The organism is Streptomyces dangxiongensis (assembly GCF_003675325.1).
Classification (GTDB): Bacteria; Actinomycetota; Actinomycetes; order Streptomycetales; family Streptomycetaceae; genus Streptomyces; species Streptomyces dangxiongensis.
Genome location: NZ_CP033073.1, coordinates 2,523,927 through 2,639,269, shown reverse-complemented (window position 1 = coordinate 2,639,269; position 115,343 = coordinate 2,523,927). Strand labels below are relative to the sequence as shown.

The 115,343-nt window shown below is 72.9% G+C and carries 73 protein-coding genes, 1 tRNA gene and 4 pseudogenes (2 of these 78 cut by a window edge); 56 read left to right on the top strand and 22 right to left on the bottom strand.

Annotated elements, in window-relative coordinates:
* The 7 genes from D9753_RS11500 to D9753_RS11470 form a co-directional block, all read right to left on the bottom strand.
* On the bottom strand, positions 1 to 3,013 hold the 5' portion of the coding sequence (locus D9753_RS11500; RefSeq protein ID WP_121786928.1) for a DEAD/DEAH box helicase family protein. The gene continues 440 nt to the left of window position 1, outside the view; the window shows 3,013 of its 3,453 coding nt (coding positions 1-3,013); the start codon lies at positions 3,011 to 3,013; the stop codon falls past the left edge of the window.
* Positions 3,014 to 3,152: 139 nt separating this feature from the next.
* A complete protein-coding gene (locus tag D9753_RS11495; protein ID WP_121786927.1) occupies positions 3,153 to 4,346 on the bottom strand; it encodes a restriction endonuclease subunit S domain-containing protein in 1,194 nt (397 codons plus the stop codon).
* Positions 4,343 to 5,881, bottom strand: a complete 1,539-nt coding sequence (locus D9753_RS11490) for a type I restriction-modification system subunit M (RefSeq protein WP_121786926.1) — start codon at positions 5,879 to 5,881, stop codon at positions 4,343 to 4,345. The genes D9753_RS11495 and D9753_RS11490 overlap by 4 nt, the downstream gene beginning before the upstream one ends.
* A 61-nt stretch (positions 5,882 to 5,942) precedes the next feature.
* A complete protein-coding gene (locus tag D9753_RS11485) occupies positions 5,943 to 6,140 on the bottom strand; it encodes a hypothetical protein (RefSeq protein ID WP_121786925.1) in 198 nt (65 codons plus the stop codon).
* 49 nt (positions 6,141 to 6,189) lie between these two features.
* Positions 6,190 to 6,603 (bottom strand): type II toxin-antitoxin system VapC family toxin, encoded by a 414-nt coding sequence (locus tag D9753_RS11480; RefSeq protein ID WP_121786924.1) that lies wholly within the window; start codon positions 6,601 to 6,603, stop codon positions 6,190 to 6,192.
* A complete protein-coding gene (locus tag D9753_RS11475) occupies positions 6,600 to 6,863 on the bottom strand; it encodes a CopG family transcriptional regulator (protein ID WP_121786923.1) in 264 nt (87 codons plus the stop codon). Before D9753_RS11475 ends, D9753_RS11480 begins: the two co-directional genes overlap by 4 nt.
* Positions 6,864 to 7,391: 528 nt before the next feature.
* Positions 7,392 to 7,463: transfer RNA gene (locus D9753_RS11470), tRNA-Arg, on the bottom strand.
* Positions 7,464 to 7,629: 166 nt separating this feature from the next.
* Here D9753_RS11470 and D9753_RS37835 point away from each other — a divergent pair.
* The 15 genes and pseudogenes from D9753_RS37835 to D9753_RS11390 form a co-directional block, all read left to right on the top strand.
* A pseudogene (locus D9753_RS37835) lies at positions 7,630 to 8,088 on the top strand (response regulator); the annotation flags it as partial.
* A 372-nt stretch (positions 8,089 to 8,460) separates the two neighbouring features.
* Complete coding sequence (nrtL, locus tag D9753_RS11460; RefSeq protein WP_121786921.1) at positions 8,461 to 9,636, top strand: ArgS-related anticodon-binding protein NrtL; 1,176 nt, start codon at positions 8,461 to 8,463, stop codon at positions 9,634 to 9,636.
* A 55-nt stretch (positions 9,637 to 9,691) separates the two neighbouring features.
* Positions 9,692 to 11,083: a diaminopimelate decarboxylase gene (lysA, locus tag D9753_RS11455; RefSeq protein WP_121786920.1), complete on the top strand. Its 1,392-nt coding sequence runs from the start codon at positions 9,692 to 9,694 to the stop codon at positions 11,081 to 11,083.
* A gap of 153 nt (positions 11,084 to 11,236) precedes the next feature.
* The gene (locus tag D9753_RS11450) at positions 11,237 to 12,529 is read left to right on the top strand and encodes a homoserine dehydrogenase (RefSeq protein WP_163010674.1); all 1,293 of its coding nucleotides are present in this window, start codon (positions 11,237 to 11,239) and stop codon (positions 12,527 to 12,529) included.
* 6 nt (positions 12,530 to 12,535) lie between these two features.
* Positions 12,536 to 13,594 carry a threonine synthase gene (thrC, locus tag D9753_RS11445; protein WP_121786919.1) on the top strand — a complete coding sequence of 353 codons (1,059 nt, stop codon included), beginning with the start codon at positions 12,536 to 12,538 and terminating at the stop codon, positions 13,592 to 13,594.
* A gap of 450 nt (positions 13,595 to 14,044) precedes the next feature.
* Positions 14,045 to 14,962: a homoserine kinase gene (thrB, locus tag D9753_RS11435; RefSeq protein WP_121786918.1), complete on the top strand. Its 918-nt coding sequence runs from the start codon at positions 14,045 to 14,047 to the stop codon at positions 14,960 to 14,962.
* 422 nt (positions 14,963 to 15,384) lie between these two features.
* Positions 15,385 to 17,448 (top strand): transcription termination factor Rho, encoded by a 2,064-nt coding sequence (rho, locus tag D9753_RS11430; protein WP_121786917.1) that lies wholly within the window; start codon positions 15,385 to 15,387, stop codon positions 17,446 to 17,448.
* A gap of 356 nt (positions 17,449 to 17,804) precedes the next feature.
* Positions 17,805 to 18,938 (top strand): LCP family protein, encoded by a 1,134-nt coding sequence (locus D9753_RS11425; protein ID WP_121786916.1) that lies wholly within the window; start codon positions 17,805 to 17,807, stop codon positions 18,936 to 18,938.
* 165 nt (positions 18,939 to 19,103) lie between these two features.
* A complete protein-coding gene (rpmE, locus tag D9753_RS11420) occupies positions 19,104 to 19,325 on the top strand; it encodes a 50S ribosomal protein L31 (protein ID WP_015657814.1) in 222 nt (73 codons plus the stop codon).
* A 106-nt stretch (positions 19,326 to 19,431) separates the two neighbouring features.
* Positions 19,432 to 20,499 carry a peptide chain release factor 1 gene (gene prfA, locus D9753_RS11415; RefSeq protein ID WP_121786915.1) on the top strand — a complete coding sequence of 356 codons (1,068 nt, stop codon included), beginning with the start codon at positions 19,432 to 19,434 and terminating at the stop codon, positions 20,497 to 20,499.
* Positions 20,500 to 20,538: 39 nt separating this feature from the next.
* Complete coding sequence (gene prmC / locus D9753_RS11410; protein ID WP_121786914.1) at positions 20,539 to 21,384, top strand: peptide chain release factor N(5)-glutamine methyltransferase; 846 nt, start codon at positions 20,539 to 20,541, stop codon at positions 21,382 to 21,384.
* A 52-nt stretch (positions 21,385 to 21,436) separates the two neighbouring features.
* Positions 21,437 to 22,084 (top strand): L-threonylcarbamoyladenylate synthase, encoded by a 648-nt coding sequence (locus D9753_RS11405; RefSeq protein WP_121786913.1) that lies wholly within the window; start codon positions 21,437 to 21,439, stop codon positions 22,082 to 22,084.
* Complete coding sequence (locus tag D9753_RS11400; RefSeq protein WP_121786912.1) at positions 22,081 to 22,758, top strand: arsenate reductase/protein-tyrosine-phosphatase family protein; 678 nt, start codon at positions 22,081 to 22,083, stop codon at positions 22,756 to 22,758. The genes D9753_RS11405 and D9753_RS11400 overlap by 4 nt, the downstream gene beginning before the upstream one ends.
* Positions 22,759 to 22,827: 69 nt before the next feature.
* Positions 22,828 to 24,066 carry a serine hydroxymethyltransferase gene (locus tag D9753_RS11395; RefSeq protein WP_121786911.1) on the top strand — a complete coding sequence of 413 codons (1,239 nt, stop codon included), beginning with the start codon at positions 22,828 to 22,830 and terminating at the stop codon, positions 24,064 to 24,066.
* Positions 24,067 to 24,227: 161 nt separating this feature from the next.
* A complete protein-coding gene (locus tag D9753_RS11390; RefSeq protein ID WP_121786910.1) occupies positions 24,228 to 25,520 on the top strand; it encodes an MraY family glycosyltransferase in 1,293 nt (430 codons plus the stop codon).
* A 49-nt stretch (positions 25,521 to 25,569) separates the two neighbouring features.
* On the opposite strand, the gene D9753_RS11385 is transcribed toward D9753_RS11390, so the two are convergent.
* A complete protein-coding gene (locus D9753_RS11385) occupies positions 25,570 to 26,571 on the bottom strand; it encodes a helix-turn-helix domain-containing protein (RefSeq protein WP_121786909.1) in 1,002 nt (333 codons plus the stop codon).
* Between the two features lie 174 nt (positions 26,572 to 26,745).
* Between D9753_RS11385 and D9753_RS11380 the strand changes: the two genes are divergently transcribed.
* From D9753_RS11380 to D9753_RS11375, 3 genes are all read left to right on the top strand, one after another.
* The gene (locus D9753_RS11380; RefSeq protein ID WP_121786908.1) at positions 26,746 to 27,057 is read left to right on the top strand and encodes a hypothetical protein; all 312 of its coding nucleotides are present in this window, start codon (positions 26,746 to 26,748) and stop codon (positions 27,055 to 27,057) included.
* A gap of 202 nt (positions 27,058 to 27,259) precedes the next feature.
* Positions 27,260 to 27,433, top strand: coding sequence for a hypothetical protein (locus D9753_RS36485; protein WP_163010673.1), 174 nt, complete (start codon positions 27,260 to 27,262; stop codon positions 27,431 to 27,433).
* 100 nt (positions 27,434 to 27,533) lie between these two features.
* Positions 27,534 to 29,576 (top strand): BTAD domain-containing putative transcriptional regulator, encoded by a 2,043-nt coding sequence (locus D9753_RS11375; protein ID WP_163010672.1) that lies wholly within the window; start codon positions 27,534 to 27,536, stop codon positions 29,574 to 29,576.
* A 52-nt stretch (positions 29,577 to 29,628) separates the two neighbouring features.
* Here D9753_RS11375 and D9753_RS11370 read toward each other — a convergent pair whose 3' ends face one another.
* Together D9753_RS11370 and D9753_RS11365 are read right to left on the bottom strand one after the other, a co-directional pair.
* The gene (locus D9753_RS11370) at positions 29,629 to 30,678 is read right to left on the bottom strand and encodes an LLM class F420-dependent oxidoreductase (RefSeq protein ID WP_121786906.1); all 1,050 of its coding nucleotides are present in this window, start codon (positions 30,676 to 30,678) and stop codon (positions 29,629 to 29,631) included.
* A gap of 38 nt (positions 30,679 to 30,716) precedes the next feature.
* Entirely contained in the window at positions 30,717 to 32,351 is a 1,635-nt protein-coding gene (locus D9753_RS11365; RefSeq protein ID WP_121786905.1) for an AMP-binding protein, read from the bottom strand.
* A gap of 203 nt (positions 32,352 to 32,554) precedes the next feature.
* Between D9753_RS11365 and D9753_RS11360 the strand changes: the two genes are divergently transcribed.
* The gene (locus D9753_RS11360) at positions 32,555 to 33,715 is read left to right on the top strand and encodes a CaiB/BaiF CoA transferase family protein (protein ID WP_121786904.1); all 1,161 of its coding nucleotides are present in this window, start codon (positions 32,555 to 32,557) and stop codon (positions 33,713 to 33,715) included.
* Between the two features lie 55 nt (positions 33,716 to 33,770).
* On the opposite strand, the gene D9753_RS11355 is transcribed toward D9753_RS11360, so the two are convergent.
* The 5 genes from D9753_RS11355 to D9753_RS11335 all read right to left on the bottom strand — a co-directional run bounded on the left by D9753_RS11355 (position 33,771) and on the right by D9753_RS11335 (position 39,343).
* The gene (locus D9753_RS11355) at positions 33,771 to 34,802 is read right to left on the bottom strand and encodes an ornithine cyclodeaminase (protein ID WP_121786903.1); all 1,032 of its coding nucleotides are present in this window, start codon (positions 34,800 to 34,802) and stop codon (positions 33,771 to 33,773) included.
* Positions 34,799 to 35,848 carry a pyridoxal-phosphate dependent enzyme gene (locus tag D9753_RS11350; RefSeq protein WP_121786902.1) on the bottom strand — a complete coding sequence of 350 codons (1,050 nt, stop codon included), beginning with the start codon at positions 35,846 to 35,848 and terminating at the stop codon, positions 34,799 to 34,801. The genes D9753_RS11355 and D9753_RS11350 overlap by 4 nt, the downstream gene beginning before the upstream one ends.
* Positions 35,845 to 36,756 (bottom strand): oxygenase MpaB family protein, encoded by a 912-nt coding sequence (locus D9753_RS11345; protein ID WP_121786901.1) that lies wholly within the window; start codon positions 36,754 to 36,756, stop codon positions 35,845 to 35,847. Before D9753_RS11345 ends, D9753_RS11350 begins: the two co-directional genes overlap by 4 nt.
* Positions 36,757 to 36,797: 41 nt before the next feature.
* Positions 36,798 to 37,820: a terpene synthase family protein gene (locus tag D9753_RS11340; protein WP_121786900.1), complete on the bottom strand. Its 1,023-nt coding sequence runs from the start codon at positions 37,818 to 37,820 to the stop codon at positions 36,798 to 36,800.
* 95 nt (positions 37,821 to 37,915) lie between these two features.
* The gene (locus D9753_RS11335; RefSeq protein WP_121786899.1) at positions 37,916 to 39,343 is read right to left on the bottom strand and encodes an aldehyde dehydrogenase family protein; all 1,428 of its coding nucleotides are present in this window, start codon (positions 39,341 to 39,343) and stop codon (positions 37,916 to 37,918) included.
* Between the two features lie 202 nt (positions 39,344 to 39,545).
* On the opposite strand from D9753_RS11335, the gene D9753_RS11330 reads away from it, so the two are divergent.
* Genes D9753_RS11330 through D9753_RS11295 form a run of 8 tightly spaced genes read left to right on the top strand, consistent with a single transcriptional unit; the run spans position 39,546 to position 47,401 of the window.
* Complete coding sequence (locus D9753_RS11330) at positions 39,546 to 40,322, top strand: thioesterase II family protein (RefSeq protein WP_240468112.1); 777 nt, start codon at positions 39,546 to 39,548, stop codon at positions 40,320 to 40,322.
* Entirely contained in the window at positions 40,319 to 40,609 is a 291-nt protein-coding gene (locus tag D9753_RS11325) for a phosphopantetheine-binding protein (RefSeq protein ID WP_121786897.1), read from the top strand. Before D9753_RS11330 ends, D9753_RS11325 begins: the two co-directional genes overlap by 4 nt.
* On the top strand, positions 40,606 to 42,015 hold the full coding sequence (locus tag D9753_RS11320) for a TrpB-like pyridoxal phosphate-dependent enzyme (RefSeq protein WP_121786896.1): 1,410 nt from the start codon (positions 40,606 to 40,608) through the stop codon (positions 42,013 to 42,015). The genes D9753_RS11325 and D9753_RS11320 overlap by 4 nt, the downstream gene beginning before the upstream one ends.
* Entirely contained in the window at positions 42,012 to 43,196 is a 1,185-nt protein-coding gene (locus tag D9753_RS11315) for an acyl-CoA dehydrogenase family protein (RefSeq protein WP_121786895.1), read from the top strand. Before D9753_RS11320 ends, D9753_RS11315 begins: the two co-directional genes overlap by 4 nt.
* Positions 43,193 to 44,812 (top strand): amino acid adenylation domain-containing protein, encoded by a 1,620-nt coding sequence (locus D9753_RS11310; protein ID WP_121786894.1) that lies wholly within the window; start codon positions 43,193 to 43,195, stop codon positions 44,810 to 44,812. The genes D9753_RS11315 and D9753_RS11310 overlap by 4 nt, the downstream gene beginning before the upstream one ends.
* Entirely contained in the window at positions 44,794 to 45,624 is an 831-nt protein-coding gene (locus tag D9753_RS11305; protein ID WP_240468111.1) for an alpha/beta hydrolase, read from the top strand. The genes D9753_RS11310 and D9753_RS11305 overlap by 19 nt, the downstream gene beginning before the upstream one ends.
* The gene (locus D9753_RS11300; RefSeq protein ID WP_121786893.1) at positions 45,621 to 46,466 is read left to right on the top strand and encodes an enoyl-CoA hydratase/isomerase family protein; all 846 of its coding nucleotides are present in this window, start codon (positions 45,621 to 45,623) and stop codon (positions 46,464 to 46,466) included. The genes D9753_RS11305 and D9753_RS11300 overlap by 4 nt, the downstream gene beginning before the upstream one ends.
* Entirely contained in the window at positions 46,463 to 47,401 is a 939-nt protein-coding gene (locus D9753_RS11295; protein ID WP_121786892.1) for a TauD/TfdA family dioxygenase, read from the top strand. The genes D9753_RS11300 and D9753_RS11295 overlap by 4 nt, the downstream gene beginning before the upstream one ends.
* An 80-nt stretch (positions 47,402 to 47,481) precedes the next feature.
* On the opposite strand, the gene D9753_RS11290 is transcribed toward D9753_RS11295, so the two are convergent.
* Entirely contained in the window at positions 47,482 to 48,558 is a 1,077-nt protein-coding gene (locus D9753_RS11290; RefSeq protein WP_205614120.1) for a polyprenyl synthetase family protein, read from the bottom strand.
* A gap of 276 nt (positions 48,559 to 48,834) precedes the next feature.
* Here D9753_RS11290 and D9753_RS37830 point away from each other — a divergent pair.
* The 10 genes and pseudogenes from D9753_RS37830 to rfbB form a co-directional block, all read left to right on the top strand.
* Positions 48,835 to 59,220, top strand: a pseudogene (locus tag D9753_RS37830) (amino acid adenylation domain-containing protein); the annotation flags it as partial.
* Between the two features lie 58 nt (positions 59,221 to 59,278).
* Positions 59,279 to 63,028: an amino acid adenylation domain-containing protein gene (locus D9753_RS37825; RefSeq protein ID WP_240468110.1), complete on the top strand. Its 3,750-nt coding sequence runs from the start codon at positions 59,279 to 59,281 to the stop codon at positions 63,026 to 63,028.
* Between the two features lies 1 nt (position 63,029).
* Positions 63,030 to 64,382: pseudogene (locus D9753_RS39685) on the top strand (condensation domain-containing protein); the annotation flags it as partial.
* A pseudogene (locus tag D9753_RS11265) lies at positions 64,362 to 79,565 on the top strand (amino acid adenylation domain-containing protein); the annotation flags it as partial. The pseudogenes D9753_RS39685 and D9753_RS11265, both read left to right, overlap by 21 nt.
* Positions 79,528 to 81,135, top strand: a complete 1,608-nt coding sequence (locus D9753_RS37820; protein ID WP_338058009.1) for an alpha/beta fold hydrolase — start codon at positions 79,528 to 79,530, stop codon at positions 81,133 to 81,135. The pseudogene D9753_RS11265 and the gene D9753_RS37820, both read left to right, overlap by 38 nt.
* The gene (gene ccrA / locus D9753_RS11255) at positions 81,132 to 82,376 is read left to right on the top strand and encodes a crotonyl-CoA carboxylase/reductase (protein ID WP_121786890.1); all 1,245 of its coding nucleotides are present in this window, start codon (positions 81,132 to 81,134) and stop codon (positions 82,374 to 82,376) included. The genes D9753_RS37820 and ccrA overlap by 4 nt, the downstream gene beginning before the upstream one ends.
* 980 nt (positions 82,377 to 83,356) lie before the next feature.
* Positions 83,357 to 84,574 carry a DegT/DnrJ/EryC1/StrS family aminotransferase gene (locus D9753_RS11245; RefSeq protein WP_240468108.1) on the top strand — a complete coding sequence of 406 codons (1,218 nt, stop codon included), beginning with the start codon at positions 83,357 to 83,359 and terminating at the stop codon, positions 84,572 to 84,574.
* A 21-nt stretch (positions 84,575 to 84,595) separates the two neighbouring features.
* Positions 84,596 to 85,483, top strand: a complete 888-nt coding sequence (locus tag D9753_RS11240; protein WP_121786888.1) for a 2OG-Fe(II) oxygenase family protein — start codon at positions 84,596 to 84,598, stop codon at positions 85,481 to 85,483.
* Positions 85,480 to 86,547, top strand: coding sequence for a glucose-1-phosphate thymidylyltransferase (locus D9753_RS11235; protein WP_121791016.1), 1,068 nt, complete (start codon positions 85,480 to 85,482; stop codon positions 86,545 to 86,547). Before D9753_RS11240 ends, D9753_RS11235 begins: the two co-directional genes overlap by 4 nt.
* On the top strand, positions 86,544 to 87,527 hold the full coding sequence (gene rfbB / locus D9753_RS11230; RefSeq protein ID WP_121786887.1) for a dTDP-glucose 4,6-dehydratase: 984 nt from the start codon (positions 86,544 to 86,546) through the stop codon (positions 87,525 to 87,527). The genes D9753_RS11235 and rfbB overlap by 4 nt, the downstream gene beginning before the upstream one ends.
* Before the next feature lie 441 nt (positions 87,528 to 87,968).
* Here rfbB and D9753_RS11225 read toward each other — a convergent pair whose 3' ends face one another.
* Genes D9753_RS11225 through D9753_RS11215 form a run of 3 tightly spaced genes read right to left on the bottom strand, consistent with a single transcriptional unit; the run spans position 87,969 to position 91,650 of the window.
* Positions 87,969 to 89,003 (bottom strand): Gfo/Idh/MocA family protein, encoded by a 1,035-nt coding sequence (locus D9753_RS11225; RefSeq protein WP_121786886.1) that lies wholly within the window; start codon positions 89,001 to 89,003, stop codon positions 87,969 to 87,971.
* Positions 89,000 to 90,376 carry an NDP-hexose 2,3-dehydratase family protein gene (locus D9753_RS11220; protein ID WP_240468107.1) on the bottom strand — a complete coding sequence of 459 codons (1,377 nt, stop codon included), beginning with the start codon at positions 90,374 to 90,376 and terminating at the stop codon, positions 89,000 to 89,002. Before D9753_RS11220 ends, D9753_RS11225 begins: the two co-directional genes overlap by 4 nt.
* The gene (locus tag D9753_RS11215) at positions 90,373 to 91,650 is read right to left on the bottom strand and encodes a glycosyltransferase (RefSeq protein WP_163010670.1); all 1,278 of its coding nucleotides are present in this window, start codon (positions 91,648 to 91,650) and stop codon (positions 90,373 to 90,375) included. The genes D9753_RS11220 and D9753_RS11215 overlap by 4 nt, the downstream gene beginning before the upstream one ends.
* Positions 91,651 to 91,965: 315 nt before the next feature.
* Here D9753_RS11215 and D9753_RS11210 point away from each other — a divergent pair, with 315 nt between their 5' ends.
* From D9753_RS11210 to D9753_RS11130, 17 genes are all read left to right on the top strand, one after another.
* Complete coding sequence (locus D9753_RS11210) at positions 91,966 to 93,123, top strand: glycosyltransferase (protein ID WP_338057972.1); 1,158 nt, start codon at positions 91,966 to 91,968, stop codon at positions 93,121 to 93,123.
* A 41-nt stretch (positions 93,124 to 93,164) separates the two neighbouring features.
* Entirely contained in the window at positions 93,165 to 93,374 is a 210-nt protein-coding gene (locus D9753_RS11205; protein ID WP_121786883.1) for an MbtH family protein, read from the top strand.
* Positions 93,371 to 94,048: a 4'-phosphopantetheinyl transferase family protein gene (locus D9753_RS11200; RefSeq protein WP_121786882.1), complete on the top strand. Its 678-nt coding sequence runs from the start codon at positions 93,371 to 93,373 to the stop codon at positions 94,046 to 94,048. The genes D9753_RS11205 and D9753_RS11200 overlap by 4 nt, the downstream gene beginning before the upstream one ends.
* Before the next feature lie 32 nt (positions 94,049 to 94,080).
* Positions 94,081 to 97,740: an ABC transporter ATP-binding protein gene (locus D9753_RS11195; protein WP_240468106.1), complete on the top strand. Its 3,660-nt coding sequence runs from the start codon at positions 94,081 to 94,083 to the stop codon at positions 97,738 to 97,740.
* Positions 97,737 to 98,735 (top strand): 4-hydroxy-3-methylbut-2-enyl diphosphate reductase, encoded by a 999-nt coding sequence (gene ispH / locus D9753_RS11190; RefSeq protein WP_121786881.1) that lies wholly within the window; start codon positions 97,737 to 97,739, stop codon positions 98,733 to 98,735. Before D9753_RS11195 ends, ispH begins: the two co-directional genes overlap by 4 nt.
* Before the next feature lie 5 nt (positions 98,736 to 98,740).
* Complete coding sequence (locus tag D9753_RS11185) at positions 98,741 to 100,567, top strand: 1-deoxy-D-xylulose-5-phosphate synthase (protein WP_121791013.1); 1,827 nt, start codon at positions 98,741 to 98,743, stop codon at positions 100,565 to 100,567.
* Entirely contained in the window at positions 100,564 to 101,691 is a 1,128-nt protein-coding gene (gene ispG / locus D9753_RS11180; RefSeq protein ID WP_121786880.1) for a flavodoxin-dependent (E)-4-hydroxy-3-methylbut-2-enyl-diphosphate synthase, read from the top strand. The genes D9753_RS11185 and ispG overlap by 4 nt, the downstream gene beginning before the upstream one ends.
* 368 nt (positions 101,692 to 102,059) lie before the next feature.
* Complete coding sequence (locus tag D9753_RS11175) at positions 102,060 to 102,500, top strand: hypothetical protein (RefSeq protein WP_121786879.1); 441 nt, start codon at positions 102,060 to 102,062, stop codon at positions 102,498 to 102,500.
* 210 nt (positions 102,501 to 102,710) lie between these two features.
* Positions 102,711 to 103,541, top strand: a complete 831-nt coding sequence (gene atpB / locus D9753_RS11170) for a F0F1 ATP synthase subunit A (protein WP_121786878.1) — start codon at positions 102,711 to 102,713, stop codon at positions 103,539 to 103,541.
* Between the two features lie 82 nt (positions 103,542 to 103,623).
* The gene (gene atpE, locus D9753_RS11165) at positions 103,624 to 103,866 is read left to right on the top strand and encodes an ATP synthase F0 subunit C (protein WP_121786877.1); all 243 of its coding nucleotides are present in this window, start codon (positions 103,624 to 103,626) and stop codon (positions 103,864 to 103,866) included.
* Positions 103,867 to 103,907: 41 nt separating this feature from the next.
* Entirely contained in the window at positions 103,908 to 104,453 is a 546-nt protein-coding gene (locus tag D9753_RS11160; protein WP_121786876.1) for a F0F1 ATP synthase subunit B, read from the top strand.
* Positions 104,450 to 105,265 (top strand): F0F1 ATP synthase subunit delta, encoded by an 816-nt coding sequence (locus tag D9753_RS11155; protein ID WP_121786875.1) that lies wholly within the window; start codon positions 104,450 to 104,452, stop codon positions 105,263 to 105,265. The genes D9753_RS11160 and D9753_RS11155 overlap by 4 nt, the downstream gene beginning before the upstream one ends.
* Positions 105,266 to 105,405: 140 nt before the next feature.
* A complete protein-coding gene (atpA, locus tag D9753_RS11150) occupies positions 105,406 to 106,998 on the top strand; it encodes a F0F1 ATP synthase subunit alpha (RefSeq protein ID WP_121786874.1) in 1,593 nt (530 codons plus the stop codon).
* A gap of 20 nt (positions 106,999 to 107,018) precedes the next feature.
* Positions 107,019 to 107,936, top strand: coding sequence for a F0F1 ATP synthase subunit gamma (locus D9753_RS11145; protein WP_121786873.1), 918 nt, complete (start codon positions 107,019 to 107,021; stop codon positions 107,934 to 107,936).
* The gene (atpD, locus tag D9753_RS11140; RefSeq protein ID WP_121786872.1) at positions 107,937 to 109,373 is read left to right on the top strand and encodes a F0F1 ATP synthase subunit beta; all 1,437 of its coding nucleotides are present in this window, start codon (positions 107,937 to 107,939) and stop codon (positions 109,371 to 109,373) included.
* 110 nt (positions 109,374 to 109,483) lie between these two features.
* Complete coding sequence (locus tag D9753_RS11135) at positions 109,484 to 109,858, top strand: F0F1 ATP synthase subunit epsilon (RefSeq protein WP_121786871.1); 375 nt, start codon at positions 109,484 to 109,486, stop codon at positions 109,856 to 109,858.
* 154 nt (positions 109,859 to 110,012) lie between these two features.
* On the top strand, positions 110,013 to 110,459 hold the full coding sequence (locus tag D9753_RS11130) for a DUF2550 domain-containing protein (RefSeq protein ID WP_121786870.1): 447 nt from the start codon (positions 110,013 to 110,015) through the stop codon (positions 110,457 to 110,459).
* A 62-nt stretch (positions 110,460 to 110,521) separates the two neighbouring features.
* Here D9753_RS11130 and D9753_RS11125 read toward each other — a convergent pair whose 3' ends face one another.
* The 3 genes from D9753_RS11125 to D9753_RS11115 all read right to left on the bottom strand — a co-directional run bounded on the left by D9753_RS11125 (position 110,522) and on the right by D9753_RS11115 (position 114,276).
* The gene (locus tag D9753_RS11125; RefSeq protein WP_121786869.1) at positions 110,522 to 112,342 is read right to left on the bottom strand and encodes a glycoside hydrolase family 18 chitinase; all 1,821 of its coding nucleotides are present in this window, start codon (positions 112,340 to 112,342) and stop codon (positions 110,522 to 110,524) included.
* Between the two features lie 108 nt (positions 112,343 to 112,450).
* Positions 112,451 to 113,107, bottom strand: coding sequence for a response regulator (locus tag D9753_RS11120; protein ID WP_121786868.1), 657 nt, complete (start codon positions 113,105 to 113,107; stop codon positions 112,451 to 112,453).
* Positions 113,104 to 114,276 carry a sensor histidine kinase gene (locus D9753_RS11115; RefSeq protein WP_121786867.1) on the bottom strand — a complete coding sequence of 391 codons (1,173 nt, stop codon included), beginning with the start codon at positions 114,274 to 114,276 and terminating at the stop codon, positions 113,104 to 113,106. The genes D9753_RS11120 and D9753_RS11115 overlap by 4 nt, the downstream gene beginning before the upstream one ends.
* 153 nt (positions 114,277 to 114,429) lie before the next feature.
* On the opposite strand from D9753_RS11115, the gene D9753_RS11110 reads away from it, so the two are divergent.
* Both D9753_RS11110 and D9753_RS11105 read left to right on the top strand, forming a co-directional pair.
* The gene (locus D9753_RS11110) at positions 114,430 to 115,026 is read left to right on the top strand and encodes a hypothetical protein (protein WP_121786866.1); all 597 of its coding nucleotides are present in this window, start codon (positions 114,430 to 114,432) and stop codon (positions 115,024 to 115,026) included.
* A protein-coding gene (locus D9753_RS11105) for a DinB family protein (protein ID WP_121786865.1) crosses the window boundary here: on the top strand, positions 115,023 to 115,343 show its 5' portion. Its footprint extends 183 nt past the window's final position; the window shows 321 of its 504 coding nt (coding positions 1-321); it begins with the start codon at positions 115,023 to 115,025; the stop codon falls past the right edge of the window. Before D9753_RS11110 ends, D9753_RS11105 begins: the two co-directional genes overlap by 4 nt.

Here is a 115,343-nt window from a genome sequence, read left to right as displayed (position 1 = left end):
CGGCCAGATAGGCCTGCGCCTTCTGCCGGAACCGCTTGGCGTTGACGCCCTTGGCCGCGGCGGTCAGCTCGATCTCCCGTACCTCGCCCAACTCCTCGGCCAGATCCGTGTAGACGATTCTCTGCTGGTCCCGGGTGATCAGCCCGACCAGGCCGCGCATCCGCAGGCGCGCGACCTCCACCATGGCAGCGGTGACGTCCTGCCACCACTCCTCGCCGGCCACGTCGTCCAGCAGCGCGACCTGGGCCGCGATCTGGTGCACGTCCCGGTTCTCCAGCAGCGCCGAGGCGATGGCCCGCACGTTCTCCCGCACCCGTGCCACGTCGATGTCCGGGCGCAGGGTGCCCAGTTGGAGAGTGAGCATCATCAGGTCGAAGCGCCTGGCCTTCTCGTCCGTGCCGTCCCCGCGGTCGGCGGTGGGCAGGTCGCCCAGGTTCTCGACGAGGTCACCCAGGTCCTGGGGGTCGGCGGCCCGGATCCGCTCGCGTGACCAGGCCCCGCGGTCGGCGTAGGCCTCCGCCCAGGAGCGGTGGTCGCGGACGATGAAGTTGTCCAGGTTCATCCCGGTCACGGTCTCGTGCAGCCGCGCGGCGACGGCGTCGCGCAAGCCGGCCAGCTCCGCACCGGGATCGTCAAGAAGGTCGATGGTGCGCAGCAGATCCACGCGGGCGGCGAACGTGCGGGAGCGCAGCGACCTGGCCACCCGTCCCTCGGCACGAGGCAGGTCCTGGTTGAACCACTCCGCGTTGCCGAGCAGGTCGAAGACGAAGAAGTCCTCCTTGTCCCGGCCGGGCCCGTACAGGTCGGGACGCAGACGGGTGCCGCGGCCGATCATCTGCCAGAACTTCGAGGAGGTGAACACCCGTTTGAAGAACACCAGGTTGGCGACCTCGGGCACGTCCACGCCGGTGTCGAGCATGTCGACGGACACGGCGATGTCGGGCTGCCCGGCCGGGTCGGAGAACTCGTCCAGGGTCGTCTGGGCGCGGTCGTCCGAGGAGATGATCACGCGCGCGGCCTTGCCGGCCAGGTGGGGGTAGGCGTGGTCGAACCGCTCCACGATGTAACGGGCGTGCCGCTGGTTCTTCGCGAAGACGATCGTCTTGGCGATCCGGTCACCGGCCTCGACCCGGTGGCCCTTCTCCATCAGGAACTTCAGGGCCTTGTCGATGGTGTCCGTGTTGAACAGCCAGTCGTTCAGGGCCTCGCCGTCCACGTCCTCGGGCGGTTCGGCCCCCTCACCCCAGTCCAGTGCGTCCCACTGGTCCTTCTCCTCGTCCGACAGTTGCTCGTAGTGCACGCCCTGCCGGGGGAACTTCAGGGGCACGTCGATGACGCGCGGGGGCACGAGCCACTGGTCCTCGATGGCCCGGTGCAGTGGGTAGAAGTCGGTGGGGACGCCCTGTTCGAGCCCGAACAGCGAGTAGGTGTTGCGGTCCACCTCGTCCTTGGGGGTGGCGGTCAGGCCCACCAGCAGCGCGTCGAACCACCGGAAGATGTGCCGGTACTTGCGGTACACCGACCGGTGGGCCTCGTCGACGACGACGAGGTCGAAGAAGCCCGGCCCGAACCTGCGGGTCCCGTCGTCGTCGAACCTGTCGATCTCGAACATCATCTTCGAGTACGTGGACACGTAGACGCGGGCCTTGTCGGCCTGGTCCGCCTCCCGCAGGTCCACGGCCGGCACGTCCGGCAGGTTCCTGCCGAACGCGCGCACCGTCTGGCGCACCAGCGCGTTCCGGTCGGCCAGGAACAGCACGCGACGCACCCACCCGGCCTTCAGCAGGGTCTCCACCAGGCCGATCACCGTGCGGGTCTTGCCCGTGCCGGTGGCCATGACCAGCAGCGCTCCCCGCTGGGCCCGGTCGTCGAATTCCTCGGCGACGGCGCGGACGGCGCGGCTCTGGTAGTCCCGGCCGGCGATGTCCGCGGCTCGTCCGGGCAGCGGCACGCCGTGGATCGCCCGCCGGTTCCTGCGGCGCTGCTGCATCCACTCCAGCTCGTCGCGGGTGTAGAAGCCCGCGACCGTCCGCGGCGGGTACCCGGGCCCGTGCCGGTAGCCGCCGTCGTCGTAGATGCGGTGCTCGTTGCCGTTGGTGGTGAAGATGACCGGGCGGCGCCCGTACATCCTCTCCAGACCGTCGGCGTACATCTCGGCCTGCTTGAGACCGTCCATCGGGTCCCGGCCGGTGCGCTTGGCCTCCACGACGGCCAACGGCAGCCCGTCGTCGCCCCACAGCACGTAGTCGGCGTACCCCGTGCCACCGTCCGCCGCCGCCCCGGGCACCGGGAACTCCCGGTCACGGTCCTCGGCCAGGGGCCAGCCGGCCTCGGCCAGCAGGGCGTCGACCAGATCGCTGCGGGTGGTCGCCTCGTCGTAGTCGTGCGTGTCCGCCAGCCTGGAGTTGGCCTCCTTGGCCGCCTGCGCGAGCGCCCTGGCCAGCTCGGCCTCCAGCTCGGAGTTCCGGGCCCGCTCCGCCTCCAGGGCCTCGGCCCCGGCCGCCAGCTCCGCGTCCAGGGCCTCGATCTGCGCGCGCGTCCTGCGGGCCGGGTCCCGCGTCCCGGCCGTGGCGCCGGGCGCCGGCAGCGCGGCGGGGTCGAACGTCAGCGAGGACGGCACCGAACCGGGGTGCCGGGTGTAGGTGCGGGCCAGCCAGTACAGGCTGTGGAACAGCGCGCGCAGCGAGGCGACCGCGTGCTGCACCGTCACCTTCGTCATCGTGGTGTCGTGCGCCGCGCGGTTCCCGGTCCGGCGCACCAGATGCATCTTGTCCAGCAGATCGGGGCCGACCAGGGCCCTGAACGCCGGCTCGGCCAGGCGGCCGTTGAGATCGTCCCGGTACGGCCGGCCCAGCGCGCCGTCGTAGGCGTACAGCCAGCCGACCGCGGCCTCCAGGGCGCGGCGGGAGTAGATGCCGGACGCGTACGGGTCGAAGCGGGCGTACTGCTCGGCACGGCCGGCCAACTCGTACAGATCAGGCCACTCGGCCTTGACGAACTCGAACGTACCCACCCCTGGAACTCCCCCGCTCCCGCGTCCCCTTGACGTTGCCGTGATCAGTCAACCAGCCCCCACGCCACACACACCAGGCCCGCCGGACCATGATCGTGAGCGAGCGCCGCCGCCGCGGGGTCCGCGGACACGGCGACCGTCAGAGGTCACCGCGGAACGCGCGGGCCTGGAGCGAGGCGAACAGCGTGTCCAGCTCGGCCAGGTGCGCCTGGTACCGCCGGCGTACGGTGTCGACCTGCCGCACCTCGGCCGCGAACCGTTCCTGGTCGTGCGGGTCCGGAAGCGGGAACGTGATCGCGCCGAGGCCCTTCTGGTTCACCTTGTAGGTGCCGTTGGTCGTTCTGGCCACCGACCTGATCTGCGCCCGCACGTCAGGTGTCCGCCACGCCACGGCCAGGAACTCGGGAACCGCTCGCCGGGTGTCTATGACACCGCCGATCACGGTGTCGGGGAAGATCAGGGGGCGCCCCTCGGCGTCGGGCCGTCCCACCACCCCCACTCCGACCAGTTCCGGGTTCCCGTTACCCCGGGAGATGAGGAAGGAGTTCTCCGCCACGAGCTGGGCCGCGGAAGGCTTCTTGGCGAACTCCGCCTCCCTGGATTCCGCAGGCCGGTACACGCCGCTCGTCACCGCCGACAACGTCAGCACGCGAGCGGTGATGTTCCCCGCGGTCGCGGGGGACAGCCCGTTGGAGAGACCGTCCACGAGGACGTGTTCGAGCGTGGTCCGGGCGATGTGCCGGTCCGCCGCGAACTCCTTCTGGTACGCGGCGACGACGACGTCGTCCAGGAGGGCGATCGCGGCCCGCCGCTTCGCCCGGAGACCGTCGGTGTGATCGAGGATCCGGGCGATCCGCCGCTGTTCCGCCTCCGGCGGCACCGCGGGAAGCGTCAGACCGAGGAAGTCCTCCACCGAGGAACGCCGGCGCCGCGGTACCGAGCCGAACGCGATCGAGTCGTACTTCTGGATCATCGGGCCGGACAGAAGGACGTACCGCAGGTACGCGGGGTCGTAGCCGTCCCGCACCCTGAAGGTCGGATACAGCGGTGAGATCACCCCGGACTCGAACCGCGAGTTGAGCGCCAGCGCACCCGCCCACAGCAGGTAGGGGTTGAAGGCGAAGTCGTTCTCCCGGATGACCTTGTACTTGGAGACGTCGGTGGTGGCCAGCCGCTTGTGGAAGCGCTCGTCCTGCCGGACGAATCCGTTCCGCTCGGTGAGGGTGAGGACCGGGGGCTCCTCGGCGGCCCCGAGTGTCTCGGTGAACTCCTCCAGGGCGTCCCCCACCCGCAGCGCGGTGGTGTCGCCGGGCCCGGCCGAGGGGGCGCTCACGCGAGCATCCCTTCCAGCTCCTCGAGACCCGTACGGATCTGGGCGTCCAGCTTCTTCAGGTTCTCGATGATGTCGGCGGGCTCGGGATACTCGACCTCCTCGTGCACCACTTCCTTGTACCGGTTGATGGAGAGGTCGTAGTCGTTCGCCGCTATCTCGGCCCGGGGGACCGTGAAGGACTGCTCCGTGCGCGGGCGTGACCTCTCGGACGTCTCGCGCTCGGCCCAGCGGCGCAGGACGTCGGGCAGGTTGTTCCGCTCGTGGTCGGCCTCCACGAACTCACCGGCGGGCACCGGGCCGAACCGGTCCGCCGGCACCAGCATCGTGCGCTTGTCGTCGAGGCTCATGCCGTCGGACTTCACGTCGTAGAACCACACGTCGTCCGTGCCGCCCACGCCGGTCCTGGTGAAGAACAGGATCGCGGTGGAGACGCCCGCGTACGGCTTGAAGACCCCGGAGGGCAGCTTGACGATCGCCGACAGATGGTGGTCCTCCACCAGCGTCCTGCGAAGCTTGCGGTGCGCCGCCGAGGAACCGAACAGCACACCGTCCGGCACGACCACCGCCGCCCGGCCGCCCGGCTTGAGCAGCCGCAGGAACAACGCCAGGAACAGCAGCTCGGTCTTCCTGGTCTTGAGGTCCCTGAGCAGGTCCTTGCTGACCTGCTCGTAGTCCAGCGACCCGGCGAACGGCGGATTGGCCAGGATGAGCGAGTACTTGTCCTCGTCGTGGCCCGCCTGCTGGGACAGGGAGTCCCGGTGCTGGATGTCGGGGTTCTCGATCCCGTGCAGCAGCATGTTCATCGAGCCGATGCGCAGCATGTGCGGGTCGGTGTCGAAACCGTGGAACATGTCGTGGTGGAAGTGCCGGCGCCCTTCCTCGGTCCGCAACACCTGCGCGTGGTGCCTGCGCACGTACTCCTCGGCCACGACCAGGAAGCCGGCGGTGCCGCAGGCCGGGTCGATGATGACGTCGTCCGCGCGGGGAGCCGTCATGTTGACCATCAGATCGATGATGTGCCGCGGCGTACGGAACTGGCCGTTGGTCCCCGAGGTGGACAGCTTGCCGAGCATGTACTCGTACAGGTCGCCGTTGGTGTCCCGGTTCTGCATCGGGATGTCCGACAGCAGCCCGACGACCTTGTCGAGCATGTACGCGTTCGGGACGGTCAGCCGGGCGTGCTCCATGTGCTGCGAGAACGTGGAACCGTCCACACCCAGGGTCTGGAGGAACGGGAAGACCCGCTTGTCCACGACCTCGTACATGCGGTCGGGATCGAGGTTGCGGAACACCGACCAGCGCAGGTCGTTCCAGTCCCGGCCCTGCTCGTCGGTGCCCTCGGGGAAGATCCCGCCGGTGACGGGCCGGCCGAGCACCTGAGCACGCTGGAGCGCGGCGGTGTGCAGGTCGTCCAGGCGGCGGATGAACAGCAGGTAGGTGATCTGCTCGATCACGTCCGTGGGATTGGAGATTCCGCCCGACCAGAACGTGTCCCAGACGCGGTCGATCCTGGCCTTGATGTCACCGGTGATCACGCCCCGAATGATACGTCGCCCCTCCCGACCGACCGGTCCCGGCGGAGGCCTCACACCACGGTCACCGGACCGGCACGTAGGCGTACACCGGCATGGCGTTCCGGTAGTGCCGGTCATGCGCGTGCAACTGGACGTAACCGCTCCGGAGCTGATCGATGCGCCGCTGATCCTCGGAAGCCCACTGCTCCACCAGCCGGACCCGCTCCTCCCGCTCCAGCCTCCGCCACTCGGCCCGCCGGGCCAGAACCTGAGTGATCACAGCGGAGGCGGCGTTCCCACCCACACCGACGACAGCGACGACCACGGACTCAGATCTTGATGACCGTCGCGCGCGACCCGCAGAGTGCGTTGAGATCTTCCGGGTCCGACGTGAGGATGGTGACGGGCCCGGGGGCGGCGAGGGCGGTCGCGCTCAGCATGGCATCGATCGCATGCCTGTGGCCGTGCAGGCCGGCCTCGGCCAGAAGGGCTGAAGCATGGCGGGCGATCGGTTCGGTGACCGGCTCCACGATGACGCGGGAGAGGGTCCATTCCAGTGCGGGGCGGTTGACGCGTGGGTGAACGACTTCCACCAGGGTGGCCGCGGACGTGATCACGCGCAGGTCGTCGGCGCGGGCGAGGGCGAGCCAGACGGTGACCGTTCGGTCCCGCAGCACGGCCTTGGCCAGTCCTTCGCTGTCGAGCACCAGCGTGCCGCCTGGGGTGGCCGACGGAGGCGTCACGCCGCACTCTTCCCGTCACCGGCCTGCTGCGCGCGTGCGTGGTGCAGCTGATCGCGCACGGCCTGCACCTCGTCCTCGGTGATGGGGCCGTGTTCCGCCTCCGCGACCTGGATGAGTTCGTTGAGGTTGTCACGCTCGATCTGCCGGGCGACGGCGGCGGCGACATAGGCGGACAGGCCGGAAGGGCCACTGCGGGCGCGGGCGGCGTCGGCGATGTCCCGGGGCATCGTGATCGAGTACTTCTGAGTGGGCTCGCTCATACTCCTTATGCTACCGCTGATGCTACCGACCGGGTGTGAAGCTCACCTCGGCGATATCGCAGCCCGGCCTTCGTCCAGCGACCCTGGTGGTACGGAGTAGGACAGGGTGCGCGTACTGCCCACCTCATGACCCACGGCGAGGCGGGCACCGGCCCACTGGCCCGGACAGGACCGCCGGGGGACGTGCTCCTGCCGGCCCAGAACCCCTCCCACCGCGCTTGCGTGGACGACGGATGCGGCTCGTGCGGACCTGCCCGGCACCGGCAGCACCACGATCCTCAAAGGGGGCTGTTCGGCGACCTGATCGCCCAGGGCGGGAGAGTCCTGCTGGGGTCTCGGCCACCGGCATCGCCTGGACAGGGCCCGCTGGGGTCAGGGCCAACCCGGGCCGAACCCAAGATCCTCCCCACGGAAGCCCACAGACTCCGGCTCACGACCGCTCAGCGCTGCTTTACGCCCACACGAACGCGAAGACCCCGGCCTCAGCGTTTCCGCTGGTGACGGGGTCTTTGGGCACCGTATGAAGGGTGCCCCCGGCAGGATTCGAACCTGCGCACACGGCTCCGGAGGCCGTTGCTCTATCCCCTGAGCTACGGGGGCGTGTCTGGCGTTGAGCTTCTCGCTCGCGGCGACGGGTAGAACACTAGCAGGTCCGCGGGGGTGATCAGGAACCCGTTTGCGCGGGTGGGGGTGGGCGCGTCCCCGGTAGGGGGTGGAAGTGGGGAAAACCCGGACGCGGTGGCCGGTGCCGACCTACTCTCGACGTGTGCCAGGCGCTCCCGGTCGGGTGCTTGTTGTGGACGACAACAAGGTCATCCGGCAGCTGATCAGGGTCAATCTCGAGCTGGAAGGGCTTGAGGTCGTGACCGCGGCCGATGGTGCCGAGTGTCTGGACGTGGTGCATCAGGTGCAGCCCGACGTCATCACGCTCGATGTCGTCATGCCCCGGCTGGACGGGCTGCGCACCGCCGCCCGGCTCCGTGCCGATCCCCGTACGCGCCATCTGCCCCTCGCCATCATCAGCGCGTGTACGCAGTACGAGGTCGAGACCGGCCTCGATGTCGGCGTGGACGCCTTCCTCGCCAAGCCCTTCGAACCCGCCGAGCTGGTGCAGCTCGTCAAGGACCTCATCGAGCGCCGCACCGGGCACGAGGGCCACGGGGGAGAGGCCCACGGGGGTGGGGGAGACGGCGGCGGGGGCGGTGGCCAAGGAGGCGGAGGCAGCGGGGGCGGTCCGGCTCCGGGGGATGGTGGTACCGGGGCGGGTGAGGGCGGGGCCTCCGGTACGCACGGTGTGTCCGGGTGCGGCGGCGGATCCGGCCGCGATGACTCCCCAGGCGCCGACGGGGTCTCCGACGGTGTCCCGGGCGGGATGGCCCGCGGAGGGTAGGGCCGTAGGGGCCGAGACCCGCGGAGGGTCAGGGCGGCGGCACCCGCTGACGGTGGAGCGGCGGAGCCGCGGAGCGCAGGGCGGCGGGATCCGCAGGGGGTATGGGCAGTGGGTGCCGCCGAGCCTCTTGCGGTGGGACCGCGCAGCGCGGGGCCGCACGGATAACCGCCTCGCGTACCCACCCCCTTCCTCCCCTACGCTTGTCCCGTGACACCCGTCGAGCTCTCCCGCACCGTGCTGCACGCGGTGCGTCGTGCTGTCGACGACGGAGAGCTGAGCGTGACCGTGCCCGAGCGGGCCGTGGTGGGCGAGCCGGGGCCCGGAGGCTGCGGGGACTACGCCACCACCATCGCGCTCCAGCTCGCCCGGCCGGCCGGGCAGCCCCCGCTGCGGGTCGCCGAGATCCTGCGGCCCCGCCTCGCCGACGCCGCCGGCATCCGGGACGTCGTCGTCACCGGGCCCGGGTTCCTCAACATCACCCTCGCCGCGCAGGCCGATCCCGTGAGCGGGCTGGTGCGCGAGATCCTCGACAAGGGCGTCCGGTACGGGCACGGGGACGCCCTCGCCGGGCAGGTCGTCGCGCTGCGCGTGCCGTACGAGGTACGGGCCGAGGTCGTCGCCGACGTGGTCGTACGGCTCGTCGGGGCGCAGGGCGGCCGGGCCACCGTCGAGCACGGCGAACCCGTGGACCTGCGGCCCGTGCCCGCCCCGGAGGACCCCGCCCCGCTCGGCCCCGACGCCGCCCGGTGGGCCCTGCTCCACCCGGCCCCGCACGACCGGCCCCGGATCAGCGCCGACCATCTGGTGCAGCGGGAGAACAACCCCCTCTTCCGTGTCCGGTACGCCCACGCCCGTATCCGGTCCCTCAGCCGCAACGCCGTCCGCCTTGGCTTCGCCGCCGAACCCGGGCCCGTGGCAGCCACCCGCCACGGCCACCCCATCGGAGACGCCGGTGCCACCCACCACGGCGACGACGTGCCCACCACCGCCGCCCCTCGTCACGGGGACGACGCCCTGGACGACGCTGCCCCTCGTCACGGTGACGGCACCCCGGACGCCGGTGGGGCCCACTACGGCCACCCCGCTGCCGCCCACTACGCCCACCCCACCGGGGACGCTGCCCTCCGCCCGCTTCTGACTTCCCTCGCCGACCACCCCCGCATCCTCGCCGCGGCCGCCACCCACCGTGCCCCGGACCGGGTTGCCCGGCATCTCGTGACCGTCGCCGATGCCGTGCTGCCCTTTCTGCCCTCCGTGCTTCCCCTCGGGGAGGAGAAACCCTCGGCCGCCCACCGTGCCCGGCTGGCCCTCGCCGAAGCTGCCGGGACGGTGCTGGCCGGCGGCCTGTCCCTGCTCGGCATCGACGCACCCGAACATCTCTGAGGCGCCGAGAGCAGTCTGCGTCCCGGAGAGAGACAGAGAGTCTGAGAGTCACGTCATGAGCCGTTCCGCCCATCCCGCCGGGCCCCGCCACGCCGACGTCCTGCCCGAGGGGCACTACTCCGGCCCGCCCGCCGACCTCAACACCCTCGACCCCAAGGTGTGGGCCCGGACCGTCGGCCGTAACGACGACGGCGTCCTCACCGTCGGCGGGATCCCCGCCACCCGGCTCGCCGAGGAGTTCGGCACCCCCGCCTACATCCTCGACGAGGCCGACTTCCGGGCTCGTGCCCGCGCCTGGCGTACCGCGTTCGGCCCGGACGCCGACGTGTTCTACGCCGGGAAGGCCTTCCTTTCCCGGGCCGTCGTGCGGTGGCTGTACGAGGAGGGGCTCAATCTCGACGTCTGCTCGGGCGGCGAGCTGGCCACCGCCCTGAGCGCCGGCATGCCTCCCGAACGCATCGCCTTCCACGGCAACAACAAGTCCGTCGCGGAGATCACCCGGGCCGTCGAGGCGGGCGTCGGACGCGTCGTCCTCGACTCCTTCCAGGAGATCGTGCGGGTCGCGCACATCGCGCAGTCGCTCGGCCGGCGCCAGCCGGTCCAGATCCGGATCACCGTGGGCGTGGAGGCACACACCCACGAGTTCATCGCCACCGCCCACGAGGACCAGAAGTTCGGGATCCCGCTCGCCGGGGGGCAGGCCGCGGAGGCCGTGCGCAGGGCGCTGTACCTCGACGGGCTGGAACTGATCGGGATCCACTCCCACATCGGGTCGCAGATCTTCGACATGTCCGGTTTCGAGGTCGCCGCCCACCGCGTGGTCCGGCTGCTGCGGGACGTCCGGGACGAGCACGGGGTCGAGCTGCCCGAGATCGACCTGGGCGGCGGGCTCGGTATCGCCTACACCAGCGACGACGACCCCCGTGAGCCGCACGAGATCGCCAAGGCGCTCACCGAGATCGTCACGCGCGAGTGCGACGCGGCCGGGCTGCGGACCCCGCGGATCTCCGTCGAGCCGGGGCGGGCCATCGTCGGGCCGACCGCCTTCACGCTCTACGAGGTCGGCACCGTGAAGCCGCTGGAGGGGCTGCGGACGTACGTGTCCGTCGACGGCGGCATGTCCGACAACATCCGGACGGCGCTGTACGACGCCGAGTACAGCGTCGCGCTGGTGTCGCGGGCCTCCGACGCCGAGCCCGTGCTCGCCCGCGTCGTCGGCAAGCACTGCGAGAGCGGGGACATCGTGGTCAAGGACGCGTTCCTGCCCGCGGACCTGGCGCCGGGCGACCTGATCGCCGTACCGGCGACGGGCGCGTACTGCCGGTCCATGGCCAGCAATTACAACCACGTGCTCCGGCCGCCGGTCGTCGCCGTGCGGGACGGCGAGGCCCGGGTGATCGTCCGGCGCGAGACGGAGGAGGACCTCCTGCGTCTCGACGTCGGGTGACCGGTCCCCACGGAAACCGCGGGGTGGAAGATCTACGGCTCTGCGCCCCCGTACAAATGAAATAGATGTCTCACGATCCGGACGAAGGGTAGAAACTGTCGTCCGGTGAGTGAGACTGGTCCAACCGTAGACGGTATGAGGAAACGAGGTCGGATGATGCGTACGCGTCCGCTGAAGGTGGCGCTGCTGGGCTGTGGAGTGGTCGGCTCAGAGGTGGCGCGCATCATGACGACGCACGCCGACGACCTCGCCGCCCGGATCGGCGCCCCGGTGGAACTCGCGGGCGTCGCGGTCCGGCGGCCCTCCAAGGTCCGGGAGGGCATCGACCCGGCCCTCGTCACCACCGACGCCACCGCCCTCGTCAAACGCGGCGACATCGACGTGGTCGTCGAGGTCATCGGCGGGATCGAGCCCGCGCGGACCCTCATCACCACCGCCTTCGAACACGGCGCCTCCGTCGTCTCCGCCAACAAGGCGCTGCTCGCCCAGGACGGGGCCGCGCTGCACGCCGCCGCCGGACAGCACGGCAAGGACCTCTACTACGAGGCCGCCGTCGCCGGTGCCATCCCGCTGATCCGGCCGCTGCGCGAGTCCCTCGCCGGCGACAAGGTCAACCGCGTCCTCGGCATCGTCAACGGGACCACCAACTTCATCCTCGACAAGATGGACTCCACGGGGGCGGGCTACCAGGAGGCCCTGGACGAAGCCACCGCCCTCGGGTACGCGGAGGCCGACCCGACCGCCGACGTCGAGGGCTTCGACGCCGCCGCCAAGGCCGCGATCCTCGCCGGCATCGCCTTCCACACCCGCGTGCGGCTCGACGACGTCTACCGCGAGGGCATGACCGAGGTCACCGCCGCCGACTTCCGCTCGGCCACCGAGATGGGCTGCACCATCAAGCTGCTCGCCATCTGTGAGCGCGCCAGGGACGGGGCGTCGGTCACCGCGCGCGTGCATCCGGCGATGATCCCGCTCAGCCACCCGCTCGCCTCGGTGCGCGGCGCGTACAACGCCGTCTTCGTGGAGTCCGACGCGGCCGGGCAGCTCATGTTCTACGGCCCCGGCGCCGGCGGTTCCCCGACCGCCTCCGCCGTCCTCGGCGACCTGGTCGCCGTCTGCCGCAACCGGCTCAACGGCACCACCGGGCCCGGTGAGTCGGCGTACGCCGACCTGACCGTCTCCTCGATGGGAGAGGTCGTCACCCGGTACCACATCAGCCTCGACGTGGCCGACAAACCGGGCGTGCTCGCCCAGGTCGCCACCGTCTTCGCCGAGCACGGCGTCTCCATCGACACCGTTCGGCAGCAGGGCAAGGACGGCGAGGCATCCCTCGTCGTCGTCACCCACCGGGCCTCCGACGCCTCCCTCACCGGTACCGTCGAGGCACTGCGCAAGCTCGACACCGTGCGGGGTGTCGCCAGCATCATGCGGGTTGAAGGAGAGTAACCAGCAATGACCCACCAGTGGCGCGGAATCATCGAGGAGTACCGGGACAGGCTTCCGGTATCCGACACCACGCCGGTCGTGACGCTCCGCGAGGGCGGCACACCCCTCGTGCCCGCGCAGGTGCTCTCCGAGCGCACGGGCTGCGAGGTCCACCTGAAGGTGGAGGGAGCCAACCCCACCGGGTCCTTCAAGGACCGCGGCATGACCATGGCCATCAGCAGGGCCAAGGAGGAGGGGGCCAAGGCGGTCATCTGCGCCTCCACCGGCAACACCTCCGCCTCCGCCGCCGCGTACGCCGTGCGCGCCGGCATGGTGTCCGCGGTCCTCGTGCCGCAGGGCAAGATCGCGCTCGGCAAGATGGGCCAGGCCCTCGTGCACGGCGCGAAGATCCTCCAGGTGGACGGCAATTTCGACGACTGCCTCACCCTCGCGCGCGCACTGAGCGAGAACTACCCGGTGGCGCTGGTGAATTCGGTCAACCCGGTGCGCATCGAGGGCCAGAAGACGGCCGCCTTCGAGATCGTGGACATGCTCGGCGACGCGCCGGACATCCATGTCCTGCCGGTCGGCAACGCGGGCAACATCACGGCCTACTGGAAGGGCTACCGGGAGTACGCCGCCGACGGCATCGCCGCCCGGACGCCCCGCATGTGGGGTTTCCAGGCCTCCGGCAGCGCCCCGATCGTGCGCGGCGAGATCGTCAAGGACCCGTCGACCATCGCCACCGCCATCCGCATCGGCAACCCCGCCTCCTGGCAGTACGCCCTGGCCGCGCGGGACGAGTCCGGCGGTGCCATCGACGAGGTGACGGACCGTGAAATCCTGCGCGCCTACCGGCTGTTGGCCGCACAGGAGGGTGTCTTCGTGGAGCCCGCCTCCGCCGCCTCCGTGGCCGGTCTGCTCAAGGCCGCCGAACAGGGCAAGGTCGACCCGGGGCAGCGCATCGTGTGCACCGTCACCGGCAACGGCCTGAAGGACCCCGACTGGGCCGTCGCCGGCGCCCCGCAGCCGGTCACCGTCCCGGTCGACGCGGCCACCGCGGCGGAGCGCCTCGGCCTCGCCTGACGGTCCCGGTCCCGTCCGACGGTCCCGCCTCACGGTCACGGTCGCGCCCGACGGTCACGGCCTCGGCCGAGCGTCGTGACCGTCGGGCCGCAGCACCCGGGCCGGATGCCCGGGGCCGGGTGATCCGGCCCTGTGCCCCGGTCCGGGCGCCCCCGCTCCGGGCGCCCCCGCTCCGGGCGCCCCCGCTCCGGGGCCGCCCCTGACAGGGGCACAAGGGGCTTTCGACACGCATCGTGCGCCTCCTGTGCGCCCTATGTCGCCACGCAACCTTCCTTCGATAGGCTGTATCCAACCCGCCCACCGCGCATGCCCTCGCGTGTGGCACGGCGCCGCGTCGTCTCCGCGGCCCGACGGGCCTTCGTACGTCAGTCATCGGCAGTCCACCGAATGACCATCGAATCCATCGAGCGTCATTCGACAGTCACGCAGCTCAAGGAGAGTCAACGAGCGATGGCCGGTCCAGCGTTCCGCGCCGCCGCCGTCCGGGTGCGCGTTCCCGCCACCAGCGCCAACCTCGGCCCCGGCTTCGACGCCCTGGGCCTCGCGCTGGGGCTCTACGACGACGTGGTCGTCCGGGTGGCCGACTCCGGGCTGCACATCGACATCGCGGGCGAGGGCGGCGAGACCCTCCCGCGGGACGAGAGCCACCTCCTCGTCCGCTCCCTGCGCACGGCTTTCGACCTGCTGGGCGGACAGCCCCGGGGCCTGGAGATCGTCTGCGCCAACCGCATCCCGCACGGGCGGGGCCTCGGTTCCTCCTCCGCCGCCATCTGCGCCGGCATCGTCGCCGCCCGTGCGGTGACCATAGGCGGCGAGGCCCGCCTGGACGACGCCGCGCTGCTGGAGCTGGCCACCGAGATCGAGGGCCACCCCGACAACGTGGCCGCGTGTCTGCTCGGCGGCTTCACCCTGTCCTGGATGGAGGCCGGCGCCGCCCGGGCCATCAGGATGGAGCCCCACCGTTCCATCGTTCCGGTGGTTTTCGTGCCCGGGAAGCCGGTCCTCACCGAGACCGCGCGCGGCCTGCTCCCGCGCTCCGTGCCGCACGTCGACGCCGCCGCCAACGCGGGCCGTGCGGCCCTGCTCGTCGAGGCGCTGACCCGGCGCCCCGAGCTGCTGCTGCCCGCCACCGAGGACCGTCTGCACCAGGAGTACCGCGCCCCGGCGATGCCGGACAGCGCGGCGCTGGTGGAGCGGCTGCGCGCCGACGGCGTCCCGGCCGTCATCTCCGGCGCCGGACCGACCGTCATGGCCCTCGCCGACGCCGGCACCGCCGACAAGGTGGAAGCCCTGGCCGGCGCCGAGTGGGCCGCCAACCGGCTGGACCTCGACGTTCAAGGAGCGAGCGTGCTGCCGCTTGCGCCCTGACACGCGGTTGCCGGATTACGAGAGGGGGAATGTTTGTTGGATCCGGTAGTGTTAATCTCAAGTCTGCACCCGACCTCACCATGGCGAGGTGCCTCGTGTCCCCGTCCGGGACAGACATTCTTCCGGGAGCCTCCCGCGCCACTCCGTGTTCCTTGCGCCGTACCTGGGCAGTACGTCGTATGCGAGCGCTGAGCGGGCCGCCGGTGGGGGTACCCCCTCTGGGGGAGCTCCGGAATCGGTGCGACCACGCCCCGTGACACTCGGTGCCACGGCTCGCGGAAGCGCCATCACCGCACATTTTCTTCCGCCGCTTTGGCGGACCACCGCCCCGGCACGGTTCACAGAAGACAGGACCGTAGCCGGACAGCACAACCGGTCGCCGAGCCAGACAGGCCGACGTCCGCTCCAGGGAAGGACCCTTCGTGAGCGACACCACCGATCTGATGGGCGCACGTGTCGAGGAGACCGCTGCCGCGCCCTCCACGGACGCCTCCGCGCCTGCCACCGGTGCCGGGTCCCGGCGGCGCCGCGGTACCGGCCTCGAGGGCATGGTGCTGGCCGAGCTTCAGCAGGTCGCCTCGGGCCTCGGTATCAGGGGCACCGCGCGGATGCGCAAGAGCCAGCTGATCGAGGTCATCAAGGAGGCGCAGGCCTCCGGGGGCGCCGCCCCCAAGGCCGAGACCGCCACCGAGACCAAGCCGAAGCGCCGGGCCACCTCCAAGGCCCGTACGGGCGACTCCGCCGAGAGCGCGGAGAAGAAGGCCGAGACCCGGTCCGAGGCGCCCGCCGACAAGGCCGTGGCCCAGCAGCAGATCGAGATCCCCGGCCAGCCCGCCGGGGGCCCCTCCCGCGCGAGCGAGGCCGAGCGCGGGGCGGACGACGCCCCGGTCGAGCGCCGTCGCCGCCGCGCCACCGCCGACGCGGGCAGCCCGGCCGGCAGCGGCGCCGACACCGTCGTCGCCGAGGCCAGGAGCGAGCCCAAGGCCGAGACGCCCGCGCAGCAGCAGTCGCAGCAGGGTGACGCCAAGGGCGACGCCGGTGACGGCGAGGGCCGTGGCCGCCGCGACCGCCGCGAGCGCGGCCGGGACCGCGACCGCGACCGCCGTGGCAAGGGCGACGAGCAGCAGCAGGGCCAGGGCGGCGGCCGTCAGGACCGCCAGGACCGCCAGGACCGTCAGCAGCCGGGCCAGCAGCAGGGCGGGGGCCGCCAGGACCGCGACCGCGACCGCCAGCAGCAGGACGACGACGACTTCGAGGGCGGCCGCCGCGGCCGTCGGGGCCGCTACCGTGACCGCCGTGGCCGCCGTGGCCGCGACGAGATCGCCGAGCCGCAGGTCACCGACGACGACGTGCTGATCCCCGTCGCCGGCATCCTGGACATCCTGGACAACTACGCGTTCATCCGGACCTCCGGCTACCTGCCCGGCCCGAACGACGTGTACGTCTCCCTCGCCCAGGTCCGCAAGAACGGCCTGCGCAAGGGCGACCACCTCACCGGCGCGGTCCGGCAGCCCAAGGAGGGCGAGCGCCGCGAGAAGTTCAACGCGCTGGTCCGCCTCGACTCCGTCAACGGCATGGCGCCCGAACACGGCCGTGGCCGCCCGGAGTTCAACAAGCTGACCCCGCTCTACCCGCAGGACCGCCTCCGCCTGGAGACCGACCCGGGCGTGCTGACGACCCGGATCATCGACCTCGTCGCGCCGATCGGCAAGGGCCAGCGCGGTCTGATCGTGGCCCCGCCGAAGACCGGCAAGACCATGATCATGCAGGCGATCGCCAACGCGATCACGCACAACAACCCCGAGTGCCACCTGATGGTCGTCCTTGTCGACGAGCGTCCGGAAGAGGTCACCGACATGCAGCGGTCGGTGAAGGGCGAGGTCATCTCCTCGACCTTCGACCGCCCGGCCGAGGACCACACCACGGTCGCCGAGCTGGCCATCGAGCGTGCCAAGCGTCTCGTGGAGCTGGGTCACGACGTCGTCGTGCTGCTCGACTCGATCACGCGTCTGGGCCGTGCGTACAACCTTGCCGCCCCGGCCTCCGGCCGCATCCTGTCCGGTGGTGTCGACTCGACGGCCCTCTACCCGCCGAAGCGCTTCTTCGGCGCGGCGCGGAACATCGAGGACGGCGGCTCGCTCACCATCCTCGCCACCGCGCTGGTGGACACCGGGTCCCGCATGGACGAGGTCATCTTCGAGGAGTTCAAGGGCACCGGCAACGCGGAGCTCAAGCTCGACCGGAAGCTCGCCGACAAGCGCATCTTCCCGGCGGTGGACGTCGACGCGTCCGGTACCCGTAAGGAAGAGATCCTGCTCGGCAGCGACGAGCTGGCCGTCACCTGGAAGCTGCGGCGGGTGCTGCACGCGCTGGACCAGCAGCAGGCCATCGAGCTGCTGCTGGACAAGATGAAGCAGACCAAGTCGAACGGCGAGTTCCTGATGCAGATCCAGAAGACGACGCCGACCCCGGGAAACGGTGACTGAACGTCCCCGCGTCCCTGAGCCGCACGAGCCCGCCCCCCGTCCCCATGTGGACGGGGGGCGGGCTCGTTGCACAGGGGGGAGGGCAGGGCGTGCGGCCCGAGATCTTTGCCACAGGAATCCGGGTGGGCCCGGATGTCCGGACGTACGGCCTCCGGCGCCGAAACCGCAGGTGAACCCGGTCGTCGGAAAATGAGTGACTACGCACAGCGACCCTTTCCGCACGCGGCGGGCACTCTGCGTTGTGCAACCCTTTTCCCGGTTTCTCCGTCTGACCCGGCGGAGCGACGATGGAGCGGTGAGAACCGCGCCTGACCCTGACAGCAGGGGGTAGCCGACCGACGAGACCGAGGAGCGCTGTGGCCGCCGAGAGCACGCCCGAGCCCGCCATAACCGAGCCGGGCACGACCGGACCGCGCCGCGGGGGCAAGGGCCGCCGCCGCAAGGCCCGCAGCACGCGCAGCAAGGCCGTGCTCGTGACGGCCTGGACGGCCGCGGGCGTGGTCGTGCTGGGCGGTGCCGGCGCCGGGTTCCTCTACTTCAAGCTCAACGGCAACATCCGCAGCGTCGACATCAACCAGGCTCTCGGCAGCGACCGGCCCACGAAGATCGACAACGGTTCCGAGAACATCCTCGTCCTCGGCTCGGACACCCGGGCGGGCAAGAACAAGAAGCTCGGCGGCGGCACGGACGACGGCAGCGCCCGCTCCGACACCGCGATGATCGTCCACGTGTACGAGGGCCACAAGCGGGCCGGCGTGGTCTCCATCCCCCGGGACACCCTCGTCGACCGTCCCCGGTGCACCGACACCAAGGGCGCCGAACACCCCGCCGCGTCCGCCGTGATGTTCAACGATGCGTACTCCACCGGGGGCGCCGCCTGCGCGGTGAAGACCGTCGAGTCCATCAGCGGCATCCGCATGGACCACTACCTGGAGGTCGACTTCAAGGGCTTCCAGAGGCTCATCGACGACCTCGGCGGGGTCCGGTTGACGACCACCAAGGCCATCAAGGACCCGCAGAGCCACCTGGACCTCAAGGCCGGCGCGCACACCCTGGACGGCGAGCAGGCGCTGGGTCTGGTCCGCACCCGGCACGGCGTGGGCGATGGTTCCGACCTGGGCCGCATCCAGCTCCAGCAGGCCTTCGTCAAGGCACTGATCGACCAGGTCAAGCACGTCGGCGTCTTCACGGACCCCAAGAAGCTGTTCGACCTCGCCGACACCGCCACCAAGGCCGTCACCACCGACTCCGACCTCGGCTCGGTCAACTCCCTGATGGACTTCGCGGGCGGCCTCAAGGGCGTCGACTCGTCGCACATGAAGATGGTCACGATGCCCGTCCGGTACGACCCGGCCAACCCCAACCGGGTCCTGCTGGAGCGGAACAAGGCCGCGCTGGTGTGGAACGCCCTGAAGAACGACCGGCCGATCCCCAAGGCCGCCACGGAAGGCACGGCCACGGGCGAGGCCACGGGCGTCGTGACCGGCTAGGCGCACCGCCGCACCCGGCCGCGCGCCGGCCCCAGGAATAGAACGACCGCACCCCCGGTTTGGGTGGATGGCCCCAGTCCTGGCAGACTGGTACGTCGGCTCCGGTTCACGCTCCCGCATCCCGCTGGCGGCGACCCGGCGCCCTCCCGAAATCTAGGAGACACCTTGAAGCGCGACATCCACCCCGAGTACGTCGAGACGCAGGTCAGCTGCACCTGTGGCGCGTCGTTCACCACCCGCAGCACCATCGAGTCCGGCACCATCCGGGCCGAGGTCTGCTCCGAGTGCCACCCGTTCTACACGGGCAAGCAGAAGATCCTCGACACCGGTGGCCGTGTGGCCCGCTTCGAGGCCCGCTTCGGCAAGGCCGCCGGCTCCAAGAAGTAGCGAGCCCCATTTCGCCGGTCCACGGTCACGCCCTCTCGCGGGGTGTGCCCGGGACCGGCGTTTTTGGTCGCCCGCCCTTTCCTTCACCGCAGTACAGGAGCCCAGAATGTTCGAGGCCGTCGAGGAACTCGTCGTCGAGCACGCCGACCTGGAGAAGACGCTCGCCGACCCGTCGGTCCACGCCGACCAGGCGAACGCGCGCAAGCTGAACAAGCGCTACGCCGAGCTGACCCCGATCGTCGCCACGTACCGCTCCTGGAAGCAGACCGGCGACGACGTGGAGACCGCGCGCGAGTTCGCGGCCGACGACCCCGACTTCGTCGCCGAGGTCAAGGACCTGGAGAAGCAGCGCGCGGAGCTGACCGAGAAGCTGCGGCTGCTGCTCGTCCCGCGCGATCCGAGTGACGACAAGGACGTCATTCTGGAGATCAAGGCGGGCGCCGGCGGTGACGAGTCGGCACTGTTCGCCGGTGACCTGCTGCGCATGTACCTGCGCTACGCCGAGCGCGTCGGCTGGAAGACCGAGATCATCGACGCCACCGAGTCCGAGCTGGGCGGCTACAAGGACGTCCAGGTCGCGGTGAAGGTCCGCGGGCAGTCCGAGCCCGGTCAGGGCGTGTGGGCCCGGCTGAAGTACGAGGGCGGCGTGCACCGCGTGCAGCGGGTGCCGGCCACCGAGTCGCAGGGCCGTATCCACACCTCCGCCGCCGGTGTCCTCGTCACGCCGGAGGCCGAGGAGGTCGACGTCGAGATCAACCCCAACGACCTGCGCATCGACGTGTACCGGTCCTCCGGCCCGGGCGGCCAGTCCGTCAACACCACCGACTCCGCCGTGCGGATCACGCACCTCCCCACCGGTGTCGTCGCCTCCTGTCAGAACGAGAAGAGCCAGCTCCAGAACAAGGAGCAGGCGCTGCGTATCCTGCGCTCCAGGCTGCTCGCGGCGGCGCAGGAGGAGGCCGAGCGGGAGGCCGCCGACGCCCGCCGCAGCCAGGTCCGCACCGTCGACCGCTCCGAGAAGATCCGCACCTACAACTTCGCGGAGAACCGGATCTCCGACCACCGCGTCGGCTTCAAGGCGTACAACCTGGACCAGGTCCTGGACGGCGACCTCGACGCGGTCATCCAGGCCTGCGTCGACGCAGACTCGGCGGCGAAGCTCGCCGCCGCGTAAGACCCGTACGCCCGCACGAGTACGACACGGAGGACTCGCGTGAACCTGCTGCTCGCAGAGGTGGCCCAGGCCACCCAGCGGCTGGCCGACGCCGGCGTGCCCTCGCCGCGCAATGACGCGGAGGAGCTGGCCGCGTTCGTGCACGGCGTGAAGCGCGGCGCCCTCCACTCCGTGAAGGACAGCGACTTCGACGCCCGGTACTGGGAGGTCATCGCCCGGCGCGAGCAGCGCGAGCCGCTCCAGCACATCACCGGGCGGGCGTACTTCCGGTACCTGGAGCTCCAGGTCGGGCCCGGGGTGTTCGTGCCCCGGCCCGAGACGGAGTCCGTGGTCGGCTGGGCCATAGACGCCGTACGCGCCATGGACGTCGTCGAGCCGTGCATCGTCGACCTGTGCACCGGCTCCGGCGCCATCGCGCTGGCCCTCGCCCAGGAGGTGCCGCGCTCCCGCGTCCACGCCGTGGAACTGTCCGAGGACGCCCTGGTGTGGACGCGCAAGAACGTGTCCGGGTCGCGGGTCGACCTGCGCCAGGGTGACGCCCTCGCGGCCTTCCCCGACCTGGACGGCCAGGTCGACCTGGTCATCTCCAACCCGCCGTACATCCCGCTCACCGAATGGGAGTACGTCGCCCCGGAGGCCCGCGACTACGACCCGGAGCTGGCCCTGTTCTCCGGTGAGGACGGACTCGACCTCATCCGGGGCATCGAACGCACCGCGCACCGGCTGCTGCGCCCGGGCGGCGTCGTCGTGATCGAGCACGCCGACACCCAGGGCGGCCAGGTGCCGTGGATCTTCACCGAGGAGCGGGGCTGGGCCGACGCGGCCGACCACCCCGACCTCAACAACCGCCCCCGCTTCGCCACCGCCCGCAAGGCGCTGCCGTGAGCACCCCGCAGACCCCCACCCCGCAGTACGTGTACGAGGAGGCCAGCTAGTTATGGCACGGCGATACGACACCAACGACGCGACCGACCGCGTGACGGGTCTGCGCGAGGCAGCGTCCGCCGTCCGCCGGGGCGAGCTGGTGGTGCTGCCGACCGACACGGTGTACGGGATCGGCGCCGACGCGTTCTCCTCGGAGGCCGTCAGCGACCTGCTCGCCGCCAAGGGCCGGGGCCGGAACATGCCCACTCCCGTCCTCATCGGCTCCCCGAACACCCTGCACGGCCTCGTCACGGACTTCTCGGAGCTGGCCTGGGAACTGGTCGACGCGTTCTGGCCGGGCGCCCTGACGCTCGTCGCCAGGCACCAGCCGTCCCTCCAGTGGGACCTCGGCGACACCCGCGGCACGGTCGCCGTGCGCATGCCGCTGCACCCGGTCGCCATCGAGCTGCTCACCGAGGTCGGTCCGATGGCCGTGTCCTCCGCCAACCTCACCGGTCACCCGGCGCCGGAGAACTGTGACGCCGCCCAGCAGATGCTCGGCGACTCCGTCTCCGTCTACCTCGACGGCGGCCCCACCCCGGGCAACGTGCCGTCGTCCATCGTGGACGTCTCCCGCGAGGTGCCGCTGCTGCTGCGCCAGGGCGCGATCTCCCCGGACGAGCTGCGCAAGGTGGTACCCGATCTCGAGGTGGCGAATTGACGGCCCCTGAAGCGGGGCGTGGCATAGGCGGCGGGGGTTACAGCGCGGAGGAGACGACGACGTTCGGGTTTCCGCGCGACACCTTCCGCATCCTCCATGTCAGCACCGGCAACGTGTGCCGCTCACCCATCACCGAGCGGCTGACCCGCCACTTCGTCGCGGAGCGGCTCGGCGTACTGGGCGGCGGGCTGATCGTGGAGAGCGCGGGCACCTGGGGCCACGAGGGCGCGTCCATGGAGTCCCACGCGGAGACGGTGCTGGCCGAGTTCGGCGCGGACACCTCCGGCTTCGTCGGCCGGGAGCTGCTGGACGAACACGTGATCATGGCAGACCTGGTCCTGACCGCGACCCGCGACCACCGCGCCCAGGTCATCTCCATGGGCCATTCGGCCGGGCTGCGCACCTTCACCCTCAAGGAGTTCACCCGCCTGGTCCGCGCCATAGACCCCACCACGCTGCCGCCGCTGGAGGACGGGGTGGTGGCGCGGGCGCGGGCGTTGGTGCGGGCGGCGGCGGCGCTGCGCGGCTGGCTGCTGGCCCCGACGGCGGAGGCGGACGAGGTCTACGACCCGTACGGCGCCCCCCTGACGTTCTTCCGCTCGATCGGCGACGAGATACGGGACGCCCTGGACCCGGTGGTCACTGCGCTGACGGGAGTACCGGCGCGCGCGTGACGGTCGCGCGTTCGCCGGGGGGCGGGCCTACATTGGGGGTACGTCACCGTCGACCGCCCGGAGTCCGTCATGTCGGTCACCACCGTCCATGAGACCGATGCCCTGCGGCGGCAGGATCCGGCGATGGCCGAGATCCTGCTGGGGGAGCTTCAGCGGCAGTCGACGACGCTCCAGTTGATCGCGGCAGAGAACTACTGCTCGCCGGCGGTGCTGGCCGCTCTCGGCTCGGCGCTCGCCAACAAGTACGCCGAGGGGTATCCCGGCGCCCGGCACCACGGCGGCTGCGAGATCGTCGACGTCGCCGAACGCGCCGCCGTGGACCGGGCCAGGGCCCTGTTCGGCGCCGAGCACGCCAACGTGCAGTCCCACTCCGGCTCCTCGGCCGTGCTGGCGGCCTACGCGGCCCTGCTGCGCCCCGGTGACACCGTGCTCGCCCTCGGCCTGCCCCACGGCGGCCACCTCACCCACGGCTCACCGGCGAACTTCTCCGGCCGCTGGTTCGACTTCGTCGGCTACGGCGTCGACGCCGAGACCGGCCTGATCGACCACGACCAGGTGCGCCACCTGGCCCGCAACCACCGGCCCAAGGCCATCGTGTGCGGCTCCATCGCCTACCCCCGCCACATCGACTACGCCTTCTTCCGCGAGGTCGCCGACGAGGTCGGGGCCTATCTGATCGCCGACGCCGCGCATCCGATCGGGCTGGTCGCCGGCGGGGCGGCGCCGAACCCGGTGCCGTACGCGGACATCGTGTGCGCGACCACCCACAAGGTGCTGCGCGGCCCGCGCGGCGGGATGATCCTGTGCGCTGCCGAGCTGGCCCAGCGCGTGGACCGGGCCGTCTTCCCCTTCACCCAGGGCGGCGCCCAGATGCACACCGTCGCCGCCAAGGCCGTCGCGTTCGGTGAGGCGGCCACGCCGGCGTTCGCCGCGTACGCCCGTCAGGTGGTCGCCAACGCGCGCGTGCTCGCCGGGCACCTGGCCGCGGAGGGGCTGGCCGTCACCACCGGCGGCACGGACACCCACCTGATCACCGCGGACCCGGCCCCGCTCGGCGTGGACGGCCGCACCGCGCGCGGCCGGCTGCTCGCGGCCGGCCTGGTGCTGGACTGCTGCGCGCTGCCGCACGGTGACGACCGCGGGCTGCGCCTGGGTACGGCCGCCGTGACCACGCAGGGCATGGGCGAGGCGGAGATGGTGCGGATCGCGGCGCTGCTGGCGGCTGTGCTGCGCGGCGGTACGGAGCCGGCCGCGGCCCGGGAGGAGGTGCGCGCACTCACCGGTGAGTTCCCGCCGTATCCCGGCTGACCGGGGGCCGGTACCGTCCCGTACATCCCGGTGTGGACCCCTGTGGACCGTGGCGCACAGCCACCCGTGCAACCATCGCCGCTACCCGGCAGTCCTCATCCATGCGCCCGCGACGCTAGGGTGTGAGGCTGAGATGGCCAGTGAGACTAGTGGGGAAGCCCGTGCGTGAATACCTGCTGACGCTCTGCATCACGGCCGCGGTGACGTATCTGCTGACAGGGCCGGTACGGAAGTTCGCGATCGTGGCCGGGGCGATGCCGGAGATCCGGGCCCGTGACGTGCACCGGGAACCCACTCCGCGGCTCGGCGGTATCGCCATGTTCTTCGGCCTGTGCGCGGGTCTGCTGGTCGCGGACCACCTGACCAACCTCAACGAGGTCTTCGCCAAGTCCAACGAGCCCCGGGCGCTGCTCTCCGGTGCCGCCCTGATCTGGCTGATCGGCGTCCTGGACGACAAGTTCGAGATCGACGCGCTGATCAAGCTGGGCGGTCAGATGATCGCCGCGGGCGTGATGGTCATGCAGGGGCTGACGATCCTGTGGCTGCCCATCCCGGGTGTCGGCAACGTCGCCCTGACCCAGTGGCAGGGCACGCTCCTGACGGTCGCGCTGGTCGTGATCACGATCAACGCGGTGAACTTCGTGGACGGCCTGGACGGTCTCGCGGCCGGCATGGTGTGCATCGCGGCGGCGGCGTTCTTCCTGTACGCCTACCGGATCTGGTACTCGTACGGCATCGAGTCCGCGGCGCCGGCGACCCTCTTCGCGGCGATCCTGATGGGTATGTGCCTGGGCTTCCTGCCGCACAACATGCATCCGGCGCGGATCTTCATGGGCGACTCGGGCTCGATGCTGATCGGCCTGGTGCTGTCGGCGGGCGCGATCTCGATCACCGGCCAGGTCGACCCGGACGCGCTCGCGCTCTTCACCGGCTCGGAGAAGGCGGCGGTCCACCAGACGGTCCCGGTCTACATCCCGCTGCTGCTGCCGCTGACGATCATCGCCGTACCCGCCGCGGACCTGGTCCTGGCGATCGTCCGCCGCACCTGGCGCGGTCAGTCGCCGTTCGCCGCCGACCGCGGCCATTTGCACCACCGCCTGCTGGAGATCGGCCACTCGCACAGCCGGGCCGTGCTGATCATGTACTTCTGGTCGGGGCTGATCGGCTTCGGGGCGCTGGCGTACTCCGTCAACTCGGCGTCGATGTGGATCGTGCTGGGTGTGGTGTTCCTCAGCGCGGTGGGTCTGGCGCTGCTGCTGCTCCCGCGCTTCAGGCCGCGGGCCCCGCGTTGGGCCGAGCGGTTCCTGCCGCCGCGCTACCGCCGTCGGCCGGTACCGCAGGTGCCCGATGCCGGTGTGCCGGCGGGCGGCGTGGTGCGCGAGTGCCACGGGGCCACCGCGCTCCGCGAACAGGAGCTGGTGCCGGACCGGGGGCGCGCGGCCGACGGGCAGTAGCCCGCCACGCTCGGACCGGCTGCCCGTCGCCGGGACACCGGGACGTTCCCTACGCGTCCGGCTGCTCGGGGAGCCAGCCGATCTGGACCGCCTTGGCTCCGGCCTGGAAGCGGCTGCGGGCGCCCAGTCTGGTCATCAGGGTGTTGGCGATCCGGCGCGCGGTCCGGGGCGAGACGCCGAGCCGCTTGGCGATCGTCTCGTCGGTGTGACCCTGGTAGAGGAACGCCAGGGCCTGGCTCTCCTGAGGGGTGAGCCCACGCATGTCGGGCTTGGGCGCGGCACTCAGCGGGGTCGCGGTGGCCCAGACGGTCTCGAAGAGGGCGCACAGCGCTGCCAGCGTGCCCTCACCGGTGATGACCACGGCTCCGTCGCCGGAACTCTCGGCGTTGGCGGAGATCACCGCGCACTCGCGGTCGGTGATGATCATGCGTACCGGCAGGGAGGGGGCCGTACGCACCTTTCCGCCGCGTTCGGCGAGCCATTCGGCGTAGGCCTGGGTGTGGGGGCTGTTGCGCACGCTGTCCAGATAGACGGTGCGCATCCTCACCCCGCGGTCGAGCAGCAGCTCGTCCAGGGGCTGCGCCGCGCGCAGGCTCGCCTCCGAGTGGGCGCCGTTCGGCGCGAAGCACAGGACCTCGTCGCGGACCTTGCGTGTCATCGTCGCTAGCTGTTCCCGCACGGCCTCGACGCCGGACAGGATATTGCCGTTGACGGCGGCCGCCTGCAGGCGCATGTCCGCGTACTGGGCCATGAGCTCCGCCGCCGCCGCTCTGGACGCCTCGACCCTCGATTGGTGAACCGCCAATTCCGCTTGCTGTCTCGCCAGCAGAATCTCCAGTCCGAGATCCGGGGACACCACCCGCGGACTTTCTGATTCCGCATTCTGCGGGTGGATCAGCGCAAGTTCGCTCAGCGCGTCGAGGCTGTCGCGGATTTCCTGCTCCGGCAGGCCGGTCAGCCGGGTGAGAGATGCGATTCCCGCCTCTGGATTGGCAAGCATGCACCTATACACTGCTTCAGCCGCGGTGTCCAGGCCCAGCAGCTCCAGCATCGGCGAATCTCCTCGAGGTATCGGCGGCTGTGGCTGATCATGACACGATAAGGGCGCGTTGCGGTAGCCAATTGATGGCCGCTTTGTTCCATGGCCCAAAGCGGCGAACCCGCAGGCTTGTTCAGTCAGCCGGACACTCGAAATAGTCGGGACATGCATCTCATTCATGTTCAAATGCGCGCCTCTCGTCCGCTGGGGATTCCCGACGGTCTCACCGACTGGCTCCTGGCCGCGAGCCGGCCGGACGACGCCCTCGAGCACGTCAGTGTCCATGCCCTGGCCGACGGAACCCTCACCCTGGGCCTCTTCCACGCCGTGGCCGGGCTGCGCGACGCCGAGCGCAGTGCTCTGCGCCTCGCGCTGCAGGTGGTGAACGCCGGGCCGCTGCGGGGCTGCCGGCTGCAGTCCTGTGGCGGAGTGCTCATCCCGCGGTACCACGACGCGCTCATGGACGGGTCCGAGGGCGGCGACGCCTCCCCGGCCTGAGGCGCTCCGTCTTGGGTGTGTACGCGTCATGAATGGCCCGTCCCGCGGGGGATGCATTCGGTGGCCTGCTGGACGGAACCGGACGGGGACGCTTCCGTCCAGCGGTAAAGCCTTCAACTACGGCGGGCGACGCGCGAGGGTGAAGTCACGTCAGCAAAGACGTGAGCCGGCAGACAGCCGGAGCTTCATTCAGGGGGATTTCATGAACCGCGCCGTGCGCCGCCTTGTGACCGTTTCCGCTGTGCTTTTCGCCCTCCTTGGTGCCGGGGCCGCCACCGCTTCCGCGGATGAGGAGGTGTCGCCGACCGCCGTGGTCCACGCGGTCACGGGAACGACGCTTCCGGTCGACCCGAACGAATCCATGGTGTGGGACTGACGGCAGGAATCATGCATTCCGCTCAGCCCGGGTCGCCGGTCCGCACAGTACCCGGCCCACTCGGGTTGCCCGACGAAACAGGAAGGGGGCCGGAAAGGTCATGCCGCCGATCACACACCGAGATATAGCCACCATCGTCCGGACCGCGCGCGTCCGGCGGGGAGTCAGCCAGCGGGCGGTCGCCGAGAGATCGGGGCTCAGTCTGCGCACGCTCCGCGAGATCGAACAGGGCCGCGTGCGCGCACCCCGGGCCAGCTCCCTGCAGCGGCTCGCCGAAGTCCTCGACGAGCCCGTGCTGTGTCCCGACCCCGGGCCGGCCGAGTCCGGCCCGGCCGCGCACGCCGCCCAGGAGCCGCTCGCCCTGCAGATCCTCGGCAGGCTCGCGGTACGCAGGGGACCGGCCGAGGTGACCGCGGGCACGCCGAAGCAGCAGAGCCTGCTGGGCCTGCTGGCGCTGCGCGCGAACCAGCCGGTCGACCGCGACGAGATCACCAACGTCCTGTGGGGCGACGACATACCCGACTCCTTCGGACAGCTAATCCACACGTACGTCTACCGGATACGCCAGCTTCTGGGGACGCATGCGGGCGGCGAGGCCACTCCCGCCCTGCTCGTGCGCCGCTCCAGCGGCTACGAACTGATCGTCTCCCAGGAGACCCACCTGGACCTGCTGTGGTTCCGCCGGTGCGTCCGGCTCGCCGGGCAGGCCCGCGAGGCGGAGCAGCCGGAGCGTGAGACCGCCCTGCTCGAAGAGGCCCTGACCCTGTGGCGCGGACTCGTGCTGGAGGGCATGGGGGCCGGGCTGACGGACCACCCCGTCGCCGCGGAGGCCCTCCACCAGCGCGTCACGTCAGCGCTGCGGCTCGCCGACCTCGTGCTGCCGCGGGGGCGGTACGAGGACGTCATCGACCACCTGGGGCCCATCGCCCGGGACAACCCCGTCCACGAGGGGGTGCACGCACGGCTCGTCACCGCGCTGGCCGGTTCGGGCCAGCGGGCCACCGCGCTGGAGGTGTTCGCCGCGGTCGACCGGCGGCTGCGCAACGACAGCGGCATCGGCGCGGGAGACGAACTGCGCCGGGCCCAGTCGGCCATCCTGCGCACGGACGAGGAGGCGGCGCCGCGTCCCGCAGCCCGCCGCCCGGCGGGTGAGCCGGTGCGCCCCTTCCAGATGCCGCCCGGCATCCGTGACTATGTGGACCGGCCGGAACAGCAGCGGATCCTGCACCACCTGACCGGGCGCGGTCCGCAGGTCGCCTTCGGCGCCGCGCCCATCGCCGCGCTGTACGGACCGGTCGGCGTGGGCAAGTCCATCCTGGCCGCCCGGGTGGCGGCCTCCTCCCGGCCCACGTTCCGCGACGGCGTGCTGCACGGGGAACTGGACTCGGCCGCCCCCGGCGAGGTGCGGCTGCTGCTGGGACGCTTCCTGACCGCGCTGGGCGTGCCCGGCGAGGCCCTGCCGGAGTCGCTGCCCGCCCGCACCTCGCTCTACCGGAATCTGCTGGCCAAGCGGCAGTTGCTGGTCGTCCTCGACGGCGCGCCCGGTGAGCAGGCCGTCCGGCCGTTCGTGCCGGGCGGGGTCAGCAGCGCGCTGCTGGTGTGCAGCCGGGAGCCGCTGTCCGGGCTGGAGGGCGCCCGGCACTTCCGGATCACCCCGTTCGACGCCGACCAGGCGGCTGCGCTGCTGGCGTCCGTGACCGGGGAGGGCAGGGTGCGCGCCGAGCGTGGTGCGGCCGACCGCATCACCGCGCTGTGCGGCGGGCTGCCGCTGGCGGTGCGGGTCGCCGGTATGCGGCTGGCGGCGCGTCCGCACTGGCCGCTGTCCCGGCTGGCGGAGCGCCTGGAGGACCCGCGTCAGCGGCTCGACGAACTGGTCATGGGCGACCTGGACGTGGCCGGGCGGATCACCCGCGCCCTGCCGGAGACCGGGAGCACACTGGGTGACGCCGTGTCGCGGCTGGTCAGCAGCGCCGCGTCGTTCACCATCGCCGCCACCGCCGGGCTGCTCGGCTGCTCCCCCCGCGAGGCGGAGGACGTCCTTGAGGCCCTGGTGGACCGTCAGGTCCTGGAGGGGCCGGCGCGCTCCGGCGGGGAGTACGCTTTCCTGCCCCTGACCCGGCTGGCCGCACAGCGCAGGGAGTAGGGCCGGAAGAGCGACAGCGGGCGGCACGGGCATCGGGCGAGCCGTCACCGGCTCAGCCGCACAGCTCCTTCACCCGGGCCACCAGGTCCGCCTCGGTCTGCCACTCGCCGGCGACCGGGGCGACCTCCAGGTGGGTCACGCCGGCCTCGCGGTAGGCGGCGATGCGGTCCTTCACGTACGACTCGGGGCCGCACAGCGTGGTGGCCTCCAGCAGGGCCGCCGGCACGGCCGCGGCGGCCGCCCCGCGCTCACCGCGCAGGAACAGCGACTGGATCGCCGCGGCCTCGCGGGCGAAGCCGTAGCGGCAGACGAGGTCGTAGTAGAAGTTGTGGCCGGGCGCTCCCATGCCGCCGATGAACAGCGCCAGCCGGTCCCGCGCCCGCTCACGGTGCCGGGCCGCGTCGGCACCGAGGGCCAGGACACCGCCTGCGGAGACCATCAGCGGTGCCCGGCCGGGATCGCGGGCCGCGCCACCGGCCCTGAGGTCCTCGCCCCAGACGCGGTCGCACCACTCCGGCACGAAGAACATGGGCAGCCACCCGTCGGCTGTCTCGGCCGTCATCCGCACATTGCGCGGACCGAGGGCGGCCACCCACACCGGCACCTCCGGCCGCACCGGCGGCGTGAGCAGCCGCATCGGCGTACCCAGCCCGGTCGCGCCGGAGGCGCCGGCGGGCAGCGGGAGCCGGACCGTCGAGCCGTCGTACGCGACCGGTTCGCCGCGCCGCCAGAAGGCGCGCATCACCTCGATGGTCTCCCGGGTACGGGCCACGGGGGACCGGTAGGGCACACCGTGCATCCCCTCCACGACCTGCGGGCCGGAGGCGCCCAGGCCGAGATGGGCGCGGCCCCCGGAGAGGGCGTCGACCCCGGCGGCCGTCATCGCCAGCAGGGCGGGCGTACGGGTGTAGACCGACAGGATTCCCGAACCGATCTCCACCCGGCTGGTGCGGGCGGCGATCGCGCCCATGAAGCTGGGCGCGTCGAAGCCGTACGCCTCGGGCACCCAGATCAGGTCGAGGCCGGCCCGTTCCAGCGCGGTGACGTCACGGGCCGCCCGGACGATGTCGCCGTCGTAGCGTAGCTGCATCGAGATCTTCATGCTGTCCTCGCGTCCTAGTGGGGCTCGTGGGGCCGCGGTCAGCCGCGGGCCGCGGCGACGGGGCGGGTCGTCAGGGGCCGCAGCAGGCCGGCCACGGCCAGTTCCCGGACCCGGAAGCGCTGGACCTTCCCCGAGGAGGTGAGCGGAAGGTCCCCGGCGAGGTACAGGGCGGCGGGCACCATGTGCGGCGGCAGGCGCCGCGCGCACTCGGCGAGCACCCGGCCGGCGTCGGGATCCGGCCCGTCCGCGGCGGGTTGCAGGACGGCGGCCACGACCTCGCCGTACTTCTCGTCCGGGACGCCGACGACGACGGCGTCCCGGACCTCCGGCACCGTGCACAGCAGTTCCTCGATGGCGGCGGGCGAGATGTTCTCGCCGCCCCGGATGATCAGGTCGTCGAGGCGCCCGGCGACCCGCAGCGTGCCGTCCGCGCCCATCGAGCCGAGGTCCCCGGTGTGCAGCCAGCCGTCCGCGTCGACCTTGCGGGCGGTGGCCTCCTCGTCGCCGTGGTAGCCGAGCATCCGCTGGTACCCGCGGGCGCAGATCTCGCCCTGGACTCCGAGCGGCTGTACCTCCCCGGTGCCGGGGTCGACGATCCGCACCTCGGCGTGCGGCAGCGGCCGGCCCACCGTGGTGGTCTTCAGCTCGGCGGAGTCCTCCGGCCGGGTCAGGGTCAGCACGGAGGCCAGCTCCGTCTGCCCGTACAGGTTGAAGACGGTCGTGGAGAACAACTCCTCCGTCTCGCGGATGAGCTGGGCACGCACCGGTGCGGCACCGGTGAGCACCGCGGAGAGCACCGGCCGCGGTTCCCGGCCGGCGGCCACCTCGCACAGTGCCGTCAGCACCGTCGGCACGCTGGTGAGCAGGGCGCCCGGCCGCTCCCGCAACACCTCCAGCAGGGCCAGCGGGTGGAAGCGCTCCAGCAGGACGAACGTCCCGCCGCTCCACAGCGGTCCCAGGGTGGAGATGACGCAGCCCGCGGTGTGGAACATCGGCAGCGGGGAGACCACGGTGACGCCGCGCGCGACACCGAGCCCCTCGAAGGTGAGACGGGCGACGTTGACCACCGCGCGGTGGGACAGCAGGACCGCCTTGGGCGTCCCCGTGGTCCCCGAGGTGAACTGCAACTGGGCCGGGACCGCGCGGACCTCCTCGTCCGACGGCAGCGGACCGCTCGCCCGGAGTGTGTCCCAGGCCCCGAAGGGCACGATGTGGCGCAGGCCGGGCAGCCGCGGGGCGACCTCGCGGACGACCGCGGCCATGTCGTGGTCGCGGCTGCGCTCGGCGTGCACCAGCAGTACGGCGCCGGAGGCCCGGAGCGCGTGCTCCAGACCGTCGGGGCGCAGCGCCGGGTTCAGCGTCACCAGGGTGACGCCGGCCAGCGCCGCGGCGTAGGCGAACACCGGCCAGCGGGCCACGTTCGGTGCCCAGACGGCCACCTTGTCGCCGACGTCCACGCGCTGCAGCAGGCCGGCCGCGACGGACTCCGCCTCCGCGAGCAGTTCGCGGTAGGTCCACTGCTGCCGGGGCCCGCCGCCGTCGGGCACGCTCACCAGGGCGACGGTGTCCGGATGGGCGGCCACCGCCTCACGCAGCAGTGCGCCGACGGACCGGTCGAAGAGGGGGACGGAGCGGTCCGCGGACCAGGACGACACTGCGGGTCCGGAGGGCATGAACGGGCTCCTTTTTGGGAGGGCGGCACATTCGGCCGGTGACGGCACACATTCTCGGAAAACATTCGGCTCCGGGGGCGGCCCATCGGAAAGGGGCAGGAAAACATCCAGGCTCGCTCCAGTTCCGCATTTGTCCCGCTGTATACGGTGCACCGACCGGCGGATTTCTCACCGGCGTACTCGGAACCTGCTTGGGGGTTTTCATGACACGGAATCTGACGGGCGGCTGGCCCGGATTGTCGGGCCTGCGGGTCCTGGACCTGTCACGGCTGCTCCCCGGGGGATTCGCGACGTCGATGATGGCCGACCTGGGCGCGGACGTCGTCAAGGTCGAGGACCCGCACCGGGGGGACTACGGGCGGCTCGTGGACCCGGACGCCTTCGCCGCGCTCAACCGCAACAAGCGCTCGGTCGTGCTCGACCTGCGCACGGAGGAGGGGCGCGCGGACCTGCTGCGGCTGGTCGGCGACAGCGACGTCGTCGTGGAGAGCCACCGGCCCGGCGTGCTGGCGGCCTCGGGTCTGGGGTACGACCGGATGCGGGCCGCCAACCCCCGCATCGTGCTCTGCTCGATCACCGGTTACGGGCAGACCGGGCCGTACGCGCAGCGGCCGGGCCACGACCTCAACTTCCTCGCCCTGTCGGGCTTCTTCGCCGTACCGCATCGCACGACGGGCCGGGCGGACCGGGTGGGCGTGCGGGTGGCGGACCTGGCCGGCGCCATGTACGCGGCGTACGCCACCGTCGTCGCCGCTTTCGCGGCCCGCGACACGGGCGAGGGCCAGCACCTCGACGTCTCCCTGCACGAGGCGGCAGCGGCCTGGTGCGGACCGTTCGCGCTGCCGTTGCTCGAACGGGCGGAGCCGGTGGACAGCCCACTGGTCACCGGGGACAACGACGTCTTCACGGTCGCCGACGGCCGCCGGATCGCCCTCGCCACCTTCGAGGACAAGTTCTGGGTGACCTTCCGGCGCGCCCTGGCACCGCATTTCCCCGCCCTGGACGACGACTCCTACGACCGGCGCCCTGCCCGCACCCGGGCCAAGCACGAGGTGGCGAAGCTGCTGGCCGACGTGTTCGCACAGCGCGACTTCGCCTGGTGGACCTCGGTCCTGTCCGGTCTGGACATCCCGTGGGCACCGGTGTACGAGTCCGCCGAGGAACTGCTGACGGACCCGCACACGGCCGAGCGGGACCTGGTGGGCACGCTGCCGGGCTCCGCCGCCGACCGGCCGCGCCGCCAGGTGCGGTTCCCGGTGCGGTTCGGCGCGGGGCTGGACTCGCTGCGCGCGGCGGCCCCGGCGCACGGGGAGCACACGGCCGAGGTGCTGGCCCGGCCTGGTGAGCCGTCCGGCGGGCGGTGAGCGGACGAGGGGGGCCGGTGCCCGCCCACGCGGGAGGGGCACCGGCCCGTCGGCGTCAGTGCGGCAGCGCCAGACCGAGGCCCAGCGCGACCGCCCGGTCGCGGACCGCCGCGGCCACGGCGATGTCGTGCACGCCCATGCCGAACGGGTTGACCACCACCCGGTCCGCGGCACCGACCGTCCCCGTGAACGCACCCGACACCAGCGCCGGCAGGGTGGCGTCGACGCTCCGGCCGCCGTGCGGGGCCGGCTCTCCCGGGCCGGCGATCCGGCCGGACCGGGCGAGCTTCCCGAGCAGCCGGTGTTCGTCCTCGGCGACCAGCTTCCAGTCGTCGACGAACAGCGCGTCGCAGCCCAGCAGCAGGCTCTCCGCGGCGTCGTCGAGCGAGACGTTGACGAACAGCGCGCCCTCGGGCAGCCAGTCCAGCTCGACGTACGGCTCGGTCGTCGTCGTCACCGCCACGACCAGCCGCGCCCGGCCGGCGGCCTCCTGTGCGTCCGCGGCGACGGTGACGCTCAGCCGCGGTGCCGACGAGCCGAGTGCGGCGGCCAGCCGGTGCGCGCGGTCCGGGTCCTGGTCGTACAGGACGACCTCGGACAGCGCCGGGCAGGTCCGCAGGAGCAGTTCCAGGTGCACCTGAGCCTGCCGGCCGCAGCCGAGGAAGGCCGCCTCGGTGACCTCCGCGGGATCCCGCAGGGCGCGCACCGCGGCCAGCGACACGCCCGCGGTGCGCAGGGCGCTGATCAGGCCGCCCTCCATCACCCAGGTGGGCCGGGCGGTCTCCGGGTCGTTGAGGACGACCAGTCCGGCGGCGCGGGGCAGGCCGAGGCGGTGGTTGCCCAGCGACGCGTTGATGATCTTGCAGCCGTAGGCGTCGCCGGACCAGCCGGGCAGGATCAGGCTGCGGGCGGCGGCACCGGCGGGCGTCGTCCAGCGCAGCGCCGCCTCGGGCGTCAGCCCGGCCGCCCGGCGGTGCACGGCCCGCAGGGTGTCCGCGACGATGTCGACGACCGGCAGGCCGGCGCAGACGGTGGCCACGTCCGCGCTGCCGAGATAGGTGATCGGGGGCGTGGGGGAGTCGGTCATGGCAGGGGTGTCTCCTGTGCGTGGGGGGTGCCGGCGCGGGCCCGGCCCAGGGCGTCGAGGGCCGTGGCGACGTCCGGCGACGCGGTCGTCCCCACCCGTGCCGCGGTCTCGGTCAGGGGGTACTTCTCGCCGCTGTCCGGGCACACGCAGGCCACCTCGCGCAGCGCGGGGTCCGCCGCGGCCCGGACGACCGCGGCCAGCACGGCGGCCCCCGCGCTCCCGCCCAGCGACAGTCCGGTGGCCCGCTGCAGCAGCACACAGGCCGCCGCGGCGTCCTCGTCACGCACCCGGACGACGTCGTCGACGTGGTGCGGGCGCACGAAGCCGGACGGGCGGCCGGAGCCGAATCCGGCGAGTTTGCACGGCCGTTCCGCCACCGGGCCGCCCAGCGCGGCCGAGCCCACGGCGTCGACGGCGATCACACGAGCGGTGGGCAGGTGGTCCCGGAAGAACTGGGCGACCCCGGCGAGCGTGCCACCGGTGGAGACCGCCACGGCGACCGCGTCGTACGAGCCGTTCGGCGCCTGACGCACCAGCTCGGCTGCGGTCCGGCTCTCGTGCACGCCGGGGTTGGCGGCGCTGTGGTACTGGTCCGTCCACACGGCGGTGGGGTCCCGGCGCAGCAGGTCATCGACCACCCGCAGCCGGGCGTCGAGCGTCCGACCGCCGGGCACGTCCGGTACGACGACGACGTCGGCGCCCAGCTCCCGCATGCGGGCGACGCTGCCGTGCGGGGTGCTCGGCTCGACGACCAGGGTGCAGGCGTAGCCCCGCGCCGCGCACAGACCGGCGAGCGCTACGCCGAGATTGCCGGAAGTGGACTCCACCACCCGGTTCCCCGGGCCCAGCCGCCCGGTCGCCTCCAGGGCGTCCAGCAGTGCCTCCGCCGTGCGGGCCTTGATCGAGCCGAAGGGGTTGTCCCACTCCAGCTTCAGCCACAGGCGCAGCGAGCCTCCCCGTACGGGCACGCGGACCGGCACCAGGGGTGTGCCGCCGATCCGGCCCGGCGGGCGCTCCACGGCCGCCGGGGCGTTGAACGAGGTCATGAGTGATCGTTTCCTGCCGTCGTGAGCGGCTCGGTCCGTGAGTCCGCGGTCTGCCGGGTGACGTGATCGGGGCCGATGTCGCCGATGCGGTAGCCGTGGGGATAGCCCGGATAGGTCCGGGCGGTCGGCCGGGTCATCAGCCGCGCCATCAGGGCCGGCGCCAGCCGTTCGGCCGCCGCGTGCCCGCGCAGCCCCAGGGTGTTCAGGCCGCGCGCCCGCCACGTCGGCTCCGGCATGCCGAGAGCCTGCCGCGCCGGCGTGTCCAGGCGGCAGGGCAGGGTGGCGGCCACCGCGTCGCTCACCGGACGCGGATACCAGGAGGCGTACAGGCGGAGGATGTGACCACCGACGCGTCGGTTGCTCGCCGCCGGGTGGAAGTGCTCCTTCTCGTACTCCCGGTTGAACCGCTCGAAGGCGTCGACGTCGGTGGGCAGGTCGCGGATGTTCATCCGCCGGCCCACTTCCGTGTAGAAGTAGAACGCCGCCAGCCGCTCGGTCTCGCTGACCGGGCGCCACGCCCAGCGGTCGATCCACCGGATCGGCTCGAAGACGAAGGTGGACAGCACGTAGAGCATGTCGTCGTTGTCGATGGAGAAGCGGCGGTGTGCCTGGTTGATCTGCCGAAGGGCCTGCCGGCCGCGCTCGGAGTCGTATCCGCCCCGGACCATCTCCCCCAGCAGAATGCGTGTGTCGTCGTACCGCTTCTGCGCGCGCAGCGCGAATTCACCGCTGCCGTCCAGCATTCCGGAGATGCTGGGCACGCAGCAGGTGCGCCAGATGGCCACCTCCAATCCCCGGCCGTAGTCCCAGGGGAATTCGCGGTCGGAGGATATTCGGTGGATGGTTTCGTGGTCGGTCTTCGGGTCGAGCCCTTGCAGGTGTTTCAGGGTCGCGTACCGGTCTCGCATTCACGTACCTCGATCGTGAGTGATCGGCATGGGTCGGGCCGCTACAGCGGGGTCGAGCCGGTGGCCGAGACCACCTCGGGCCGTGTCGGGTCGAACCGGCCGGTCTCGTAGCGCCACTGGAGCTGGCCGCTGAGCCAGCTACGCAGGCCCTCGATGTGGTGACTCAGCGACGCCCGCCCGGCGGGGGACAGATCGGCCGCCAGGACGGGGCCCGGGAAGGACCGGCTCAGCTCGGTGAACCGGTCGAAGCGCTCCTGGACCATCGCGCCGACCGCGTCGACCGAGGTCTGCAGGTCGCAGCCGTGCTCGTGCCGGTGGACCAGCACGAGGTTGTGCGGGTCGCCGAGCAGCGCCTCCTTCTCGCAGGAGAAGAGGTCGTTGGTCCACAGGTCGGCGTCGGAGAGCGCCTGGTTCATCTCGGTGAACTCGGGCAGCCGGTAGATCTCCTCGGGCACCTCGGCGTGCGTGGTCACCTCGATCAGGTCCAGGTACGGCATCAGGGCCCGGCCCCGGTGGTCGATGTACTCGGCGACGCTCGGCACCCGGCCGGTCAGCCGGTTCCGGGCCTCCCACACGCAGGTGTCGAAGAACGCCCCGATGTGCCCGGCGAACCGGGCGCGCCAGGTGGCGGACGTGTACGGCGCGGTGCGCCGCCACAGATCCGCGTAGGCCGGGCGGAACACCCGGCTGAGGGAGGCCTCCACCGGGGCGGGTGGCCGCTCGGGCACGGTGCCGTCGGCCGGGAGCCAGCCGAGGACCTCGTCGCACACCCGGCGCAGCCGGTCGGGATCCTGGCCCAGTTGGGTCTCGTCGAACTGGTCGTCCAGGACGAGCATGCAGCTGATCCAGTCGGTCACCAGGGCGAGTTCCCTCTCCCCGGAGTCGGGATAGGCCCGGGACATCAGCGTCCCGAGCAGCGACCGCGCGTGGTGGTCGCGGGAGGCCTGGTCGGGGACCAGGCCGAAGCGGTCGACGAAGGCACGGGTGCTCTGCTCGACGCTGTCGGTGAACGGGCTGATCCGTGCGGGGAAGTCGGAACGGAGGGGCGGCATGCTGAGGGTCATCTGGCATCCGTGGTGGTCGTCGTTGTCGTGTGCCGCCTCGGCTTCGCCTTCGGCGGGGTCGGTCTCCCGCCCGCACCGCCCGTGCGGGGGGCGGTTCAGGCCGGCAACTGGAGGGACTTGGTGTCCTGGAACTCGCGGATGCCGTGTGCGCCCAGCTCGCGGCCGACGCCGGACATGCCGTAACCGCCGAAGGGGGCCGCCGGGTTGAAGGCCGCGTCGTTGATGTCGACCTGGCCGGCGCGCAGCCGGCGGGCGACGGCCGTGGCCCGGTCCGGGTCGGCGGACCAGACGGTCGCCGCCAGTCCGTAGGGCGTGGAGTTCGCCAGGCGCACGGCGTCCGCCTCGTCGTCGAAGGGCAGGACGACGAGGACGGGCCCGAAGACCTCCTCCTGGGCGAGCGGGGCGTCGGCCGGTACGCCGGTCCACGCGCCGGCCGCCACGTAGTGGCCCCGGGCGGGGACCTCGTCCTGTGGCGAGCCGGCCACCCGGCGGGCACCGCCGGCCTCGGCGGCGCGCACGTGCTCCAGGACCCGGTCCCGCTGGGCCCGCGAGACCAGCGGACCGAGCCGGCAGCCGGGGTCGGCCGGGTCGCCCGGCACGTACCCGGCCAGGACCGACCGCACCACGTCCACCGCCTCGTCCGTCCGGGACCGCGGGACGAGCAGCCTGCTGCGGGCGGAGCAGGTCTGCCCGGCGTTGTGCAGGGCGGAGCGCACCCCGTCGGTGACGGCCGTGGCGAGGTCGGCGTCCGGCAGCACCACCGTGGCCGACTTGCCGCCCAGCTCCAGGCAGACCCGCTTGACGCCGCCGCCCGCGACCGAGCCGACCTCCCGGCCCGCGCGCAGCGACCCGGTGAAGGACACCACGTCGACGCCGGCGTCGGCGGCCAGCGCGCGGCCGGCCTCCGTGCCGCGGCCCGGCACCAGGTTGAACACGCCGGGCGGCAGGCCCAGGCCGTCGATCAGGGTGGTGAGGAAATAGGCGGAAAGCGGGGCGAGTTCACTGGGCTTGAGCACCACTGTGCACCCGGCGGCCAGCGCGGCCCCCACCTTGGCGATCACCTGGTGCAGCGGATAGTTCCACGGCGTGATCGCGCCCACCACCCCGGCCGGCTCCCGCACGACCAGTGAGTGCCCGACGCGTTCCTCGCCCGGGTCCGCCGTCAGCGCCTCGGCGAAGCCCTCCAGCACCTTCAGGGGCAGGCCCGCCTGCACGCGCCGCGAGAAGGTGAGAGGGGAGCCCATCTCCCGGGTGATCAGCCGGGCCATGTCCTCGTGGTGCTCGGCGAGGGCGTCGCGCAGCGCCAGCAGCACCCCGGCGCGGGCGGCCGGGTCCGTCGCGGCCCAGCCGGCACCCGCCGCACCGGCCGCGGCCACGGCACGCCGAACGTCCGCCGCACCGCACGCCGGCACCCGGCCGATCTCCGTTTCGGTGGCCGGATTCTCGACCGGCAGCGTCTCCCGGGTCTCCGGAGCGGTCCAACGCCCGTTCAGATAAACCGAGCCAAGTGGCAGTGAATCCATGTCTGGCGAAAAAACCCTTCATGCGTCGGGGCGAGCATCAGGCATGTCAAACCCTCGCCCAACCGACGCACAGAGGACTGGAGGCAACCTGAATGGGCAACTGCCTCCGGGCCGGCTTCCCCGGCCATCCGAAGAATTTTGTGGCTAGGGTGTCGAACCGTATTTGGCCGGTCGTGTTCGTCTTCCGATGGAGAGGCCATCAGTGTCCCTGGCACCCATTCGCCCACCGCGTGGCGACAGCGCGTGGATCAAGAGATACCGACCGCTGGAGTCACCTTCTCTGCGGCTGTTCTGCCTGCCGTACGCGGGTGGCAACGCCGGCGCGTTCCACCGGTGGGCGCACGCCCCGACGGCGGGCGTCGAGATGGTCGCCGTGCAGTACCCGGGGCGCCAGGACCGCCTGGCGGAGGAGTGCCTCCAGGACATGGAGTCCCTCGCCGACGGTGTCGCCGCGGCCCTGCTGCCGCTGCTCGACCGGCCCTTCGCCCTCTTCGGGCACAGCATGGGCGCGTCGGTCGCCTACGAGGTGGCGCTGCGGCTGGAACGACGGTACCGGGCCAGGCCACGGCGGGTGTTCGTGTCCGGTGCCGCCTCCCCGCTGTCCCCGCCGCGCCACACGGACGTACACCTCGCAAGCGACGAGGCGATGGTGGAGTGGTTCGGTGAACTCGGCGCGATGGACGAGGCGGTGCTGGCGGACCCCGAACTGCGTCCGCTGGTGCTCCCCGCGATGCGTGCGGATCTGCGGCTCGTCGAGACCTACCGGCCCCTGCCGGGCCGCACGATGACCGCTCCGGTCACCGCGTACGTCGGTGACGCCGACCCCGGAGTCGACCCGGACGACGCCCGCGCCTGGCGGGACCTGACCTCCGCGGAGTTCTCGTTCCGTGTCTTTCCCGGGGGGCATTTCTATCTGTCGGACCACGAAGACGCACTTCTGGCCGACATCACCGAACGGCTGGGAGGAGACTGCAAGTGATCGGTCACGACGACGAGGTGGCCCGCCGCGTCCGGGAAATCATGGTCGAGGTACTGGATCTGGGGCTGAGTCCCACGGAAATACGTGACGACATCTCGCTCTATTCGCCGGTGATCCGTCTCGACTCACTCAACCTACTGCACCTCCTGATGGCGGTCGAAGAGGAATTCGGCGGTCACATCGAGGACGAGGACATCATGGAAGCCGACCTGGAGAACGTCGGCGACCTCCTCACGCTGATCGGCCGGAACGTGCCGGCGGCCGCGACCCGGGACGGCGCCGCATGAAGGTGACCCGCAACCAGGTCCTGCTGCACGAGGACGACGTCCCCACCCACTGGTACAACATCCTGGCCGACCTGGACGTGCCGTCGGCCGACGTCCGCCGGGCCCGCCCGCGCACCGAACCCACCGACGGCACCGCCCCGGAGCGGGGCGCCGGGGCGGGGCTCGCCCCCAACCTCCCGCTGTCGATGTACCGGGCCAGCGTCGGCCGCGAGCGCTTCGTGGAGATCCCCGCCGAGGTCCGCGCGGAGTACCAGCGCTGGCGGCCCACCCCGCTGATCCGGGCACACGCCCTGGAGCGCGAGCTCGACACCCCGGCCCGCATCTACTACAAGTACGAGGGCGCCAACGGGGTGGGCAGCCACAAGCTCAACTCGGCCCTCGCCCAGGCCTACTACTACAAGAAGTCCGGCGTCGAGCACCTCACCACCGGCACCGGCGCCGGGCAGTGGGGCAGCGCCCTGGCCGTGGCCTGCCGGGCCATGGACCTCGAGTGCACGGTGTTCATGGTCAGGGTCAGCCACGACCAGAAGCCCTACCGCCGGGTCCTGATGGAGCTGCACGGGGCCCGGGTGGTCCCGAGCCCGGGCGGGCTCACGCAAACCGGGCGCAGACTGATGGCCGAGCGGCCCGACAGCGCGGGCAGCGTCTCCGTGGCCAACGCCGAGGCACTGGAGTACGCCAGGTCCGTGCCGGGCGGCCGATTCTGCGTGGGCAGCGGTGAGAACCACGTCCTGCTGCACCAGACGGTCATCGGCGAGGAAGCGCTCAAGCAACTCGCCGCCGTCGGCGAGTTCCCGGACGTGGTCGTCGCCTCGATGGGCGCCGGCAGCAACTTCGCCGGGCTCGCCTTCCCCTTCCACCGCGAACGGCTGCGCACCGGCGCCGCGACCCGGCTGGTCGCGGTCGAGCCCGAGGCCTGCCCCAAGCTCACCCGGGGCCGGTACGCCTGGGACTACAACGACATCTCCGGCACCACCCCGATGACGAAGATGTACACCCTCGGCCACACGTTCGTCGCCCCGGGCGTGCACGCCGGCGGGCTGCGCTACCACGGTGCCGCGCCGCTGGTCAGCGCGCTGTACGACCAGGGCCTGATGGAGGCCGTGGCCTACGGCCAGAAGACCGTGTTCGAGGCGGGTGTGCTGTTCGCCCGCACCGAGGGCCTGGTGCCCGCACCCGAGTCGGCGCACGCCGTACGCGCCGCCGTCGACGAGGCAGTACGGGCCCGCGAGGAGCACACCGAGAAGGTCATCCTGCTCAACATCAGCGGCCACGGCATGCTCGACCTGTCCGCCTACCAGCAGTACCTGACCGGAGAGCTGGCGGACCACGTGGTCTCCGACGAGGTCATCGCCGCCTCGCTGGCCGCCCTGCCGGACGCCGAGCCCGCTGGTGCGGTGTCATGAGACTCGCCCCGACCGACGAGCAGACCGCCCTGGCCGAGCGGCTGCGCGAGCTGGGCGCCGCCCTGGGCGGGGACCTGGAGCGGCGCGAACGCTCCCAGGCCCTCCAGCCGGGAGACTGGCGGCGCTGCGCGGACGCCGGGGTGTTCGCGCTGCCCGTCCCCGAGGAGTACGGCGGGCTCGGCATGGACCCGCTGACCTGCGCGCTGGCCCTGGAGGGCCTGGGCCGTGGCTGCCGGGACAACGGGCTGCTGATCTCCGCCGGCGCCCACCTGTGGGCCGTCGAGCTGCCGCTGCTGCACTACGGCAGCGAGGAGCAGAAACGCCGGCACCTGCCCGCCCTCGTCGACGGCGGCGCCATCGGCGCCCACGCGATCACGGAGCCCGGCTCCGGCTCCGACGCGCTGTCCCTGTCGGCCGTGGCCCGCCGCGAGGGCGACCACTACGTGCTCGACGGCACCAAACGGTTCGTCACCAACGCCCCGGTCGCCGACCTGTTCATCGTGTACGCCACCGTCAACGCGGACCTCGGGTTCACCGGCGTCACCGCCTTCCTCGTCGAGCGGGACACGCCCGGCCTCACCGTCGAGACCCGGTTCGAGAAGACGGGACTGCGCACCGCGCCCTGGGGCGAGGTCGTCCTGCGCGACTGCCGTGTACCCGTCGCCAACCGCCTCGGCGCGGAGAAGCAGGGGTCGAAGATCCTCGCCACCGTCATGGCCTGGGAACGGTCCCTCATCCTCGCCCCGCTGCTCGGCACCATGCAGCGCCAGATCGACGAGTGCGCCCGCTACGCCCGCAGCCGCGAGCAGTTCGGCAGCATCATCGGCCGCTTCCCCTCCGTGTCCCACAGCGTGGTCGGCATGCAGGTGCGGCTGGAGGCGGCCAAGCTGCTCACCTACCGGGCCGCCTGGGACCTGGCCCAGGGCGTCACCACCTCGGTGTTCCCCGAGGCCGCACAGCTGGAGACCAGCGAGTCCGCCGTCCAGACCTTCCTGGACGCCGTCCAGCTCTTCGGCGGCCTCGGCTACACCACCGGCACCGACGCCGAACGCAACCTGCGGGACGCCCTGGGCACCCGGATCTCCTCCGGAACCTCCGACATGCAGCGCAAGGTCATGGCCGAGAAGCTCGGCCTCACCGTCCGGGCGCGCACCACCGCGGACGGGAGGCACACCCCGTGACGACCCTGGCCGACCTGCTCGCACGGGCCGCCGCCGAGCGGCCCGACGCCCCGGCGCTGCGTGACCGCGAGCGGACCCTGACCTACGGCGAACTGGACCGTGCCGCCGCGGCCCTGGCCGCCACCCTGCGGCAGGCCGGCGTCGGATCCGGCGACCGGATAGGACTGTGGCTGGCCAAGTCCGCCGAGACGGTCGTCGCCGTCCACGCCGCGCTGCGGCTCGGCGCCGCCTATGTCCCGGTGGACCCCGCGGCCCCGCCCGCCCGCGCCGCCTACATCCTGGGCGACTGCTCCGTCGCGGCCCTGGTGACCGACAGCGGCCGACTCGCCCTGCTGGACGAGCAGCGCGCCGCGGCGGACGACTCCCTGCGGCTCGTCGTCGTGACGGACCGGACGGAACCAGCCGGCGCGGCGGACGGGACGCCCGGGCAGCGGCCCGGTGCCCTGCGGCTGGGCTGGCGGGCCGCGGTGGAGCGGGTCACGGCCGACGGCGCCGCGCCCGTGCGGCCCGCGCCGGACGACCTCGCCTACGTGCTGTACACGTCGGGCTCCACGGGCACGCCCAAGGGAGTCATGCTCTCGCACCGCAACGCCCTGGCGTTCGTCGACTGGGCCGTGACCGAGACCGGGCTGAACGGCGCCGACCGGGTGGCCTCCCACGCCCCGGTCCACTTCGACCTCTCCGTCTTCGACCTGTTCGCCACCGTGCGGGCCGGCGCCTGCCTGGTCCTGGTGCCGGAGAACCGCCGCGGACTGGGCGTGGCCCTGAACCGGCTGGTCGCCGAGGAACGGATCACGGTCTGGTACTCGGTGCCGGGCGCCCTGATCCGCATGCTGGACGCCAGGAACCGGGAGCTGCTTCGGTCGTGCGCGCTGCGCACGGTCCTGTTCGCCGGCGAGCCGTTCCCCCTCAAGCACGTCCGGCGGCTGCGCGCCGCCCTGCCCGAGGCGGCCCTCTACAACCTCTTCGGACCGACCGAGACCAACGTCTGCACCTTCCACCGCGTCACCGACGACGACCTCGCCCCCGACCGGACGGCCCCGCCGCCCATCGGCAGGCCCTGCCCCTACGCCCATGCCACCCTGCTCGACACGGACGGCGTCCCCCTCGCCGACGTCCCCGGCGCCGAGGGCGAACTGGGCATCGCCGGCGACTCGGTGATGCTCGGCTACTGGGGCGCCCCCGAGTCCTCCGGCGGGGTGCACCGCACCGGCGACCTGGTCCGCCACGAGGCCGGTACCGGGTACGTCTACCTGGGCCGGCGGGACCACATGGTGAAGATCCGCGGCTACCGGATCGAACCCGAGGAGATCGAGGCGCGACTGCTCGAACTGCCGGAGGTGCACGAGGCCGCGTGCGTCGCCGTACCGGACCCCGGCGGCGACCCCGACGCCACCGCGCTGGAGGTCCACGTGATCCTCGCCGCCGGGGCCCGCCCCGATCCGGGCGTGCTGCGCCGCCACTGCCTGGAGCACCTGCCGCGCTACATGGTCCCGCAGGACTTCCGGTTCCTGGACGCGTTCCCGCGCACCTCGACGGGCAAGGTCGACCGCCGGGCGCTGGCCGCGACGCCGCGCCCCCGGCAGGAGGAGGAACCGTGCCCGGTGAAGCGGTGACCCTGGACGTGCCCAGCCGGATCCTCGGCCGCACCAAGCGCGCCACCGTCCTGCTGCCGGACGGCTACCGGCCGGACGGCCCCGGCCACCCCGTGCTGTACCTGCTGCACGGCTACGGCGGCGGGCGCGGCACCTGGCTGGAACGCACCCGGCTCGCCGAGTACCTGGACGGCAGCCGGCTCGTGGTGGTCATGCCCGAGAGCGGACGCCGCTGGTTCGTCAACGACCACGCGGGCCTGCGCTACGAGGACCACTTCGTGGAGGAACTGCTGCCCGCCGTCGACACCCGGTTCCACACGCTCGCCCACCGCTCCGCGCGGGCCGTGGGCGGCTTCTCCATGGGCGGGGCGACCGCGCTGTTCCTCGGACTGCGCCACCGCGCGCTGTTCGCGGCCGTGACCTCGCACGCGGGCGCCTTCGAGGCCCCCCGGCGGGTCGGCGACCCCTACCGCGGGCACCGCGGCGAGCCGGACTTCGTGATGCCCACGGTCGAGAGCCACGAACGCGTGTGGGGCCCGCCGGACAGCGAGACCCGGCGGCGCTACGACCCCTACCGGCTGATCGCACGGGAGGACCCGCTGCCGCCACCGGCCCTGTACCTGGACGTCGGCACCGGCGACCACGACCGTATGGTGCGGATGAACCGGGGCGTGCGCGACGCCCTGCGGGAGCGGGGCTGGCCGCTGGAGTACCGGGAGCGGCCGGGCGGACACGACTGGGAATTCGTGGACGACGCCCTGCCCGACGCCCTGGACTTCCTGCACGGGAGGCTCACCGCGGGGGCCGCCGCACCGTACGAGGTACGGGTATGACGGCCGGCGGGAAGACCACGCGGTCACCCGTCGTCCTGGTGACCCGGCCACGCGAGGGGATCGTCGCGGCCACCCTGAACCGTCCCCACCGCGCCAACGCGCTGACCGAGGAGGTCTTCGAGGAGCTCGGCGCGCTGTGCGCCGAGCTCTCCCGCGACCCCTCGGTACGGGTGCTGGTCCTCAGAGGGGCGGGGGAGACCTTCTGCTCCGGATACGACGTCGGCGAGGTCGGCCGGGTGGCCGCACTGCCCCCGCTGGAGCTGACCACCCTGCTGGAGCGGCAGGCGGCCGTGATCGCCGGCCTGCGCGAACTGCCGCAGACCGTCGTCGCCGCCGTCGACGGCGTCGCGGCCGGCGCGGGGCTGTCGCTCGCCCTGGCCGCCGACGTCCGCGTGCTGACCGGCCGCGCCCGGCTGCAGGCCGCGTTCGTCCGCATGGGCCTGTCCGGCGGCGACATGGGAGCGTCCTGGCTGCTGCCGCGGATCGCCGGGTTCGGCTTCGCCTCCGAGATGCTGCTCACCGGCCGGTTCGTGACCGCCGAGGAGGCCCGGCAGCGCGGCCTGGCCAACCGGGTCTGCGCCATCCAGGACCTGATGCCGACCGTCATGGACACCGCCGGGCAGATCGCCGGGAACAGCCCCGTGTCGCTGCGGCTGACCAAACAGGTCCTGCAGGCCAACACCGACGCCCCGACGCTGCGGGCCGCCCTGGAGCGTGAGATCCCCCTCCAGGTGGTGGCCGCCGCGTCACCCGACGTCCGGGAGGCGGTGACCGCCTTCCGGGAACGCAGGCCCCCGCACTTCGCCGCCGGCCCGGCCGGCACCAAGGAGGAACGAGCATGACGCAGACCACCACGGCCTGGGCGCCGAAACTGGTCGGGCCCGCCGAAGCCGGCGTCGAGGCGAACCCCGCCGGGCTCGCGGAGTACCTGCGCGGCACCGACCTCGACGATCTCCTCGTCCGCGAGAAGGCCGTCGTCTTCCGCGGCTTCGCCGTGACGCCCGACAGCTACGACGGCCTCGCCGACCTGCTGTTGCCGCAGCGGCTGGCCTATGTGCACGGCAATTCCCCGCGCACCAAGGTCGGCCGCAACCTCTACACCTCGACCGAGTACCCGGCCGAGTACGAGATCTCCATGCACAACGAGATGTCGTACGCCAGTTCCTGGCCGTCGCGCATCCTCTTCCACTGCGCCATCGCAGCCGGGACCGGCGGCGCCACCCCGGTGGTCGACGGGCGGCTGTGGCTCGAGTCCCTGGACGCCGAGGTGCGCGAGGCGTTCGCCGGTGGGGTGCGGTACACCCAGAACCTGCATGACGGCGTGGGCTTCGGCAAGAGCTGGCAGGCCACCTTCGAGACGGACGACCGGGCGGCGGTGGAGGAGTTCCTGGCCGGCACGGGCGCCGACCACCGGTGGCGCGCGGACGGCTCCCTGTGGGTGAGCCTGCTGCGCCCGGCCACCCTCGCCCACCCGGTCACCGGCACCGAGGTGTGGTTCAACCAGGCCGACCAGTTCCACCCGGCCGGGCTCGGCGAGGACGCGGCCGCGCTGGCCATGGTGATCCCGGAGGACGAACTGCCGCAGCACGCCGTCTTCGCGGACGGATCGCCGATCCCCGACGCGTACGTCCGCCACGTACAGGAGACCGGCATGCGCCTCGCCGTGGACGTGGACTGGCGCGTCGGCGACCTGCTGTTCGTCGACAACGTCGCCGTCGCACACGGACGGCGCTCCTACACGGGGCAGCGCCGCATCCTGGTCGCCATGTCCGGCTGAGCACAGGTGACAAGGGGGGAGGCCCGGTGGCTCGTCGGCCACCGGGCCTCCCCCCTTGTCCACGTTCTTCCGCGCTCCGGCTACCGGTCGCGGTGCACGGCCTGTGCGGCCATCCGCCGCAGGCCCTCCGCCCAGTCCGGGCGCACCGTGCCGCGCAACGCCTCCTGCGCGGCGGCCAGCCGCTCGCCGATGACCGACTCCACCCGGTCGCGGACCCCGGTGCGCAGCAGCAGGTCATGGAGCGCGTCCGGATCGGCGGCGGCGAGGTCGTCACCGACCAGCTCCCGCACCTCGGGCACCGTCTGCAGGGCCAGCGACATCAGCAGCGTCATCTTGTGCTGCTTGAAGTCCAGGCGCGCCGGCTTGCCGGTGGCCGCGGAGCTGCCGAAGGCGTCCAGCAGGTCGTCGCGTAGCTGGAACGCCTCGCCCACCGCGAGCCCGTAGGCCTCGAACGGCGCCAGCAGCTCATCCGCGCCGGCCAGCCGCGCCCCCAAGGCGAGCGGACGGAAGACCGTGTACCGGCCGGACTTGAACAGCGCGATCCAGCTCGACAGCTCCGCGTCGGGGGCGAACTGGGCCGCCGCCCGCACATCCAGGAACTGGCCGATCATCAACTCCGTGCACAACTCGCCCCACACCGGCCGCACTCGCTGTGGGCAGCCGGCCAGCAGCCGCTCCGCGTACACGAGGGCGAGGTCGCCCGCCAGGACGGCGACGCTCTCGCCGTACCGCCGGGGCGTGCCGCGCCAGCCCCGTTCCGTGTGCAGCTCGGCATGGGCGACCTGCGCCGTCGACATGCCGCGGCGCAGCTCGGACTCGTCCATCACGTCGTCGTGCAGCAGCGCGAAGCTGTGCAGCAGCTCCAGCGCCGCGGCGACGTTCACGATCTCCTCGCCGTCCGGGTCACCGCCGGCGGCCAGATAACCGGCCACGCAGAACGCGGGGCGCAGCCGTTTGCCGCCGCTGCCCACCATGCGGGTGATGGAGTCGATGAGTTCGACGGAATCCGGGTTGAGGGACTCCCACAACCGGCGCTCACCGTCGAGAAAGTCCTTCAGGCGCAGCTCGACGCGGCTCAGCAACCCGTCGCGAACCGCTATTGCCTCCATGAGTCCGGTGTCCGTGAATTCCTGGCTCACCGGCGGGGCGGTCGACATGTCAGCTCTCCTCGTGCCGGGGCAGCGATCGGACCGGGAACCAAGCGAATGACGCTGCCTCATGCTGTCCAATGGCAGGTCCCATTCTCCCGGCGCGGACGGTGTCCGCAGGGGCAGAGGCAGCTCCCCGTCCAGCCGCCGTCCAGGTGGGACAGGGCGGCCACGCATAGTCTCCGGCATGGCAAGCGGGCCGATCCACGTGAATTGACCGCGGCGGCGAAGAGCGCCTGTCGTCGGTGGCCGCCGCAGTTCCCCGGGTGAAATTGACGAGGAGTCATGGAGCGATCTCAGTCTTTTGTCGACGGTGCGCAGATATTTCCTCTGACCGGCGCCCAGGCAGGGGTGTGGTTCGCGCAGCAGGTCGACCCGGACAGCCCGATTTTCCGGGCGGCGGAATACCTGGAGATTCACGGCCCGGTCGACCCGCGGCTGTTCGAGCGGGCACTGCGGCGCCTTGTCGACGAGGCCGACGCGCTCCACGTGCGGTTCCTGGAGACCGACGAGGGCCCCCGGCAGACGGTCGGCCCGGCACCCGAGTGGACCCTGCACGTCGTCGACGTCTCCTCGGCCGCTGACCCCCGGCGGGCCGCCGAGGAGTGGATGGGCCGCGATCTGCGCCGGCGCGTGGACCTCACCCGTTCCCCGCTGTTCACCCAGGCCCTGTTCCGGGCCGGCGAGGACCGGTGGTTCTGGTACCACGCCTACCACCACATCCTCCTCGACGGCGTCGGCGCCTCCCTCCTGGTCCGCCGCGCCGCGCACCTGTACACGGCCCTGGCCGGGGCCACCGACCCCGAGCCGTCGCCGTTCGCCTCCGTGCGTGTCCTGCTCGACGACGACGCCGCCTACCGCGCCTCCGCCGCCTTCGACGAGGACCGCGCCCACTGGAACGACCGCTTCGCCGACAGGCCCGAACCGGTGGCGCTGTCCGCGCGCCCCCTGAAGCCGTCCGCCGAGTTCGTCCGGCGCACCGCCATGCTGCCCGAGGACGTCCAGGGCGAGCTGACCGCGGCGGCCGAGCGGATCGGCGTCGCCCGCTCCCGGATCGTCGTCGCCGCCACCATGGCCTACCTGCACCGCCTGACCGGGCTCACCGACGTCGTCGCCGGCCTGCCGGTCACCGCGCGCACCCACGACGAGGTCCGCAGGGCGCCCGGCATGGTCGCCAACGTGCTGCCGCTGCGGGTGGCCGTCGACTCCGCCACCACCGTCGGCGAACTGCTGCAGCGCACCCGCACCGCCCTGCGCGAGCTGGTGCCGCACCAGCGCTACCGCGGCGAGGACCTGCGCCGCGACCTCGGCCTCGGCCAGGACCACCGGCGGTTCTTCGGACCGCTGCTCAACGTCGTGCCCTTCTCCTACGACATCCGCTTCGCCGGCCACCGCGCGGACGCCCGCAACATGTCGCTGCGGCTCATCGAGGACCTCGCGATCTCGGTGTACGACCGCTCCGACGGCAGCGCGATCCGCGTGGACTTCGACGTCCACCCCGAGCTGTACGACGCCGGTGAACTGGCCGCCCACCAGGACCGCTACGTCCGGTTCCTGGGCCGCGTGGCGAGCGCCCTGGAGCACCCCGGCACCCCCGTCGGCCGCATCGCCCTCCTCGCCGACGGCGAACGCGACCTCGTCCTCCCCGCCGCCGAGCCCGTCGCCGCCGACCCCACGGCCACCGTCCCCGCCCTGTTCGAGCGGACCGCCGCCCGCTTCCCCGGCGCCCCCGCCGTCCGCTTCGGCGACACGGTGCTCGACTACGACGCGCTCAACCGCCGGGCCAACCGGCTGGCCCGGCACCTCATCGCCCGCGGCATCGGCCCCGAGGACCGGGTCGCCCTGCTGCTGCCCCGCTCCGCCGACCTCGTCGTGGCCGTGCTCGGCGTGCTGAAGTCGGGCGCCGCCTACCTGCCGCTGGACCCCGGCTACCCCCAGGCGCGTATCGACCACGTCCTCGGCGACGCCCGGCCGGCCTGCGTGCTGGCGCACTCCGCCACCGCGTCCCTCGCCACCCCGGCCGACGGCGCGGCACCGCTGCTCGTGCTCGACGACCCCGCGGTGGCCGCCGCCCTCGCCGGCCGGCCGGACCACGACCTCACGCACGCCGAGCGCACCACCCCGCTCACGGTGGACCACCCGGCGTACGTCATCTACACCTCCGGTTCCACCGGCCGGCCCAAGGGCGTCGTGGTCACCCACCGCGGTGTGCCGCACCTCGCGGAGACGTTCGTCGAGCGGATGCGGGTACGGCCCGGCAGCCGCGTACTGCAGTTCGCCTCTCTGGGCTTCGACGCCATGGTCCCCGAGCTGTGCATGGGCCTGCTGGCCGGCGCGTCCTTCGTCCTGGCGCCCGCCGAGCGCCTGATGCCCGGCGAGACGCTGGCCGCGTTCACCCGCGAGGCGGGCATCACCCACGCGATCCTGCCGCCGTCCTCCCTCGCCGTGATGGACCCCGCCGGTGACCTGCCCCCGGACATGACGATCCTGGTGGCGGGCGAGGCGTGCTCCGGCGACCTCGCCGCGCGCTGGTCGGCGGGACGCGTCTTCCTCAACGGCTACGGCCCCACCGAGACCACCGTCTGCGCCACCATCAGCGAGCCCCTCTCCGGCGGTGGCGAACCCCCCATCGGCCGCGCCGTCACCGGCAGCCGCGGCTACGTCCTGGACGCCGCCCTGCAGCCGGTGCCGCCCGGGGTGACCGGCGAACTGTACGTGGCGGGCGCCTCCCTCGCCCGTGGCTACCTCGGCCGCCCGGCGCTCACCGGCGAGCGCTTCGTGGCCGACCCGCACGGACTGCCGGGCGGGCGGATGTACCGCACCGGCGACCTGGTGCGCCAACGCCCCGACGGCGCGCTGGAGTTCGTCGGCCGGGCCGACGAACAGGTCAAAATCCGCGGCTACCGCGTCGAGCCCGGCGAGACGGAGGCCGCCCTGCGCGACCTGGACACGGTCGCCCAGGCCGCCGTGGCGGTACGCCCCGACCCGACCGGCGTGCCCGCCCTGGCCGGCTACGTCGTGCCCGCCGACGGCCACGGCATCGACCTCGCCGCCGTCCGCGCCGCCCTGGCCGACCGGCTCCCCGGCTACCTGGTGCCCGCCACGCTCACCGTCCTCGACGCCATCCCCGTCACCCCGAACGGCAAGACGGACCGCAAGGCTCTGCCGGCGCCCGCCGGCGAGACGGCCGGCGAGCGGGCCACCCCGTACGCCCCGCCGCGCACCCCGCGCGAGGAGCGCCTGTGCGCCCTGTTCGCCGAAGCCCTGGGCGCCTCCCGGGTCGGGCTGGACGACGACTTCTTCGCCCTGGGCGGCCACTCCCTGCTGGCGGCGCGCCTCACTCCCCGCATCCGTGCCGAGCTGGGCGTCGAGTGCGGCGTGGAAGCCGTGTTCAAGGCGCCCACCGTCAGGCGCCTGGCCGAGCGGCTCGCCGGCGCCCCGGCCGCACGCCCGGCGCTGACGGCGGTGCCGCGCGACGGCGATCCCGAACTCTCCTCCGCACAGCGGCGCCTGTGGTTCCTGCACCGCCTGGAGGGCCCCAGCAGCGCGTACCACATCCCGCTCGTCCTGACCCTCGACGGCGACCTGGACACCGAGGCGCTGACGGCCGCCCTCACCGACCTCACCGACCGGCACGAGGTGCTGCGGACGGTCTACCCCGACCACGACGGCACTCCCCGCCAGCACATCACGTCCCCCGGCAGCGGCCCCGCCGTGCGGCGCCGGGCCGCGGCCGGCGCCGAACTGCCCGCACTGCTCGACGAGGAGGCCGCCCGCCCCTTCGACCTCGGCGCCGAGCCCCCGCTGCGCGTCACCCTGTTCACGCTCGCGCCACGGCGCCACGTGCTGTTGCTCCTGCTGCACCACATCGCCGCCGACGGCGAGTCCGTCACGCCCCTGCTGCACGACCTGTTCACCGCCTACGCGGCCCGCATCGAGGGCCGCGGGCCCGAACTCGCCCCGCTCCCCGTCGCCTACGCCGACTACGCCGTCTGGCAGCGGCGCCTGCTCGGCGACGAGGACGCGCCGTCCGAGGCGGCCGTGCGCCAGCTCGCCCACTGGCGGGACCGGCTGGCGGGACTGCCCGACCACCTCGACCTGCCCTTCGACCGCCTCCCCGCGGCCACCGCGAGCGCACCCCCCGCCCGCACCCTGACCACACGGCTGGACCCGGACACGCACGCCCGCGTCACCGCACTCGCCCGCACCGCCGCGGCCACCCCCTTCATGGTGCTCCAGGCCGCGCTCGCCACCCTGCTCGCCCGCGTCGGCGCCGGGGACGACATCGTGCTCGGTGCCCCCGTCGCCGGCCGCGACGACGAGGCGCTGCGGCTGCTCGTCGGCTTCTTCAACAACACGCTGGTGCTGCGGACCGACACCTCCGGCAACCCTTCCTTCGCCGAGCTGGTCGCCCGGGTGCGGGAGTCCGACCTGATCGACTTCGCCCACCAGGACCTGCCGTTCGAGCGCCTGGTGGAGGCCCTGAACCCGGTCCGGTCCGCCTCCCGGCACCCGCTCTTCCAGGTGATGCTGTCCCTGGACGGCGCCCGCCGCCCCCTGCCCGCCCTGCCCGGCCTCCGCCTGGGCCTCATGGACGTCCCGAACTCCACCGCCAAGTTCGACCTGTCCTTCACCGTCCGGGAGCACCACACCGCCGCCGGCGCTCCCGACGGGATCCTCCTCGCGCTGGAGTACCGGGCCGACGCCTTCGAGGACGGCACCGCCCGGGACCTGCTGGACCGCTACGCGCGGCTGCTGACCGCGTTCGCCGCGGATCCGGAGCTGCGCGTGGGCGACGTACCGCTGCTCACCGACGAGGAGCTGCGGCGGCACCTGGGGGAGTGGAACGCCTCGGCGGCGGCGGAGTCGCTGACCGACGTGGTCGGCCGCGTGCGCGAGACGGCCGCGCGCCGGCCGGACGCGGTCGCGGTGTCGGACGACGACGGCGAGGTGTCGTACGCCGAGCTGGTCGCCCTGATGGACCGGATCGCCGCCCGGGTGGGCGGGGTCTGCGCCGGGCCGGAACCGGTGGTGGCGGTGCTCGCGGAACGCGGCCGGTGGGCGGTGGCGTCGCTGCTGGGCATCCTCGCCGCGGGCGCCGTGTACCTGCCGTTGGACACCCGTTCCCCGGTGGGCCGTTCCGCCCGGCTGCTGGCGGATGCCGGGGCGCGGCTGGTGCTGGCCGGGCCGGGGCTGGAGGCACGGTCGGCCGCGGTGGCCGCAGAGGCGGGCACGGCCGTCACGGTCGCACTGGACGGCGAACCGCCGACGGCCGGGGCGGTGACTCCGGTGTCCGCGGCCCCGGACCGCTTGGCGTACGTGCTGTTCACCTCCGGCTCCACCGGGCGTCCCAAGGGCGCGATGGTGCACCACCGGGGAATGAACAACCACCTGCTGGCCAAGGTCGAGGACCTGGACCTGGACGGACGGGACGTCGTGGTGCAGAACGCGCCCCTGACGTTCGACGTCTCGGTGTGGCAGATGCTCGCGCCTCTGGTGGTCGGCGGACGTGTGGCCGCCGTCGGGCAGGAGCTGGCCGCGGACGCGGCCGGACTGTTCCGGATGGCCGGGCGGGACGCGGTGACCGTGCTGGAGGTGGTGCCGTCACTGCTGCGGGCCACGCTGGACGCCTGGGACGAGGGCGCCGAAGTGCCGGAACTGCCCGCGCTACGGTGGCTGGTGGTCACCGGTGAGGAGCTGCCGGCCGAGCTGTGCGCCCGCTGGTTCGCCCGGTTCCCGGGGGTGCCGGTGGTCAACGCCTACGGCCCCACCGAGTGCTCGGACGATGTCACGCACGCCGTGATCACCGCCGAGGCGGCCGGATCGCGGCGGGCGACCTCGCCGATCGGGCGGGCCGTGCGCAACACGCGCCTGTACGTGCTGGACGACCGGCTGCGCCCGGTGCCGGTGGGGGTGCCCGGTGACCTGTACGTCGCCGGTGCCGGGGTCGGCCGCGGCTACCTGGGCGACCCGGGCCGCACGGCGGGTGTGTTCGTGGCGGACCCGTTCGCCGGGGACGGCACGCGGCTGTACCGGACGGGGGACCGGGTGCGCCGGCTGTCCGACGGGCAGCTTGAGTTCCTGGGCCGCCGCGACGCCCAGGTGAAGATCCGCGGGCAGCGGGTCGAGCTGGGCGAGATCGAGGCCCGGCTGCGCGAGGTGCCCGACGTCACCGACGCGGTGGCCACGGTCGTGGCCGGCCGCCTGGTGGCCCACCTGGTCGGCGGGGCCGACCCCGAGGCGGTCCGGGAGGCGGTCTCCCGGGTCCTGCCCGAGCACATGGTCCCCACCGCCTGGACGGTACTGGAGTCGATGCCGCTGACGGCGAACGGCAAGGTGGACCGCAAGGCACTGCCCGTGCCCGATCTCACCGTCACCGCCGGCCGGGCACCGGCCACGGCGCAGGAGGAGATCCTGTGCGGGCTCTTCGCCGAACTCCTCGACGTCGAACGGGTCGGTGCCGACGACGACTTCTTCCGGCTCGGCGGCCACTCGCTGCTCGCCACCCGCCTGGTCGCCAGGATCCGCGCCGCCCTGGAGGCGGACGTCACCGTCGCCACCGTCTTCCGCAACCCCACCCCCGCGGGCCTCGCGACCGCGCTCGGCCTGCGCCCGCCCGCGCGCGCGGCCCTCGCCCCGCATCCCCGCCCCGAGGTGCTGCCCCTCTCGCCCGCCCAGCGCGGCCTGTGGTTCATCAACCGGCTCGACCCCGCCGACGCCTCCTACAACATCCCGCTGGTCGTCCGCCTCACCGGCCCCCTCGACCGGCGTGCCCTGAAGACGGCCCTGACCGCCCTGGCAGACCGGCACGAGACCCTGCGCACCGTCTTCCCCGAGGTCGAGGGCACCCCGCGCCAGGTCGTCCTCCCGGCGGACCGGGCACACCCCCGCCTGGAGGTGACCGACGCCGCCGGCCGGGACGAGGCGGCCCTGATCGCCTCCCTGACCGGGCGCGGCTTCGACCTGGCCACGGAACCACCGCTGCGCGCCGGCCTGCTGGCACGCAGCCCCGAGGAACACGTCCTGGTGCTCGTCGTGCACCACATCGCCAGTGACGGCTGGTCGACCGCACCGCTGCTGCGGGACCTGTCCGCCGCCTACCGCGCCGCGCTCGACGGCCACGCCCCCGACTGGGCCCCGCTGCCCGTCCAGTACGCCGACCACGCGCTGCGGTTGCACGAGCGTCTGGGCGCCGAGGACGACCCCGACAGCGTGCTGTCCCGGCAGCTCGCCCACTGGCGAACCGCACTGGCGGACCTGCCCGAGGAACTCGCGCTGCCCACCGACCGGCCCCGGCCGCGCGAGAGCGGCCACGCCGGGGGCCTCGTCCCCTTCGAGATCGGCGCCCACACCCACCGGACCGTCCTGCGCGTGGCCCGAGAGCACGGCGTCACGCCGTTCATGGTCCTGCACGCCGCGCTCGCCGCCCTGCTCACCCGCGTCGGAGCGGGCGAGGACATCGTCGTCGGCGGTTCGGTCTTCGGCCGGGACGACGACACCCTGCGTGACCTCGTCGGGTTCTTCGTCAACTCCCTGGTGCTGCGCACCGACACCTCCGGCGACCCGGCCTTCGGCGAACTGCTCGCCCGGGTGCGGCGCGCCGACATCGACGCCTTCGACCACCAGGACCTGCCGTTCGAGCGGCTGGTGGAGGCGCTCAACCCGGTGCGCTCGGCCGGCCGGCACCCGCTGTTCCAGACCAAGCTCGTCCTGCAGAACCTCGGGCACCCGGTGGCCGACCTGCCCGGCCTCACCGCCGAGTTCGTCCAGCAGGATCCCGACCTGGCCAAGTTCGACCTGCTCTTCAGCGTCGCCGAACGGTTCGGCGAGCAGGGCGAGCCGGCCGGGATCACCGCCGCGGCCGGCTACTCCGCCGACCTGTTCGACCACGCCACCGTCACCTCCCTGACCACCCGCTTCGTCCGCCTCCTGGAAACCGCGCTGGCCGACCCGCACCGGCGCCTCACGGAGCTGGAACTGCTCTCCGCCGGCGAGCGGGACGCGGTCCTGCGGCGGCGCAACGACACCGCCGCGGAGGTCTCCCGGCACACGCTCGCGCAGCTCTTCGAGCAGCGGGCGGCCGGCTCGCCCGACGCGCCCGCCGTGGTCTGCGGCCCGCTGGAACTCACCTACGCGCAGCTCGACGCGCGCGCCAACCGGCTGGCCCGGCTGCTGCTGGCGAACGGGGCGGGCGCCGGGGCCATGGTGGCCCTGGCGGTGCCGCGCTCGGCCGATGCGGTCGTCGCGATGCTCGCGGCCGGCAAGGCCGGGGCCGCGTACCTGCCGCTCGACCCCGACCAGCCCGGCGACCGCGTCCGGACCCTGCTCACCGACGCCCGCCCCGCGCTGGTGCTCACCGTGCGGGCCACCCTGGAGACGGCCGCGCACCTCGCCGACCGGCCCGGCGGCACCGTCGTCCTGGACGACCCGGACACCGAGGCCGAACTCGCCCGCCTGTCCGCGGGCCCCCTCGCCGACGCCGAGCGCGGGGCTCCGCTCACGCCGGACGACGCCGCGTACGTGATCTACACCTCGGGCTCCACCGGCACCCCCAAGGGCGTGGTGGTCGAGCAGCGCGCCATCGCCGAGTACGCCACGTACTGCGCGGCCCGCTACCCGGGTCTGGCCGGCCGCACCCTGCTGCACTCGCCGCTCTCCTTCGACCTGGGCCTGACCGGCCTGTACGGCACGCTGCTGGCCGGTGGCTGCCTGTACGTCGCCGACCTGGACGAGCACCTGCGCGTGCCGGGCGGCGTCACCTTCGCCAAGGTGACGCCCAGCCACCTGCCGATCCTGCTCGAACTGCCCGAGGCCTGGTCGCCCGCCGCCCAACTGGTCATCGGCGGCGAGGCCCTGCACGCCGAGCAGCTCGCCGCCTGGCGCGAGCGCCACCCCGGCGCCGAGGTCGTCAACCACTACGGCCCCACCGAGACGACGGTCGGCAGCCTGGACCACGGTGTCCCGGCGGGCGCCGCGCTCCCGGCCGGACCGGTGCCGCTCGGCCGGCCCATGACCAACACCCGGGTCTATGTCCTGGACGCGCGCCTGAACCCGGTACCCGACGGCGTCACCGGCGAGCTGTACGTCGCGGGCACCGGCGTGGCCCGCGGCTACCTCGGCCGGCCCGCGCTCACCGGTGAGCGGTTCGTGGCCGACCCGTTCGGTCCGGCCGGAGCCCGGATGTACCGCACCGGCGACCGCGTCCGCTGGACCCGGGCCGGGGACCTGCAGTACGTCGGCCGCACCGACCACCAGGTCAAGGTGCGCGGCTACCGCATCGAACCGGGTGAGGTCGAGGCGCGCCTCCTGACGGCGCCCGGGGTGACGCAGGCCGTCTGCCTGGTCCGCGAGGACCAGCCCGGCGACCGGCGGCTGGTCGCCTACGTCGCCGCCGAGGAGACCGGCCCCGGCACCGCCGAGCGGCTGCGCTCCCACGCGGCCACCGGGCTGCCCGCCTATCTGGTGCCGTCCGCCGTGGTGGTCGCGGACCGGCTGCCCCTGACGGCCCACGGCAAGATCGACCGCGCCGCACTGCCCGACCCCACCGCCGCGTCCGGTCCGGTCACACGGGCCCCGCGCACACCGGAGGAGGAGATCCTCTGCGGGCTGTTCGCCGACGTCCTCGGCACCGGCCCGGTCGGCATCGACGACGACTTCTTCGCCGCGGGCGGCCACTCACTGCTCGCGATGCGCCTGCTCAGCCGTATCGCCACCACCCTGGGCGCCCGCATCGGCATCAAGGCGCTGTTCGACGACCCCACCGTCGCGGGCATCGCCGCCCGCCTGGGCTCGGCCCGCGACACCCGCCCGCCGCTGGTGGCCGCCGAGCGCACCGAGCGCGTCCCGCTGTCCCATGCCCAGCACCGCCTGTGGTTCCTCAACCGCCTCGAAGGCAGCGGCGACGCCACCTACAACGTCCCGCTGGTGCTGCGCATCGGCGGCGACCCCGACCGGGCCGCCCTGCGGGAGGCGCTGCGCGACGTCGTCACCCGGCACGAGAGCCTGCGCACGGTGTTCCCCGAGCGCGGCGGAGTGCCCTGGCAACGGGTCCTCGGTCCGGTCGAGGGAGCGCCCGTGCTGGAGGAGACCGAGACCGGGCGGGACGGCGTGGCCGACGCGATCCGCGAGACCGTCACCCGCGGCTTCGACCTCGTCCGCGAACCCCCGCTCCGCGCGCGGCTGCTGACCGGCGGCGAGGCCGGTGAAGCCGTCCTCGTGCTGGTCATGCACCACATCGCCACCGACGGCTGGTCGATCGCCCCGTTCCTGCGCGACCTGGGCCGCGCCTACACCGCCCGGGTCCACGGCACGGCGCCCGACTGGCGTCCGCTGCCGGTGCAGTACCCCGACTACGCGGTGTGGCAGCAGGAGGTCATGGGGGACCCGCAGGACCCGGACAGCCCGCTGGCCCGGCAACTGGCGTACTGGACCGAGGCGCTGGCCGGTCTGCCGGAGGAGCTCGACCTGCCCACGGACCGGCAGCGCCCGGACGTGGCCGGCTACGGCGGCGCGAACGTGCCCCTCACCCTGGACGCCGCGGCCCACACCGCGCTCGCGGACCTGGCCCGGAGCAGTGGGGTCAGCGTCTTCATGGTGCTCCAGGCGGCGCTCGCCGCGCTGCTGACCCGGCTCGGCGCCGGCACCGACATCCCGCTCGGTACCCCGATCGCGGCCTGGCCGCACCGACGACGCCCTCGACGACCTGGTCGGCTTCTTCGTCAACACCCTCGTGCTCCGCACCGACACCAGCGGCGACCCGACCTTCCGGGAGCTGCTGGCCCGGGTCCGGGAGACCGACCTGGCCGCCTACACCCACCAGGACCTGCCGTTCGAGCGTCTGGTGGAGGAGATCAACCCGGTGCGCTCGCTGGCCCGGCACCCGCTGTTCCAGGTGATGCTCGTGCTGCACAACGCGATCGGCGACCGGCCCCGCGCCGAACTGGGCGGCCTGCCGGTGCGGGTGGAGTCCGCCGAGGCCCCGGTGGCCAAGTTCGACCTCTCGGTCAGTCTGTGGGAACGGCACACCGGTGACGGCCGGCCCGACGGCATCGCCGGGCAGATCGAGTACGCCACGGACCTCTTCGACGCCGCCACCGCCGAGGCGCTCGCGGCCCGGCTGGCCCGGCTGCTGACCGCCGCCGTCGCCGACCCCGACCGCACCCTCGGCGAGCTGCCCGTGCTGGCCGGCGAGGAGCTGCACACGCTGCTCACCGAGCGCAACGACACCGCCTGCGCGCGGCCCGCGGCAGCCCTCCCCGAGCTGTTCGCCGAGCGGGTCGCCCAGACCCCCGACGCCCCGGCCGTGCGGAGCGAGGATCTCACCCTCACCTACGCCGGGCTCGACGCCCGCGCCGAGGCGCTCGCCGACGCGCTCACCGCGCGCGGCGTGGCCGCCGAGGACCGGGTGGCGCTGCTGCTGAGCCGCCGCCTGGACCATGTCGTGGCCGCCGTGGCGGTGGCGAAGGCGGGCGCGGTGTACGTGCCGCTGGACGGCCACAGCCCCGAGGCGCGGCTGCGGCGCATCCTGGAGGACACCGCCGCCGTGGCCGTCGTCACCGACCGCGCCGCCGCTCGACTGGTCCCCGAGGGCGCCGTACCGCTCGTCCTGGCCGACGACCTCGCCGACGGTCCGGGCACCCGCGCGGACGCGGCCGGGGCGGCCCGCCCACGGCCCGTCGTCCGGCCGGACGCGGTCGCCTACATCATGTACACCTCCGGATCCACCGGTGAGCCCAAGGGCGTCGCGGTCACCCACCGCTCGGTCGCCGGGCTGGTCCTGGACCGGTACTGGGGCCACGGCCCCGAGGACCGCGTGCTGTTCCACTCGCCCACCACGTTCGACGCGTCGACCTACGAGCTGTGGGGCCCGCTCCTGCGCGGCGGGCGGATCGTCGCGTGCGACGCGGACGCCACCGACCTCGCGGCCCTGGCCCGCACCATGACCGACCACCGGGTCACCGTCGGCCTGTTCAGCGAAGGCCTGTTCCGGCTGCTCGCCGACCACCACGCGGACACCTTCCGGCACCTGCGCGACATCTGCATCGGCGGTGACACCCCGGCCGCGGCCAGCGTCCGCAAGGTCCTCGCCCACGCCCCGGCCGCCCGGATCACCAACAGCTACGGACCCACCGAGGCCACGCTGTGCGTGGTCCACCACACCCTCACCGAACACGACCTGGAACGCGGCACCGTGCCCATCGGCCGCCCGCTGGACAACACCCGCGTCTACGTCCTCGACGACCGGCTGCGGCCCGTCCCGGACGGCGTCGTCGGCGAACTCCACGTCGCCGGCGAGGGACTGGCCCGCGGATACACCGGCCGGCCCGCCCTGACCGCCGAACGGTTCGTCGCCGACCCCCACGGCCCGGCCGGCTCGCGGATGTACCGCACGGGTGACCGGGTCCGCTGGAACGCCGGCGGCGAGCTGGAGTTCGTCGGCCGCACGGACGACCAGGTCAAGATCCGCGGATTCCGCATCGAGCCCCGGGAGGTGGAGCACGCCGCCGCCGCCTTCCCGGGCATCGCCCAGGCGGTCGTGACCGTCCGGGAGGACCGCCCCGGCGACCGCCGGCTCGTCGCCTACGTCGTGCCCGCCCCCGGTGACCGGCCCGACCCGGCCCGGCTGCGGGCCCACGTGGCCGCCCTGCTGCCCGACTACATGGTGCCCGCCGCCTTCGTCCTGCTGGACGCCCTGCCGCTGACCGGAACCGGCAAGCTCGACCGCAGGGCCCTGCCCGCCCCCGAGCGGACCGCCACCGGCGGCCGGGCGCCGCGCGACGCACGGGAACGGCTGCTGTGCGGGCTCTTCTCCGATCTGCTCGGCGTCGCCGACGTCACCGCCGACGACAACTTCTTCACGCTCGGCGGCGACAGCATCGTCTCCATCCAGCTCGTCAGCCGCGCCCGGCAGGCCGGCCTCGACCTCACACCGCGCGACGTCTTCCGGCACCAGACGGTGGCCGCGCTGGCCGGAGCGGCCACCGAGGCCGCTGCCGAGGGCGGTCGCACGGCAGGCGACGACGGCACCGGGCAGGTGCCGGCCACCCCGATCATGGAGTGGCTGCGCGAACTGGGCGGCCCCGTCGAGGGCTTCAACCAGTCCGTCCTGCTGCGGGTCCCGGCGGGCCTGACCGAGCGGTCGCTGACCGAGGCCGTCCAGGCCCTGCTGGAGCGGCACGACGCGCTGCGCGCCCGCCTGGACCGCACCGGCACCGGCCCCTGGCGGCTGGAGATCCCCGCCGCCGGGGACGCCGACGCCACCCGGCACGTGCGCCGCGTCGACATCCGCGACCTGCCCGAGGCGGACCTGGAACCACACCTGGCGCGCACCGCCGAGGACACCCGGCGCTCCCTCGACCCCGACAAGGGCGACATGGTCCGCGTCGTCTGGTTCGACGCCGGTGCCGGCCGGCCCGGACGGCTGCTGCTGCTGGCCCATCACCTGGTCGTCGACGGAGTGTCCTGGCGGATCCTGGTCCCCGACCTGATGGACGCCTGGCTCGACCGCGCCGCCGGACGCGACACCGCCCTCCAGCCGGTGGGCACCTCGCTGCGCACCTGGGCGCAGCGGCTCGCGGAACGGGCCGCCTCCCCGGCGGCCGAGGGCCAGCTCGCCCTGTGGGAAGGCCTCACGTCCGCCCCCGACCCCCGGCTGACCGCGCAGCCGCTGGACCCGGCCGAGCACACCAAGGGCACCGCCCGCCGGCACACCGTGGAGCTGCCGCCCGAGCGCACCGAGGCCCTGCTCGCCGCCGGAGCCGAGGAGGCACTGCTCACCGGCTTCGCGCTGGCCCTCGCCGAGTGGCGGCGCCGGCGCGGCACCGGCGGCGGCAGCCCCGTACTGATCCACCGCGAGGGCCACGGCCGCGACGGCGACGACGCCGACGTGGACCTGTCCCGGACCGTCGGCTGGTTCACCGCGATGCACCCGCTGCGCCTCGACCCCGGCATCCGCTGGCACGAGAGCGCCGACCCCGACGCCCTCGCCGGCGCGCTCGCCCGGATCGGGGAGCAGGTGCGTGCCCTGCCCGGCAAGGGCACCGGATACGGCCTGCTGCGCCACCTCAACCCGAGGACGGCGCCGCTGCTGGCCGCCGGACACACCCCGCAGATCGCCTTCAACTACCTGGGCCGGGTCCGCACCGGCGGCGACGGCACCACCGCCTGGGGCGCGGCACCCGAACGGGTGACCATCGCACCCACCGACCCCGGCATGCCGTTCGCGCACGCCCTGGAACTGAACGCGGTCGTGCACGACGGCCCGGACGGCCGGCGGCTGAGGGCCACCTTCTCCTGGCCGGGCGCGCTGTTCGGCGAGCCGGAGATCGCGGCCCTGACCGACCTGTGGTGGGAGGCCCTCGACGCGCTGACCGGGGCGGCACCCGGCCCGGACACCGCCCCCGCCACCCCATCCGACCTGTCCCTGGTGGACCTCCTCCAGGACGAGATCGACGAGCTTGAGTCCGACTGGAGGCAGTGAAGTGACGACGCAGACCACACGGAAGGGACGCGGCCCCTCCGCCATCGAGGAGGTGCTGCCGCTGTCGCCCCTCCAGGAGGGACTCCTGTTCCACTCCCTGTACGACGACGGCGCCGGCCAGGACGCCTACACCGTCCAGCTCTTCGTCGACCTGGCCGGCCCCCTCGACGCCATCCGGCTGCGTGCGGCCGTCACCGCCGTCCTGCGCCGGCACCCCAACCTGCGGGCCGGGTTCCGGGTGGTGCGTTCCGGCAAGCCCGTCCAGTTCGTCCCCCGCCACATCGACCTGCCCTGGCGCGAGGAGGACCTCGGCGGCCTGCCGCCGCAGCAGGCCGACACCGAACTGGCCCGGCTCGCCGACGAGGAGCGTGCCGAGCGTTTCGACCTCGCCGCGCCCCCGCTGCTGCGCTGCCTGCTCGTCCGCCGCGCCGACGACCTGCACCGCCTCGTCCTGACCAACCACCACATCCTCATGGACGGCTGGTCGGTCCCCGTCCTGCTGCGCGAGGTCTTCACCGCCTACGAGCAGGGCGACCGGGCCCTCGAACCCAGCACCCCCTACCGGCGTTACCTGGAGTGGCTCGGCCGCCGCGACCGGCAGGCCGACGAGCGGGCCTGGCGCGCCGCCCTGGACGGCCTGACGGAGCCCACCCGCGTGTGCGCCGGTGCCGTACCCGGCGGCGAACCGCGTCTGCCGGAGCGCGTAGAGACCTCCCTGCCCGCTCGGTTCCGCACGGGCCTGGCCCGCCTCACCGCCGAGCACGCCGTCACGCTCAACACCGTCGTCCAGACCGCCTGGGGCGCCCTGCTCGGCCGGCTGACCGGCCGGGACGACGTCGTCTTCGGTACGACGGTCTCCGGCCGCCCGGCCGACATCCCCGGCGTCGAGACCATGATCGGCCTGTTCATCAACACCGTCCCGGTACGGGTCCGCCTCGACGCCACGGAGACCTGGGCCGAGGCCCTGACCCGGGTCCAGGACGAGCAGTCCGCCCTGGGCGCCCACCAGCACCTGGGCCTGTCCGCCATCCAAACCCTGGCCGGCACCGGCGACCTCTTCGACACCGCCGTCCTGGTCGAGAACTACCCCGTCGACCCGGCCACCTCGGCCGCCCTCGAATCGGGGCTGCGCCTGGTCGGCGCCAAGGGCCGCGACGCCACCCACTACCCCCTCACCCTCGTGGTCTCCCAGCGCGGCGACGACCTCCACGTCCGCCTCGACCACCGCCCCGACCTCGTCGACCGCCCGGCGGCGGAGGCCCTGCTGGACCGCTTCGTACGGATGCTGCGCGCCGCCGTCCTGCACCCGGACCGCCCCGTGGCCGCCGCCGACATCCTCTCCGCCGGGGAGCGGGAACGGCTGCTGGGGGAGTGGAACGCGACGGCCACCGCGCTGTCCCCGGCCCTGCTGCCCGAGCGGTTCGCGCGACAGGCGGACACGACCCCCAACGCCCCGGCCGTGACCTGCGACGGAGTTCCCCTCACCTACGCCCGGCTGGACGCCCGCGTACGGGAGCTGGCCGCCGAACTGCTGCGGCGCGGCGTGGGCCGGGGCTCGCTGGTGGCGCTGGTGCTGCCGCGCTCCGCGGACGCCGTGGCGGCGATGCTCGCCGTCGTCCGCACCGGAGCCGCGTTCCTGCCGGTGGACGCCGGCTTCCCGGCGGAGCGCGTGGCGTTCGTGCTCGAGGACGCGGCACCGGCCGTGGTGCTGGCGTCGCGGGACACGGCGTCCGTGCTGCCGGCGGAGTGCGCGGCGGTGCTGGTGGAGGACGTCGAGGACACGGGTCCGGCCCGGGAGCCGGTCCCGGTGGTGGAGGTGACGGCCGACGACGCGGCCTATGTGCTCTACACCTCGGGTTCCACGGGGCGCCCGAAGGGTGTGGTGGTCCCGCACGGCGCACTGCGCAACTTCCTGGGCGCGATGGCGTCCCATGTGGCGCTGTCACCGGGGGACCGGTGGCTGGCCGTGACCACCTTCGGCTTCGACATCGCGCTGCTCGAGGTGTTCCTGCCGCTCGTCTGCGGCGCGACGGTGGTGCTGGCCTCCGGTGACGCCGTACGCGACCCGGCCGTCCTCGGCGACCTGGTCCGCACCGAGGGCGTGGCGGTGATGCAGGCGACGCCGAGCCTGTGGCGGGCGCTGCTGGAACAGGTGCCGCGGGCCGTCGACGGCCTGCGGGTACTGGTCGGCGGCGAGGCCCTGGACGCCTCCCTGGCCGGGGAGCTGGCGGCCGGTGCGGCCTCGGTGCGGAACCTGTACGGGCCGACCGAGACCACGATCTGGTCGACGTCGGCGCCGGTCACCGGCGCCGAGGTGCCGATCGGCGGCCCGCTGGCCAACACGCGGGTGTACGTCCTCGACGGCCGCCTGCGGCTGGTGCCGCCCGGTGTGCCGGGTGAGCTGTACATCGCCGGTGACGGCGTGGCCCGCGGCTACCTGGGGCGTGCCGGGCTGACGGCGGGCCGGTTCGTGGCCGACCCGTTCGGCCGGGCCGGCTCGCGCATGTACCGCACGGGTGACGTGGTCCAGTGGTCGCCGGACGGCCGGCTGCTGTTCGTGGGCCGGGCCGACGATCAGGTGAAGATCCGCGGCCACCGCATCGAACTCGGCGAGGTCGAGCAGGCGCTGGCCGCCGCGGACGGCGTCGCCCACGCGGTGGCGACGGTCCGTGAGGACACACCCGGTGACAAGCGGCTGGTCGGCTACGTGGTGCCGGCCGAACCGCGGACCGCGCCGGATGTGACGGCGGTGCGCCGCCACGTGGCCGGGCTGCTGCCGGAGTACATGGTGCCCTCGGCGGTCGTGGCGCTGGACGCCGTACCGCTGACCCCGAACGGCAAGACCGACCGCAAGGCACTGCCCGCCCCCGACCTGGGCGCCCGGGAGGGACGCGCACCGCGGACCGCGCAGGAGGAGATCCTGTGCGGCCTGTTCGCGGACATCCTCTCGGTGCCCCGGGTCGGCATCGACGACGGCTTCTTCGAGCTGGGCGGGCACTCGCTGCTCGCCACCCGCCTGGTCTCCCGGATCCGGACGGTCCTGGGCGTGGAGGTGCCGGTGCGGGCGCTGTTCGAGGCGCCCACCGTGGCCGGCCTGGCCCGGTACGCCGACACGGCCGCCGCCGCCCGCCCCGCGCTGGTCCGCCGGGAGCGGCCCGGAACCGTGCCGCTCTCCTTCGCCCAGCACCGCCTGTGGTTCGTCAACCGGATGGACCCGGACGCCTCCCACTACAACATGTCGATGGCGCTGCGGCTGCGCGGCGAACTGGACGCGGACGCGCTGCGCTCGGCACTGGCCGACGTGCTCGGCCGCCACGAGTCCCTGCGGACGGTCTTCCCCGAACGCGACGGACAGCCGTACCAGCACGTCCTCGGCCCCGCCGAGGCCGCCGCCCAGGTGCTGAGCACCGGCCGGACCGGCGAGGACGACCTGGCCCGCGTCGTCGCCGAGGCCACCCGGAAGGGCTTCGACCTGACGGCCCACATCCCGCTGCGCGCCACGCTGCTGACGCTCGGCCCGGACGATCACGTGCTGGTGCTGGTGCTGCACCACATCGCCGGTGACGCCTGGTCGATGCGCCCGCTGGTCCGCGACCTGACCGGGGCCTACGCCGCCCGCCGCACGGGCTCCGCCCCGCAGTGGGCGCCGCTGCCCGTCCAGTACGCCGACTACGCCCTGTGGCAGCGCGACCTGTTCGGCGACGAGTCCGACCCCGGCAGCCTGGCCGCACGCCACCTTGCCTACTGGAAGCAGACGCTGGCCGGCCTGCCCGGGGAACTGCCGCTGGTCACCGACCGGCCCCGCCCGGCCGTCGCCACCCACCACGGCGACCAGGTCCCCTTCGACCTCGACGCCCGGCTGCACCGCCGGCTGCTGACCCTGGCCTCGCAGAGCGGCGTCAGCCTGTTCATGGTGTTCCAGGCTGCGCTCGCCGCACTGCTCACCCGGCTCGGCGCCGGCACCGACATCCCGCTCGGCACCCCGGTGGCCGGCCGCACCGACGACGCCGCCGACGACCTCGTGGGCGTCTTCATCAACGAACTGGTGCTGCGCACCGACACCTCCGGAGCCCCCACGTTCCGGGAGCTCCTGGCCCGGGTCCGGGAGACCGACCTGGCCGCCTACGCCCACCAGGAGCTGCCGTTCGAGCGGATCGTGGAGGAGCTCAACCCCGAGCGGTCCCTCGCCCGCCACCCGCTGTTCCAGGTCTCCCTGTCGCTCCAGGACACCGCACCGCCCGTGCCCGCCCTCCCGGGACTGGCCGCCGAGGTCCTCCGCCGCGACGACGACACGGCCCGCTTCGACCTGGCCCTCCGGCTCGGCGAGACGCGGGCCGGGGACGGCGCGCCCGGCGGGGTGCGCGCCCAGGCCCTGTTCGCCACCGACCTGTACGACCGGCCCACCGTCGAGCGTCTCGTCGCCCGGTTCGTCCGGCTGCTGCACGGTGCCGTCGCCGAGCCCGACCGCTCCATCGGCGACCTGGAGATCCTCTCCGCCGAGGAACGCGCCGACCTCCTGCACGCCCGCAACGACACCGGGCAGGCCCTGCCCGAGAGCACCCTGCCCCGCCTGTTCACCCGGCAGGCCGCCCGCACCCCCGAGGCCCCGGCGGTCGCGGACGGCACGGAGGTACTCACCTACGCCCAGCTCGACGCCCGCAGCAACCGGCTGGCCCGGCTGCTCACGAGCCGCGGCATCGGCCCGGAGGACCTGGTCGGGCTCGCACTGCCCCGCTCCGCCACCGCGGTCGTCGCCATGCTGGCGGCCGGCAAGGCGGGCGCCGCCTACCTCCCGCTCGACACCGAACAGCCCGGCAGCCGGCTGGACTTCATCCGCGAGGACGCGGCCGCCGCCGTCCTGCTGACCACCGAGGACACCCTGGCCCGCGTGCCGGGACTGGCCGGCGGACCCGAGCGGCTCCTGGTCCTCGACAGCGAGGAGACCCGCGCGGCACTGCGCCGCATGTCCTCCCAGGCACCGGACCCGGTCGGCCCGCCCTCCCCCGACCAGGCGGCCTACGTCATCTACACCTCCGGCTCCACCGGCGCTCCCAAGGGCGTCGTCGTCCCGCAGCGCGCCCTCGCCGACTACGCCTTCCGCGCCGCCCGGACCTACCCCGGTCTGGCCGGACGCTCGCTGCTGCACTCGTCGCTCTCCTTCGACCTCGGCCTGACCACGCTGTACGGCACGCTGCTGGCCGGCGGCTGCCTGCACGTCGGCGACCTCGACGAGCGGCTCGACGTGCCCGGCGGGCTGACCTTCCTGAAGGTGACCCCGAGCCACCTGCCGCTGCTGGAGCTCATGCCGGACGTCCTCGCCCCGCACGCCGAGCTGATGACCGGCGGCGAGGCCCTGCGCGGCGAGCAGCTCGCCGGCCGGCGCACCGACCGCCCCGACCTGGCGCTGATCAACCACTACGGCCCGACGGAGACCACCGTCGGCTGCCTCGACCACCGCCTCACCGGGGACGGACCCGTCGCCCCGGGCCCGGTGCCCCTGGGCCGCCCGATGTGGAACACCCGCGCCTACGTCCTGGACGGCCGGCTGCGCCCCGTCCCCGACGGCACCGTGGGCGAGCTGTACGTCGCCGGGCACGGCCTCGCCCGCGGCTACGCCAACCGGCCCGGCCTGACCGCCGCGCGGTTCGTCGCCGATCCCCACGGCCCGGCCGGTTCGCGGATGTACCGCACCGGCGACCGGGTCCGCTGGAACGCCGACGGCGAGCTGGAGTTCACCGGCCGTGCCGACGACCAGGTCAAGATCCGCGGTCACCGCGTCGAACTGGGCGAGGTCGAGGCGGCGCTGCTGCGGGTGCCCGAAGTGGCGTCCGCCGCCGCGGCCCTGCGCGAGGACCGGCCCGGAGACGTGCGCCTGACCGCCTACGTCGTCCCGCACAGCCCCACCGGCAACCCCCCGGGAGCCGGGCCCGACGCCGAGACGGTGCGCACGCACCTCGCCGGGACCCTCGCCCCCTACCTGGTGCCGGCCGACGTCGTCGTCCTCGACGCGCTGCCGCTGACCGCCAACGGCAAGACCGACCGCGCCGCCCTGCCGGCCCCCGATCCCGCGCACGTCCCCGCCGGACGAGCGCCGCGCACCCCCGAGGAAGAGGTGCTGTGCGCGCTGTTCGCCGAGGTCCTGGGCACGTCCCGGGCAGGAGCGGACGACAGCTTCTTCCACCTGGGCGGTCATTCGCTGCTGGCCACCCGCCTCGTCAACCGGGTGCGGACCGTCCTCGGTGTCGAACTGCCGCTGCGCGCCCTGTTCGAGCGGCCCACGCCCGCCGGCCTGGCCGGTCTGCTGCGCGACGCCGAGCACGCCCGCCCCGCGCTCGCGCCGAGGCCGCGCCCCGAACGCATCCCGGTCTCCTACGCCCAGCGCAGGCTGTGGTTCCTCAACCGGATGGATCCGGACAGCCCGCTCTACAACGTGCCCGCCGTGCTGCGGCTGACGGGCCCGCTGGACCGGGACGCCCTGGGCGGCGCCCTGCGCGACGTCGCCGCACGCCACGAGTCGCTGCGCACGGTCTTCCCCGCGGTGGACGGCGAGCCGGTGCAGCGCGTGCTCGACGGCACCGGCCACCTCGACCTGCCCGTGCGGCCGGCGACCGCGGCGGACGTGCCGGACCTGGTCACCGAACTGACCGGCCGCGGCTTCGACCTGACGACCGAGCCGCCGCTGCGCGCCACCCTCCTCGGACTCGGCGCCGCGGAGCACCTGCTGGTGCTGGTGATGCACCACATCGCCAGCGACGCCTGGTCGTGGCGGCCGTTCGCCGCGGATCTCGGCACCGCCTACGCGGCCCGCGCCGAGGGCACCGCGCCCGCCTGGCAGCCGCTGCCGGTGGGTTACCCGGACTACGCGCTGTGGCAGCGGGAGGTCCTCGGCGAGTCCGCCTCCGGTGAGCCGGGCGAGATCGCCCGTCAGCTCGCCTTCTGGCGCGACACCCTGGAGGGCATCCCCGAGGAGCTGCCGCTCCCCGTCGACCGGCACCGCCCGGCGGGCGGACCGCACCCGGCCTCCGACGTGCGGTTCACCCTCGACGCCGGCCTGCACGAGCGGCTCGTCGCGCTCGCCAGGGCCCACGGCGTCAGCCTCTTCATGGTCCTCCAGGCAGGTGTCGCCGCGCTGCTCGGCCGGCTCGGCTGCGGCACGGACATCCCGCTGGGCACCCCGGTGGCCGGCCGCACCGACGAGGCCCTGGACGACCTCGTCGGGTTCTTCGTCAACACCCTGGTGCTGCGCACCGACACCGGTGGCAACCCGGCCTTCGCCGACCTGTTGACCCGGGTGCGCGAGACCGACCTGGCGGCCTACGCGCACCAGGACCTGCCGTTCGAGCGGCTGGTGGAGGAACTGAACCCGGCGCGTTCCCTCGCCCGGCACCCGCTGTTCCAGGTCATGCTCACTCTGGAGCACGCGAAGGGGACGGCGCTGGACCTGCCCGGCCTGACCGCGACGGTGGAGCGCGGCACCGCCAAGTGGGCGCGCTACGACCTGTCGTTCGGCCTCGGCGAACGCCACACCGAGACCGGGGACCCGGCCGGGGTCGACGGCGTCCTGGAGTACGCCACCGCTCTCTTCGACCCCGCCACCGCCCGCTCCCTCGCGGACCGCCTCGTACGGCTGCTGCGCCAGGTCGCGAACGACCCCGCTCGCCGCCTCGACGACCTGGACCTGTTCTCGGCCGACGAGCGGACGACGGTGCTGGAGGAGTGGAACGACTCCGCGTCCGCGGTACCCGTGGGGCTGCTGCCGGAGTGGTTCGCCGCACAGGTGGCCGCGACACCGGACGCGCCTGCCGTGCGGTGTGCCGGCACGTCCTGGTCGTATGCCGAACTCGACGTCCGCGTCAGCGAGTTGGCCGGAGCGCTGGCGCGGCGCGGGGTGCGGCGTGGCGCGGTGGTGGCGCTGGCGCTGCCACGGTCGGCGGACGCGGTCGCCGCGATGCTCGCGGCTGGGCGCGTCGGGGCGGCGTTCCTGCCGGTGGACACCGGTTTCCCGGCCGAACGGGTGGCGTTCGTCCTGGCGGACGCGGCACCGGCGGTGGTTCTGGCCTCACGCGGGACGGCGTCGGTGGTGCCGCCGGAGTGCGAGGTGGTCCTCGTCGAGGACGTACGGCCGTCCGGCGATGCCGTGCACCCGGTGACGGTGTCGCCCGAGGACGCGGCATACGTTCTGTACACCTCCGGTTCCACGGGGCGGCCGAAGGGCGTGGTGGTCCCGCACGGGGCCCTGCGGAACTTCCTGTGGGCCATGCGCCCGGTCGCCGGCCCCGCACCCGGGGAGCGGTGGCTGGCGGTGACGACCTTCGGGTTCGACATCGCGCTGCTGGAGGTGTTCGGGCCACTGGTGGCGGGGGCGACGCTGGTGCTCGCGCCCCGCGAGACGGTGCGGGACCCCCGGGCGCTGGCCGCACTGGCGCGGGCCGAGGCCGTGACGGTGATGCAGGCGACGCCGAGCCTGTGGCGGGCGCTGCTGGAGCAGGCGCCGCAGGCGGTCGAGGGCCTGCGGGTGCTGGTCGGCGGTGAGGCACTGGACCCGGCGCTGGCACAGGAGCTGGCCGCGTCGGCGGCGTCGGTGGTGAACCTGTACGGGCCGACGGAGACGACGATCTGGTCGACGTCGGCCCCGGTGACGGGCCCCGAGGTGTCGATCGGGGGTCCGCTGGCGAACACGCGCGTGTACGTACTGGACGCCGGCCTGCGGCCGGTTCCGCCCGGTGTCGCCGGGGAGCTGTACATCGCCGGCGACGGGGTGGCGCGCGGCTATCTGGGGCGTGCCGGGGTGACGGCGGGCCGGTTCGTGGCCGACCCGTTCGGCCGGGCGGGCTCGCGCATGTACCGCACGGGTGACGTCGTGCGGTGGTCGGCGGACGGCCGGCTGCTGTTCGTGGGCCGGGCCGACGACCAGGTGAAGGTCCGCGGCCACCGCATCGAACTCGGCGAGGTCGAGGCCCACCTGCTGGCCCAGTTGGGGGTGACCGCGGCCGTCGCCGCGGTGCTGCCCGGACCCGACGGGGTGCCCAGGCTGGTCGGTTACGTGGTCGGCACCGAGGACACGGCCGCCGTCCGCGGGGCGCTGGCCTCTGCGCTGCCGGAGTACATGGTGCCCTCGGCGGTCGTGGCGCTGGACGCAGTACCGCTGACCCCGAACGGCAAGACCGACCGCAGGGCGCTGCCCGCGCCCGACCTGAGCACCGGGCCGACGCGCGAGCCGCGCACCGCGCAGGAGGAGATCCTGTGCGGCCTGTTCGCCGAGACCCTCGGCCTCGACCGGGTCGGCATCGACGACGGCTTCTTCGAGCTGGGCGGGCACTCGCTGCTGGCGACCCGGCTGGTCTCCCGGATCCGCGCGGTGCTGGGCGTGGAGGTGCCGGTGCGGGTGCTGTTCGAGGCGCCCACCGTGGCCGGCCTGGCCCGGTACGCCGACACGGCCGCGACCGCCCGGCCCGCACTGGCACGCCGCGCACGGCCCGAGCCCCTGCCGCTGTCCCACGCCCAGCACCGCCTGTGGATGGTCAACGCCATCGAGGAGCCCGGCGCGCTGTACAACCTGCCGCTCGCCACCCGGCTGCGCGGCGAACTCGACACGGAAGCCCTGCGGACGGCCCTCGCCGACGTGGTGGCGCGCCACGAGGTGCTGCGCACGCTCCACACCGAGCGAGGCGGCCTGCCGTACCAGCGCATCCTGGACCCCGCCGAGGCACGCCCCGGCCTGCGGGTGGTGACCGTGGCCGAATCCGCGCTGGACGGCGCGGTGGCGGCCGCGGTGCGGCACGTGTTCCGGCTCGACGCGGAACTCCCGCTGCGCGCCACGCTGCTGACGCTCGGCCCGGACGATCACGTGCTGGTGCTGGTGCTGCACCACATCGCCGGTGACGCCTGGTCGATGCGCCCGCTGGTCCGTGACCTCGCCGAGGCCTACGCCGCCCGCCGCACGGGCTCCGCCCCGCAGTGGGCGCCGCTGCCCGTCCAGTACGCCGACTACGCCCTGTGGCAGCGCGAACTGCTCGGTGATGTGCGCGACCCGGACAGCGAGGCCGCCCGGCAGGCCGCCTACTGGAAGGACGCCCTCGCCGGTCTGCCCGACGTACTGGAGCTGCCCGCCGCCCGGCCCCGCCCCGCCGAGGCGAGCCACCGCGGCGGCCTCGTCCCCTTCGAGGTGGACGGCGCACTGCACCGGGAACTGCTCGCCATGGCCAGGTCCGGCCGGGTCACCCTCTTCATGGTGCTCCAGGCCGCGCTGGCCGCACTGCTCACCCGGCTCGGCGCCGGCACCGACATCCCGCTCGGCACCCCGGTGGCCGGCCGCACCGACGACGCCGCCGACGACCTGGTCGGGTTCTTCGTCAACACCCTGGTGCTGCGCGCCGACACCAGCGGCGACCCGACCTTCCGCGAACTGCTGGACCGGGTACGGGAGACGGACCTGACGGCCTACGCCCACCAGGATCTGCCGTTCGAGCAACTGGTGCGGGAGCTGGGCGTCGAACGCTCGCTGGCCCGGCATCCGCTGTTCCAGGTGATGCTCGTGCTGGACGCCTTCCAGCGCGACGGCGCCGCCCTGGACGGCCTCACCGCCGAGGGCGTCGCCCGCCCGGACACCGGGGAGCACGGCACCGCCAAGTTCGACCTGTCCCTGCGCGTCACGGAACACCGGGGACCCGACGGCGAGCCCGCCGGCCTGACCGGAACGCTCGCCTACGCGACCGACCTCTTCGACCGCCCGACGGCCGAGGCGATGACGGCGCGCTTCACCCGACTGCTCGAGGAGGTGGCCGCCGCCCCGCACCGGGCCCTCGGCGACCTCGACATCCCCACGCTGGAGAAGGAATTGCAGACCGGACCGCACGACGGCACGGAAGAAGCCCTCGGCTCCCTGATACCCCGGATGATCGAGGAACAGGTGGCCCGCACGCCCGACGCGCCCGCTGTGGCCGGCGTGGGCGGCACGCTGACGTACGCCGAGCTGAACGAGCGCGCCAACCGGCTCGCCCGGCTGCTGATCCGGCAGGGGGCCGGGCCCGAGCGGGTCGTGGCGCTCATGGTGCCGCGCTCACCGGACATGGTCGTCGCCGTCCTGGCCGTACTGAAGTCCGGAGCCGCCTACCTGCCGCTCGACAGTGAGTACCCCGCCGACCGGATCGCGTACATGCTCGGCGACGCGGCGCCGGCCCTGGCGCTGACCACGACCGCGGTCCGGGACCGGCTTCCGGCCGCGCCCGGCGCGACCCGGATCGTCCTCGACGAGCCCGCCACCCGTGCCGCGCTGGCCGGTCTCGCGGCCGACGACCTCACGGACACCGACCGCACCGCATCGCTCACCCCGCGCACGCCCGCCTACGTCATCTACACCTCCGGCTCCACGGGACGCCCCAAGGGCGTCGTGGTCGAGCACCGGGGCATCCCCAACCTGGTCCGGGCGCGGATCGAGCCGTACGCCATGGGCCCGGGCAGCCGGGTGCTCCAGTTCGCCTCGCTCAGCTTCGACGCCGCCCTGTCGGAGATCTGCACCCCGCTGAGCTGCGGCGCGTGCCTGGTGCTGGGCCCGGCCGACATGCTCGACCAGGTCGCCGAACTGCCGGAGCTGATCCGCGCCCACGGCGTCACCCACGCCACCCTGCCCCCCGCCGTGCTCACCCGGCTGCCCGAGGACGCCCTGCCGTCGGTCCGCACCCTGGTGATCGCCGGGGAGGCTCCGCCGGACGGCCTGGTCGCCCGGTGGGCCGCCGGCCGCGCGATGTTCAACTGCTACGGCCCGACCGAGACCACCGTGTCCTGCACCATGGCCGGCCCGCTCCCGGCCCGCCACGGCGTCCCGCCGATCGGCCGCGCGCTGCCCAACCTGCGCGTCCACGTCCTCGACGACCGCCTCGCGCCGGTGGCCGACGGCGAGCCGGGCGAGCTGTACGTGGCGGGGGCCGGCGTGGCCCGCGGCTACCTCGGCCGGCCCGCGCTCACCGGCGAGCGGTTCGTCGCGGACCCGTTCGGCCCGGCGGGCACCCGGATGTACCGCACGGGTGATGTGGTCCGGCGCCGCCCGGACGGGGAGCTGGAGTTCGTCGGCCGCGCCGACGGCCAGGTCAAGATCAGGGGCCTGCGCGTCGAACTCGGCGAGGTGGAGGCGGCCCTCGCGGCCTGCCCCGGTGTCGGGCAGGCGGTGGCCGCGGTCCGCGAGGACGAGCCCGGCCGCCCGCGTCTGGTCGGCTACCTCGCCGCGGCCCCCGGCACCGGTCTGGACACCACCGCCGTACGGGCCCGGCTCGCCGAGGCGCTGCCCGAGTACATGGTGCCGTCGGCGCTCGTGGTCCTCGACCGGATCCCGCTGACCGTCAACGGCAAGATCGACCGGGCGGCGCTGCCCGCCCCGGCCGCGTCCGCCGGGCCCGCCGGCACGGACGGCGCCCCGCGCACCGCCCGCGAGGAGGTGCTGTGCCGGGTCATGGCCGAGGTACTCGGCCTGCCGCGGGTGGGCACGCGGGACAACTTCTTCGCGCTGGGCGGCGACAGCATCACCGCCCTCCAGGTCGCCAGCCGGGCCCGCGAGGCGGGCCTGGCCGTCTCCCCGCGCGACATGTTCCGCCACCAGACCGTCGCCGGGCTGGCCGCCGCGGTCGCCGAGACCCGGCCCGGCCGCGCCGCCCCCGCCGACGACGGCGTCGGCCCGGTGCCGCCGACGCCGGTCGTGCGCTGGCTGGCGCAGCGGCGCGGGCCCATCGACGGACTGAACCAGTCGGTGCTGCTGCGGGTCCCGAGCCTCGGCCACGACGCCCTCACCCGCGCGCTGCAGGCGGTCACCGACCACCACGACGCGCTGCGCATGCGCCTGTCGGGCTCCGCCGCCTCCGTCTCATGGGGCCTCACCGTGCGCCCGGTCGGCGATGTGCCCGCCGCCGACCGCATCACCCGGGTCGATGTCAGCGGCCTCCCCGACGATCCGGCCGACCCCGCACTGACCGCCCTGGTCACCGAGGAGGGCGAGGCCGCACGGCGCCGTCTGGACCCCGGCAACGGCGTGATGTTCCAGGCCGTCTGGTTCGACGGCGGCACCGACCGGACGGGCTGGCTGCTCCTCGTCGCCCACCACCTGGTCGTCGACGGGGTGTCCTGGCGGATCCTGGTGCCCGACCTGGTCGCCGCCTGGCAGGCCGCGGCGGCCGGGCAGACCCCGCGCCTGGCACCGGTCGGGACCTCTGCGCGCCGCTGGGCCCAGCTACTGCTGGCCGAGGCCCAGACCCCCGAGCGGGCCGCGGAACTCGACTTGTGGACCCGGATACTGGAGGAGCACGACCCGCGGATCGGGGCCGACGCCTTCCGGCCCGCCCGCGACACCCGCGCCACCGCCGAGCACCTCGCGGTCCGGCTGCCCGCCGCCACCACCGGCACCCTGCTCACGGCCGTACCGGACCGCTTCCAGGCCCGGATCGACGACGTGCTGCTCACCGGCTTCGCCTGCGCCGCGGCCCGCTGGCGGGAGCGCAACGGCTGGGGCTCCGGCTCCTCGGTCCTCATCGACGTCGAGACCCACGGCCGCGAGGACCTCGCCGACGACGTCGACCTGTCCCGCACCGTCGGCTGGTTCACCGCCATCCACCCGCTGCGCCTCGATCCCGGCACCGGCGAACGGACCCGGCGGCACGGCCCGGCCGCCGCGCTGAAGCGGATCAAGGAGCAGATCCGCGCCGTGCCCGACAACGGCCTCGGCTACGGGCTGCTGCGCTACCTCAACCCGGACACCGCCGGTCTGCTCGCCGCCCACCCCGCCCCGCAGATCGGCTTCAACTACCTGGGCCGCGTCAACGGTACGGCCCTCGGCGACGGCACCCCGGGCGGTGCGCCGGGCTGGTCCGGAGAGCCGCGCATGGACACCCGGGTCGTCCCGTCCGACGCCGGACTGCCGTTCGCGCACCCGCTGGAGATCAGCGCCGTCACCCGCGAGACCGCCGAGGGACCCCTGCTGGACGTCACGTTCTCGTGGCCCGGCGCCCTGTTCACCGAGGACCAGGTCCGGCAGCTCGCCGACGACTGGTTCCGGGCCCTGGGCGAGCTGGCCGCGGCGGCCGAACGCCCCGACGCCGGCGGCCTCACCCCGTCCGACCTGCCCCTCGTCTCCCTCACCCAGGCCGAGATCGACGCCCTGGAGGCCGCGCCGGGCGGCGTCGAGGACGTACTGCCGCTGTCCCCGCTCCAGGAGGGCCTGCTCTTCCACACCCTCTACGCGGACTCCGGGCCCGACGTGTACGCGATGCAGCTCAGCGTCGACCTGGAAGGGCCGCTGGACCCCGTGGCGCTGCGCGCCGCCGGACAGTCCCTGCTGGAACGCCACCCCAACCTGCGGGCCGGCTTCCACCACCGCGCCGACGGCAGCCCCGTCCAGGTCATCGCACGCCACGTGGAACTGCCGTTCGAGGAGGCCGATCTGACCGGCCTCGACGAAGCGGCCCGGGAGGCCGAACTGGCCCGGCTCACCGACGCGGCCCGCGACCGCCGCTTCGACCTGGCCGAGGCCCCGCTGGTGCGGTTCCTGCTGATCCGGCTGGGCGAGGAGCGGCACCGGCTGGTCATCCTCAAGCACCACATCGTGCTCGACGGCTGGTCCATGCCGCTGTTCCTGCGCGACCTGGTCGCCCTCTACCACGGCGAGCAGGCCGCCCTGCCGCCGGTCGTGCCGTACCGCGACTACTTCGTGTGGCTGGCCGGGCAGGACAGGGCGGCCACCGAGGAGGCCTGGCGCCGGGCGCTCGACGGGCTGAGCGAGCCGTCCCTGCTCGCGCCCGCCGGATCCGGGGCCCCCACGCGCATGCCGCAGGAGGTGGGCCGGGCACTGCCCGCCGAGACCACCGCGGCGCTCCAGGCGTACGCGGCGGAGAACGCGGTCACCCTCAACACGGTGCTCCAGGGCGCCTGGGCCGTGCTGCTCGGCCGGCTGCTCGGCCGCGACGACGTGGTGTTCGGCACCACCGTCTCCGGCCGTCCCCCGGAGCTGCCCGGCATCGAGTCCATCGTCGGTCTGTTCATCAACACCCTTCCGGTCCGCGTCCGCCTGGACCCGGCCGGGGACTGGGGCGCGCTGCTCACCCGTCTGCAGGACGAGCAGTCCGCGCTCACCGCCCACCACCACGTCGGGCTCGCCGACATCCAGCGGCTGACCGGAGCCGGCGGGGACCTCTTCGACACCCTCGTCGTCTACGAGAACTTCCCGACGACCTCCGGCGGCGGACGCCAGGGCGCCCTGCGCGCCACGTCCGTGGACGGACGTGCCGCGGCCCACTACCCGCTGTCCCTGATCGCCTCCCTGGGCGACGGCCGCCTGCGGCTGCGCCTCGACCACCGGCCCGAGCTGTTCGACACCCGCACCGTGGAGACGCTGCTGGACCGGCTCGTCCACGTCCTGGAGGGCATCACCGCCGCACCGCGGCAGCCGCTCGCCACCGTGGACATCGCGGACGCGGAGGAGCGCGAGCGGCTGATCGACGGCTGGAACGGCGGACCGCTCGACGTCCCCGCCGACCCACCGACCATGACCCGCCGCTTCGCGCAGGCCGTCGCCGAGGGCCCGGACGACACAGCCGTCCGGCTCGGCGGGACCCGCCTGACCTACCGGGAACTCGACGAGCGCGCCAACCGGACGGCCCGCCGGCTCATCGAGCTGGGGGTGCGTCCCGAGACCCGGGTCGGTGTGCTGCTCGACCGCTCGGTCGACCTGATCGTCAGCGTGCTGGCCGTGCTCAAGGCGAGCGCCGTGTACGTCCCGCTGGAGCCCACGTACCCCGACGAGCGGGTGCGGCTGCTGCTCGACGAGACCCGCTCCCCGGTCCTGCTGACCGACAGCGGGCGCGCCGGCCACTGGACGGAGCGGCTCGCCGGCCGCGTCACGGTGGTCGCCGCCGACACCGACCCCGGCATCCCCGCCCAGCCGGCCACCGAGCCGGACGTCACCGTCCTGCCCGACCAACTCGCCTACGTCATCTACACCTCCGGTTCCACCGGCACCCCCAAGGGCGTCGCGGTCAGCCACCGCGCCGTCGTGGAACTGGCCGCCGACCACTGGTGGAAGTTGGACGCGACCCAGCGCGTGCTGTTCCACAGCCCGCACGCCTGGGACGTCTCCACCCTGGAGTGGTGGGTGCCGCTGCTCAACCACGGCGAGGTCGTCGTCGCCCCGCCCGGCAAGGTCGACCTGGAGGCCATCGCCTCCCTCGTCGTCGAGGAGGGCATCACCGGACTGTGGGCCTCCGGAGGCCTGTTCCGGCTGCTCGCCGAGACCCACCCGGAGTGCTTCCGCGGCCTGGCCGAGGTCCGCACCGGCGGCGACGTGGTTCCCGCCTACGCCGTCCGCCGGGCACTGGACGCCTGCGTCGGCACGGACACCGTGGTCACCGCCGGCTACGGCCCCACGGAGACCACCGTGTTCTCCACCCGGCACTCCATGCACCCCGGCGACGAGGTGCCCGAGAGCGTCCCCATCGGCGCCGCCATCGACGGCACCCGGGCCTATGTCCTCAGCCCCGGGCTGCGGCCCCAGCCGGCCGGCGTGGTCGGCGAGCTGTACCTCGCCGGGTCCGGCGTGGCCCGCGGGCTACGAGAACAACCCGGGTATGACCGCCGAGCGGTTCGTCGCCGACCCCTACGGCGAGCCCGGCACCCGGATGTACCGCACCGGCGACCTGGTCCGCCGGCGTGCCGACGGGCTGATGGAGTTCGTCGGCCGGACCGACGAACAGGTCAAGCTGCGCGGGTTCCGCGTCGAGCTGCGCGAGGTGGAGGTGGCGCTCTCCGCCCACCCCGGCATCGGGCAGGCCGTCGCCCTGGTCCGGGAGGACCGCCCCGGCGACAAGCGCCTCGTCGGCTACGTGGTGCCCGACGCCGGCGCCCCGGCGCCCGACCTGAGGGCACTCCAGGACCATCTGGCGGAGCGGCTCCCGGAGTTCATGGTGCCGTCCGCGCTGGTCGTCCTCGACGCGCTGCCGCTCACCTCGCACACCAAGCTGGACCGCAAGGCCCTGCCCGCGCCGGAGCAGCAGCCCGCCCACTCCGCCGGACGGCCGCGCAGCCCCCAGGAGGAGACGGTGCTGTGCGAGCTGTTCGCCGACGCCCTCGGCGTGCCCGGCCTCGGCATCGACGACGACTTCTTCCTGCTGGGCGGGAACTCGCTGCTCGCCGCCTCCCTGGTCAGCCGCATCCGGTCGGTCCTCGGCTGCGAGCTGAGCATCCAGGCACTGTTCACCGCCCCCACCGTGCGCGGGCTGGCCGAACGGCTGGCGGGCGGCACCGGACCCGACGAGCACAACGGACTCGACGTCCTGCTGCCGCTGCGCACCAGGGGAAGCGGCCCCGCCCTGTTCTGCTTCCACGCCGGCGGCGGCCTGAGCTGGCGGTACGCGGGGCTGCTGCGCCACCTGCCCGCGTCCCTGCCGGTCTACGGTGTGCAGGCCAGGGCGTTCTCCACGCCCGGATACCGGCCCGGCAGCATCGAGGAGATCGCCGAGCACTTCACCGAGCGGATCCGCGCCGCCCGGCCCGACGGCCCCTACCACCTGCTGGGCTGGTCCTTCGGCGGGCTCGTCGCCCAGGCGGTCGCGACCCGCCTCCAGGCGGACGGGGCCGAGGTCGGCCTGGTCGCCGTGCTCGACTCGTACCCCGTCACCTCCGCCGTGACCGCGCCCGCCGCGCCCGCGTCCGGGGAGCGGAACCTGATGGCGGCACTGCTGGAGGCCACCGGCCTCGGTGATCACCTGCCCGACGGGGCCGCCGCGGACGAGGAGAGCGTCGCCGGCGTGCTGCGCGCGCAGGGCAACCCGCTCACCGACCTGCTGGCCGACCACCTGGGCACGGTGGCGCAGACCTTCCAGGACCACGTGGAGCTGCGCCGGGCCTTCACCCCGAAGGTCTTCCGGGGCGACGTGCTGCTCCTCGCGGCCGGCGAGGACGGCCCCGGTGCCGAGCGGGGAACGCTGCGCTGGCAGCCGTACGTCGACGGCCGCGTCGACGCCTGCACCGTGCCCGGCCGGCACGAACAGATGCTGCTGTCCGGCCCGATCGCCGAGGTCGGCCGGATCGTCACCGAGCGGCTGGCAGCCCTCGGAGAGGAGGAGGGACGATGACCCGCGACATCTACGAGATCGGTGAGACACCGCCGCTCGGCGAGGTCCCGAGCCACATGTACGCGGCCCTGATCCGGCCGGAACGGTACGGCGAGCCGCGGCAGGCGATCCGTGTCGAGCCGGTGGAGGTGCCGCCGGTGGGCCGTGGCCAGGTCCTGGTCATGGTGATGGCGGCCGGCGTCAACTACAACGGCGTGTGGGCCGGCCTCGGCACCCCCGCCGACGTGATCGCCGCCCGCCGCAAGCAGGGCGATCCGCACGACTTCCACATCGCCGGCTCCGAGGGTGCCGGCGTGGTCTGGGCGGTCGGTGAGGGCGCCACCCAGTACCGGGTCGGAGACCAGGTGATCATCGCCGGAGTGCAGTGGGACGAGTCGGCCCCGGACATCCGCATGGGGACCGATCCCACCGCCTCCCGGTCCCAGAAGGCCTGGGGATACGAGCTGAACTTCGGCTCCTTCGCCCAGTTCACGATCGTCGACGAGTACCAGGTGCACCCCAAGCCGCCGCACCTGACCTGGGAGCAGGCCGGCTGCTTCCTCGGCGGCGGGTCGACCTCGTACCGGATGCTCACCGGCTGGTCCCCGCACCACGTGCAGCCGGGCGACCCCGTCCTGATCTGGGGCGGATCAGGCGGCCTGGGCTCCATGGCGATCCAGATCACCGACTACTTCGGCGGCATCCCGATCGCCGTCGTCTCCGACGACGACAAGGCGGAGCACTGCCTGCGGCTGGGGGCCCGCGGGGTCATCAACCGTCACGACTTCGACCACTGGGGCCGGCTGCCCGACGCGTCCGACGCCGAGGCGTACGCGCGCTGGCAGTCGGGGGCCCGCGCCTTCGGGCGCCGGATCTGGGAGGTCCTCGGGGAACGCAGGTCGCCCCGCATCGTCCTGGAACACCCGGGCCGCGACACCCTGGCCACCTCGGTCTACGTCTGCGACCACGCCGGCATGGTGGTCACCTGCGCCGGCACCAGCGGCTACAACGGTGACATCGACCTGCGGTTCCTGTGGATGTTCCAGAAACGGCTGCAGGGCTCGCACGCCGCCAACGTCCGCGAGACCCGGGCGGCCATCAACCTGGTGGCCTCCGGCCGGGTCGACCCGTGCCTGAGCCTGACCCTGCCGTTCGACGAGATCGCCGACGCCCACCAGCTCGTCTACGAGAACCGGCACCCGGCCGGGAACACGGCCGTCCTGGTCAACGCGCCCGGACCCGGGCTGACGTCGCTCGTCTGACCACCCGGGGCACCGTCCGTCCGGCCTCCGTCCGGGCCGTCGCCGCCGGGGGCAGTTGGGCGTCGAGGCGGCGTCCAGCTCCCCCGCGCGGCCCTCTTTTAATGTGGCAGCGATCCGAATGGGGAACCGGTGAGGGGCACGGATGAATGCGTTTGTCCACTGTTACGGAAACGGGGGAGAAACCACACCCTGTCCAGCGCTTTCCGGGGCGCTGCAACAGGCCGGCCACCGTGTCGTTCTCGGGGCCCGGCGCCTCTTCTCCCCGTTGGCGAAGAATTACGGCGTTCCCTTCGCGGGGCCGAACGGCCACCTAGTCGAGTCCTCCCTTCCGCGGATGTGTCCGGCGTTTCCCCGGAGCATGTGGGAGGTGGCCGCCGACGGCAGCGCCGATATCGCCAGCCATTCGCGCAACCTTCGAAAAGCCGTGCCTCGGACAGCCGAGAAGATCGGCGTACCGTACGTCCCGGCGACCCCGCACCCCGACTTCGTACCCTCCCGGGAACAGGCGCTTCTCGGGCGTGAGCACCGGACTCCCCCGGTCCCGCACGGCCTCGGCCCCCAGGTGGTGAATCCGGCCGCCGACAGGACCCCGCCCGGGGACCTCCGGCGGTTCCCGGAGGACGGCGGGACGCCGGTGCCCGTCGGGTCCGGCAGTTCCCCGGACCCGGACCCGAGGGCCACCGGCCGCCTGGTGCAGGTCGCGTGCGGTACGCCGGAGTACGTGCCGTCGTGGCGGCGGACCGGGGCGGCGTCGGGATCGCCCAAGCTGTCGCTCCGAGCCCTTCGTCCGAGCAGGACCAGCCGGTGTGGGCGGGGCGTCCGCACCACCTCGGTGCCGGCCCCGCACCCCTTCCGCGGGGCGGCCTCACCACCGACGCCCTCGCCGAAGCCCATCAGGACCGCCGTCACCGATCCCGGCACCGCCCGCACCGCCGCCCGGGTTCCGGAACGGGTCCCCCACGAGCAGACAGGAGCACGCTGTGCCGCTGACCACGCATGACGGCATCGCGAACCCGGTCGCCCAGGAGCGGCCCACCACGGCCCGCCGCGGCGAACGCCCCGCCTTCGACCGGCCGCTACAGGTCGGCTCACCCAACATCCCGGACCGCGGCCGTCTGTTCCAGCGCATCTCGCAGGCCCTCGACCGGGGCTGGCTGACCAACAACGGCCCACTGGTGCGCGAGTTCGAGGACCGGCTCACCCGGCTCACCGGTGCCGCGCACGTGCTGGCCACCAGCAACGGCACCTCCGCGCTGGAGGTCCTGGCCCGGGCCCGCGGACTGACCGGCGAGGTGATCGTGCCGTCGTTCACCTACGTCGCCACCGCGCACGCCCTCCAGTGGCAGGGCCTGACCCCGGTCTTCGCCGACATCGACCCGCACACCGGCACCCTGGACCCCGCCCATGTGCGCGAGCTGATCACCGAGCGCACCAGCGGCATCGTCGGCGTTCACCTGTGGGGCCGGATCTGCCGCGTGGACGAGCTGAGGGCGATCGCCGACGAGCACGGGCTGGCCCTGCTCTACGACGGTGCGCACGCCCTGGGCTGCGAGCTGGACGGCCGCGCGGTCGGCGGCTTCGGCGACGGCGAGATCCTCAGCTTCCACGCGACCAAGTTCATCAACGCGTTCGAAGGCGGCGCCGTCCTCACGAACGACCCCGAACTCGCCGAACGCGTCGGCCGGATGCGCAACTTCGGGTTCGGGCCCGGCCGGGAGGTCCTCACCTTCGGGACCAACGCCAAGATGAACGAGATCTCCGCGGCCATGGGTCTGACCGCCCTGGAGCACATCGACGAGATCACCGCGGCGAACGCCCTGCGGTACGAGCACTACAGGGCCGGACTGCTGGGTGTCCCCGGCGTCAGGCTGCGCGGCCCCGGCCCGGGGGAGCGCGGCAACGACCAGTACGTCGTCGTCGAGATCGACGCCGGCGTCACCGGAGTCCACCGCGACCGGCTGCTCTCCGCGCTCCACGAGGAGAACGTCTTCGCGCAGAAGTACTTCCACCCGGGCTGCCACCGCATGCGCCCCTACGCGCAGCGGGCCGGCCTCCACACGCCGCTGCCGCTGCCCGGCACCGAGGCACTGGCCGAACGCGTCCTGGTCCTGCCGTCCGGGCCGGCCGTCACCCCGCACGACGTGGACCTCGTCTGCGAGCTCGTACGACAGGTGCTCGAAACAGCGTCGGCGCACTGAGAACAAAGGGAGAGAGACCACATGGCCATCACCACCGCAGCCACAGGCGAAGCCCGCACCGAGCCGGCCACCGGGCGTCGGCTCACCGGCTTCAGCGGCGACCCCGGCTACTTCCGCTTCAAGGAGTACCGGACCTTCGACCCGCAGGCCGTCGTCGACGTCCTCAGGGGCAGGAGCGCGGGCGCCGTGTTCCGCGGCGTGGTCGAGCCGGAGATCTGCACGGAACTGTCCGCACGCTTCTGGGACAGCGGGGACCGGGAGCGGCGGACCGCCGTCGCGCCCAGCTATTACCTGGGCACCTACCACTTCCACAAGACGACCGAGGAGTACCTCGACGAGTCCGAGCGGACCACGCCGGCGCTGGAGAAGGTGCTCGACATTCCGCGGGACCCGCTGACCGGGTTCTACGACGGTCTCGCCGGGGCCCTCGCGCCGGAGGACGTCACGGTGCGCCGCGCCGAGCACGGGGGGCGCCAGGCGTGCCGCGGGCTGCTGCGCTCGTGGCACGGCGCAGGCGACTACACCCTCGACCCGCACGAGGACGGTTCCCAGTGCACCGACCCCAGGCAGGCGGACTTCGAGATCCAGCGGGTGCTCGACCACCACGTCTGCGCGCTCAACATATGCCTGGAGAACGGCGACGGCGGCCGGCTGGCGCTGTGGAACATCCGGCCGGACGAGGCCAGCAGGCGCCGCCTCGGCCTGGAGCACACCGGCTCCCCGTACCCCATGGACACCCTCGACGGCATCGAGTGCCAGTGGCTCGAGATCAACGCCGGTGACATCTACGTCTTCAACGGTGCCCACATCCACGCCGTGGAGCCGAACACCAGCGCCGGGAGCCGCCGCACGACGCTGGCGGGCATCTTCGGCTTCGTGGACCGCGACACGGTCGTGTCGTGGACATGAAAGCACTGGTCCTGGCGGGCGGCACCGGCAGCCGGCTGCGGCCCATCACCCACACCTCGGCCAAGCAGCTTGTACCCGTCGCCAACAAGCCCGTCCTGTTCTACGTGCTGGAGGCCATCGCGGACGCCGGCATCAAAGAGGTCGGCATGGTCGTCGGGGACACCGCGGACGAGATCCGCACGGCCGTCGACCGCGGAGGGTTCGACGGCCTGCGCATCACCTACCTCCCCCAGGAGGCGCCGCTGGGCCTCGCCCACGCGGTGCGCATCGCCCGGGACTTCCTCGGCGACGACGACTTCGTGATGTACCTCGGCGACAACTTCATCGTCGGCGGCATCACCGGACTCGTGGACGAGTTCCGCGCCGGGCGCCCCGACGCGCAGATCCTGCTCACCCGGGTGTCCGACCCCACCGCCTTCGGCGTCGCCGAACTCGACGAGTGCGGGCGGGTGGTGGGCCTCGAGGAGAAGCCCGCCAAGCCCCGGAGCGATCTCGCCCTGGTCGGTGTCTACCTGTTCACCCCGGTGATCCACGAAGCGGTCGCGGCCATCACTCCGTCCGGCCGCGGGGAACTGGAGATCACCGACGCCGTCCAGTGGCTGATCGACCGGCAGCGCGACGTACGCTCCACCACGATCTCCGGCTACTGGAAGGACACCGGCAACGTCCGCGACATGCTGGAGGTCAACCGCACCGTCCTCGAGTCCATCGAGCCCATGATCGCCGGCGACGTCGACGACGCCACCGAGATCGTCGGCCGGGTGCGGATCGCCGACGGGGCGACGGTCCGCCGCTCGCGGATCGTCGGCCCGGTGGTCATCGCCTCCGGAGTGGAGGTCAGCGGCTCCTACGTGGGGCCCTTCACGTCGATCTCCGAGCGGTGCCGCATCGAGGACAGCGAGATCGAGTTCTCCATCGTGCTGTCCGGCTCCTCCATCACCGGCGTACGCCGCGTCGAGGCGTCCCTGATCGGCCGTAACGTGGAAGTCACCCCGGCACCCCGGGCCCCCGCCGCACACCGGCTCATCCTCGGCGACCACAGCAAGGTGCAGATATCCCGATGACGACCAGGATCCTCGTGACCGGTGGAGCCGGCTTCATCGGCTCCCACTACGTACGGACGCTGCTCGGCCCCGAGGGCCCGGGCGACGTCCACATCACCGTGCTGGACGCCCTGACCTACGCCGGGAACCCGGCGAACCTCGACCCGGTCAGGGCAGACCCCCGGTTCGCCTTCGTGCACGGCGACATCTGCGACGCCGCGCTCGTGGAGACGCTGACGGCCCGCAGCGACCAGGTGGTGCACTTCGCGGCCGAGTCCCACGTGGACCGCTCGATCCTGGGCGCGGAGGCGTTCCTCCGCACCAACGCGCTCGGCACCCAGACCCTGCTCGACGCGGCCCTGCGCACGGGTCTGGGCACCTTCGTGCACATCTCGACCGACGAGGTGTACGGCTCGGTGCCGACGGGCTCCACGCCGGAGACCGCGCCGCTGCTGCCCAACTCCCCGTACGCGGCGTCGAAGGCCTCCAGCGACCTGGTCGCCCTGTCGTACCACCACACGCACGGCCTGGACGTCCGGGTCACGCGCTGCTCCAACAACTACGGCCACCACCACTTCCCGGAGAAGCTCGTCCCGCGCTTCGTCACCATGCTCCTGGACGGCGGCAGGGTGCCGTTGTTCGGCGACGGTGAGCACGTACGGGACTGGCTGCACATCGACGACCACGTCCGGGGCGTCGAGCTGGTGCGCACCGGTGGCCGGCCCGGCCGGGTCTACAACATCGGGGGCGGTACCGAGCTGACCAACAAGGAGCTCACAGGGCTGCTGCTGGAGGCCTGCGGCGCCGGCTGGGACCGGGTCGAGTACGTCGAGGACCGCAAGGGCCACGACCGGCGCTATTCGGTCGACTGGAGCCGGATCCGCGATGAGCTGGGCTACCGGCCCCGCAAGGACTTCGCCACCGGTCTCGCGGAGACCGTCCGGTGGTACCGCGGCAACCGCGACTGGTGGGAGCCCCTGCTGTCACGGGCGGCCCTGTGACCGCGCCGTGGACGGTCGCGGCGGGACGGCGAGGAGGTGATCGCCGTCGGCAGGACCGGGCTCGACGGCACCGACGCACCGGCGCCGCCCACCGGCCCGCCGCCGACGCCGGGAGGAACGGGAGCCGGAAGCCCTCCTCGTGAACGGCCCCGGCCCCGGCCACCCGGCCGACGCCTGCCGTCCGACCGCCGCCCGGCTGCTGCCCGTCCCGGACGCCCGCGGCGCCTTCCACGAGTGACAGCGCCTGCGGGCCCGGCGCCCGACGTGGCCGTCGACGTCCGGGCGGGTTCCCCGGCCTGTCGCCGGTGGGAGGCCGTACGACGCGACGTGGACAACCGGCCCGGTCCCGGGCTCACCACGCCGCGCCGCGTCGGGGGACCCGGCACCCGTGGCGAGGGGCCCGCGCACGCGGGCCCCTCGGCGTCCGGGGAGCGCTCCGGGTCACGCGTTCTGCGGACCGTCCCCCTCGCACGGCACCCGCACGGCCCGTTCCCGGACCGCGTCCACCAGCTCCAGTGTGGCCACGGCGTCCGCGTGCCACGGGTCCCGGCCGGTACCGCGGGAGGCGACCGGTCCGCGGATCGCCGCGGCGAATTCCGTGACGCAGGCCAGGAACTGGTCGGCGGGCGGCAGCAGGAGCCGTTCCTCCCGGTCCTGTTCCTCGATCCGTAGCTGCGTCCGCAGCTCGGCCGGCGGGCTGACGGTCTGGTCCGCGGTCAGACGCGCCCGGTCGCCCCACAACGCGTACCGCGCCCCGTAGCCGTGCTCGAAACCGAAGTCCAGCGAGGCGAGGACGCCCGAGTCGGCGGCCAGCAGGACCTGCCCGGAGAGGTCCAGTCCGTCGCGCGGCCGGGTCCGCAGGGTGGCGCCGGTCACCCGCAGCCCCCGCCCCAGGAAGTGCACCGCGGTCCGCAGCGGGTAGACGCCCGTGTCCAGCAGCGCGCCACCCCCCAGCCCGAGTGTGTACCGGATGTCGTCGGGGGGGAGCGGGGGGACGCAGAACGACGCGTGCAGCATGCGGAGGCGGCCGATCCGTCCGTCCCGCAGCAGCTCGGTGACGGCCCGGTGGCGCGGGTGGTGGAGGAACATGAAGTTCTCCCGCAGCACCAGGCCGCGGCTCTCGGCGAGCGCGGTCAGTTCCCGGGCCTCCTCGGCCGTCGTGGCCATGGGTTTCTCGATCAGCACGTGCCGGCCGGCCGCCAGCGCGCGGGCCGCCCACGTGTGGTGCAGTGCCGCGGGCAGCGGAACGTACACCGCCTCGATGTCCGTGCGTTCCAGCAGTGCCTCGTACCCGGTGACGGCCGCACAGCCGAAGCGGTCGGCGAACCGGCGCGCCCGCCGCGGGTCCCTGGAGGCCACGGCGACGACATCGACGTCCGGACAGGCCGTCATCGCGGGCACGACCCGCCGCCAGGCGATGGATGCGGCTCCGAGGACTCCCACGCGTACCGGCGGGGTGCCGTGGTCGTGGGTCACCGCACCGCCCTGAGGGCGGCCACGAGCGTCCTGGCCTGAACGTTGAGCTGGCCGCTGGACTTCAGCAGGTCCTCCAGCTCGCTCAGGCTCAGCCAGCGCATTCCGGCGCTCTCCTCGACCGGGTCCCGGCCGTCCACCGAGATGATCATGTACCGGCACCGCGCGTGGTCGAACCTGCCGCCCTCCTCCGACAGCACGGTGTCGAACAGCAGGCTCGCCCGGTCGGTGCCACGCACCAGATCCAGCAGGGGCGGCTGGTCGGCGGCGGCCAGGTGGGCGTGGTTCCCGGGCGTGCACTGCACGGTCGGACCCAGCTCCACCGTGTCGACGAATCCCGGTTCGACGCGTGCGTGCATCAGCGCGTGGAGGACGCCGCCGACGCGCTTGACGAGCAGTGCGGCGATACCCTGGCCGTGCGGCCGGAGCAGCGGCTGGGTCCAGGACGGCACCTCCCGGCTGCGCGAGCCCACGCGGACCGCGACGATGCTGAAGAACCGGCCCTCGTCGTGCGTGATGGCGTCGGCCGTGCGGTGCCAGCCGGGGACCGCACGCAGCGGCAGCCGCTCGGTGACGACCTCGTGCACGACCCGGCGGTCGGTCAGCCAGCAGCGGATCTCCTGTCCGGTGTGCTCGGCGCTTCCGGGCCCGTCGACGCGGTCCCAGTCGGGCAGGCACGACAGCACGGTCCGCGCGTCCATGTTGACCAGGTCCTCGCACCGCAGCAGGGCGTTGAGCTGTCCCAGCGTCAGCCAGCAGAAGTCGTCGCCGGCCCGCAGCTCGGGCCCGACCTCGACCACCATGTTGCGGTTGCGCTTGCGCAGGAACCAGGAGCCCTGCTCGGACTGCAGCACGTCCGCCAGCACCCGCCCGGGCTCGGGCGTGCGGAAGGCGTCCAGGTACGGCACCGGCGAACCGCCGTGGACCCGTGTGTAGTTGCTGCGCGTCGCCTGGACGGTGGGAGAGAGCTGGACGCCGTTGACGTTCCCCGGCTCCGACTTGGCCTGCATCAGGAAGTGCAGCACGCCGTCGATCTCCCGCACGGCGATGCCGAGGATGCCGACCTCCGGCTGGCTGATGATCGGCTGGGACCATTCCGGGACCGCGCCGAAGTCGGAGCGGACCCGCAGTCCCTGCACCGAGAAGAACCGCCCGGTGGTGTGGCCCAGGTCCCCGGTGTCCGGGTCGAACCCCCACTGGTCGAGCGCGTCGAAGGGTATTCGCTCGGTCCGCTGCGCATGGCGCAGCCGCCGCTCGGCAAGCCAGTCGAAGAAGGCGGCGGTGCTGGTGACCCCGTCGGTACACCGTGCCGACAGGGCCAGCCGGGCCTCCATGTCGGTGGGCGAGGTCCGGTTCGCCGTGGCGGCCCCCGTCACGGCTGGATCCTCTCCAGGAACCGCACCGCGGAGGCGGCCCCGTCCTCGGCACGCAGGCGTTCGCCCAGCTCGGCGGCGGCCGTGGCGACGGCCGGGTCCGTGGCCGCCGTCGTGATCGCCCGGGCCAGGGCTGACGAGGTCAGCTCGCGTTGCCGCAACGGGGCGGGTGCCACTCCCAGGCGGTGCAGATGCTCGCCCCACATCAGTTGGTTCACCTCGAACGGGCAGACGACCTGGGGGACTCCAGCCGTCAGGGCGGCGTTGTGCGCGCCCAGCGAGCCGGAGTTGACGGCCACACGCACCCGTGGCAGCAGCCATCCGTAGGGAACCTCGTCCAGCGCCAGGACGCCGTCCGGGGCGCCGTCGACGTCGAGGCCGCCCCAGCCGGCCACGATCACCGCCCGCAGGCCGCTCTCCCGCACGGCGTCCAGCACCAGGGCGGTGGTCCCCTCGGGGTCGGTACCGAGAGCGCTGCCGAAGCCGATGAGAACGGGCTTCTCGCCGTCCTCCAGGAAGCGCAGCAACCGGTCCGGCGGCTGCCAGCCCGGTGGCGGCGGAAGGTGCCAGAAGCCGTCGGTGTGCACCGAGTCGGGCCAGTCGGAGCCCGGGGCGAGGACGTGCGGGCTGAAGCAGTGCAGAACGGGTGCGGGCGCGCCGTGGGCGGAGAACCGGAAGTCGAGGTAGCCCTCCCGCGGCGGAAGTCCGAGGGTGTCCGCGCGCCACTGGTCCACCACGTCGATGACGGCGGGCGGCAGATACGTCCGCACGTCCGTCCGGCTCGTGTCCTCCTTGCCGGAGAACACGTCCGACAGCATGCCGAACGCCGGATAGTCGCGGGAGACCACGAAGTTGGGATAGAGGGAGCCGAGGACGTGCGGAACCTTCAGCCGCTCGGCGATCTGCGGAAGCACCTCACGGAACGCGTGCGAGTGGACGATCACGTCGGGGCCGCAGGCCGCCGCCTCCCACAGGTCGCGGAGTACGGCCGCGTAGTGCGGAACCATCTGCCGGCGGACCGCCCGACGCTGTTCCTCGACCTCCGGGGTCGGACGGTCGCTGTGCGCCTGGAGGCGGCGGATGTCCGCCCGGGAGCGCACGGTCACGGCGGCGTCGTCCAGCGGGGCGAACGGCACGCCGTACTGGTCGGCGAGCGGCGCGAACAGGCGAGGCGCCGCGAGCACGGCCTCATGTCCCGCGCGGCGCAGTGCGTAGGCCAGTGCCAGATACGGCTGGACGTCGCCCCTGTTTCCGTAGCAGTAGACCAGGACTTTCAACGTTACGCCTCCCGTGCGCGTCGGAAGGCCAACTGTTTCCATTCCGTCGCACCGGCCGCAAGGGGCATTTGTCCCGTCCAGATTCCCTAGAGTCACCCGGTAACTCCAGGCCCTAACGTGCCGCAGGTACTTCCTCGGGCCTGCCGCTGGTGCCGCGCCCGACTCGTCAGGAAACGGGAGGGGTTCGCAGCGGTGCGCGCATTGATTTATTCCCATGGCACTCGTGGGGATATGCAGCCCTATCTGGCGCTGGCCTTCGCTCTCAACCAGGCCGGGCATTCGGCCAGACTTGTCGGCCCCCGTCTCTATGGCCCCATGGCCTCCGAATACGGCGTGGACTTCGCGCCGGTGGAGGACGAGGCGGTGCGGCTCCACCAGCGGCCCGACGTCCGCGAGATCCTGGTCAACTCGGAAGGGCGGGGCGACAAGTACGACAAAGCCCGGGAGCGCATATTCGCGGAGATATTCCCCCGGCTGTACCCGATCATGCTGAAGGACATGTGGGACGCCGCCGCGGATGGCGCGGATGTGGTGATCCACTCCCACTCGTCGCGTCAGGCCGTGCACCAGATCGCCGAGAAGCTCGGGGTTCCGCACGTCCTGGGCACCCTTTACCCGCACTTCGTCGCCTCCCGGCGCTACCCCCCCGAGGTCGGCACCTTCGAGCAGCGGCCGGACAACCTGGAGCGTCACGCCCGGGCGAACGACAACCCGATCAAGGGGCCGCTCGCCGAGATGTTCGGCCGATGGCGGGCCGACGTCCTCGGACTTCCGCCCCGCGAGGGCGCCCTGGACAACAGGTTCCGAGCCGACGGAACGCCGGCGCCCGTACTCCTCGGTCTCAGCCCGCACGTCATCGAGCCGGCGGACGACTGGCCCGAATGGGTGCACATGACCGGATTCTGGATGCTTCCGCGCAGCGCGCGCTGGCAGCCGTCGAAAAGGCTGCTGCGATTCCTGGACGACGGCGATGCGCCGGTGTTCTTCGGATTCGGCAGCCATATCGGTACGGACCCCGAGGAAATCGGCCGCATCGTTCTGGAGGTCGTCCGCAGAACGGGGGTCCGCGCGATCGTCGTCACGGGCTGGGGCGGCGCCGCCATCCCGAATCCTCCGGACAACGTCCTGGTGGAGGACGAAATACCGTACGACTGGCTGTTCCCCCGCGTCCGTGCCGTGGTGCACCCGGGCGGAACCGGAGCACACAACACGGCACTGCGCGCCGGCGTCCCCCAGGTGATCTGTCCCTTCCAGAAGGAAGCGGTGATGTGGGCCGACCACCTGCACGGCCTGGGCGTCGCACCGCCGCCCGTCCCGCACCGGCACCTGACCGCGGACACGCTCACGACGGCGGTCGACCAGGCCGTCAAGGACCCCGGCATCGCCCGCGCGGTCGCGCGTCTGGCCCGGCTGACGTCCCCGGAGAACGGGGCCGAGAACGCCGTCCGAGTGCTCGAGAAGATCGTTCCCTGACCAGAACCGGAAGAGAACCCCGACCAAGGAAAGAGGATGAGATGTCCAATCCGTTCGAGGACGAAGCGGGCAGGTACCTGGTACTCGTCAACGACGAGGGCCAGCACTCGCTGTGGCCCGGTTTCGCCGAGATCCCCGCGGGCTGGGAAGTGGCCCATCCGGAGGACTCCAGGCAGGCCTGCCTGGACTACATCGAGAAGAACTGGACCGACATGCGTCCCGCGAGCCTGATCCGTCAGATGGCGGGATGACCGCACCGGCCGCCCCCCACACCACCGGCCCGCCGGGCACGACCCGGATGACCGTGATGTGGGGGGAGGCCGCGCGGGGCGACGAACGGCGTGTCACCCACGCGCAGCTCATCGCCTCGGCGGCCCGCATGCTGCGCTCACCCGCCGGCCGGATCCAGGTGGCACACGAACCGGGCGGCCGGCCCCGGCTCACCGGGCCCGCCCGCGGACTGCGGGTCAGCCTCAGCCACGGCGACGGCGTCGGAGCCGTCGCCCTCGGCCGCGGTCCGGCGGCACTCGGCGTGGACATCGAGCCCGTCCGGCCGCTGCCCGCCACCGCACTGGCTCGCCGGTGGCTCGGTGACACCCCCGCCGACTGGATCGCCGCCCTGCCCCGGCACGAGCGCGACGAGGCGTTCCTGGCGCTGTGGACCCGCAAGGAGGCCGTCGGCAAGGCCCGCGGACACGGCCTGCGCCGCGGAGGACTCACCCGGCCGGTCGCCGTGCCGGCTGACTGGCCGCCCACCCGACCGCCCGGCCGCCGGCTGCCGTTCCCCTCCGGCTCCGACACCGTGACCACGGTCGTGATCCCGGCCGGGCGCACCCGTGCGGTGCTGTCCATCGCCGTGAGCGGCCGGCCCGCGGCCCCGCTCGTCGCGGACCTGGGCGACTGGCGGACAGTCGCGTTCCGGTGACGACCACACGCAAGCTCAGGAAAGGAACCAAGGTGGCGCCACCCGCTGTCGACGCGCAAGCCCCCCGCGGCCGTCCGCTGCGGCGCCTGCTTCACCACTGTCTCCGCCACCGCGGGGCTCTGGCGCAGGCGCTGGTCGGCGCTGTGGGCGCCACCGCGATGAGCGTGGCGGTGCCGCTGATCACCCAGATCGTGCTCGACGACGTGGTCGTCGAGGGCGAGCGCCCCCTGCTCCCCTGGATCACCCTGCTGTCGGCCGTCGCCGCGGCCCGGTACGCGCTGACCTTTCTGCGCCGCTTCCAGGCGAGCCGGCTCGCCGCCGACGTCCAGCACGATCTGCGCGTCGCGCTGTTCCGGGCGGTGTCCCGCCCGGACGGTCCCCGGCCGGAGGAATTGGGTCCCGGCCAGCTCATGAGCCGTGCCACGGTCGACCTGAACGGCATTCACAGCCTGGTCGCCATGCTGCCGGCCCTGGTCTCCCACATCACCACCGTCATCGGGGTGCTCACCGTGATGGCCGTGCTCTCCCTGCCGCTGACGTCGGTGAGCCTGCTCATGGTCCCCGTCCTGTGGACGCTGGCCGGTCGCAGCCACCCACGGCTGCTGGCCGCCACCTGGCAGGCCCAGAACGAGGCGGCCGTCGCCGCCGGCGTCGTGCAGAGTTCCGTCGCCGGTGTCCAGCTCGTCAAGGCCACGGGCCGGGAGGAGCGGGAGACGGCCCGGTACGCGCACGCGGCCCGGCGGCTGTACGCCGCGCGCATGCGCGTCACCCGGCTGGTCGCCCGCTACCAGCCGCCGCTGCAGGCCGTACCGGCGCTCGCCCAGGTCGCCGTCCTGGCCCTCGGCGGCTGGGCGGTGACCGGGGGGCGCCTGAGCCTCGGCACCTTCGTCGCCTTCTCGATGTACCTCATCCAGCTAGAGGGCCCGCTGGGCATCCTGGCGGGTCTGGCGAACGCCGTCCAGCAGGCCACGGCCGCCGTCGCCCGCGTGCTGGAGCTGACCGACGCACCGCCGCGGGGCACGGACGGCGCCGCCCGGCTGCCCGGCGACGGACCCCTGGCCGTCGAGTTCGACCACGTCCGTTTCCGGTACACGCCCGACCGCCCGGTGCTCGAAGACCTGTCGCTGCGGATCGACCCCGGCGAGACGATCGCCGTCGTCGGCGGGCCGGGTTCCGGCAAGTCCACGCTCGCCCTGCTGCCGGCCCGGTTCCACGAGGCGCAGACGGGCGCCGTCCGGATCGGCGGCACGGACGTGCGCGAACTGCGTCTGGAATCGCTGCGCGCCTCCCTCGCCCTGGTGCCGGAGGAGAGCCTCCTGTTCGCCGGGAGCGTCCGCGACAACATCGCGCTGGGCCGCCCCGACGCCGACGACGAGGAGATCCGCGAGGCGGCACGGCTGGCCCAGGCCGACGGCTTCGTCTCGGCCCTCCCGAACGGCTACCTGACGGAGGTCGGCGAACGGGGCCGGACCCTCTCCGGCGGCCAGCGTCAACGCCTCGCCCTGGCCCGCGCCCTGCTCCTGAGGCCCCGTCTGCTGATCCTCGACGACGCGACCTCCGCGGTGGACCCTGCCGTGGAGGCGGCGATCCACGAGGGCCTGCGCACACACGCCGGGCGCCGTACGACGCTCGTGGTCGCGCGCCGCAGATCGACCCTGGCGCTGGCCGACCGCATAGCCGTACTGGACCGCGGCCGGCTCGCCGACCTGGGCACCCACGAGGAACTGCACGCCCGTTGCGCCCTCTACCGTGCCCACTTCGACGCGGTCCCGGCCGAGCCGTCCGGCACGCCCCCGCCGCCGGCCGGCCCCGCGCCCGGCCCGCACCCGCGGTCCGCGTCCGCGTCCGCGTCCGCGCCCAGACCCCCGGCCGTCGACGAGGACCCGGCCGTCGACGAGGACGCCCTGGCCCGTGACGTCGGTGGCGCGTTCGGCCTCCGCAGGCTCACCCGGGGCTTCCGGCTGCCGCTCGCGGCGGGCCTGGCCCTGGTGCTCGCCGACGTCCTGTGCGGTCTCGCCCAGCCCTACGCCGTGCGGTGGGGCATCGAGAGCATCACCGACGGGGCGGCTCCCACGGCGCTGTCGGCGGCGTGCGCCGCCGCCCTGGCCGTCACACTGCTGCGCTGGCTGGTCCAGCACGGCTCCCTGCGGGTCACCGGACGCACCGGCGAGCGCCTGCTGTACGCCCTGCGGGTCCGCATGGCCGCCCAGTTGCACCGCCTGGGCCTGGACCACTACGAGCGGGAGGCCGACGGCCGGACCCTCACCCGGATGACCACCGACGTGGACGCCGTCTCCGGTTTCGTGCAGACGGGGCTGACGGGCTTCCTCGCCGGCCTGCTCACCATGGGCGGAGTCCTGGTCCTCCTGCTGGTCGCCAACCCCGTCCTGCTCCTGGCGGCGCTGCTTCTGCTGCCCGCCCTGTACCTGGCCACGACCGTGTTCCGCCGCCGGTCGCTGGCCGCCTACCGGCTGGCGCGGGAGCGGACCGCCACGGTCAACGCCGCCCTCCAGGAGGGCGCGCAGGGCATGCCCGTCATCCAGGCCTTCCGCCAGGAAGGGGCGTTCCTGCGGCGGTTCACCGCACAGAGCGACGCCGTCCGGCGGGCGCGGATCCGCTCGCAGTACCTGATGGCGCTGTACTTCCCCTTCATCGAGTGCCTGGCCGCCGTCTGTACGGCCGGCCTGCTGGCCTTCGGTGCGCGGCACGTCCGGGACGGCTCCATGAGCGCGGCCACACTCGTCGCCTACCTGCTGTACCTGGAGCTGTTCTTCGTCCCCGTCCAGCAGATCTCCCAGCTCTTCGACACCTTCCAGCAGGCGCGGGTCTCCCTCGACCGGATCGACGAGCTGCTGCGGCTGCCCACCGGCACACCGCAGGCCGCGCACCCCCGCCCCGTCGGCCCGCTGCGGGGGGAGATCGTGCTGGACGACGTCCACTTCCGGTACGCGGACACCGCCGGCCCCGCGGCCCGGCCGGCCGCCCTGACCGGCGTCAGCGTCCGGATCCCCGCCGGACAGCGGGTGGCCGTCGTCGGCGAGACCGGGTCGGGCAAGTCGACCCTGCTGAAGCTGGTCGCGCGCTTCTACGACCCCACCGCGGGCGCCGTCCTCGTCGACGGGCAGGACATCCGCGAACTCGCCCTGAGCGCCTACCGGCAACGGCTCGGCCTCATACCCCAGGAGCCCTACCTGTTCGCCGGAACCGTCCGGGACGCCCTCGCCTACGGGCGGGACGACGCCACGGACGACGAGATCGAGACGGCGGCCCGGCTGACCGGGGCCCACTCCTTCATCACGGCGCTGCCCGACGGCTACCGGCACCGGCTCACCGAAGGCGGAGGCGACCTCTCCGTGGGCCAGCGCCAGTTGATCGCCCTCACCCGGACCCGGCTGGCCGCGCCCGCCGTGCTGCTCCTCGACGAGGCGACGTCCGCCCTGGACCCCGCCACCGAGGCCATGGTCGACGCCGCCACCGACCGGCTCGCGGCCCGGCGCACCACGCTGGTCATCACACACCGGCTCGCCCTGGCCGCCCGCGCCGACCGCGTCCTCGTGCTGCGCCACGGCTGCGTGTGCGAGGACGGAACGCACGACGAACTCCTGGCGCTGGGCGGGCACTACGCCGCCCTCTGGCGCGCTCACGAGGCGCACCCCCGTACGGAACTCCAGACGCAAGGAAGGCCCCAATGACCACCGAGCAGACGACGCCCCACCCGCGCGTCCTCCTCGCCGAACCCCGCGGCTTCTGCGCGGGCGTCCGGCGCGCCATCGGCATCGTCGAACGCGCCCTGGACCTGTACGGCGCGCCCGTGTACGTCCGCAAGGAGATCGTGCACAACCACCATGTCGTCGGCGAACTGCGGCGGCGCGGCGCGGTCTTCGTCGACAGCGAGGACGAGGTCCCCGAGGGCGCCGTGTGCGTCTTCTCCGCCCACGGCGTCTCCCCGCAGGTGCGGGCGGGCGCGACCGCGCGGCGGCTCGACGTCATCGACGCCACCTGCCCCCTGGTGGCGAAGGTGCACCAGGAAGCGGTCCGGTTCGCCCGCGACGGGCGCACCATCCTGCTGGTCGGGCACGAGGACCACGAAGAGGTCGAGGGGGTCCGGGGCGAGGCGCCGGCCCGGACCCTGGTCGTCGAGAGCGCCGAGGACGTCGAGCGGCTGGACGTCCCCGAGGACGCCCCGGTGGCGTACCTGACCCAGACGACACTGTCCTTCGACGAGACCGCCGAGGTCGTCCAGGCCCTGCACCGGCGCTTCACCGACATCGTCGGCCCGCACGGAGACGACATCTGCTACGCGAGCCAGAACCGCCAGAACGCGGTGAAGTCCCTGGCGCGCTCCTGCGACGTGGTCCTCGTGGTCGGATCCGAGAACTCCAGCAACTCCCAGCGGATGGTGGAGGTCGCCCGCCGCGAGGGCTGCCCCGCCCACCTCGTCCCCGACGTCACGCGCCTGGACGAGCGGTGGCTGGACTCGGCCGGCACGGTCGGCGTCAGCGCCGGCGCGAGTGCGCCCGAGATCCTGGTACGCGGCCTGGTGGACCGTCTGACCGCGCTCGGGCACACCGACGTCCGGGTGGACGACGGAACCCCGGAGGACGTGGTCTTCGCCATGCCCACGCGACTGGCCGACCCGGAGACCGGGCGGGCGCCGCGCACGCCGCTGGCCGACGAGGACCGGTGAGCGCCGTGACGACCAGCGTCGAACGCCCTGCCACCTCACTCGCCGCGCTGCGCGGTCCCGAGGACCTGTGCGCCCTGACCACGGAGCAGCTCCGGGAACTCGCCGGGGAGATCCGCCGCTTCCTCGTCGACAAGGTCAGCCGCACCGGGGGCCACCTCGGACCGAACCTGGGCGTGGTGGAACTGACCCTCGCCCTGCACCGCGTCTTCGACTCGCCCCGCGACACCCTTCTGTGGGACACCGGCCACCAGACGTACGTGCACAAGATCCTGACCGGCCGCGCCGACGCCTTTGACGCGCTGCGCCAGCCCGAGGGCCTGTCCGGATATCCCGCGCGGGAGGAGTCCCCGCACGACGTCATCGAGAACTCCCACGCCTCCACGGTCCTGTCGTACGCCGACGGCCTGGCCAAGGCGCACGCGCTGCGCGGGGTCACCGACCGGGCGGTCGTCGCGGTGATCGGTGACGGCGCCCTTACCGGGGGCATGGCCTGGGAGGCGCTGAACAACATCGCGGCGGCGCCGCACCGCCCCGTCGTCATCGTCCTCAACGACAACGGCCGCAGCTACGCGCCGACCGTCGGCGGCATCGCCGAGCACCTCGCGGCGCGCCGCGCCGCCGACCGCCCGGCCGGTGTGCCCGGCCTCTTCGACAACCTGGGGCTGGTCCAGCTCGGACCGGTCGACGGCCATGACATCGAGGCCCTGGAGGAGGCGCTGCGCGGGGCCGCCGCCCTGCGCCGGCCGGTGGTCGTGCACTGCGTGACCCGGAAGGGACACGGACACGCCCCCGCCGAGCGGAACGAGGCCGACCGCTGCCACGCCGTCCGCGCCCGGCCCGCCCCCGGTGGCGCGCCCGCGGTGAAGCGGGCGTCGTGGACCTCGGTGTTCGAGGCGGAACTGGCCGACCTGGGCGAGCGGCGGGCCGACATCGTCGCCCTGACCGCGGCCATGCTGGAGCCGACCGGGCTGACCGCGTTCGCCCGGCGCTTCCCCGAGCGGACCTTCGACGTGGGTATCGCGGAGCAGCACGCCGTCACCTCGGCCGCCGGACTGGCGCTCGGCGGCCTGCACCCGGTCGTGGCCGTCTACGCCACGTTCCTCAACCGGGGCTTCGACCAGTTGCTGATGGACGTCGCGCTGCACCGCGCGCCCGTCACCTTCGTGCTGGACCGGGCAGGGGCGACCGGTGACGACGGCCCCTCCCACAACGGCATGTGGGACCTGTCCCTGTTCCCGCTCGTACCCGGGCTGCGGGTGGCCGCCCCGCGTGACGCCGCGACCCTGCGCCGCGCGCTGGGCGAGGCCGTCGCGGTCGACGACGCGCCCACCGCGGTGCGGTTCCCCAAGGGCGTGGTGCCCGAGCCGGTGCCCGCGGTGGACACGGTCGCCGGCCTCGACGTGCTGCATCGCTCCGGCGAGGACGCCGACGTCCTGCTGGTGTCCGTCGGCCCGCTCGCCCCGGTCTGCCTGGCCGCCGCGGAGCTGCTGCGGCGGCGGGGCATCGGCGTCACCGTGGTGGACCCGCGCTGGATCATGCCGGTCGCGCCCGAGCTGATCGACCTGGGGCTCGCGCACCGGGCGGTGGTGAGCGTCGAGGACAGCGGCCGGGCCGGCGGTGCCGGGGCCGCCCTCGCCCAGGCGCTCACGGACGCCGGAGCCCGCCGTCCGGTCCAGGTCATGGGCCTGCCGCAGCGGTTCCTGGCCCAGGGGCGGCGCGAGGACATCCTCGCGCGCAGCGGTCTCACGCCCGACGGGATCCTCAGCCGGGCCCTGCGGGCGCTGGGCCGGTCCGGGGACACCACGCCGATCAGGAGGAGCAGAGGAGAATGACGGTTCAGCTCGGGATGCCCGCCGTACCGCCGCAGACCCTGGGGGAGCGCCGCAGGACCCGCGCACTGCGCGTGGGCCGGGTGGGCGTCGGTGGTGACTTCCCCATCGCCGTGCAGTCGATGACCACCACGGTCACGGCCGATGTGAACGCGACCCTGCAGCAGATCGCCGAGCTGGCCGCGGCGGGCTGCGACATCGTCCGGGTCGCCTGCCCGTCGCCGGACGACGCGGACGCGCTGCCCGTCATCGCGGCGAAGTCGTCCCTGCCGGTCATCGCCGACATCCACTTCCAGCCGAAGTACGTCTTCGCCGCCATCGACGCCGGCTGCGCGGGGATCCGGGTGAACCCGGGCAACATCAGGAAGTTCGACGACCAGGTGGCGGCCATTGCCCGCGCCGCCAAGGACCGGGGCACCCCGATCAGGATCGGGGTCAACGCCGGTTCCCTGGACGCCCGGCTGCTGGCCAAGCACGGCAGGGCGACTCCCGAGGCGCTGGTGGAGTCCGCGCTGTGGGAGGCCTCGCTCTTCGCCGAGCATGACTTCCACGACCTGAAGATCTCGGTGAAGCACCACGACCCGGTGGTGATGATCCGTGCCTATGAGCTGCTGGCCGAGGCCTGCGACTACCCCCTGCACCTCGGCGTCACCGAGGCGGGCCCGGCCTTCCAGGGCACCGTGAAGTCGGCCGTGGCCTTCGGCGCCCTGCTCCGGCAGGGCATCGGCGACACGATCCGGGTGTCGCTGTCGGCCCCGCCGGTGGAGGAGGTCAAGGTGGGCCTTCACATCCTGCGGGCGCTCGGTCTGCGTCCGCGCAAGCTGGAGATCGTCTCCTGTCCGTCGTGCGGCCGGGCCCAGGTGGACGTCTACCGCCTGGCCGCCGAGGTGACGGCCGCTCTGGAGGGCATGGACATCCCGCTGCGGGTCGCCGTGATGGGGTGCGTGGTCAACGGCCCGGGTGAGGCCAGGGAGGCTGACCTGGGTGTGGCCTCCGGCAACGGCAAGGGACAGATCTTCGTCCGGGGCAAGGTCGTGCGGACCGTACCGGAGTCGAGGATCGCGGAGACCCTCATAGAGGAGGCGCTCAGGCTGGCCGGTGAGGCACGGGAGGAATCGGCGGCGTAAGGCGCACGGGCGCATGCACGCGACCGGGGGCCGCGGGGGACCATCCCCGCGGCCCCCGGTCGTGCCAGGGCGGCAAGGTAAGAATCTGACTAGAGCATTGCCAAGTCGTGGGGGAGCAAAGCGCCCCATTACCAGACAAGAAGGCTCAGTTCCTGCACAGACGCGCGCGCTCACTCTCATGTGTGACAGTCAGCACACCGACCAGGTAAAGACCTCATCAAATAGTTTGTGATACGGTTCACGAGAACCCCGGGTAGAACCGAAGGGCCGCAGTGCGACGGGCCATCGGTGTGAGGTCTCACCACTCAGTCCGGGACTACGCTCGTCCATGACGACACCCTGCCCCCTGTGAAAGCGGAGTTGCCGCCATGCCGTCCAATGACGCCCAGATCCTGGCCCAGGCCGCCGTGCCCACGGCTGTCGTCGGCGCGATCGCCGCCGTCGTCAGCGGTGTGGTCGCGGGGGGCAAGGGAGCGATCGGAGCCGTCGTCGCGACGCTGGTCGTCTTCGTCTTCATGGGACTCGGTCTCTACGTCCTGCAGCGCACCGCCAAATCGCTTCCGCAGCTTTTTCAGGGCATGGGCCTGCTGCTCTACACGGCCCAGCTCCTGTTGCTGGTCATCTTCGTGGCCGTGTTCAGGGACACCACGCTGTTCAATCCCCGCGCCTTCGCCATCGTCCTCGTGGTCACCACCGTCGCGTGGATCACCGCGCAGACGCGTGCCCACATGAAGGCCAAGATCCTCTACGTCGAACCCGACGCCTCCTCCGAGGGCGGCAGGCCCGAGAAGACAGGGCACTCGTCGTGAGGGGTAGGGCCGGGATAAAGGCGCACGGGAGATCCTGCTATCGTCCGGTGCCAACTGCGGCATCGCGGGCGCGGGCATCTGAGCTGACGCCTGTTCAGTCGCGAGGCGAGATGCCCCACAGCCGCCCCCACATCCGTAACACCAGTCCCGTGCCGAACCGCGGCCCAGTGCCGCGCCGACACAACGAGGTTGCCGTACTTATGCGCCACGATGAAGGAGCCCGCGGTGAGTGCTGACCCGACGCAGGTGCTCGCCTTTGAGTCCGACTGTCACATCTTCTCCGGATGTGGGTTCCCGGCCCCCGGCCTGCATTCCTTTGTCTTCGAGCCGCTGTTCACCGTCGGCGGGTTCGAGTTCAACAAGCCGATGCTCCTCGCCCTGCTCGGCACGATCGCGATCGTGGGCTTCTTCTGGGCCGCGTTCGCCAAGCCCAAGCTCGTGCCGGGCAAGGTCCAGATGATCGGCGAGGCCGGCTACGACTTCGTGCGCCGCGGCATCGTCTTCGAGACCCTCGGCAAGCGCCAGGGCGAGAAGTACGTGCCGCTCATGGTGTCGTTGTTCTTCTTCATCTGGATCATGAACCTGTGGTCCATCGTCCCGGTGGCGCAGTTCCCGGTGACCTCCATGATCGCGTTCCCCGCGGGTCTGGCGGCCATCGTCTACATCCTGTGGATGTACCTGACGTTCAAGAAGCACGGCTTCGTCGGGGGCCTGAAGAACATCACCGGCTACGACAAGTCGCTCGGCGCCGTGCTGCCCGTGATCGTCGTGATCGACTTCTTCTCGAACGTGGTGATCCGGCCGTTCACCCACGCGGTACGACTCTTCGCGAACATGTTCGCCGGTCACCTGCTCCTGCTGACCTTCAGCATCGGCAGTTGGTACCTGCTGAACGGCGTGGGCATCGTCTACGCCGGCGCCTCGTTCGTGATGACCATCCTCCTCACCGCGTTCGAGCTCTTCATCCAGGCCGTGCAGGCGTACGTCTTCGTACTCCTCGCCTGCAACTACGTTCAGGGTGCTCTCGCCGAACACCACTGAGCCTCCTCGCTCTCCCTGTCCAACCGACCGTCCGGTGGCCAACCCCCACCGGTCTCTGTAAAGAAGAGAAGGAAGAACCGGCATGTCCGCTCTCCAGACCCTCGCCGCCTCCGGCCTCACCGGCAACCTCGGTTCGATCGGCTACGGCCTCGCCGCGATCGGCCCCGGTATCGGCGTCGGCATCATCTTCGGCAACGGCACCCAGGCGCTGGCCCGCCAGCCCGAGGCGGCCGGTCTGATCCGCGCCAACCAGATCATGGGTTTCGCGTTCTGTGAGGCTCTGGCGCTGATCGGCATCGTCATGGGCTTCCTCTTCCGCAGCTGAAGCGCGTTTCGACGCAACTCCCTTAGACGGAAGGCACTGATGTGAACGCCCTGGTACAGCAGGCGGCTGAAGAGGCCCAGAACCCTCTGATCCCCGAGATCCCAGAGCTCGTCATCGGCCTGATCGCTTTCGCCATCGTCTTCTTCTTCCTCGCCAAGAAGTTCCTCCCGACCATCAACAAGGTCCTGGAAGAGCGTCGCGAGGCCATCGAGGGCGGTATCGAGAAGGCCGAGGCCGCACAGACCGAGGCCCAGAGCGTCCTCGAGCAGTACAAGGCCCAGCTCGCCGAGGCCCGGCACGAGGCCGCGCGCCTGCGCCAGGAGGCGCAGGAGCAGGGTGCCGTGCTCATCGCCGAGATGCGGGCCGAGGGTCAGCGGCAGCGCGAGGAGATCGTCGCCGCCGGTCACGCGCAGATCGAGGCCGACCGCAAGGCCGCCGCGTCCGCGCTGCGCCAGGACGTCGGCAAGCTCGCCACCGACCTGGCCGGCAAGCTCGTCGGCGAGTCCCTCGAGGACCACGCCCGGCAGAGCCGTGTGATCGACCGCTTCCTCGACCAGCTCGAGGAGAAGGCCGAGGCCACGCGATGAACGGAGCGAGCCGCGAGGCCCTGGCAGCCGCCCGTGGGCGTCTCGACGCGCTGACGGACTCCACGGCCGTGGACGCCGCGCAGCTCGCCGACGAGCTGGCGGCCGTCACCGCGCTGCTCGACCGCGAGGCCGGCCTGCGCCGGGCCCTCACCGACCCGGCTCAGCCCGGAGAGGCGAAGGCGCAGCTAGTCCAGCGTCTGATCGGGGGCCAGGTCAGCGGCACCACCGCCGACCTGGTGTCCGGGCTGGCCCGGTCCCGCTGGTCGCAGACCCGCGACCTGGTGGACGCGGTCGAGGAGCTGGCGAGCATCGCCGACCTCACGGCCGCGGAGAAGTCGGGCACCCTCGACGACGTCGAGGACGAGCTGTTCCGGTTCGGCCGGATCGTCTCCTCCGCCACCGGGCTGCGCGCCGCGCTCACCGACCGCGCCGCCGGAGCCCCGGCCAAGACCGAGCTGCTGCACCGGCTCCTCGGCGGGCGGGCCCAGCCGGTCACCGAGCGTCTGGTGACGCGCCTCGCCACCGCGCCGCGTGGACGTAGCCTGGAGTCGGGACTGGAGTCCCTGTCCAGGCTGGCCGCGGAGCGCCGGAACCGCATGGTCGCCGTCGTCACCTCGGCGGTGCCCCTGAGCGACGGACAGAAGGAGCGCCTCGGCGCCGCCCTGACCAAGCTCTACGGGCGCCGGATGCACCTGAACCTCGACGTCGACCCCGAGGTCGTCGGAGGCATGCGGGTGCAGGTCGGTGACGAGGTCATCAACGGCTCGATCGCGGACCGGCTGGACGAGGCCGCCCGCCGCATGGCGAGCTAGCAACACCTCGGCATTTCCAGAAAAGCAAGACGTAATTACGGCCCTGGTTGGGCCGTGCAGAGGATTCACCTCCTGTTGGGGGGAGTCCCCACCCCCCCAAAGTGAAACTTCGGGCCCAACAAGGAGAGCAGGGAACCCAGATGGCGGAGCTCACGATCCGGCCGGAGGAGATCCGGGACGCGCTGGAGAACTTCGTCCAGTCGTACAAGCCGGACGCGGCCTCGCGCGAGGAGGTCGGTACGGTCACCGTCGCCGGCGACGGTATCGCCAAGATCGAGGGCCTGCCCTCGGCCATGGCGAACGAACTGCTGAAGTTCGAGGACGGATCCCTCGGTCTCGCGCTGAACCTGGAAGAGCGCGAGATCGGTGCGGTCGTCCTCGGCGAGTTCAGCGGTATCGAGGAGGGGCAGCCGGTGCACCGCACCGGTGAGATCCTCTCCGTGGCGGTCGGCGAGGGCTACCTCGGCCGCGTCGTCGACCCGCTCGGCAACCCGATCGACGGCCTCGGCGAGGTCGAGACCGACGGCCGCCGCGCCCTCGAGCTGCAGGCCCCCACGGTCATGCAGCGCAAGTCGGTGCACGAGCCGATGGAGACGGGCTACAAGGCCGTCGACGCGATGACCCCGATCGGCCGTGGTCAGCGTCAGCTGATCATCGGCGACCGCCAGACCGGCAAGACCGCCCTGGCCGTCGACACGATCATCAACCAGCGCGACAACTGGCGCTCGGGCGACCCGAAGAAGCAGGTCCGCTGCATCTACGTCGCCATCGGCCAGAAGGGCTCCACCATCGCCGGCGTGCGCCGCGCGCTGGAGGAGAACGGCGCCCTGGAGTACACGACCATCGTCGCCGCCCCGGCGTCCGACCCGGCCGGCTTCAAGTACCTGGCGCCGTACACCGGTTCGGCCATCGGCCAGCACTGGATGTACCAGGGCAAGCACGTCCTGATCATCTTCGACGACCTGTCGAAGCAGGCCGACGCCTACCGCGCCGTGTCGCTGCTGCTGCGCCGCCCGCCGGGCCGTGAGGCCTACCCGGGTGACGTCTTCTACCTGCACTCGCGTCTGCTGGAGCGCTGCGCCAAGCTCTCCGACGACGAGGGCGCCGGCTCGATGACCGGTCTGCCGATCGTCGAGACGAAGGCCAACGACGTCTCGGCGTTCATCCCGACCAACGTCATCTCCATCACCGACGGCCAGTGCTTCCTGGAGTCGGACCTCTTCAACGCCGGTCAGCGCCCCGCGCTGAACGTCGGTATCTCCGTCTCCCGAGTCGGCGGTTCCGCGCAGCACAAGGCGATGAAGCAGGTCTCCGGCCGTCTGCGTGTCGACCTCGCCCAGTTCCGTGAGCTGGAGGCGTTCGCCGCCTTCGGTTCCGACCTGGACGCGGCCTCGAAGTCGCAGCTAGAGCGCGGTCAGCGCATGGTCGAGCTGCTGAAGCAGGACCAGTACCAGCCGATGTCCACCGAGGACCAGGTCGTCTCCGTGTGGGCCGGCACCACCGGCCGGATGGACGAGGTGCCGGTCGCCGACATCCGCCGCTTCGAGAAGGAGCTGCTGGAGTACCTGCACCGCAAGGAGCAGGGCCTCATGACCTCCATCCGCGAGGGCGGCAAGATGTCCGACGACACGCTCACGGCCATCGCGGACGCCATCGTGGAGTTCAAGAAGCAGTTCGAGACCTCGGACGGCAGGCTGCTCGGCGAGGACACTCCTGCCGCTGCCGCCAAGTGACGTAAGGAAGGACCTGACTCATGGGAGCCCAGCTCCGGGTCTACAAGCGTCGCATCCGATCCGTCACCGCGACCAAGAAGATCACCAAGGCGATGGAGATGATCGCCGCCTCGCGCGTCGTCAAGGCGCAGCGCAAGGTGGCGGCCTCCACGCCGTACGCGACCGAGCTGACGCGCGCGGTCACGGCGGTCGGTACGGGTTCCAACACCAGGCATCCGCTCACCACGGAGACGGAGAACCCGGCCCGCGCCGCGGTCCTCCTCCTCACGAGCGACCGCGGTCTCGCCGGCGCCTTCAACTCCAATGCCATCAAGGCGGCGGAGCAACTGACCGAGCGCCTGGAGCGCGAGGGCAAGCAGGTCGACACGTACATCGTCGGCCGGCGCGGTGCCGCCCACTACAACTTCCGTGAGCGCAAGATCGCGGAGTCGTGGAGCGGGTTCACCGACGAGCCGACGTACGCGGACGCCAAGAAGGTGGCGGCGCCTCTGATCGAGGCGATCGAGAAGGACACGGCCGAGGGTGGTGTGGACGAACTCCACATCGTCTTCACCGAGTTCGTCTCGATGATGACGCAGACGGCGCTCGGCGCCCGGCTGCTGCCGCTGCGTCTCGACGAGGTCGCGCAGGAGAGCGCCCCCCAGGGCGAGATCCTGCCGCTGTACGACTTCGAGCCGTCGGCGGAGGACGTCCTCGACGCCCTGCTGCCGCGCTACGTCGAGAGCCGTATCTACAACGCGCTGCTCCAGTCGGCCGCTTCGAAGCACGCCGCCACGCGGCGCGCGATGAAGTCGGCCACCGACAACGCGGGCGAGCTGATCAACACGCTGTCCCGCCTTGCCAACGCGGCCCGCCAGGCCGAAATCACCCAGGAAATCAGCGAGATCGTCGGTGGCGCCAGTGCCCTGGCCGACGCGACCGCGGGGAGTGACCGATAAATGACCACCACTGTTGAGACCGCGACGGCTACGGGCCGCGTCGCCCGGGTCATCGGCCCGGTCGTCGACGTGGAGTTCCCCGTCGACGCGATGCCGGACATCTACCAGGCGCTGCACGTCGAGGTGGCCGACCCGGCCAACGCCGGCGAGAAGAAGACGCTGACCCTCGAAGTCGCCCAGCACCTGGGTGACGGCCTGGTCCGCACCATCTCCATGCAGCCGACCGACGGTCTGGTCCGCCAGGCCCCGGTCTTCGACACCGGCGCCCCCATCTCGGTGCCGGTCGGCGACTTCACCAAGGGCAAGGTGTTCAACACCCTCGGTGAGGTGCTGAACGTCGACGAGACCTACACCGGCGAGCGCTGGCCGATCCACCGCAAGGCCCCGAACTTCGACGAGCTCGAGTCGAAGACCGAGATGTTCGAGACGGGCGTCAAGGTCATCGACCTGCTCACCCCGTACGTCAAGGGCGGCAAGATCGGTCTGTTCGGCGGTGCCGGCGTCGGCAAGACGGTGCTCATCCAGGAGATGATCTACCGTGTCGCCAACAACCACGACGGTGTCTCCGTGTTCGCCGGTGTCGGTGAGCGCACCCGTGAGGGCAACGACCTCATCGAGGAGATGACCGACTCGGGCGTCATCGACAAGACCGCGCTGGTCTTCGGTCAGATGGACGAGCCCCCGGGCACCCGTCTGCGCGTCGCGCTGGCCGGCCTGACCATGGCCGAGTACTTCCGTGACGTCCAGAAGCAGGACGTGCTGTTCTTCATCGACAACATCTTCCGCTTCACGCAGGCCGGTTCCGAGGTCTCCACGCTGCTCGGCCGTATGCCGTCCGCGGTGGGCTACCAGCCGAACCTGGCCGACGAGATGGGCCTCCTCCAGGAGCGCATCACCTCGACCCGCGGTCACTCGATCACCTCGATGCAGGCGATCTACGTCCCCGCGGACGACCTGACCGACCCGGCCCCGGCCACCACCTTCGCCCACCTCGACGCGACGACGGTTCTCTCCCGTCCGATCTCCGAGAAGGGCATCTACCCGGCCGTGGACCCGCTGGACTCCACGTCCCGGATCCTGGACCCGCGTTACATCACGGCGGATCACTACAACGCGGCCATGCGCGTGAAGACGATCCTCCAGAAGTACAAGGACCTCCAGGACATCATCGCGATCCTCGGTATCGACGAGCTGGGCGAGGAGGACAAGCTCGTCGTCCACCGTGCCCGTCGTGTGGAGCGCTTCCTGTCCCAGAACACCCACGTCGCCAAGCAGTTCACCGGCGTGGACGGCTCGGACGTGCCGCTCGACGAGTCGATCGCCGCGTTCAACGCGATCTGCGACGGCGACTACGACCACTTCCCCGAGCAGGCGTTCTTCATGTGCGGTGGCCTTGAGGACCTCAAGGCCAACGCCAAGGAGCTGGGCGTCTCCTGAGCCTCGTGCTCGCGTGAGGGGGCGGGCGAGTCCCGCCCCCTCATCCACGCCTACTAGAATTGACCCCAACACCCGGCACTACCGCCGGGTGGTGACCCGAGGAGCCACCCTTGGCTGCTGAGCTGCACGTCGAGCTGGTCGCCGCCGACCGTCAGGTCTGGTCCGGCGAGGCCACCCTGGTCGTCGCGCGCACCACGTCCGGCGACATCGGCGTCATGCCCGGTCACCAGCCGCTGCTCGGTGTGCTGGAGTCGGGCCCGGTGACCATCCGTACGAGTGAAGGCGGAACGGTCGTCGCCGCGGTGCACGGCGGTTTCATCTCGTTCGCGGACGACAAGCTGTCGCTGCTGGCCGAGATCGCCGAGCTGTCGGACGAGATCGATGTCCAGCGCACGGAGCGTGAGCTGGAGCGCGCGAAGGCGGAGGGCGACGCCGGTGCCGAGCGCCGCGCGGACGTCCGACTGCGCGCGGCGGCGGCGCGCTGAACCAGCCGCGCTGTACGTTGACGTCACTCAGCCGCGGCCGGCCCGGAGCAATCCGGTGCCGGTCGCGGCTGAGGCAGATGTGGATGTTTTTTCCGTTTCATTACTCAGTGACACCGGCGGTGCCACTGCCTGAGAGACGAGGAGGTCGGTGCCGATGGTCCTCGCTCTGACTGTGTGCGGGATCGTGGTCGCGCTCCTGGCGGTGGGGTTGTTCCTGTTCGGGCTGCGCCGCAGGCTGATCCAGCGTTCCGGCGGTACGTTCGACTGTTCGCTGCGCTGGGACGTACCCGAGGAGCCGGACGCGGGCGGTAAGGGCTGGAGCTACGGCGTCGCCCGCTACAACGGTGACCGCATCGAGTGGTACCGGGTCTTCTCCTACGCCGTCCGCCCGCGCCGCGTCCTGGAGCGCGCGCAGATCGAGGTGGCCGGCCGCCGGCTGCCCGAGGGCGAGGAGGAGCTGGCGCTGCTGTCCGACGCGGTGGTGCTGGCCTGTGCGCACCGGGGCGCGCACCTCGAACTCGCCATGAGCGAAGACGCGCTGACCGGATTTCTCGCGTGGCTGGAAGCGGCCCCACCCGGACAGAGGGTGAATGTGGCGTAGCCGCGTTCACCCTCCCCCGGACGAAGGCCGGGGGAGGGTGAAGGGCGGGGTGCAGTTCGCTTCTACAGGTTGTTGCTGATGGCGCTCACCAGTTCACCGTCGCTGGTGTCACCGCTGAACTCCCAGAAGAACGCGCCGCCGAGGCCCTGGCTGTTGGCCCAGGCCATCTTCGACTTGATGGTGGCGGGGGTGTCGTACGACCACCAGTTGCTGCCGCAGTGGGCGTAGGCCGTGCCGGCGACGGTGCCGGTGGCCGGGCAGGACGACTTGAGGACCTTGTAGTCCTCGATGCCCTGCTCGTAGGTGCCGGCCGCCGGGCCCGTGGCCGTACCGCCCGGGGCGTCCTGGGTGACGCCGGTCCAGCCGCGGCCGTAGAAGCCGATGCCGATGAGCAGTTTCTTCGCGGGGACGCCGATCGCCTTGAACTTGGCCAGCGCGTCGGCGGTGGTGAAGCCCTCCTTGGGGATGCCGGAGTACGAGGTGAGCGGGGAGTGCGGGGCGGTCGGGCCCTTCGCGTCCCAGGCGCCGAAGAAGTCGTACGTCATCACGTTGTACCAGTCGACGTACTGGGCGGCGCCCGCGTAGTCGGCGGCCTCGATCTTGCCGCCGGCGGAACCGTCGGCGGTGGTGGCCGCGGTGATCAGGTTGTTGGACCCGAACTTGGCGCGCAGGGCGGACATCAGGTTCCTGTAGGCCGCCGCCCCGCTGGTGTCACAGGTCAGACCGCAGGCGTTCGGGTACTCCCAGTCGATGTCGATGCCGTCGAAGACATCGGCCCAGCGAGGGTCCTCCACCAGGTCGTAGCAGGACTGGGCGAAGGCCGCCGGGTTCTTGGCCGCGTCCGCGAAGCCGCCGGACCAGGTCCAGCCGCCGAAGGACCACAGCACCTTGATTTTCGGATACTTGGCCTTCAGCTCGCGGAGCTGGTTGAAGTTGCCGCGCAGCGGCTGGTCCCAGGTGTCGGCGACGCCGCTGACCGACTGGTCGGCGGTGAAGGCCTTGTCGTAGTCGGCGTAGGAGTCGCCGATCGCGCACTTGCCGCCGGTGACGTTGCCGAAGGCGTAGTTGATGTGCGTGATCTTGGCCGCGGAGCCGGACGTCACCAGGTTCTTGACGTTGTAGTTCCGGCCGTAGATGCCCCACTCGGTGAAGTAACCGAGCTTGACCTTGTCACCGGTGGGCGGGGGAGTGCCGCCGCCGCCGGTGGTGTGCACCTTGACGGCGCCGCTGACCGGTCCGGTCTGGTTGGCGGTGTCGCGGGCCTGCACGGTGTAGGAGTAGTCGGTGCCGGCGGTCAGACCGCTGTCGGTGTACGACGTGGTGGTGACCGTGCCGACGACCTTGCCGTCGCGCAGGACGTCGTAGTTCTTGACGCCCTTGTCGTCGGTGGCCGCGCCCCAGCCGAGCTTCACCGAGGTGTCGGTGACGGAGGAGGCGGTGGGGGTGCCGGGCGCGGAGGGTGCCGCGTCACCGGGGACCGTCGTGCCGTCGCAACTGTCGCCGTTCAGCTTGCAGTTGGACGGGGAGCCGGAGCCCGCGCCGTTGAAGCCGAAGGAGATCGAGGCGCCGGGGCCGATGCTGCCGTTGTAGGACTTGTTCTTCGCGGTCCAGTGGGTTCCGGAGTTGGTGACGTCCGCGTCCCAGGAGGAGGTGACGGACGTACCGGAGGGGAAGTCCCACTCGACGGTCCAGGAGCTGATGCTGGAGCTGCCGGTGTTCTTGATGGTCCACTGGCCACCGAAGCCGGTGCCCCAGTCGCTGGTCTTGGTGTAGGTGGCGGTGGCGTTGCTCGCGGCCTGGGCGGGGCTCGCGAGGCCGACCAGGCCGGCCAGCGGGAGCGACAGGGTCGCGAACCCTGCCGCGGCTCTGTGTCTGAAGCGCATGCTGCGCCTCCCTCGTCGTCGGGGGTGTCAGGGGCATGACTGAGCCTCCATGCCCGAGTGCTGCGAGAGTAGAAAGGTCTGGACCACTCGTCAATAGGTCTGGACCATTCAGGAGTCGTCCCGATGGAGCCCCAACTCCACGGCCAGAACCGCCGCTTGCACCCGGCTGCGCAGCCCCAGCTTCGCCAGCAACCGGCTGACGTGCGTCTTCACCGTGCCCTCCGCCATGTCCAGCCGTGCCCCGATCCGCGCGTTCGACAGGCCCTCACCGATACAGCCCAGCACCTCCCGTTCCCGCCGGGTGAGCCCCTCCAGCACCGCCGGGCCGGACCGCGCCCCCCGCACCGGAGCCGCCGCGAACTCGGCGATCAGCCGGCGCGTCACGGCCGGCGCCACGATCCCCTCCCCGCGCGCCACCGTCCGCACCGCCTCCAGCAGGTCCCGCGCCTCGGCGTCCTTCAGCAGGAATCCGGCCGCGCCCGCCCGCAACGCCCCGAACACGTACTCGTCCAGGTCGAACGTGGTCAGCACGAGCACGTCCGCGAACCCTTCCGCGACGATCCGCCGGGTCGCCGACACCCCGTCCAGCCGGGGCAGCTGCACATCCATCAGGACGACGTCCGGCCGCAGCTCCCCCGCCAGCCGGACCGCCCGCTCACCGTCCTCCGCCTCCGCGACCACGTCGATGTCCGGCGCGCTGCGCAGGATCAGGACGAGCCCGGCGCGGACGGCGGACTGGTCCTCGGCGACCAGGACCCGGATCACGCGGAATCTCCCCCGGTGAGCGGAAGCGTGGCGCGTACGGCCCACCGCCCGCTCTCGGGGCCCGCCTCGCAACGCCCGCCGAGCAGCGCGGCGCGCTCCCGCATCCCGGTGAGCCCGGAGCCCGAGCCCGGGGCGCGAGGCGGGTCGCCGGGCCGGCAGGGGCTGGTCACCCGGATGTCCAGCATCCCGTCCCGCTGCCGCAGAGCGACGTGGACGCGCCCCTGGGTGCCGTGCTTCAGGGCGTTCGTCAGCGACTCCTGCACGATGCGGTAGGCGGCCAGTTCGACCGGCGTGGGCACTTCGGTGCGCCCGGCGTCGAGCCGGACGTCCAGGCCGTTGGCCCGGGCGGCGGAGACCAGCGCGGCCAGACCGTCGAGGGTGGGGGACGCGGCGGGCGCCCGGTCGCCGGAGTCGTCGCGCAGGATGCCGATCAGCCGGCGCATCTCGGCCAGGCCCGCCACACTGTTCTCCCGGACGACGGCCAGGGCGTCCCGCGCGGTCTCCGGGTCGCCGATCGACAGCGCCGCCGTGGAGTGGATGGCGATGGCCGACAGGTGGTTGGCGACCATGTCGTGCAACTCGCGTGCCACCCGGACCCGTTCAGCGGTGACCGCCTGCGCGCGGTCCATCTCCGCGAGCAGCGCGGTCTGTTCGGCACGCAGCCGGGCGGCCTCGGCGGCGTCGCGGTGGTCGCGCACCACCCAGCCGGTGGTGGCGGGCGCGAACGCCACCACACCGATGGCGACGCCGATCAGCAGGCCCTGCGGATCGCGCCAGAGGGTGGCGGGCACGACCCCGCCGAGCACCGTGCACAGCCCGGTGATCCAGGGGATCCGGCGGGCCGAGGCCGCGGTGCCGTACAGCACGGCCGCGTACACCAGGTCCGTGTACAGCACCACGGTGACGAGACTGCCCTCGGTCACCGTGTCCAGGGTCAGCGCGGCCGTGCCGACGAGCAGGCCGGTCCGGGGCCGGACGCGCCGCAGCAGCTCGCAGACGACGGTCACCGCCAGCGGCACCAGCGGGGCCCACGCCGGGTGCCACAGCACGACGGGGTCCGTATCGGGACGCGGGTGCGTTCCCAGCGCCCAGAACAGCACTCCGCCGGCCAGTCCGCCCACGGCGATGCGCAGGTCGTCGCGGTGCGGTCGGGGGAGTGCGCGGGCCATGGTCCTCATCCAACACGGCCGGGCGGCGGTGCGCCTGCTCCCCGGGGAGGGTGCCGCACTGCGACTTTCGCTTACGGCGGCCTCGTCCGCGCCGACGACGGAACCGGTGCCGCGGGCACGGGACCCTGGAGGGGTGGACGAGGGGAGCACGTCATGATCGTCGCACTGGTGGCCGCCGCCGAGGTGGCGTTCTGGGTGCTGCTGGCGGCCGGACTGGCCGTCCGGTACGTGGTGCGGATGCCGCGCACCGGCCTGGCGCTGCTGCTGTGCGAGCCGCTCCTGGAGGTCGTGCTCCTCGTCGCCACCGCGACGGACCTCAGGAACGGCGCCGGACCCGACTGGCGGCACGGCCTCGCCGCCGTCTACGTCGGCTTCACGGTCGGCCTCGGCCCGGCCACCCTCAGGTGGGCGGACGCCTGGGCGGCCCACCGCTTCGCCGGCGGCCGGCGCCCGGCCAGGGCCCCGAGGTACGGCCGGGCGCGCACCGTCCACGAATGGAGGACCGCGGGCCGCTGGATCCTGTCCTCGGCCGTCGCCCTCGCCCTCCTCGAATGCGCCGTCCGGTACGTCGGCCCCGACGGCGACACCGGCGTGCTGCGGGCGTGGCAGGAGCGCATGCTGTGGCTGATCGCCGTCAACCTGGTCATCGCCGTCAGCTACACGCTGTTCCCGAAGCGGGAGCCCCGGGACGGGGCCGCCGCAAATCCTGTCGACACCGAGGCGGGCGCCGGTGGATCATTCCCGCGATGACACGCACCGACACGCCTCCCGCCTGGGACGAGCGCACACAGCTGACCACCTTCCTCGACTACGTCCGCGCCACCGCGCGCGCCAAGTGCGAGGAACTCTCCGACGAGGACGCCCGTAAGGCTCCGCTCCCCGGCTCGCCGCTGATGACCATGAGCGGGCTGATCAACCATCTGCGCTGGGTCGAGTACTACTGGTTCCGGGTCATCTTCCTCGGTCAGGAGGACGAGGGCCCCTGGACCGACGAGGACCCCGACCGCGAGATGCGCGTCGCCGTCGACATCCCGCTCTCCCGGCTGCTCGGCGAGTACGCCGAGGAG

Coding starts and splice junctions, on each gene's coding strand:
- D9753_RS11115 (WP_121786867.1), bottom strand. CDS start 114,276: ATGGCCCGCGCACTCCCCCGACCGCACCGCGACGACCTGCGCATCGCC.
- D9753_RS36485 (WP_163010673.1), top strand. CDS start 27,260: ATGAACCGCGCCGTGCGCCGCCTTGTGACCGTTTCCGCTGTGCTTTTC.
- ispH (WP_121786881.1), top strand. CDS start 97,737: ATGACCACCGAGCAGACGACGCCCCACCCGCGCGTCCTCCTCGCCGAA.
- atpB (WP_121786878.1), top strand. CDS start 102,711: ATGAAGGAGCCCGCGGTGAGTGCTGACCCGACGCAGGTGCTCGCCTTT.
- D9753_RS11290 (WP_205614120.1), bottom strand. CDS start 48,558: ATGTCGACCGCCCCGCCGGTGAGCCAGGAATTCACGGACACCGGACTC.
- D9753_RS11340 (WP_121786900.1), bottom strand. CDS start 37,820: ATGACCCTCAGCATGCCGCCCCTCCGTTCCGACTTCCCCGCACGGATC.
- D9753_RS37820 (WP_338058009.1), top strand. CDS start 79,528: ATGTCCTCAGCCCCGGGCTGCGGCCCCAGCCGGCCGGCGTGGTCGGCG.
- D9753_RS11475 (WP_121786923.1), bottom strand. CDS start 6,863: ATGAGCGAGCCCACTCAGAAGTACTCGATCACGATGCCCCGGGACATC.
- lysA (WP_121786920.1), top strand. CDS start 9,692: ATGAGCCGTTCCGCCCATCCCGCCGGGCCCCGCCACGCCGACGTCCTG.
- D9753_RS11385 (WP_121786909.1), bottom strand. CDS start 26,571: ATGCTGGAGCTGCTGGGCCTGGACACCGCGGCTGAAGCAGTGTATAGG.
- D9753_RS11175 (WP_121786879.1), top strand. CDS start 102,060: ATGCCGTCCAATGACGCCCAGATCCTGGCCCAGGCCGCCGTGCCCACG.
- atpA (WP_121786874.1), top strand. CDS start 105,406: ATGGCGGAGCTCACGATCCGGCCGGAGGAGATCCGGGACGCGCTGGAG.
- D9753_RS11130 (WP_121786870.1), top strand. CDS start 110,013: ATGGTCCTCGCTCTGACTGTGTGCGGGATCGTGGTCGCGCTCCTGGCG.
- D9753_RS11110 (WP_121786866.1), top strand. CDS start 114,430: ATGATCGTCGCACTGGTGGCCGCCGCCGAGGTGGCGTTCTGGGTGCTG.
- D9753_RS11315 (WP_121786895.1), top strand. CDS start 42,012: ATGAGACTCGCCCCGACCGACGAGCAGACCGCCCTGGCCGAGCGGCTG.
- D9753_RS11295 (WP_121786892.1), top strand. CDS start 46,463: ATGACGCAGACCACCACGGCCTGGGCGCCGAAACTGGTCGGGCCCGCC.
- D9753_RS11200 (WP_121786882.1), top strand. CDS start 93,371: ATGACCGCACCGGCCGCCCCCCACACCACCGGCCCGCCGGGCACGACC.
- D9753_RS11240 (WP_121786888.1), top strand. CDS start 84,596: ATGGCCATCACCACCGCAGCCACAGGCGAAGCCCGCACCGAGCCGGCC.
- atpE (WP_121786877.1), top strand. CDS start 103,624: ATGTCCGCTCTCCAGACCCTCGCCGCCTCCGGCCTCACCGGCAACCTC.
- thrB (WP_121786918.1), top strand. CDS start 14,045: ATGGCCGGTCCAGCGTTCCGCGCCGCCGCCGTCCGGGTGCGCGTTCCC.
- prfA (WP_121786915.1), top strand. CDS start 19,432: ATGTTCGAGGCCGTCGAGGAACTCGTCGTCGAGCACGCCGACCTGGAG.
- ispG (WP_121786880.1), top strand. CDS start 100,564: ATGACGGTTCAGCTCGGGATGCCCGCCGTACCGCCGCAGACCCTGGGG.
- D9753_RS11405 (WP_121786913.1), top strand. CDS start 21,437: ATGGCACGGCGATACGACACCAACGACGCGACCGACCGCGTGACGGGT.
- D9753_RS11355 (WP_121786903.1), bottom strand. CDS start 34,802: ATGACCGACTCCCCCACGCCCCCGATCACCTATCTCGGCAGCGCGGAC.
- D9753_RS11380 (WP_121786908.1), top strand. CDS start 26,746: ATGCGCGCCTCTCGTCCGCTGGGGATTCCCGACGGTCTCACCGACTGG.
- D9753_RS11335 (WP_121786899.1), bottom strand. CDS start 39,343: ATGGATTCACTGCCACTTGGCTCGGTTTATCTGAACGGGCGTTGGACC.
- D9753_RS11350 (WP_121786902.1), bottom strand. CDS start 35,848: ATGACCTCGTTCAACGCCCCGGCGGCCGTGGAGCGCCCGCCGGGCCGG.
- D9753_RS11345 (WP_121786901.1), bottom strand. CDS start 36,756: ATGCGAGACCGGTACGCGACCCTGAAACACCTGCAAGGGCTCGACCCG.
- D9753_RS11205 (WP_121786883.1), top strand. CDS start 93,165: ATGTCCAATCCGTTCGAGGACGAAGCGGGCAGGTACCTGGTACTCGTC.
- D9753_RS11155 (WP_121786875.1), top strand. CDS start 104,450: ATGAACGGAGCGAGCCGCGAGGCCCTGGCAGCCGCCCGTGGGCGTCTC.
- D9753_RS11395 (WP_121786911.1), top strand. CDS start 22,828: ATGTCGGTCACCACCGTCCATGAGACCGATGCCCTGCGGCGGCAGGAT.
- ccrA (WP_121786890.1), top strand. CDS start 81,132: ATGACCCGCGACATCTACGAGATCGGTGAGACACCGCCGCTCGGCGAG.
- D9753_RS11365 (WP_121786905.1), bottom strand. CDS start 32,351: ATGCCCTCCGGACCCGCAGTGTCGTCCTGGTCCGCGGACCGCTCCGTC.
- D9753_RS11125 (WP_121786869.1), bottom strand. CDS start 112,342: ATGCGCTTCAGACACAGAGCCGCGGCAGGGTTCGCGACCCTGTCGCTC.
- rfbB (WP_121786887.1), top strand. CDS start 86,544: ATGACGACCAGGATCCTCGTGACCGGTGGAGCCGGCTTCATCGGCTCC.
- D9753_RS11450 (WP_163010674.1), top strand. CDS start 11,237: ATGATGCGTACGCGTCCGCTGAAGGTGGCGCTGCTGGGCTGTGGAGTG.
- D9753_RS11235 (WP_121791016.1), top strand. CDS start 85,480: ATGAAAGCACTGGTCCTGGCGGGCGGCACCGGCAGCCGGCTGCGGCCC.
- D9753_RS11375 (WP_163010672.1), top strand. CDS start 27,534: ATGCCGCCGATCACACACCGAGATATAGCCACCATCGTCCGGACCGCG.
- D9753_RS11210 (WP_338057972.1), top strand. CDS start 91,966: ATGGCCTCCGAATACGGCGTGGACTTCGCGCCGGTGGAGGACGAGGCG.
- atpD (WP_121786872.1), top strand. CDS start 107,937: ATGACCACCACTGTTGAGACCGCGACGGCTACGGGCCGCGTCGCCCGG.
- D9753_RS11320 (WP_121786896.1), top strand. CDS start 40,606: ATGAAGGTGACCCGCAACCAGGTCCTGCTGCACGAGGACGACGTCCCC.
- D9753_RS11300 (WP_121786893.1), top strand. CDS start 45,621: ATGACGGCCGGCGGGAAGACCACGCGGTCACCCGTCGTCCTGGTGACC.
- D9753_RS11370 (WP_121786906.1), bottom strand. CDS start 30,678: ATGAAGATCTCGATGCAGCTACGCTACGACGGCGACATCGTCCGGGCG.
- thrC (WP_121786919.1), top strand. CDS start 12,536: ATGACCCACCAGTGGCGCGGAATCATCGAGGAGTACCGGGACAGGCTT.
- D9753_RS11145 (WP_121786873.1), top strand. CDS start 107,019: ATGGGAGCCCAGCTCCGGGTCTACAAGCGTCGCATCCGATCCGTCACC.
- D9753_RS11360 (WP_121786904.1), top strand. CDS start 32,555: ATGACACGGAATCTGACGGGCGGCTGGCCCGGATTGTCGGGCCTGCGG.